General features: G+C 66.4%; 113 protein-coding genes, 1 tRNA gene and 2 pseudogenes (2 of these 116 cut by a window edge). 56 read left to right on the top strand and 60 right to left on the bottom strand.

Features of this window, described 5'->3' with window-relative positions:
• From PGN27_RS16845 to PGN27_RS16885, 9 genes are all read right to left on the bottom strand, one after another.
• On the bottom strand, positions 1-2,653 hold the 5' portion of the coding sequence (locus tag PGN27_RS16845) for a VldE C-terminal domain-containing protein (protein ID WP_335327144.1). It extends 2,000 nt beyond the left edge of the window; the window shows 2,653 of its 4,653 coding nt (coding positions 1-2,653); the start codon lies at positions 2,651-2,653; its stop codon lies off the left edge, out of view.
• Positions 2,654-3,502: a hypothetical protein gene (locus PGN27_RS16850; protein ID WP_335327145.1), complete on the bottom strand. Its 849-nt coding sequence runs from the start codon at positions 3,500-3,502 to the stop codon at positions 2,654-2,656.
• A gap of 137 nt (positions 3,503-3,639) precedes the next feature.
• Positions 3,640-3,882 carry a hypothetical protein gene (locus PGN27_RS16855; RefSeq protein ID WP_335327146.1) on the bottom strand — a complete coding sequence of 81 codons (243 nt, stop codon included), beginning with the start codon at positions 3,880-3,882 and terminating at the stop codon, positions 3,640-3,642.
• A 342-nt stretch (positions 3,883-4,224) separates the two neighbouring features.
• The gene (locus PGN27_RS16860) at positions 4,225-4,581 is read right to left on the bottom strand and encodes a hypothetical protein (RefSeq protein ID WP_335327147.1); all 357 of its coding nucleotides are present in this window, start codon (positions 4,579-4,581) and stop codon (positions 4,225-4,227) included.
• On the bottom strand, positions 4,574-4,822 hold the full coding sequence (locus PGN27_RS16865; RefSeq protein ID WP_335327148.1) for a hypothetical protein: 249 nt from the start codon (positions 4,820-4,822) through the stop codon (positions 4,574-4,576). The genes PGN27_RS16860 and PGN27_RS16865 overlap by 8 nt, the downstream gene beginning before the upstream one ends.
• Positions 4,819-5,085: a hypothetical protein gene (locus tag PGN27_RS16870; RefSeq protein WP_335327149.1), complete on the bottom strand. Its 267-nt coding sequence runs from the start codon at positions 5,083-5,085 to the stop codon at positions 4,819-4,821. Before PGN27_RS16870 ends, PGN27_RS16865 begins: the two co-directional genes overlap by 4 nt.
• Positions 5,082-6,881, bottom strand: a complete 1,800-nt coding sequence (locus PGN27_RS16875; RefSeq protein WP_335327150.1) for a hypothetical protein — start codon at positions 6,879-6,881, stop codon at positions 5,082-5,084. Before PGN27_RS16875 ends, PGN27_RS16870 begins: the two co-directional genes overlap by 4 nt.
• A 2-nt stretch (positions 6,882-6,883) precedes the next feature.
• Positions 6,884-7,195, bottom strand: a complete 312-nt coding sequence (locus tag PGN27_RS16880) for a DUF2742 domain-containing protein (protein WP_335327151.1) — start codon at positions 7,193-7,195, stop codon at positions 6,884-6,886.
• A gap of 18 nt (positions 7,196-7,213) precedes the next feature.
• On the bottom strand, positions 7,214-7,594 hold the full coding sequence (locus tag PGN27_RS16885) for a hypothetical protein (protein WP_335327152.1): 381 nt from the start codon (positions 7,592-7,594) through the stop codon (positions 7,214-7,216).
• A 538-nt stretch (positions 7,595-8,132) separates the two neighbouring features.
• Between PGN27_RS16885 and PGN27_RS16895 the strand changes: the two genes are divergently transcribed.
• The gene (locus PGN27_RS16895) at positions 8,133-8,705 is read left to right on the top strand and encodes a helix-turn-helix domain-containing protein (protein WP_335327154.1); all 573 of its coding nucleotides are present in this window, start codon (positions 8,133-8,135) and stop codon (positions 8,703-8,705) included.
• Positions 8,698-9,859: pseudogene (locus PGN27_RS16900) on the top strand (tyrosine-type recombinase/integrase). The gene PGN27_RS16895 and the pseudogene PGN27_RS16900 overlap by 8 nt, the downstream one beginning before the upstream one ends.
• Positions 9,860-9,943: 84 nt before the next feature.
• Here the strand turns inward: PGN27_RS16900 and PGN27_RS16905 are convergent.
• A tRNA-Gly gene (locus PGN27_RS16905) sits at positions 9,944-10,017 on the bottom strand.
• 57 nt (positions 10,018-10,074) lie between these two features.
• Here PGN27_RS16905 and PGN27_RS16910 point away from each other — a divergent pair.
• From PGN27_RS16910 to PGN27_RS16920, 3 genes are all read left to right on the top strand, one after another.
• Positions 10,075-10,515, top strand: a complete 441-nt coding sequence (locus PGN27_RS16910; protein ID WP_335327155.1) for a cupin domain-containing protein — start codon at positions 10,075-10,077, stop codon at positions 10,513-10,515.
• A 23-nt stretch (positions 10,516-10,538) separates the two neighbouring features.
• Positions 10,539-11,108: a dCTP deaminase gene (dcd, locus tag PGN27_RS16915; protein WP_019513451.1), complete on the top strand. Its 570-nt coding sequence runs from the start codon at positions 10,539-10,541 to the stop codon at positions 11,106-11,108.
• A gap of 148 nt (positions 11,109-11,256) precedes the next feature.
• A complete protein-coding gene (locus tag PGN27_RS16920; protein WP_335327156.1) occupies positions 11,257-12,924 on the top strand; it encodes a DUF7159 family protein in 1,668 nt (555 codons plus the stop codon).
• Positions 12,925-12,930: 6 nt separating this feature from the next.
• Here the strand turns inward: PGN27_RS16920 and PGN27_RS16925 are convergent, their stop codons facing one another.
• A complete protein-coding gene (locus tag PGN27_RS16925) occupies positions 12,931-14,391 on the bottom strand; it encodes an alpha/beta fold hydrolase (RefSeq protein ID WP_335327157.1) in 1,461 nt (486 codons plus the stop codon).
• Positions 14,392-14,518: 127 nt separating this feature from the next.
• On the bottom strand, positions 14,519-15,151 hold the full coding sequence (locus PGN27_RS16930) for a TetR/AcrR family transcriptional regulator (RefSeq protein ID WP_335327158.1): 633 nt from the start codon (positions 15,149-15,151) through the stop codon (positions 14,519-14,521).
• Between the two features lie 72 nt (positions 15,152-15,223).
• On the opposite strand from PGN27_RS16930, the gene PGN27_RS16935 reads away from it, so the two are divergent.
• From PGN27_RS16935 to rfbA, 4 genes are read left to right on the top strand one after another with little or no spacing between them, the layout of a single operon-like run.
• Positions 15,224-16,537 (top strand): cytochrome P450, encoded by a 1,314-nt coding sequence (locus tag PGN27_RS16935; RefSeq protein WP_335327159.1) that lies wholly within the window; start codon positions 15,224-15,226, stop codon positions 16,535-16,537.
• Positions 16,538-16,539: 2 nt separating this feature from the next.
• Positions 16,540-17,277 (top strand): maleylpyruvate isomerase family mycothiol-dependent enzyme, encoded by a 738-nt coding sequence (locus PGN27_RS16940; protein ID WP_335327160.1) that lies wholly within the window; start codon positions 16,540-16,542, stop codon positions 17,275-17,277.
• Positions 17,278-17,287: 10 nt separating this feature from the next.
• Positions 17,288-17,638 (top strand): nuclear transport factor 2-like protein, encoded by a 351-nt coding sequence (locus tag PGN27_RS16945; protein WP_335327161.1) that lies wholly within the window; start codon positions 17,288-17,290, stop codon positions 17,636-17,638.
• Entirely contained in the window at positions 17,639-18,502 is an 864-nt protein-coding gene (rfbA, locus tag PGN27_RS16950) for a glucose-1-phosphate thymidylyltransferase RfbA (RefSeq protein ID WP_335327162.1), read from the top strand.
• Here rfbA and PGN27_RS16955 read toward each other — a convergent pair.
• Positions 18,456-19,709: a YibE/F family protein gene (locus PGN27_RS16955; protein ID WP_335327163.1), complete on the bottom strand. Its 1,254-nt coding sequence runs from the start codon at positions 19,707-19,709 to the stop codon at positions 18,456-18,458. The genes rfbA and PGN27_RS16955 overlap by 47 nt on opposite strands.
• A 26-nt stretch (positions 19,710-19,735) precedes the next feature.
• Positions 19,736-21,007, bottom strand: coding sequence for a pyridoxal phosphate-dependent aminotransferase (locus tag PGN27_RS16960; RefSeq protein ID WP_019512860.1), 1,272 nt, complete (start codon positions 21,005-21,007; stop codon positions 19,736-19,738).
• Positions 21,008-21,143: 136 nt separating this feature from the next.
• Here PGN27_RS16960 and PGN27_RS16965 point away from each other — a divergent pair, with 136 nt between their 5' ends.
• A complete protein-coding gene (locus PGN27_RS16965) occupies positions 21,144-21,551 on the top strand; it encodes a hypothetical protein (RefSeq protein WP_335327164.1) in 408 nt (135 codons plus the stop codon).
• An 80-nt stretch (positions 21,552-21,631) separates the two neighbouring features.
• Here PGN27_RS16965 and PGN27_RS16970 read toward each other — a convergent pair whose 3' ends face one another.
• The 3 genes from PGN27_RS16970 to PGN27_RS16980 form a co-directional block, all read right to left on the bottom strand.
• Complete coding sequence (locus tag PGN27_RS16970; protein ID WP_335328755.1) at positions 21,632-24,676, bottom strand: heterodisulfide reductase-related iron-sulfur binding cluster; 3,045 nt, start codon at positions 24,674-24,676, stop codon at positions 21,632-21,634.
• A 214-nt stretch (positions 24,677-24,890) separates the two neighbouring features.
• Positions 24,891-27,362 carry an isoniazid response ATPase/transcriptional regulator IniR gene (iniR, locus tag PGN27_RS16975; RefSeq protein ID WP_335327165.1) on the bottom strand — a complete coding sequence of 824 codons (2,472 nt, stop codon included), beginning with the start codon at positions 27,360-27,362 and terminating at the stop codon, positions 24,891-24,893.
• Between the two features lie 7 nt (positions 27,363-27,369).
• The gene (locus PGN27_RS16980) at positions 27,370-29,160 is read right to left on the bottom strand and encodes an Hsp70 family protein (protein ID WP_335327166.1); all 1,791 of its coding nucleotides are present in this window, start codon (positions 29,158-29,160) and stop codon (positions 27,370-27,372) included.
• Positions 29,161-29,380: 220 nt separating this feature from the next.
• On the opposite strand from PGN27_RS16980, the gene PGN27_RS16985 reads away from it, so the two are divergent.
• The 4 genes from PGN27_RS16985 to PGN27_RS17000 all read left to right on the top strand — a co-directional run bounded on the left by PGN27_RS16985 (position 29,381) and on the right by PGN27_RS17000 (position 34,531).
• A complete protein-coding gene (locus PGN27_RS16985; RefSeq protein ID WP_335327167.1) occupies positions 29,381-29,863 on the top strand; it encodes an Rv0340 family IniB-related protein in 483 nt (160 codons plus the stop codon).
• A 247-nt stretch (positions 29,864-30,110) separates the two neighbouring features.
• Complete coding sequence (locus tag PGN27_RS16990) at positions 30,111-31,082, top strand: IniB N-terminal domain-containing protein (RefSeq protein WP_335327168.1); 972 nt, start codon at positions 30,111-30,113, stop codon at positions 31,080-31,082.
• Positions 31,083-31,169: 87 nt separating this feature from the next.
• Positions 31,170-32,999 (top strand): dynamin family protein, encoded by a 1,830-nt coding sequence (locus PGN27_RS16995; protein ID WP_335327169.1) that lies wholly within the window; start codon positions 31,170-31,172, stop codon positions 32,997-32,999.
• A gap of 20 nt (positions 33,000-33,019) precedes the next feature.
• A complete protein-coding gene (locus tag PGN27_RS17000) occupies positions 33,020-34,531 on the top strand; it encodes a dynamin family protein (RefSeq protein ID WP_335327170.1) in 1,512 nt (503 codons plus the stop codon).
• Here the strand turns inward: PGN27_RS17000 and PGN27_RS17005 are convergent.
• The 10 genes from PGN27_RS17005 to PGN27_RS17050 all read right to left on the bottom strand — a co-directional run bounded on the left by PGN27_RS17005 (position 34,528) and on the right by PGN27_RS17050 (position 43,406).
• Positions 34,528-34,947, bottom strand: coding sequence for a hypothetical protein (locus PGN27_RS17005; protein WP_335327171.1), 420 nt, complete (start codon positions 34,945-34,947; stop codon positions 34,528-34,530). The genes PGN27_RS17000 and PGN27_RS17005 overlap by 4 nt on opposite strands.
• Before the next feature lie 22 nt (positions 34,948-34,969).
• Entirely contained in the window at positions 34,970-35,908 is a 939-nt protein-coding gene (locus tag PGN27_RS17010; protein ID WP_335327172.1) for an LLM class F420-dependent oxidoreductase, read from the bottom strand.
• 56 nt (positions 35,909-35,964) lie between these two features.
• The gene (locus tag PGN27_RS17015; RefSeq protein ID WP_335327173.1) at positions 35,965-37,359 is read right to left on the bottom strand and encodes an amidase; all 1,395 of its coding nucleotides are present in this window, start codon (positions 37,357-37,359) and stop codon (positions 35,965-35,967) included.
• A 157-nt stretch (positions 37,360-37,516) separates the two neighbouring features.
• The gene (locus PGN27_RS17020; protein WP_335327174.1) at positions 37,517-38,392 is read right to left on the bottom strand and encodes an MBL fold metallo-hydrolase; all 876 of its coding nucleotides are present in this window, start codon (positions 38,390-38,392) and stop codon (positions 37,517-37,519) included.
• Complete coding sequence (locus PGN27_RS17025) at positions 38,389-39,174, bottom strand: creatininase family protein (protein WP_335327175.1); 786 nt, start codon at positions 39,172-39,174, stop codon at positions 38,389-38,391. The genes PGN27_RS17020 and PGN27_RS17025 overlap by 4 nt, the downstream gene beginning before the upstream one ends.
• Positions 39,175-39,278: 104 nt before the next feature.
• Entirely contained in the window at positions 39,279-39,914 is a 636-nt protein-coding gene (locus tag PGN27_RS17030) for a TetR/AcrR family transcriptional regulator (RefSeq protein ID WP_335327176.1), read from the bottom strand.
• A gap of 37 nt (positions 39,915-39,951) precedes the next feature.
• Positions 39,952-40,575, bottom strand: a complete 624-nt coding sequence (locus tag PGN27_RS17035) for a TIGR03085 family metal-binding protein (protein WP_335327177.1) — start codon at positions 40,573-40,575, stop codon at positions 39,952-39,954.
• A 16-nt stretch (positions 40,576-40,591) separates the two neighbouring features.
• Positions 40,592-41,161, bottom strand: coding sequence for a hypothetical protein (locus PGN27_RS17040; RefSeq protein WP_418888609.1), 570 nt, complete (start codon positions 41,159-41,161; stop codon positions 40,592-40,594).
• 27 nt (positions 41,162-41,188) lie between these two features.
• Entirely contained in the window at positions 41,189-42,508 is a 1,320-nt protein-coding gene (locus PGN27_RS17045) for a DUF445 family protein (RefSeq protein WP_335327178.1), read from the bottom strand.
• Positions 42,501-43,406, bottom strand: coding sequence for an Abi-alpha family protein (locus PGN27_RS17050; protein ID WP_335327179.1), 906 nt, complete (start codon positions 43,404-43,406; stop codon positions 42,501-42,503). The genes PGN27_RS17045 and PGN27_RS17050 overlap by 8 nt, the downstream gene beginning before the upstream one ends.
• A gap of 133 nt (positions 43,407-43,539) precedes the next feature.
• Here PGN27_RS17050 and PGN27_RS17055 point away from each other — a divergent pair, with 133 nt between their 5' ends.
• From PGN27_RS17055 to PGN27_RS17085, 7 genes are all read left to right on the top strand, one after another.
• Positions 43,540-44,079, top strand: a complete 540-nt coding sequence (locus tag PGN27_RS17055; RefSeq protein WP_335327180.1) for a DUF4232 domain-containing protein — start codon at positions 43,540-43,542, stop codon at positions 44,077-44,079.
• Between the two features lie 54 nt (positions 44,080-44,133).
• Positions 44,134-44,802 carry a TetR/AcrR family transcriptional regulator gene (locus tag PGN27_RS17060; protein ID WP_335327181.1) on the top strand — a complete coding sequence of 223 codons (669 nt, stop codon included), beginning with the start codon at positions 44,134-44,136 and terminating at the stop codon, positions 44,800-44,802.
• Positions 44,803-45,663, top strand: a complete 861-nt coding sequence (locus PGN27_RS17065; RefSeq protein WP_335327182.1) for an alpha/beta fold hydrolase — start codon at positions 44,803-44,805, stop codon at positions 45,661-45,663.
• A gap of 219 nt (positions 45,664-45,882) precedes the next feature.
• Positions 45,883-47,736, top strand: coding sequence for a molecular chaperone DnaK (gene dnaK, locus PGN27_RS17070; protein ID WP_030136960.1), 1,854 nt, complete (start codon positions 45,883-45,885; stop codon positions 47,734-47,736).
• On the top strand, positions 47,733-48,344 hold the full coding sequence (grpE, locus tag PGN27_RS17075) for a nucleotide exchange factor GrpE (protein ID WP_213448238.1): 612 nt from the start codon (positions 47,733-47,735) through the stop codon (positions 48,342-48,344). The genes dnaK and grpE overlap by 4 nt, the downstream gene beginning before the upstream one ends.
• Before the next feature lie 19 nt (positions 48,345-48,363).
• Positions 48,364-49,545 carry a molecular chaperone DnaJ gene (gene dnaJ / locus PGN27_RS17080; protein WP_335327183.1) on the top strand — a complete coding sequence of 394 codons (1,182 nt, stop codon included), beginning with the start codon at positions 48,364-48,366 and terminating at the stop codon, positions 49,543-49,545.
• Complete coding sequence (locus PGN27_RS17085; RefSeq protein ID WP_335327184.1) at positions 49,542-49,898, top strand: heat shock protein transcriptional repressor HspR; 357 nt, start codon at positions 49,542-49,544, stop codon at positions 49,896-49,898. The genes dnaJ and PGN27_RS17085 overlap by 4 nt, the downstream gene beginning before the upstream one ends.
• Here the strand turns inward: PGN27_RS17085 and PGN27_RS17090 are convergent.
• The 3 genes from PGN27_RS17090 to PGN27_RS17100 are packed head-to-tail and all read right to left on the bottom strand — an operon-like array spanning position 49,886 to position 51,866.
• Positions 49,886-50,887: an acetamidase/formamidase family protein gene (locus PGN27_RS17090; protein WP_335327185.1), complete on the bottom strand. Its 1,002-nt coding sequence runs from the start codon at positions 50,885-50,887 to the stop codon at positions 49,886-49,888. The two genes, PGN27_RS17085 and PGN27_RS17090, sit on opposite strands and share 13 nt — an antisense overlap.
• On the bottom strand, positions 50,874-51,635 hold the full coding sequence (locus PGN27_RS17095; protein WP_335327186.1) for a CbtA family protein: 762 nt from the start codon (positions 51,633-51,635) through the stop codon (positions 50,874-50,876). The genes PGN27_RS17090 and PGN27_RS17095 overlap by 14 nt, the downstream gene beginning before the upstream one ends.
• A 12-nt stretch (positions 51,636-51,647) precedes the next feature.
• Positions 51,648-51,866, bottom strand: coding sequence for a CbtB domain-containing protein (locus PGN27_RS17100; RefSeq protein ID WP_335327187.1), 219 nt, complete (start codon positions 51,864-51,866; stop codon positions 51,648-51,650).
• A 255-nt stretch (positions 51,867-52,121) separates the two neighbouring features.
• Here PGN27_RS17100 and nthB point away from each other — a divergent pair, with 255 nt between their 5' ends.
• The 6 genes from nthB to PGN27_RS17130 all read left to right on the top strand — a co-directional run bounded on the left by nthB (position 52,122) and on the right by PGN27_RS17130 (position 56,085).
• Positions 52,122-52,817: a nitrile hydratase subunit beta gene (gene nthB / locus PGN27_RS17105; RefSeq protein ID WP_335327188.1), complete on the top strand. Its 696-nt coding sequence runs from the start codon at positions 52,122-52,124 to the stop codon at positions 52,815-52,817.
• Positions 52,818-52,842: 25 nt separating this feature from the next.
• Complete coding sequence (gene nthA, locus PGN27_RS17110; RefSeq protein ID WP_030136953.1) at positions 52,843-53,439, top strand: nitrile hydratase subunit alpha; 597 nt, start codon at positions 52,843-52,845, stop codon at positions 53,437-53,439.
• On the top strand, positions 53,440-53,820 hold the full coding sequence (locus PGN27_RS17115) for a nitrile hydratase accessory protein (protein WP_335327189.1): 381 nt from the start codon (positions 53,440-53,442) through the stop codon (positions 53,818-53,820).
• A 13-nt stretch (positions 53,821-53,833) separates the two neighbouring features.
• Positions 53,834-54,358, top strand: coding sequence for a DUF1097 domain-containing protein (locus tag PGN27_RS17120; protein ID WP_335327190.1), 525 nt, complete (start codon positions 53,834-53,836; stop codon positions 54,356-54,358).
• A 61-nt stretch (positions 54,359-54,419) separates the two neighbouring features.
• Positions 54,420-54,878, top strand: a complete 459-nt coding sequence (locus PGN27_RS17125) for a MarR family winged helix-turn-helix transcriptional regulator (protein ID WP_335327191.1) — start codon at positions 54,420-54,422, stop codon at positions 54,876-54,878.
• A 124-nt stretch (positions 54,879-55,002) separates the two neighbouring features.
• The gene (locus tag PGN27_RS17130; protein WP_335328757.1) at positions 55,003-56,085 is read left to right on the top strand and encodes a substrate-binding domain-containing protein; all 1,083 of its coding nucleotides are present in this window, start codon (positions 55,003-55,005) and stop codon (positions 56,083-56,085) included.
• Here PGN27_RS17130 and PGN27_RS17135 read toward each other — a convergent pair.
• Positions 56,025-56,963 (bottom strand): aldose 1-epimerase, encoded by a 939-nt coding sequence (locus tag PGN27_RS17135; RefSeq protein ID WP_335327192.1) that lies wholly within the window; start codon positions 56,961-56,963, stop codon positions 56,025-56,027. The genes PGN27_RS17130 and PGN27_RS17135 overlap by 61 nt on opposite strands.
• Positions 56,964-56,975: 12 nt before the next feature.
• Positions 56,976-58,142, bottom strand: a complete 1,167-nt coding sequence (locus PGN27_RS17140) for an FAD-binding oxidoreductase (RefSeq protein WP_335327193.1) — start codon at positions 58,140-58,142, stop codon at positions 56,976-56,978.
• 87 nt (positions 58,143-58,229) lie between these two features.
• Between PGN27_RS17140 and PGN27_RS17145 the strand changes: the two genes are divergently transcribed.
• On the top strand, positions 58,230-59,153 hold the full coding sequence (locus PGN27_RS17145; RefSeq protein ID WP_335328758.1) for a putative antibiotic biosynthesis monooxygenase: 924 nt from the start codon (positions 58,230-58,232) through the stop codon (positions 59,151-59,153).
• Here the strand turns inward: PGN27_RS17145 and PGN27_RS17150 are convergent, their stop codons facing one another.
• Genes PGN27_RS17150 through PGN27_RS17160 form a run of 3 tightly spaced genes read right to left on the bottom strand, consistent with a single transcriptional unit; the run spans position 59,154 to position 60,875 of the window.
• Complete coding sequence (locus PGN27_RS17150) at positions 59,154-59,825, bottom strand: GAP family protein (protein ID WP_335327194.1); 672 nt, start codon at positions 59,823-59,825, stop codon at positions 59,154-59,156.
• A gap of 25 nt (positions 59,826-59,850) precedes the next feature.
• Positions 59,851-60,240 (bottom strand): Rv0361 family membrane protein, encoded by a 390-nt coding sequence (locus tag PGN27_RS17155; RefSeq protein WP_335327195.1) that lies wholly within the window; start codon positions 60,238-60,240, stop codon positions 59,851-59,853.
• The gene (locus PGN27_RS17160; protein WP_335327196.1) at positions 60,237-60,875 is read right to left on the bottom strand and encodes a CYTH domain-containing protein; all 639 of its coding nucleotides are present in this window, start codon (positions 60,873-60,875) and stop codon (positions 60,237-60,239) included. Before PGN27_RS17160 ends, PGN27_RS17155 begins: the two co-directional genes overlap by 4 nt.
• 163 nt (positions 60,876-61,038) lie before the next feature.
• Here PGN27_RS17160 and clpB point away from each other — a divergent pair, with 163 nt between their 5' ends.
• From clpB to nhaA, 7 genes are all read left to right on the top strand, one after another.
• A complete protein-coding gene (clpB, locus tag PGN27_RS17165) occupies positions 61,039-63,585 on the top strand; it encodes an ATP-dependent chaperone ClpB (RefSeq protein ID WP_335327197.1) in 2,547 nt (848 codons plus the stop codon).
• A gap of 149 nt (positions 63,586-63,734) precedes the next feature.
• The gene (gene ttfA / locus PGN27_RS17170; protein ID WP_335327198.1) at positions 63,735-64,568 is read left to right on the top strand and encodes a trehalose monomycolate transport factor TtfA; all 834 of its coding nucleotides are present in this window, start codon (positions 63,735-63,737) and stop codon (positions 64,566-64,568) included.
• Positions 64,569-65,336, top strand: coding sequence for an SDR family NAD(P)-dependent oxidoreductase (locus PGN27_RS17175; RefSeq protein ID WP_335327199.1), 768 nt, complete (start codon positions 64,569-64,571; stop codon positions 65,334-65,336).
• On the top strand, positions 65,336-66,232 hold the full coding sequence (locus tag PGN27_RS17180) for a hypothetical protein (protein ID WP_335328759.1): 897 nt from the start codon (positions 65,336-65,338) through the stop codon (positions 66,230-66,232). Before PGN27_RS17175 ends, PGN27_RS17180 begins: the two co-directional genes overlap by 1 nt.
• Positions 66,225-66,878 (top strand): TrmH family RNA methyltransferase, encoded by a 654-nt coding sequence (locus PGN27_RS17185; protein ID WP_335327200.1) that lies wholly within the window; start codon positions 66,225-66,227, stop codon positions 66,876-66,878. The genes PGN27_RS17180 and PGN27_RS17185 overlap by 8 nt, the downstream gene beginning before the upstream one ends.
• Before the next feature lie 15 nt (positions 66,879-66,893).
• Entirely contained in the window at positions 66,894-68,003 is a 1,110-nt protein-coding gene (locus PGN27_RS17190; RefSeq protein WP_335327201.1) for a glycoside hydrolase family 76 protein, read from the top strand.
• The gene (gene nhaA / locus PGN27_RS17195; RefSeq protein WP_335327202.1) at positions 68,000-69,787 is read left to right on the top strand and encodes a Na+/H+ antiporter NhaA; all 1,788 of its coding nucleotides are present in this window, start codon (positions 68,000-68,002) and stop codon (positions 69,785-69,787) included. Before PGN27_RS17190 ends, nhaA begins: the two co-directional genes overlap by 4 nt.
• On the opposite strand, the gene PGN27_RS17200 is transcribed toward nhaA, so the two are convergent.
• Complete coding sequence (locus tag PGN27_RS17200; protein ID WP_335327203.1) at positions 69,784-71,208, bottom strand: MFS transporter; 1,425 nt, start codon at positions 71,206-71,208, stop codon at positions 69,784-69,786. The genes nhaA and PGN27_RS17200 overlap by 4 nt on opposite strands.
• Before the next feature lie 50 nt (positions 71,209-71,258).
• Here PGN27_RS17200 and PGN27_RS17205 point away from each other — a divergent pair, with 50 nt between their 5' ends.
• On the top strand, positions 71,259-71,861 hold the full coding sequence (locus PGN27_RS17205) for a TetR/AcrR family transcriptional regulator (protein WP_335327204.1): 603 nt from the start codon (positions 71,259-71,261) through the stop codon (positions 71,859-71,861).
• Here PGN27_RS17205 and PGN27_RS17210 read toward each other — a convergent pair.
• Together PGN27_RS17210 and PGN27_RS17215 are read right to left on the bottom strand one after the other, a co-directional pair.
• Positions 71,858-72,550: a DedA family protein gene (locus PGN27_RS17210; protein ID WP_335327205.1), complete on the bottom strand. Its 693-nt coding sequence runs from the start codon at positions 72,548-72,550 to the stop codon at positions 71,858-71,860. The two genes, PGN27_RS17205 and PGN27_RS17210, sit on opposite strands and share 4 nt — an antisense overlap.
• 25 nt (positions 72,551-72,575) lie before the next feature.
• Positions 72,576-73,094: a lipoprotein LpqH gene (locus PGN27_RS17215; RefSeq protein WP_335327206.1), complete on the bottom strand. Its 519-nt coding sequence runs from the start codon at positions 73,092-73,094 to the stop codon at positions 72,576-72,578.
• A gap of 102 nt (positions 73,095-73,196) precedes the next feature.
• Between PGN27_RS17215 and fbaA the strand changes: the two genes are divergently transcribed.
• A complete protein-coding gene (gene fbaA / locus PGN27_RS17220; RefSeq protein ID WP_036459285.1) occupies positions 73,197-74,234 on the top strand; it encodes a class II fructose-bisphosphate aldolase in 1,038 nt (345 codons plus the stop codon).
• 61 nt (positions 74,235-74,295) lie between these two features.
• Here the strand turns inward: fbaA and PGN27_RS17225 are convergent, their stop codons facing one another.
• Positions 74,296-74,988 (bottom strand): Rv0361 family membrane protein, encoded by a 693-nt coding sequence (locus PGN27_RS17225; RefSeq protein ID WP_335327207.1) that lies wholly within the window; start codon positions 74,986-74,988, stop codon positions 74,296-74,298.
• An 80-nt stretch (positions 74,989-75,068) separates the two neighbouring features.
• On the opposite strand from PGN27_RS17225, the gene PGN27_RS17230 reads away from it, so the two are divergent.
• The gene (locus tag PGN27_RS17230; protein ID WP_335327208.1) at positions 75,069-75,485 is read left to right on the top strand and encodes a DUF3151 domain-containing protein; all 417 of its coding nucleotides are present in this window, start codon (positions 75,069-75,071) and stop codon (positions 75,483-75,485) included.
• 10 nt (positions 75,486-75,495) lie between these two features.
• Here PGN27_RS17230 and PGN27_RS17235 read toward each other — a convergent pair whose 3' ends face one another.
• From PGN27_RS17235 to PGN27_RS17245, 3 genes are read right to left on the bottom strand one after another with little or no spacing between them, the layout of a single operon-like run.
• Entirely contained in the window at positions 75,496-76,389 is an 894-nt protein-coding gene (locus tag PGN27_RS17235; protein WP_335327209.1) for a cation diffusion facilitator family transporter, read from the bottom strand.
• Between the two features lie 43 nt (positions 76,390-76,432).
• Entirely contained in the window at positions 76,433-77,212 is a 780-nt protein-coding gene (locus tag PGN27_RS17240) for a site-2 protease family protein (RefSeq protein WP_335327210.1), read from the bottom strand.
• Positions 77,213-77,238: 26 nt separating this feature from the next.
• On the bottom strand, positions 77,239-77,844 hold the full coding sequence (locus tag PGN27_RS17245) for a peptidase M50 (RefSeq protein WP_335327211.1): 606 nt from the start codon (positions 77,842-77,844) through the stop codon (positions 77,239-77,241).
• Positions 77,845-77,913: 69 nt separating this feature from the next.
• Here PGN27_RS17245 and PGN27_RS17250 point away from each other — a divergent pair, with 69 nt between their 5' ends.
• The 3 genes from PGN27_RS17250 to PGN27_RS17260 are packed head-to-tail and all read left to right on the top strand — an operon-like array spanning position 77,914 to position 80,477.
• Positions 77,914-79,203: an adenylosuccinate synthase gene (locus PGN27_RS17250; protein WP_335327212.1), complete on the top strand. Its 1,290-nt coding sequence runs from the start codon at positions 77,914-77,916 to the stop codon at positions 79,201-79,203.
• Positions 79,143-79,844 carry a PaaI family thioesterase gene (locus tag PGN27_RS17255; RefSeq protein WP_335327213.1) on the top strand — a complete coding sequence of 234 codons (702 nt, stop codon included), beginning with the start codon at positions 79,143-79,145 and terminating at the stop codon, positions 79,842-79,844. Before PGN27_RS17250 ends, PGN27_RS17255 begins: the two co-directional genes overlap by 61 nt.
• A gap of 18 nt (positions 79,845-79,862) precedes the next feature.
• Positions 79,863-80,477: a hypothetical protein gene (locus PGN27_RS17260; protein WP_335327214.1), complete on the top strand. Its 615-nt coding sequence runs from the start codon at positions 79,863-79,865 to the stop codon at positions 80,475-80,477.
• Here the strand turns inward: PGN27_RS17260 and PGN27_RS17265 are convergent.
• The 10 genes from PGN27_RS17265 to PGN27_RS17310 form a co-directional block, all read right to left on the bottom strand.
• Positions 80,474-82,066, bottom strand: coding sequence for an HNH endonuclease signature motif containing protein (locus tag PGN27_RS17265; RefSeq protein WP_335327215.1), 1,593 nt, complete (start codon positions 82,064-82,066; stop codon positions 80,474-80,476). The two genes, PGN27_RS17260 and PGN27_RS17265, sit on opposite strands and share 4 nt — an antisense overlap.
• A 72-nt stretch (positions 82,067-82,138) precedes the next feature.
• Positions 82,139-83,260, bottom strand: coding sequence for an aminotransferase class V-fold PLP-dependent enzyme (locus PGN27_RS17270; protein WP_335327216.1), 1,122 nt, complete (start codon positions 83,258-83,260; stop codon positions 82,139-82,141).
• A complete protein-coding gene (locus tag PGN27_RS17275) occupies positions 83,257-83,661 on the bottom strand; it encodes a RidA family protein (RefSeq protein ID WP_030134104.1) in 405 nt (134 codons plus the stop codon). Before PGN27_RS17275 ends, PGN27_RS17270 begins: the two co-directional genes overlap by 4 nt.
• On the bottom strand, positions 83,658-84,695 hold the full coding sequence (locus PGN27_RS17280) for a quinone oxidoreductase family protein (RefSeq protein WP_335327217.1): 1,038 nt from the start codon (positions 84,693-84,695) through the stop codon (positions 83,658-83,660). Before PGN27_RS17280 ends, PGN27_RS17275 begins: the two co-directional genes overlap by 4 nt.
• A 59-nt stretch (positions 84,696-84,754) precedes the next feature.
• Complete coding sequence (locus PGN27_RS17285) at positions 84,755-86,074, bottom strand: aspartate aminotransferase family protein (RefSeq protein WP_335327218.1); 1,320 nt, start codon at positions 86,072-86,074, stop codon at positions 84,755-84,757.
• 24 nt (positions 86,075-86,098) lie between these two features.
• On the bottom strand, positions 86,099-86,956 hold the full coding sequence (locus PGN27_RS17290) for a hypothetical protein (protein ID WP_335327219.1): 858 nt from the start codon (positions 86,954-86,956) through the stop codon (positions 86,099-86,101).
• Complete coding sequence (locus tag PGN27_RS17295; protein ID WP_335327220.1) at positions 86,953-87,966, bottom strand: alpha-ketoacid dehydrogenase subunit beta; 1,014 nt, start codon at positions 87,964-87,966, stop codon at positions 86,953-86,955. Before PGN27_RS17295 ends, PGN27_RS17290 begins: the two co-directional genes overlap by 4 nt.
• Positions 87,959-88,942, bottom strand: coding sequence for a thiamine pyrophosphate-dependent dehydrogenase E1 component subunit alpha (locus PGN27_RS17300; RefSeq protein ID WP_335327221.1), 984 nt, complete (start codon positions 88,940-88,942; stop codon positions 87,959-87,961). The genes PGN27_RS17295 and PGN27_RS17300 overlap by 8 nt, the downstream gene beginning before the upstream one ends.
• Positions 88,943-88,984: 42 nt before the next feature.
• The gene (locus PGN27_RS17305; protein WP_335327222.1) at positions 88,985-89,845 is read right to left on the bottom strand and encodes an IclR family transcriptional regulator; all 861 of its coding nucleotides are present in this window, start codon (positions 89,843-89,845) and stop codon (positions 88,985-88,987) included.
• The gene (locus tag PGN27_RS17310; RefSeq protein WP_335327223.1) at positions 89,842-91,131 is read right to left on the bottom strand and encodes a M20 family metallopeptidase; all 1,290 of its coding nucleotides are present in this window, start codon (positions 91,129-91,131) and stop codon (positions 89,842-89,844) included. The genes PGN27_RS17305 and PGN27_RS17310 overlap by 4 nt, the downstream gene beginning before the upstream one ends.
• A 210-nt stretch (positions 91,132-91,341) precedes the next feature.
• Here PGN27_RS17310 and PGN27_RS17315 point away from each other — a divergent pair, with 210 nt between their 5' ends.
• The 8 genes from PGN27_RS17315 to PGN27_RS17350 all read left to right on the top strand — a co-directional run bounded on the left by PGN27_RS17315 (position 91,342) and on the right by PGN27_RS17350 (position 99,867).
• Positions 91,342-92,280, top strand: coding sequence for an acetoacetate decarboxylase family protein (locus tag PGN27_RS17315; RefSeq protein ID WP_335327224.1), 939 nt, complete (start codon positions 91,342-91,344; stop codon positions 92,278-92,280).
• Positions 92,277-93,647 carry an MFS transporter gene (locus PGN27_RS17320; protein ID WP_335327225.1) on the top strand — a complete coding sequence of 457 codons (1,371 nt, stop codon included), beginning with the start codon at positions 92,277-92,279 and terminating at the stop codon, positions 93,645-93,647. Before PGN27_RS17315 ends, PGN27_RS17320 begins: the two co-directional genes overlap by 4 nt.
• 64 nt (positions 93,648-93,711) lie before the next feature.
• Entirely contained in the window at positions 93,712-94,239 is a 528-nt protein-coding gene (locus PGN27_RS17325) for a nuclear transport factor 2 family protein (RefSeq protein WP_335327226.1), read from the top strand.
• Positions 94,236-95,354 (top strand): sugar ABC transporter substrate-binding protein, encoded by a 1,119-nt coding sequence (locus PGN27_RS17330; RefSeq protein ID WP_335327227.1) that lies wholly within the window; start codon positions 94,236-94,238, stop codon positions 95,352-95,354. The genes PGN27_RS17325 and PGN27_RS17330 overlap by 4 nt, the downstream gene beginning before the upstream one ends.
• Positions 95,351-96,862 carry a sugar ABC transporter ATP-binding protein gene (locus tag PGN27_RS17335; protein WP_335327228.1) on the top strand — a complete coding sequence of 504 codons (1,512 nt, stop codon included), beginning with the start codon at positions 95,351-95,353 and terminating at the stop codon, positions 96,860-96,862. The genes PGN27_RS17330 and PGN27_RS17335 overlap by 4 nt, the downstream gene beginning before the upstream one ends.
• 19 nt (positions 96,863-96,881) lie before the next feature.
• Complete coding sequence (locus PGN27_RS17340; protein ID WP_335327229.1) at positions 96,882-97,910, top strand: ABC transporter permease; 1,029 nt, start codon at positions 96,882-96,884, stop codon at positions 97,908-97,910.
• Positions 97,907-98,404, top strand: coding sequence for a nuclear transport factor 2 family protein (locus tag PGN27_RS17345; protein ID WP_335327230.1), 498 nt, complete (start codon positions 97,907-97,909; stop codon positions 98,402-98,404). The genes PGN27_RS17340 and PGN27_RS17345 overlap by 4 nt, the downstream gene beginning before the upstream one ends.
• 62 nt (positions 98,405-98,466) lie before the next feature.
• Positions 98,467-99,867 carry an amidase family protein gene (locus PGN27_RS17350; RefSeq protein WP_335328760.1) on the top strand — a complete coding sequence of 467 codons (1,401 nt, stop codon included), beginning with the start codon at positions 98,467-98,469 and terminating at the stop codon, positions 99,865-99,867.
• A gap of 18 nt (positions 99,868-99,885) precedes the next feature.
• On the opposite strand, the gene PGN27_RS17355 is transcribed toward PGN27_RS17350, so the two are convergent.
• The 5 genes and pseudogenes from PGN27_RS17355 to PGN27_RS17375 all read right to left on the bottom strand — a co-directional run bounded on the left by PGN27_RS17355 (position 99,886) and on the right by PGN27_RS17375 (position 104,760).
• Positions 99,886-100,500, bottom strand: coding sequence for a DUF3887 domain-containing protein (locus tag PGN27_RS17355; protein WP_335327231.1), 615 nt, complete (start codon positions 100,498-100,500; stop codon positions 99,886-99,888).
• A 53-nt stretch (positions 100,501-100,553) separates the two neighbouring features.
• Positions 100,554-100,745, bottom strand: coding sequence for a ferredoxin (locus tag PGN27_RS17360; protein ID WP_335327232.1), 192 nt, complete (start codon positions 100,743-100,745; stop codon positions 100,554-100,556).
• A gap of 5 nt (positions 100,746-100,750) precedes the next feature.
• Positions 100,751-101,957 (bottom strand): annotated as a pseudogene (locus tag PGN27_RS17365) (cytochrome P450).
• A 9-nt stretch (positions 101,958-101,966) separates the two neighbouring features.
• Positions 101,967-102,773, bottom strand: coding sequence for an alpha/beta fold hydrolase (locus tag PGN27_RS17370; protein WP_335327233.1), 807 nt, complete (start codon positions 102,771-102,773; stop codon positions 101,967-101,969).
• Positions 102,774-102,783: 10 nt separating this feature from the next.
• A complete protein-coding gene (locus PGN27_RS17375; RefSeq protein ID WP_335327234.1) occupies positions 102,784-104,760 on the bottom strand; it encodes an MMPL family transporter in 1,977 nt (658 codons plus the stop codon).
• A gap of 57 nt (positions 104,761-104,817) precedes the next feature.
• On the opposite strand from PGN27_RS17375, the gene PGN27_RS17380 reads away from it, so the two are divergent.
• Positions 104,818-105,282 (top strand): MarR family winged helix-turn-helix transcriptional regulator, encoded by a 465-nt coding sequence (locus PGN27_RS17380; RefSeq protein WP_030134125.1) that lies wholly within the window; start codon positions 104,818-104,820, stop codon positions 105,280-105,282.
• Here the strand turns inward: PGN27_RS17380 and PGN27_RS17385 are convergent.
• Positions 105,269-106,837, bottom strand: a complete 1,569-nt coding sequence (locus PGN27_RS17385) for a Na+/H+ antiporter (protein ID WP_335327235.1) — start codon at positions 106,835-106,837, stop codon at positions 105,269-105,271. The two genes, PGN27_RS17380 and PGN27_RS17385, sit on opposite strands and share 14 nt — an antisense overlap.
• A 24-nt stretch (positions 106,838-106,861) precedes the next feature.
• Here PGN27_RS17385 and PGN27_RS17390 point away from each other — a divergent pair, with 24 nt between their 5' ends.
• Genes PGN27_RS17390 through PGN27_RS17415 form a run of 6 tightly spaced genes read left to right on the top strand, consistent with a single transcriptional unit; the run spans position 106,862 to position 110,735 of the window.
• On the top strand, positions 106,862-107,161 hold the full coding sequence (locus PGN27_RS17390) for a UBP-type zinc finger domain-containing protein (RefSeq protein WP_335327236.1): 300 nt from the start codon (positions 106,862-106,864) through the stop codon (positions 107,159-107,161).
• A gap of 24 nt (positions 107,162-107,185) precedes the next feature.
• On the top strand, positions 107,186-108,214 hold the full coding sequence (locus PGN27_RS17395; protein WP_335327237.1) for an ATP-grasp domain-containing protein: 1,029 nt from the start codon (positions 107,186-107,188) through the stop codon (positions 108,212-108,214).
• Positions 108,211-108,654, top strand: coding sequence for an Rv0361 family membrane protein (locus PGN27_RS17400; RefSeq protein ID WP_335327238.1), 444 nt, complete (start codon positions 108,211-108,213; stop codon positions 108,652-108,654). Before PGN27_RS17395 ends, PGN27_RS17400 begins: the two co-directional genes overlap by 4 nt.
• Before the next feature lie 16 nt (positions 108,655-108,670).
• Complete coding sequence (locus tag PGN27_RS17405; RefSeq protein WP_335327239.1) at positions 108,671-109,102, top strand: rhodanese-like domain-containing protein; 432 nt, start codon at positions 108,671-108,673, stop codon at positions 109,100-109,102.
• Between the two features lie 8 nt (positions 109,103-109,110).
• On the top strand, positions 109,111-110,319 hold the full coding sequence (locus PGN27_RS17410; RefSeq protein WP_335327240.1) for an O-succinylhomoserine sulfhydrylase: 1,209 nt from the start codon (positions 109,111-109,113) through the stop codon (positions 110,317-110,319).
• Positions 110,320-110,324: 5 nt separating this feature from the next.
• Complete coding sequence (locus PGN27_RS17415; RefSeq protein ID WP_335327241.1) at positions 110,325-110,735, top strand: hypothetical protein; 411 nt, start codon at positions 110,325-110,327, stop codon at positions 110,733-110,735.
• Between the two features lie 72 nt (positions 110,736-110,807).
• On the opposite strand, the gene PGN27_RS17420 is transcribed toward PGN27_RS17415, so the two are convergent.
• Both PGN27_RS17420 and PGN27_RS17425 read right to left on the bottom strand, forming a co-directional pair.
• Positions 110,808-112,064 carry an MFS transporter gene (locus tag PGN27_RS17420; RefSeq protein WP_335327242.1) on the bottom strand — a complete coding sequence of 419 codons (1,257 nt, stop codon included), beginning with the start codon at positions 112,062-112,064 and terminating at the stop codon, positions 110,808-110,810.
• Between the two features lie 103 nt (positions 112,065-112,167).
• A protein-coding gene (locus PGN27_RS17425; RefSeq protein WP_335327243.1) for a xylulokinase crosses the window boundary here: on the bottom strand, positions 112,168-113,331 show its 3' portion. 318 nt of this gene lie beyond the right edge of the window; the window shows 1,164 of its 1,482 coding nt (coding positions 319-1,482); its start codon lies off the right edge, out of view — the gene reads right to left on this strand; it ends in the stop codon at positions 112,168-112,170.

A 113,331-nucleotide genomic window follows, 5' to 3' on the forward strand; every position in this document is an offset into this window, starting at 1 on the left:
CGACCATCTCACCGCCGGGATAGAACCCGCGGCCTGCGGTGAGTGCGGCGAGCACGTCGTCTCCGACCGCGCGGCGCGCCTCCTTCGGCAGCACCCACTCGTCGCCGTGCAGCTCGGCCAGGTGGCCGCCTGTGGGGCCGTTGCCGCGACCAGTCGGGGTGGGCCCGCCGTTGCGGAATCCGGGGATGGTGACGACCTGGCCGTTGGGCCCGACGATCTGGCCCTGCGGGTTGATGCTGTAGCCGGGCATCTGGCCGGCGGCGATCTTGCGGCGCAGCTCGTCGTTGGCGGACGGTTTGATGGTGCCGTCCGGGTTGTACAGCGAGGGCTGGAGTACCCCGTTGCGTCCGGTGACCTGGTTGGCGATATCGGGTGAGCCGGGCCGGTTGGGGCCGGCGGCGCGGTCGGCTTCCCACTTGGCCTCCCACTCGCGGCGGCCCTCTTCGATATCGCTGAGCACGCGTTGGTAGATGCTGATACCGAGCCCGGAGATGGCGCCGACGATCGCGCCGGGCGCGCCGGCGACCATCGCCCCGGACAGGGCTGCGCCGCCCACGTTGGTGGCTGCGCCGGTCAGGTTGGCGCCCGCGGACTTGGTGGCCGAGACGTTGTTGCCGGTGGCAAGCACGGCGCCGAGGGCGGCGGGGATCGCGATGCCGGCCAGTGAGCGGTTGATTCCCTTGGCGCCCTTGTCCGCTGCGTTGGGCAGGTCGACGCTGAGCCGGTTGGACATCAGCTGCAGATTGCCCAGCAGGGCGGTGACCCCGGATATCGACTTCCATCCGAGGTAGGCCAGTGCGGCGGTCTTCACCAGATCCGGGTGCTCGCGCAGGAGCTCGGTGATCGGTGAGAGGACCGTGGCCACGCCCCCGATGTAGGTGACCGCCGCGGAATGCACGCTGGACATCAGCCCCGGGATGTCCTGCAGGATCGGGCGCCACTTCTCGAACAGGTCGCGGCCGTCGGCGAAGAATTTCTTCATCCGCTCTTGGCCTTCGTCGGAGTTGAGGAAGGTCTGCATCTTATCGGTGACGGTTTCGAGCCATTCGAGGAACGATCCGCCGCCGGCGGCGGTACTGACCGCGTTGATCGCCTTGCCGATGTTGAGGGTGGCGTTACCGAGGTGGGTCATGCCGGTCAGGCCGTCGTTGATCCACTTGTCCAGGCGTCCATCACGATCGGCCTTGTCCAGGGCAGTGGCGAGTCGTTCGAATACATCGGCAGTGGCGTCTGCCAGCCGGGGCAGGGCGTCGGTTCCGGCGGCGGTGAGTGTGCCCATCGCGCGCATGATGGGATCGACTGCTGCGGTGAATCGCGACTGGGCTTCGGCGGTGTTGCCGAGTATCCGGTCGAGGAGCCCGAGACCGTTCTGGGAGCCGGCCGAATCGAATAGCGCGGTGATGTTCTGGTTCAGCGCCCGCGCGATGTTGGCCATGCCCGCCTGCAGGTGCGGGGAGACAGTGTCGTAGAACTCTCGGAACTCGTCGGCCTTGCCCTCCAGCAGCGGTTCCGATGCGGCAGCGCGGAACTCGGCGAACTGGGGCTTCATGTCGACCAGGGTCTGAACCAGCTTCTGGGCGTTTGGGCTCAGCTTGGCCATTGCCTGCGCGGCCTTGTCCTGGGCGGCGCTGCTCGCGGTGGCGGAATCGGCGACACCGGCTTGCGCTTCGGCGACCTGCTGCTGAGACCGGATCAACCGCTCGTTGGCTGCGACGACCTGATCCGACCCGGCGACACCCTTGGCGTTGGCTTCGGTCAGCTCGGCGGCGCGGTCGGCGTTGCGTGTTCGGACTTCCAGTAGCCGTTGGTCGGCTTCGAGGATGTCGAGCTGTGCGTCGCGCTGGTCGGTGTAGTCGCCTTTGGCGAACCGCTCTCGTGCCTGCTGCGCCTGCAGGATCGCTCGTGATTCGTCGATGAGGCCGCCGCGCATCTCGGTGTGCAGGTCGCGCAGTTCGTTGCGGGCATCCCGGGTCGCGTCGGCGACGTCGCGGCGTGCCTGGGCTTCGTCGTTGACCGCGTTGCGCAGCGTGTTCGATGCCTGCGTGGCTGCCCGCGCGGAGCTGGCCTGGTCCTTGCCTGACGAGTCCGCGGCATCCGACACCGCCTTGTAGGCATCAGAGATGCCGGACAGACCGAACGCGAGGGTACCGATCGACGCGCCGGCGGCGGCGAGCGCACCCGGCAGAACCAGGGCTGCGCCGGCCAACTGCTGTATCCCCGCGGTGACCTGCGCCAGCCCGGTGACCGCCGGCCCGACGCTGGAGATCAACCCGGCGCCGAGGTTCAGGCGCAGCGCGCTGGCCGCCCGCAACGAGTTCAGTTGCCGGGTCGTCGACGCCAGTTGCGCAGTCGCAGCTTTCGTGTCGACATCGACCTTGATCGTCAGATCATCTGCGTGCTGCCGAGCGCGGAACGCCGCCATACCAGCCTGCGCCTTGCTCAGGTCGGCATCGACACCCACCCGGATTCCGTTGCGGCCTTCGACGTCTCGGAATCGACGGATATCCGCCGCGGCCTGCGCGGTGTTGGCGGTGACACTGATCGCGAAACCGGGATCTTTGACCGCCTTGAGCTTCGCGTTGAGCAATCTGACGAAGTCGGAGGCATCCGGTTTTATGCGAACTGAGGCCGTGCCGGCCGAGAAGTCGGGCATTTACGTCTTCCCCCAACGGTTTTCGGTTACCAGCGGAGCGAGATCCGGATCAGGGTCGGGCTCCGGCGACGGTTGACCGAGCCCATGTGCGCTCTGGTCACGCTGCCGGCTGTGACCTTCGGAGTCGTATTTTCGGGGCAGGGCTGGCCCGGCGTTCCCCTTGCCACGCGGCCCCGGCACCTGCTCGCCGGCGATGAGCGAATTGACTTGCGCCGGAGTCGGGCACCAGATCCCGGTGTCGTGGCGTATGCACCAGATGATCCGTTCGACAGGGTCGTTCGGCCACGGCATCGACGCGTCGGGGCTCTTCCATCCCGGCGCGACCGCGTCGAGGTTGCGGTGAAAGTACAACCGCGCTTCATCATGGGCAGCCGCGGTGGAGTTGTGAGTCGGTGAGTGGGGGGCGCCGCCTCCGACCGCCAGGCTGTCGAACGGCCAGGACAGCATCGCGTAGAGGCCGGTCTGAGCAGACCGAATGCTCTGGTACTGCGTGACGCTGGAGGCCAGTGTCTTCCATGGCTTGACCTTGTCGGCGTTGATCGCATCGCTCGCGGTGTGCACCTCGGCGCCGAGAGCGTTGACGGTGGCCGTCACCGTGGTCAGCCACTGGGCGAGCTCGTCGGCGACCGCTCGAATCATCTGTTCGCCGGCGCCGACCATCAGGGACTGTGCCTCACTGCGAGCGAAGCTCTCCAGTTCGGTCAGCACTTCCAGCCTGCTGTCCAGATCGCGCGAGCCCACCCGCTGATCCACCTCGGCGGCCAGCCACTCGGCGGTGATGTCGCTGGGATTGGTGGGCCACACCAGCGTTCGCGGCGCGTTCGCTTGGCTGGCGAGGTCGGCTGCCATCGTCTGCGCCTGGTCAGCGGTAGCGATCAGCGACCGGTAGGTCGGCACCGTGGCGTCGACCAACCTCCCCAGCACCGTATCCGCTGGAACGGTTCCCCGCCGTAGCCTGAATGACACCCCCCGTATCTGGTCGTCGCTCATGCGCGCTTCACCTGGACCCCGTTGGCATCGATGTAACCGCGGCGCCGAGCTTCTGCCATTCCGGCGTTTTCGCCCCTCCTGACGGGCGCGTCATCGCCCTCACGTCGCTCACCCGGCAGCGGCTGCCCGGTCGGCGCCGGCGGTTGCTGGGGTGGTCGCACCCGTTGCTCGAGCGCCTTCCACTCGTCGTCGCTCAGCGATTTCAAGTACTCGTCGAATGCCGATCCGACATCACCCATTGTTTGCGGCCCTCTGCGTATTCGTGAACGGCTCTCGGGTCGAAAACCATTCTCCCTGCGACTATTACGCCGCCGAGGTCGGCCTTTCGTCGGCGGACTGTCCGCGGGTGGATCCCTAGGATGTCCGCCGCTTCGGCGCTGCCGATCCACGGTGACGAGCCCAAGTCTTCACCGCCACTATCAGTTTCGTGTCCCGCAGAGGACAGTGCGCTAGCCAGATCGAGTTTCGACGCCAGTGGCCGCATCCACCCCGGAATGTGAGCACCCGCCCGGATCTTCCGGTCAAGCAACTCATTCACGCAGTAGAGTGCGCGATCGACATCCTCGTCAGATAGGCGCACATCACACCTGACCGTCGTGTGCAATCTTGTCGAGGTCAGTAGCCAGCAACGCTTCGAGATACTCGATCTGATCACCCTTGCGCTCCATCGCGAGTGTGGCCACCGCGAAGCCGGCCAGATGTGTGCACATCGCGATCAGACAATCGCGGCATCCGCCGGTCTCCCCCAGGACCGCGGTCATGCTGTCCCCGACAATGTCTCGGTTCTGCGGGTCCAGCATCGCCAGCAGCAGCCGCCACGAGCGCGCACGGGTGACCGGGTGCGAACCGAACGGTCCGGTCGGGTCGTGCCGATGACCTATCGGCCACCCACACTCCAAGCAAGAGGCCCCGTTCGGATCATGCTGGGGATCAGTCATCGCCGCCGCCTGGCCGCGGCCGGCGCGGTGGCTTACGCAGGACGCCCGACGCCCTGCCCGCGTTCACCTCGCCGATCGCCTCTACCAGCAGATCGACCACGCGTTGCGCGTCGGCGGTGGACATATCGAACTCCATGAAGCTGCCGCTGTTCACAGTGCTGATCAACGACAGCGTCACAGGCCGGCTCGGGTCGTTGGTGACATGCACGTACGGGCGCAACGGTGTGCGGCGCAACCTCATTCGGCGTTCCTCTCCAGCGGATGCCGGGGCTCGCTGAAATCGAGGACCGCGGCATTGGTGTCAGAGCCCTGGCCAGCCAGGTTGTTGACGCCGGCAAGCTGGGTGACCTGGCCGGGGATTCGGGCGCGCAGCACGCACGGCACACGCCGGAGACGGCCACGCGGGTCAACACACCACTGCTGCGGCCCTGCATCGCACTGCGGGCAGTCGCGGTCCAGTGCGCCGTTCTGGTCGTAAGCGGCCCTGATCGGCTCGCGGGTCACGAGGCGGCCTCTTTCGGGGCGAGATGCCAGACGACATCGCGAGGTGAGTCCGTGGTGCCGGGCCGGCCATCGACACGAGGATGAGCGCGGATGGTCTTCCGTAGGTTCTCCCAGGAATATCCAGCCGCTTCGCCCTTGGTCCGGAAGTCAGTTTTGTCGATCTCGGTCTGGTCGCCAGGCAGGCTGTCGACGTAGTTTGCTACGAACTCGCCAACGGGCTGGTAGGTCGTCTGCCGTTCGGGGTCGATCGACCACGTGGCTCCGTCCTTGCTGCGGCCGACTGTGCGCAGGTCTGCGTTCTTTGTCGTGGCTGCCAGGATCGCGGCCCGCGTGTGTCCGGCAGCTTCGGCCGCGGCGTACACAGCAAACGATTCGAGGGTGAGGACGCCGGCCTGGCGATGCTCGCTGATGTAACGCGCGAGCCACGCCGGGCAAGACTCGCCAACTTCCGCTGCGGCCGCCGACCTGCGCGTATCGAGCTGAGTCACTGTGGCAGCGGGTTCACCGGTGAACTCCCCGTTCACCGCACTTGAGCTGGCATTTTGTGGGGTGAACTGTGGTTCACCGGTGAACTCTGGATTGAGCGCGTAGTGCAACGCCTTCTCGCCTGGAAGGGTAACGATGTGGCTAACTTCCAATAGGTGTGGAAGAACTGCGTCGAAGGCCTCCCTGTAGTGCTGTTTACCCATCGCCCTGCGCAGTTCGCTGCGCGACATCGATCCCGTGGTCAGCAGTCGGAGGATTCGACTTCGCACGGTCTTCGCGTGCCGATCGTCGACCATCTCATCGAATGTCGCGCGAGAGACTGCTCGCTCCCTCACCTTTGCTCGTGCCGCCTGCCGCGCTTCGGTGACGATCCAGTCGCGGGTGCTGTCGGAGTTGGCCATGACGGCCTCGGAGAGCTGCCAGTCGAGTTCGGAGACCACGGTGCGGTGATGCATGATCGCGATTACTGCGGCGACCTTGAGTCGGGTGAGCATCCAGTGCCCGTCGAGGGCGCCCCCTTCGCCGCGTTGGCGGGCAAGGTGGGCGGCGATGATGGTCTGCCGGATCTCGTCGGGCCCGTAGACGATCTCGGTGACGATGTCGGGGTCGTCGTGGCGGCGAGTCAGTAACCCCGGCAGATGATGGTTCAACGGCTTCGGGTCTGCGGTGGGTTCGGCTGGCATTGTGGGGTCGATGGTGAGTGCCCACAACAGGCGTTGGGGAGTGCCGCCGGTGACGTCATTGAAGATGACGCCGGTGTGCCCAGGCTGGGCGCCAACGGAGAGGCAGCCGCGGTAGGAGTGCGCGGGGACGTTGCGGCTGGTCGCTTTCGAAGCGTTGGTAGAACCGAGTTGTTCTCCCATCGCGAACGACTTGAGGGTGCCGAGGATGGTCGATCCTTGTCGCGACTCTAGGCCGGTGAGGATGTCTATCTCTGGGCAGTTGAAGATGGCGTTGGTGATGCGTTCGTTGTCGGGAGATTCCTTGCCGCGTTGTGTGAATGTCTCGGCGAGGCCTTCTCCGGATCCAATCGGAAGTTCGACGATCGGTGCGGGCCACGCCATGCGGGCGACTTTGTCGGAGATACCTTTGCCGCCGCCGGAGGGTGCGACGAAGGCGCACAGGAGGTTCAGCGACGCGCGGCCGCCGATCACTCCGGGCAGTTGGACGTGGGGGCTGACGCTGGCGGCGACGCGTAGCAGCACGGCGAAGAACACGGCCCAGGGCGCAGCGTAGCGGGCGCGGGCCCACGAGTGGATTGTCGCCAGTTCATTGGTGGCAGAGAAGAATTCGTCATCGGGTGCTGACACGTTCAGGATGCCTTTCTGGGGATGTAGGCCGGTCCGCGACCGGCGCGGAGTGCGCTGGCGATGGCCGGCCAGTCGGCGGCCGCGGCGACGTCGTGGGATGCCTCAATGAGGGCTTCTCGGCGGAGTTGCATGTGCAGTGCGCCGTAGCGGGCGGCATCTAGGACGGCGGCCCATTTGGCGGGGTCGGTGTCGTCGAGGTGTTGCCAGGGCAAGGTGCCTGCTGCAGGCCAGGATTCGACGGTGTGGAGGATGGGTGCGACGAGGCGGTGGACCGGAAACCAGTCCACTGCCCGCGTCACAATCAGGTCATCCACGCGGTTCGGACTCCGCGGTCACAGGGTCAATCCCTGTTCCACATCGGCAGCTCGGAGAAGTAGCGCGGCCAAGGTGCGGGCTTCCGACGAGGCCAGTCGTAGTGCTGGGCGTTCATCCTCCCAGGTCTTCTCTGTTCCCACTTCGTGCCGCTGTTCGAGCATCACGACAATTCCGTCGAATGCGTCTTGACCCGGCGTCACCCCCGTCTCTAGTGCATCCGGGTGTGCCGTTCTCGTCGCGTAAACCCAGACCTGAGCCTTGTCGTAGCCCGGTTCGGGGACGGTGAGGACGGAGCTGCCGACATTCTTGTGGCAGCAAGCCATGTAATCGTCATGACGACCTTCTTTTACATCTACGTTGCGGTGAGAGCACCACACCACGTGCGAGTTGCAGGTCATCGCTTCACCGCCCGGGTATCGGTGATAGCTACCGGCGAGGTGTCGGGGGTGGGTATATTCATTAGTGAACTTCTCCTATCTAGCGGTTGGTGTGGTTCTGAACGGCTCCCGCCGGTGCTGGTAACACCGGGCTCACGGGAGCCGTTCTGCTGTCGCCGGAGTCGTCGTCTCCGGCAGGCGTATGGTCGACCAGCGTGTGATCGTCGAGTAGATCGCGGTCGGCCTGATCGACGTGTGGGCGTGGCATCATGCCGCGCTCCCGCCGGTGCCCGCGGATTCCAAGCTGTCGATGTATGCGGCAATCTGGGCGTCAGTACTGAATCGGCGACGACCGATCTTTATCGACGCAAGGACTCCAGAAGCCCAGAGCCGAAACACGAGCGACCTGCTGATACCGCCCAACTTGAGGCTCGTCGCCTCCCAATCGTTCATATTCTCTCCTGTCGAATTTTGCGACATTGATATGAAATTGTGTTGCACTTCGTGACACTAGCATGGTTGTCGACGTACGCAACAACATTCGTGCGAGAATGTCGCAATGGATGACAGTGAACGCGGATCGTCGTGGGGCGGCGTAGGCGACGCCATCTCGGCTGCGCGGGTGAAGGCTGGGCTAAGTGCAGTGCAGCTATCGAATCGAACGCGCGACCTTGGTGTGCCAATTCACCGAGTGGCTATCTCCAAGATCGAATCTGGAGAGCGGGATGTGACAGTCAGTGAGCTAGTGGTTCTGTCGGTTGCGCTCGACACCGCGCCTGTCATGTTGATCTTTCCGGGGCCGTATCAATACAGCCAGCAAGGGCGCATACTTCCAGACCTAGTCATGTCGAAGTTTGATGCAGCGCAGTGGTTTTCGGGGGAGCTTGATAGTCCGACCCCGGTTTCTGGGGCCAACTTCTATCAGTACCGAAACAACCTGAAGCCGCTACGGAATGCGCGGATAGTCCATGAACTGCGCGCACGACAACGATCTTTGCTGAGCATCATCGGCGATCACGAAGGCGATGGCAGCCGTGAGGTGGAGGTAATCCGAAATGCCCTCGGACGCGAGCTGGCGGGCATCGAAGCTGACATTTCTCGCTATACCGAATCGGGTGAGACCGATGCCTAGGCAGAGGCTGGCTCCGGGAGAGAACGGAAAGATCACCGACGCTAAGCGCGGCGAGATCTTCTACGCAACAACGTATGTACGGCTACCCAGCGGCAGGCTTCGCGAACGGGAAGCGTCGTCGCGGAAATCTGCCGAGGATGCCCGTCGCGAGCTGAAGCGCCGAATCGCCGCCGAGCTTGAGGCCGGCGAACCAAACGGCGTCATCGACCGGCGCACAACACTTTTTCGACGCTTGGATACCGGCCAAGGTTGCCGAGGATCGGATCGGGGAGCGGACGGCAACCCTCTATCGGGACACCTGGCGTCTGCACGGTGACCGTCAGCTCGGCGCGCTGCGCATCGGCGAGTTGACCACCAGCCGCGCCGACTCGCACCTCAAATCGCTGCCGTCATCGGCGGCCACCTACATGCGGATCATCCTGGTCGGAATGTACGGCCTGGCGGCCCGGTTCGACGTCGTGAAGCACAACCCGATGCGCGAGACGAAGAACGCCCGGGTGGAGCGGACGCCGGCGCGTGCGCTGACGGCGATGGAGTTCGAGCGGGTGCGCCAGGCAGTGAAAGTGTTCACTGAGCGTAAGGGTCCGGGGCCTCGGCGCGGCCGGATGCTGCCGGCGTTCGTCGAGTTGCTCGCGGCGACCGGCGCACGACCGGGGGAGGTGCTGGCGATCCGCTGGGAGGACGTAGACCTGCTCGGCACACCGCCGACCGTCACGGTCAACGGCACCGTCGTGGACGCCGGTCGGGTGACGGGCAAGGCGTTGCACCGGCAGGACGCGCGCAAGGGCGGGGCGCCAGCGCACACGGTGAGCCTGCCGGCGTTCGGCGTCGCAGTGCTCACTGACTTGTACGCGGTGACCGGCCCAGAGGGCACGGTGCTGGCCAACCGGGACGGCGGCCTGGTGGCGTTGACGAATATCAGGTCGGCGCTGCGTCAGGCGTTGAGCGAGCACGAGGATCTGCGATGGGTCACCCCGCACAGCTTCCGGCGCAGCGTGGCCACGGTTATCCGGGACGGGCTCGGCGTGGAGGCCGCACAACGTCAGCTGTCTCATGCGCAACTGGCTACCACAGAGGGTCACTACGTTCAGCGTGTGACAGCGGGCCCCGACAGCCGCGCGGTGCTGGAGAAATGGGCCAGCAACCAAGATTGAAGATCGAATCTACGGGGAAAATGCGGGATTCGGCCGAGTCGAGTTAGCCTGCGAATCACGAAAACGGCTCTGACCTGCAGGGAGTGGAGCCGATGACGGGAATCGAACCCGCGTATTCAGCTTGGGAAGCTGATGTTCTGCCATTGAACTACATCGGCCTGTTTGATCAGGAAGGCTAGCACCCAGGCCACACCGATTCACGAGCTGGGGGATCCATGAAACGCCTCGCCGCCGCTTCGGCCGCCGCGCTGAGCCTGAGCATCGCCGTCATACCGGTCGCCGCGGCCACCCCGCCCGACGGCGATATCGAGCGGACCGAGCTGGCGACCGGCACCGGCGACCAGCCCGTGCAGATCCAGACGACGGGCCCGACCACCCTCTACGTCCAGGAACTCCTGCTGCACCCACCGGCCAGCAGTGGTTGGCACACCCACCCCGGCGTCGAGCACACCGTCATCACCGGCGGCACCGTCACGCTGCAGACCGCAGACCAGTGCGCGCCGACCCCGTACCTCGCCGGCCAGGCCATCGTCATCCCGGCCGGCGTCCCGCACGTCGTGCGCAACGACAGCCCGCACGACGCCAACGCCGTGGTCACCTACACGCTGCCCGCCGACCAACCCGTCCGTGCGGACGCGCCAGCCGCCTGCCCCTGACCCGCGCCCGTTAGGCTCACCGCGTGCTGCTCTCCGATCGCGATATCCGCGCCGAGATCGCCGCGGGCCGGCTGGCGCTGGACCCGCACGACGACGATCTGATCCAGCCCTCCAGCATCGACGTCCGCCTGGACAGTCTGTTCCGGGTGTTCAACAACACCCGCTACACCCACATCGACCCGGCGCTGCGCCAGGACGACCTGACCACGCTGGTGGAACCCAAGGAGAACGAACCGTTCGTCCTGCACCCCGGCGAGTTCGTGCTCGGGGCCACCCTGGAGCGCTGCACCCTGCCCGATGACCTGGCCGGACGCCTGGAAGGAAAGTCCTCGCTGGGTCGCCTGGGACTGCTGACCCACTCCACCGCCGGGTTCATCGATCCGGGCTTCACCGGGCACATCACCCTGGAGCTGTCCAACGTCGCGAACCTGCCCATCACGCTGTGGCCGGGCATGAAAATTGGGCAGCTGTGCCTGCTGCGGCTGACCAGCCCCGCCGAGCATCCGTACGGCAGCAGCAAGGCCGGATCCAAGTACCAGGGGCAGCGTGGACCGACGCCGTCGCGCTCGTATCTGAACTTCCCTCAGCGCTGAACCCGCGTAGGGTTTGTTTCATGCGCTAGCTAACGCCGCCGGATGTAACGACGGTGCTGCTCGTGGCGATGAACAACTAGTTGCCGGTTTGTGTCGACGTTTCGGTTGCGACAAAACGCGCGATGTAGCAAACACTTTGGAGGGGTAAGTGGACATCGTACTCGGTGTGTCCCTGACACCGACGACAGTGCGGATGGTGCTGGTCGAAGGGGAGAAGGGCGACGGCGCGACCGTCGATCATGACGTTTTCGACGTCACCGCCCCCGCGGACGCAGCAACGCCCAGCGCGGCCGACCAGGTGGTCGAGGCTGTGCTCGGCACGCAGGAGAGCGCCGAAGCCGGCGGACATCACCTGAAATCGATCGGCGTCACCTGGACCGACCACACCGAGGCCGCCGCCCTGCGCGACGCATTGGCCGCCCGTGGACTGACCGACGTGATGCTGGTGTCCGAACTGCACGCCGCCGGCGCGCTGGCCCAAGCCGCCGGCCGGGCCGTCGGCTACGCCTCCACCGCACTGCTGTTCCTCGACCGCGACACCGCCACGCTGTCGGTGGTCCGCGGTGACGACGGCTCGGTGGTCAAGGTGCTCAGCCGCAGCCTGCACAGCACCGACGCGATGGCCGTCCTGGGCGATATGGCCGCCGCGGTGGCCCGCCAGGACACCCCGCCCGAGGGCATGTTCGTGGTCGGATCGGGCATCGACGTCGCCGCCGTCAAGGACCACCTTGCCGATCTGGTCGACATCCCGGTCAGCGCACCCGAGGAATCCGGACTCGCACTGGCTCGCGGTGCGGCCCTAGCATCGGCCGCCGCACCGATGTACGAGGCGTCCACGGTCGGGCTGGCCTACTCGCTGGACCCCGACGGTCCGACCGCGGGTTCGGTGCTGCACACCGCCGACACCCAGCTGGCTGCCAGCGCGGTCCCCAACTACGCCGAGATCCCCGATGACCTGTCCGGACTGGACGCCGAGCCGACCGCGGACGAGGAACGCAAACCGTTCCTGCTGATCGGCAGCGCCATGGCGTCGATCTTCGTCGTCGGTGTGGTGGCCCTGGCCATCTCGCTGGCCGTGAGCATCCGGCCGACCGCCGACGAGCGCCCCGCACCCGCGCGGGCCGCGGTCGCACCCAGCGTGCAGGCTCCGCCGCCGGCGCCGGCCCCCGAGGCGCTACCGGTCCAGCCTGCCCCGCCGCCGGCGCCCGAGGTCGCCCAGACGATCAAGGCGCCGATCCCCGTGGTGCAGCAGGCCCCCGCGCCGCGTCAGGTCTTCGTCGAGGCGGCCCCTGCCCCGCAGGCGCCGGCTCCCGCACCCGCGCCGGCTGCTCCGCCGCCGGCCCCCGCTCCGGCAGCTCCGGCGCCGGCGCCCGCGTTCATCCCGCCGGTGGTGCTGCCGCCGCCGGTGATCGTGCTGCCCCGCCCGCAGTGGCCCGTGTGGACGCCGCCGTGGGAGCAGCAGCCGCAGCGTCCCGACCACTACGACGATGACGACTCCGGCTGGCCGGACTGGACGCCGCCGCAGCAGACCCAGCCGCAACCCCAGCCGACGCGTCCCCAGCCGCAACCCCAGCAGCCGCAGGCGCCGCAGTGGCCGCAGCTCCCGCAGTGGCCCGGCGGCGGAAACGGTGGTGCTCCCAGTGCCGGCCCGAGCGGTGCGGGTCCCGGCGCGGGCGGTCCGCGTGGTGAATCCGGTTACGGCCGAGGCGATTCGGGCCGCGGTGATTCCGGTCGCGGCGGCCAGTCCGGCCCGGGTGGGCCCGGCGGCGGTCCGGCTGCACCGGGGAGCAACTGCTTCCTGATCTTCTGCAGCTGAGCCCGCTCAGTCGGTCACGGGTTGGACCTGGATCGGGGGAATGGCGTCCAGGCAGTCCAGCGGACCGGTCGATCCGGAGCGCACGAAGCGGTCGATGATGTCGGCGACGCACCCGCTGGGCTCACTGTCGGGGGTGTGGCCGACATTGGGCACCGTCACGAACGTCGAGTGCGGGAACTGGCGGGCGGTCAGCAGACCGTTGGCATCCGGGGTCACGGCGTCCAGGTCACCGGACAACACCAGCACCGGCACGTCGGGCAGCGGGGTGTGGACCTGGTCGGGACGCTTCTGATGCGCCGCCGCCGGCCATCTGATGCAGATGTCCCCGCCGTCGTGCTGAGCCTCGGCAAAACCCTGAGCGCTGAACGAGCCGAGATCACCGGCCTTCTGCAGCGCGCTCTGGAACTGGTTCTCCCGTTGCGTCTCATCGGATTTCGTGGACCACAGCGGTAGGTAGTCGTTGCACGAGATGGCGATGTACAGGTCGTCGCCCACCGGTGTGTAGCCCGGCACGCCGAGCTCGGCGATCAGATCGCGCAACGGCTCCTCGTCACCGTGGACATAACTGTGCAGTGCCGCGGGCACTTCGCCGAGCACCGTCGTCTCGTCCGGATCGGCACCCACCCCGCTGGTTGCTCCCTCGAAGACGAGGTTGGCGAACTCGCCCTCGGTCACCAGGGCGTCGTCGACGGTGATCGGGGACTCGCGCAGGGCGGCGGTCACCATCCGCAGATCGGCCACCGCGACGTTGCCGTCACAGGCGCCGCTGCGATCGCAGATCCGGTGCAAGGCCAGGTCGACCGCCTCGGCGTTGGGCCGCTGCAGCGGGTCGAAGTGCAGCGGATAGGCACCCGCCAGGACGATGGATTGCACGTGATCGGGATGACGCTGGGCGTACACCGTCATCAGGTAGGTGCCATAGGACGCGCCGTAGGCGATCACCTTGTCGATGCCGAGGTGATCGCGGACGGCATCGAAATCGTCGGCGGTGGCCGCGGAGGTGTAGGCGCCGGCGCGGGGACCGAGATGGTCGGCGCACTGGGCGACCGCGTCGCGCTGTTCGGACCTGGTGCCGATCGCGAAGGCGAAACCGTCGACATCGCAGTCCATCGGCGAGGATTCGCCGATGCCGCGCGGATCGATCAGCAGCACGTCGTAGTCCTCGAGGACGCCCGGAGTGAGGGCGGCGACGTCAGGGCCCCACGCGATCACCGGGACACCGGGTCCACCGGGGTTGGGCATGATCGTGCCCGCCGGCTCGGGATTGTCACCGCTGTGGCGCACCAACGCGTAGCCGACGTCGATGGTGCCCAATTCGGGTGCGTCGTCGAGCAGGGGGCGCTGGATGACCCCGCACTCGGTGACATGGTGCAGGATGCTCGGACACCAGTCCGGAGTGCCCGTCACCGCCGCCGTCGAGACCGGCGGCGCGGCTACCGGAACGGACTGCCCGCACGCCGCCACCATGACCGCAGCCCCCAGCGCGGCGATCCAGTGAATGGCGCGCCGCGACCGTTGTGGTGTCCTGGGCCGGGGTCCGTGGGATATGAGCGTTCCGCCTCCTGCGCGAGTGGTCGAACCGCCACGATAGCCCTCAGAGCTGGTCTTGGCCGGTCACGCCGTCGCGCAACATCCCGCCGAAGCCCTGCCAGAGCAACATGAACACCAACTCGACGACGCGCTCGCGCGGCACGTCGCGGTTCTCATACCACCAGGTCGCGACACCATCGCACGCCGACTGGGTGGCGCGCGCCAGGATCCATGCGGAATCGTCGAGTGTGATGCCGCGCACGGAGGTGGTCTCTCCGGCGCCGAAGCGGATCAGGTCGGCGATGGCCTCGGTCCCGCGGCCGATGATCTCCTCGACGACGGCAGCGGTCTCGGAGTCGGCGGGTGGGTCGCGGTGCAGGAACCGCCACATGAACGGGTCGGCTTCGACGAACTCGAAGTAGTTGGAGATGCTGGCGCGCACCAACTCTTCCGGGGTGGCACCCTCGACGTGGCGCAGCGAGCGCTCCCGCAGCCGGGCGGCGTGCTCCTGGATCACGGCGAGATGCAGGTCGCGCTTGGAGCCGAAGTGGTCGTAGAGCACCGAGGGCACCACCCCGGCCAAGCTGGCGATGTCCTGCATCTTGGCCTCGGCGAAGCCATGCTCGGCGAAGGTCTCGACAGCCGCGTCAAGGATGCGCGTACGTCGCTGTGCTGCTGGTATCCGGATCCTTGCCATACCGAATTGTAATTCGGTAAGCTGCAAATACAGTACCGAACCGCGATTCGGTTAGGGGTGATGATGGCAACTATGCGTGAACGCATCCACTGGATGGCCATGCACGGCTTCGTCCGGGGGATCTCGACTCTGTTCGCCCGGCGCGGCGACCCGCAGGGCCGCTTGATCGCCGATCCCGCGATCCGTGCCGACCCGGTCCCGTTCACCGAGGAACTGCGCGCGCAGGGCCCGCTGGTCAAGGGGCGGGTCGTCTACCTGTCCGTGGACCACAAGGTCTGCAGCGATGTCCTGCGGTCGGAGGATTTCCGGGTCATCGCACTCGGGTCGAATCTGCCCGGGCCGCTGCAATGGGTCATCGACCGCACCAAACCCGATGTGCTGCACCCACTCCAGCCGCCCTCGATGCTCTCGGTGGAGGCACCCGAGCACACCCGCTACCGCAAGCTGGTGTCCTCGGTGTTCACCACCAGGGCCGTGGCGGCGCTACGGGATCGGGTGCAGGACAGCGCGAATCGGCTACTCGACGATCTCGCCGCGGAGACCGGCACCGTCGACATCGTGGAACGGTACTGCGGGCAATTGCCGGTCACCGTCATCGGTGACATACTCGGCGTCCCCGAACACGACCGGTCCCGCGTCCTGGAGTTCGGCGAGCACGGCGCCGCCAGCCTGGACATCGGACTGACCTGGCCGCAGTATCAGGAGGTCAGCGCGGCAGTCCAGGGGTTCAACGATTGGCTGGTCGGGCATCTGCGGCAGTTGCGCCGCAACCCCGGAGACGATCTGATGAGCCAGATCATCACCGCCTCCGAAGCATCCGAGGACGGTCCGCTGACCGAGCGGGAATTGGTGGCCACCGCCGGGCTGGTCCTGGCCGCCGGCTTCGAGACCACTGTCAATCTGCTCGGCAGCGGTATCCGGATGCTGTTGCAGCACCCCGAACACCTGCAGACGCTGTCGCAGCGGCCCGAGCTGTGGCCGACCGCCGTCGAGGAGATCCTGCGCCTGGAATCCCCGGTGCAGCTCTCGGCGCGCATCGCCACCAAGGACCTGGACCTGGCGGGCACCCGCGTGCGGGCGGGCGAAGGGGTGTTGGTCTACATCGCCGGGGCCAACCGCGACCCGAAGGTTTTCGACGACCCGCACCGCTTCGACATCGAGCGGTCCAATGCCGGAAAGCACCTGTCGTTCTCCGGCGGCAGGCACTTCTGCCTCGGTGCCGCGCTGGCCAGGGCCGAGGGCGAAGTCGGGCTGCGGACGTTCTTCGAGCGCTTCCCCCACGCCGCGCTGGCCGGGGACGGAACCCGTCGCGAAACCAGGGTGCTGCGCGGCTGGTCCACCCTGCCAATCGCCCTCGGCGACACCCGCGCCGCGCTACCGTCGTAAGCATGGACTTCCGAGCCGCCCTGCTCGAACAAACCAGAGACTTCGGTGAGCTGATCCGTGATGCAGACCCGGCGACGCCGGTTGACAGCTGTCCGGGGTGGACGGTCAACCAGCTGTTCCGTCATGTGGGTCGCGGAAACCGTTGGTGCACACAGATCATCACCGACCGCCGCACCGAGCCGTTGAATCCGCGCGAGGTGCGCGACGGTAAACCGCCCGAGGACATGGATGCGGCCATCGACTGGCTCAACGAGGGCGCGGTGGCCCTGATCGACGCCGTGGAGCAGGCCGGTTCGAACATCAAGGTGTGGACCTTCGTCGGCCCGCACATCCCGGGTTGGTGGATTCGGCGTCGGGTGCACGAGCAGACCGTCCACCTCGCCGACGCCCATCTGGCCCTGGGCACCGAGTTCGATCTGCCCGCCGGACTGGCCGCCGATGGCGTCAGCGAATGGCTCGACTTGGCGACGGCACTGCACAAGCCGATCCCACGCGGACAGTCGCTGCACCTGCACGCCACCGACGACGGCCTCGGCCCGACCGGGGAGTGGACCGTCGTGCACGATGACGAGGGGCTGTCCTGGACGTATGCGCACGGCAAGAGCGACGTCGCGGTCCGCGGACGGGCGGTGGATCTGCTGCTGGCGATCACCCGTCGACGCACCGCGGCCGATGCCGGGCTGGAGATCCTGGGGGACGCGGACGTATGGGACGCGTGGTTGGCCGGCTCGCCGCTCTAGAGTGCTCAGCATGAGCACCTCCGAGATCGCCACCGTCCTGGCATGGCACGACGCCCTCAACGCCCGTGACTACGACACGCTGGTGAAGCTGTCCAGCGACGATATCGAGATCGCTGCCGCCGACCGCGCCGCCCAAGGACACCAGGCCCTGCTGGACTGGGCACAGGAAGGCGTCACCGCCGAGGTGGGCAGGCTCTACGTGCACGACGGGGTCGTGGTTGCCGAACAGACCGTCGATGCAGCCGCGGCCGCGTCGGCATTCCGGGTGGTGCACGACCAGGTCACCTCCGTGTTCCTGCATCAGAGCCTCGAGGAGGCCCTGGCCGCCACCGGCCTCAGCGAAAAAGACCTCGACGCCTAGATGCGCGGCATCATCCTGGCCGGGGGGACCGGGACGCGGCTGCACCCGATCACCCGGGGCACCAGCAAGCAGCTGCTGCCGGTGTACGACAAACCGATGATCTATTACCCGCTGAGCACACTGATGATGGCGGGGATTCGGGACATCCTGATCATCACCACCGGCCACGATGCACCGGGCTTTCACCGGCTGCTCGGCGACGGCTCGCAATGGGGTATCAACCTCACCTACGCGGTGCAGGACACACCCGAGGGCCTTGCGCAGGCCTTCGTGATCGGCGCCGACCATATCGGCGGCGATTCGGTGGCATTGGTATTGGGCGACAACATCTTCTACGGACCCGGCCTGGGAACGGGCTTGCGCCGATTCCAGAACGTCAGCGGCGGAGCCATTTTCGCGTACTGGGTGGCCAACCCGTCGGCCTACGGGGTCGTCGAATTCGACGTCGACGGCCGGGCGATCTCACTGGAGGAGAAACCGGACAAGCCGAAATCGCATCATGCGGTTCCCGGTCTGTACTTCTATGACAACGATGTCGTCGAGATCGCCCGTGGGCTGCGCAAGTCCGCGCGCGGTGAGTACGAGATCACCGATATCAATCAGACCTATCTGCGCCAAGGCAGACTCTCGGTCGAGGTGCTGGCCCGTGGTACCGCGTGGCTGGATACCGGGACCTTCGATTCCCTGCTGGACGCAGGCGATTTCGTGCGCACCATCGAACAGCGCCAGGGACTGAAGATCAGTGCTCCCGAGGAGGTGGCCTGGCGGGTGGGCTTCATCGACGACGAGCAGCTCGCCGACCGCGCCCAGACCCTGCTCAAGTCGGGCTACGGGAACTATCTCTTGGAGCTGCTGCAGCGTTAGGCGTCGCCAGCACCGCCGCGATGGCCGTCGTCAACGGAACCGAAAGAGCAAGGGCGATACCGCCGACTGCCGAGCGGGCGATCTCGATGGCCACGCTCTCCCCGGTCAGGACATCACCGAGGGATCGGTTGGCCACGCTGAACAACAGCAGTAGCGGGAGCGCGCTGCCCGCGTAGGCGAGCACCAGCGTGTAGACCGTACTAGCGATGTGGTCGCGGCCGACCCGCATGGCGCCGAAGAACACCGCCCGCCGTGAATCACTGTGCTGTGCCAGCTCGAAGGCCGTCGAGGCCTGGGTGACGGTGACGTCGTTGAGGACGCCGAGGGAACCGATGATGAAACCGGCCAGCAGCAGGCCGGTGATCGACACCCCACCGAGGAACGTCGCGACCGCATTGTTCTCCTCCTCCGAAAGCCCGGTGAGGTGGGTGAGCTCGATGGCCCCCCACGACAGCGCCGTCGCCAGCAGTAGCGATGTCAACGTGCCCAGCAGCGCCGCGCTGGTGCGCAGACTCACCCCGTGGGCCAGGTAGAGCACGGCATAGAGGATCAATGACGACGCCACCAGCGCCACCGGAATGGCATTGGCCCCGTCGCGCAGGGCGGGCAGCATGAACAGCACCAGCACCGCGAAGGCGACGGCGATACCAATCAGGGCGCGCAGACCGCGCCAGCCGGCGACCGCGACGACGACGATGGCGAAGGCCGCCGCCAACGCGGTGAGCGTCCAGCTGCGCTCGTAGTCGTAGAAGGAGTAGATGGTGGTGCCGGTCGGGTCGACCGCGCGGGTGATGCGGATATCGTCGCCGACGACAAGTTGCGGTTGTCCCGGTCCGCCGCTGAACTCCAGCAGTGTGTAGGCGCCCTCGTTGGGACCGGAACCGATCCGGATGAACGACTGGGTGCAATGGGTATCACCGGTGCTCGGCGGCGGTGCGGACGTGATGACCGCGCCGACCGTGGGTCCGCCGCAGGCTGCCTCCGAGACCGAAACCACCCGGCCGGCCTCGGTGCTGACACCACCGCCCGCGGAGTTCTGGAACGGCAGCGGAATATCCAGCTTCTCCTGACTCGGCCACAGCCAGCCCACCCCGATCAGGGTGGCGAGCGCGATCGCGACCAGCAGGCCGACCACGATGCGCGCGGCCAGCGGGCCCAACGGCGAGGGGCCGCTCAGCGAGTGCGAGTGTGAATGGGAGTGGGCCACCCGAAACAGCGTAGGCGGTGTGCCTGCTACTGCCGGTAGCTGACCAGGAAGTTGCCAAGCCGGTCGATGGCGTTGGCCAGATCCCGCGCCCACGGCAGTGTCACGATGCGCAGATGATCCGGTGTGGGCCAGTTGAATCCGGTGCCCTGGGTGACCAGGATCTTCTCCTGCAACAACAGGTCCAGCACCAGTTGCTCGTCATCGTGGATGTCGTAGACCTCGGGGTCCAGCCGAGGGAACGCGTACAGCGCACCCTGGGGCTTCACACAGGACACTCCGGGGATCGCGTTCAGCTTCTCGACCGCGACATCGCGCTGTTCGAGCAGTCGGCCGCCGGGCAACACCAGATCGTCGATGCTTTGATGGCCGCCCAGGGCAACCTGAATGGCGTGCTGGGCAGGCACATTGGGGCACAGCCGCATATTTGCCAGCAGGTTGATGCCCTCGATGAAACTGCTCGCATGTTCCTTGGGGCCGGTGATCACCAGCCAGCCCGACCGGTAGCCGGCCACCCGATAGGCCTTGGAGAGCCCATTGAAGGTGAGGCACAACAGATCCGGTGCCAGGGTGGCCAGGCTGATGTGCTTGGCGTCGTCGTAGAGGATCTTGTCGTAGATCTCGTCGGCCAGCAGCAGCAGCTGATGCTTGCGCGCGAGTTCGACCATCTGCTCCAGGATTTCGCGGCTGTACACCGCGCCGGTGGGGTTGTTCGGGTTGATCACGACCAGCGCCTTGGTTCGCTCGGTGATCTTGGATTCCAGGTCGGCGATATCGGGGTTCCAGCCCTGGGTCTCGTCACACAGGTAATGCACCGGGGTACCGCCGGCCAGCGCGGTCGAGGCGGTCCACAGCGGGTAGTCCGGCGCCGGGATCAGCACCTGGTCGCCGTTGTCGAGCAATGCCTGCAGCGTCATCGTGATGAGCTCGGAGACACCGTTGCCGAGGAAGACGTCGTCGACGTCGAACTTGGGGAAGCCATCCACGAGTTCGTAGCGGGTGAACACGGCGCGGCGGGCCGGGATGATGCCCTTGGAGTCCGAATAGCCCTGCGCGGTAGGGAGGGCGGCGATGATGTCACGCATGATCACATCGGGGGCCTCGAACCCGAACGGGGCGGGGTTGCCGATGTTGAGCTTGAGGATGCGGTGGCCCTCGGACTCCAGTCGGGAGGCCTGCTCGTGTACCGGCCCGCGGATCTCGTACAGGACGTCCTGCAGCTTGGTCGACTGGGCGAACGTCCGCGGACGCGGCTGCGGGCTCTGATGCCACGTTCGGTCGGGAAGCTGATGGGTACTCACGAGTTACAGTGTCCCACGGGCTGACAACCCGATTTTCGTGCTGCATAACGGTTTGGCTGTCACGACGGTAAATTCACGGCCGCGCGCCGCTGTTTTCTGTGATTGCGGTGCTATTTTCCGATCCATTATGACGTCGATGACACGTTCGCTGACCGCGGTAATGGGAATTGCTGCGGCAGCAGCCCTGGCCCTGGCAGCGCCCGCCCAGGCCGCACCGCCATTGCTCAATGGTTCGTATTCGGGCGCGGAGGGCGATCCGGACAACGTCTGGGTGATGGCCAGCGCCTGCGACCCCTCAGGGTGCACCGGCACGGTATCGAGCAACCAGGGCTGGTCGACACCCATGACATTGGTCGGGGGCATCTGGAACTTCTCGGTGACCAAACCCGACGGATTCATCTGCCCGGACGGAAGTTACGCCCCGGCAATTGTGCATATGACCGTCGATCCGGTGACGCTCGGCGGCGTGCTGTCGGCCGATTCGAACGGCGAATGCCCCGGCGGCATCATCAGCGCCACACCATTCCAATTGAAGGCGCTCTAGCCAAAAGCCGAACGGCCAGTTATAACACGACTTTGCGCTGAAAGCGTGTCACAACTGGCCGCTCGGCAGTAGTTGCGGGTTTAGCGCTTACCGGGCCGACGGGCTCCCTTGGCGATGCCCAGACCCTTCACCGGGGGCTCGTCACCCACGACCCGGGACTCGTCACCGGATCCGTTAGAGCTCGGCGCCGCCGCTGCGGGCTCGGCCTCGGCCGGCGCGGGGGGCTCGGCAGCCTCGGCGGCTTCCGGGACCTCGGCCGGCTCAGGGGCAGCCGCGGGCTTGGGCGCCGCGGCCTTCTTCGCCCCGGGGCGACGGGCGCCGGCGGCGATACCCAATCCGACGACGGGCGGCTCGGGCTTGGACTCCTCTAGCCCCATATCCGAATCGGCGGTGTCCTGCTTGGCGCCTGCCTCGGCCTTGTCCGGGTCGACATTGGGCGGCTGGGTCACCGTCGGCTCACCCTCATTCGGTGCGGCCTTGGCCGGGGCGGCCTTCTTGGCCCCCGGACGGCGAGCGCCCGAGGCGATACCGAGCCCCTTGACCTCGGGTTCGGGCTTCGCGGGCTCGGCCGGTGTCGACTCCGCCGGGGCTGCGGCGGGTGCCGATGCCGCGGGTGCGGCCTTCTTGGCGCCCGGACGCTTGGCGCCGCCGGCGATGCCCAGACCCTTGACCGGAGCGGCGGTCTCGGCGGCCGGAGCCTCCGCCGTGGAAGCCGATGCCGCGGGTGCGGCCTTCTTGGCGCCAGGGCGCTTTGCGGCACCGGCGATTCCGAGCCCCTTGACGGGCGCGGCGGCGGCCGGAGCCGCTGCCTTCGCAGGAGCTGCCGTCTCTTCGGCGACCGCCTCCGCTTCGGCGACCTCTTCGACCGCAGGCGCGGCGGCGGCCTCTGCCTCGGCTCGCTTCTCGGCGAGCTCGGCCGACCACTTGGCCGCGGTGCCCTTCTCGGGCAGCGTGTAGAGGCTGGTCTCCAGTGAGGCCAGCAGCAGCTGTGCCACGTCGAGCACCTCTGCCTTCTCCCGATCGGATGCGGTGGCGACCTCGTCGACACCGTCGGTGATCATGACGCGGCAGAACGGGCAGCCGGTGGCGATGGCCGAGGCACCGGTGTCCAGCGCCTCCTCGGTGCGCTCCTGGTTGACGCGCTTGCCGATGTGCTCTTCCATCCACATCCTGGCGCCACCCGCACCACAGCACAGGCCGCGGTCGGCGTGCCGGGGCATCTCGGTGAGCTTGGCGCCTGCCGCGCCGACCAGCTCACGCGGCGCCTCGTACTCCTTGTTGTGGCGACCGAGGAAGCAGGGATCGTGGTAGGTGACATCCTGGCCGACGGGGTTGATCGGGATGAGCCGCTTCTCGCGGACCAGGCGGTTGAGCAGCTGGGTGTGGTGCACGACCTGGTAGTCGGATCCGAGCTGCGGGTATTCGCGGTTGATCGTGTTGTAGCAGTGCGGGCAGGTCACGACGACCTTGCGCTTGGCGGTCTCGACACCCTCGAACAGCTCGTTGATGGTCTCGACGTTCTGCGCGGCCAGCTGCTGGAACAGGAACTCGTTACCCGCGCGGCGGGCCGAGTCGCCGGTGCAGGTCTCACCGGTGCCGAGCACCAGGAACTTCACACCCGCGGTGGCCAGCAATTCGGCGACGGCCTTGGTGGTCTTCTTGGCGCGGTCCTCGTAGGCGCCGGCGCAGCCGACCCAGAACAGGTACTCGAACCCGTCGAAGGACTCCACGTCCTGGCCGTAGACCGGGACGTCGAAGTCGACCTCGTCGATCCAGTTGGTGCGGTCCTTGGCGTTCTGGCCCCAGGGGTTGCCCTTGTTCTCCAGGTTCTTGAACAGCACACCGAGCTCACCGGGGAACTCGGATTCGACCATCACCTGGTAGCGGCGCATGTCGACGATGTGGTCGATGTGCTCGATGTCCACCGGGCACTGCTCGACGCAGGCGCCGCAGTTCGTGCAGGACCACAGCACGTCGGGGTCGATGACGCCGCCCTGCTCGGCGGTGCCGACCAGCGGGCGCAGCGCCTGCTCGGGGCCGGAACCCTCGATGCGCGCGAAGCCGTCCTCGGGCACACCGTGTCCGTGCAGGCTGTCGCCGAGCTCGGCGAAGTCGACCGAGCCCTCCTCGGGCATGGGCTTGCCCTCGATCAGGTAGGGCGCCTTGGCGAACATGTGGTCGCGCAGGTTCATGATGACGAGCTTGGGCGACAGCGGCTTACCGGTGTTCCAGGCGGGGCACTGCGATTGGCAACGTCCGCACTCGGTACAGGTGGTGAAGTCGAGGTAGCCCTTCCAGGTGAAGTCCTCGATCTTGCCGCGGCCGAACACCGCGTCGTCGGCGGGATCGTCGAAGTCGATCTTCTCGCCCTTGTGCTCCATCGGCAGCAGCGGGCCGAGGCCGTCGGGCAGCCGCTTGAAGGTGACGTTGATGGGCGCCAGACCGATGTGCAGGTGCTTGGAGTGCAGCACGATCAGCAGGAACACCAGCATGACGCCGATGTGGCCCATGAGCGCCAGCGTCTCGATCCACATGTTCGCGGTCGCACCCAGCGGGGCCAGCAGCCAGGCCACACCGTCGGAGAGGAACGCGCCGCTCTGGTAGGGGAACTCTTCGCCGAGCACGTTCACCGCGGCACCGCGGAACAGTGCGTAGGTCGCGATGACCAGGAAGATCATGAACAGGATCTCCCAGGCGCCACCGGTGTGCGAACCGTAGAACCGGGATTCGCGTCCGATCTTCTTGGGCTCGCGGGCGATACGGATGATCGCGAAGGTGACGATGCCCAGGAACACCATGAGCGCGAAGAAGTCCTGCAGGAAGCCCAGCACGGCCCAGCGGCCGACGAACGGGATGTGGAACTCGGGGTCGAACAGGACGCCGTAGGCCTCCAGGTACACCGTGGCCAGGACGAAGAAGCCCCACATCGTGAAGAAATGCGCGATGCCGGGGATGGACCACTTGAGGAGCTTCGACTGGGCGAAGACTTCCTTGTTCTGGTTGAGGAAGCGGCGGACGAGATCGTCTTTGCGGCCGCGTTCGTCGCCGAGCTTCTGGCCCGAACTGATCAGCTTGGTGAGCCACAGGACGCGCTTTGCAGCAAACACCAACACGACGGCGGTCATCAGCAGTCCGAGGATCAATCTGCTGATTTCGAGAGTGTGCTGCACGGCGTGCCTCCCAGTGGTTTTTAGTTACTAGCCGGTAACTTGAGTGCGGTTACTCATGGGTAACTTAGGCTAGTTGCCTGCTCATAGTTACATCACCAAAGTTGGCGCCGCTAGCAAGGCTGTCCTAACTAGTTGGTTGGCTATCTTGAGAGCCGTCCGGCTCGATCGCTCAGGCGGGCGTTCCGAGCAGCGCGCGCAGCATCGACAGCATCTCCGAACGGGACTCCGCACCAAGCCGGCGACGGATGCGGGCGACGTGATGCTCGACGGTCTTGGCCGAGATGAACAACTGGCTGCCGATATCGCGGTAGGGCATACCGAGCAGAAGGAGTTCGGCCACCTCGCGCTCGCGGTCGGACAGCGTCGACGACGCCGTCGGGCGGGCCGGCGCGGAATCGGGTGACGCGGCCGGATCGGTGCCTGGCACTGGGCCGTCGGGTCTGTGGGCAAGATCACCGTCGGATTCGTCCGGGTCGGCCATGGTGATCTTGAGATCACGGGCCAGTTGCAGCATCAGCCCCGAGATCCGTGGATCCGGGGTCTGTAGTGCCGCCTGACTCGCCAGCCGCGTCGCATCCCAGGTGAGTCCGAACTGCGCCAGGCCGTTGGCGGCCGCGGTGACCTCATCGACATCGACCTGATTGGCCAACACCCGAAGCCAGGTACGGCCCGCCGACGCGAGCGCACGGGCGAACGTGCTGCGCGGCGCCGCCGTCGTCAGCGCGTGCCCGTGTGGTGCCACGGCGTCGGGGGAGTTGGACAGGATGCCGGCATGCACGCCCGCCCAGTGCAACGGCACCGACCACAGCACCGGTTTGCCGAGGCGATCCAGCAGGTCGAACGCGGTGTCGACGTGATGCTGAACCTGGTCGACCAGGCGTAACCGGGCCGCCGCCACCCACAGCTCCCCGAGCGGCAGCAGAGAGTAGAGGTCCAGCGAGTACTCCGAGAGCACCTCCATGGCCGCATACCAGTGCTTCTGCACCCCGCCGCTGTCACCGTTGCGGCGCGCGATCGCGGTGCGCAATGCCGCCGCCCACAGCGCGTCGCGGCGATGCAATGTCGCACCGTCGGTCGCGGCGACCTCGGCGGCCGCCCCGGCCAACCGGCCGTCGAGCATCCGGGACCAACCCCAGATCAGTCGATGCCGATGGGCGGTGAAGGGTTCGGGATGTGCGCGCGTCGCCCTGCCGATGACGCTGCGGGCACGCACGGCGTCGCCACCGTGCAACGCGGCGAGGGTGACCAGCGCGGACGGGCTGTCCGGGATGACGACCGATATCGGGTTGTCGGCCGTGACAGCTTGGCTCAACGTGGCGATCGCGGTCGGATACGGCGCCGTCAGCGACTCGAGTAGGCCCTCGGCGAGCCGGCGCGATGCCCGCGCGGTCGAGGTCGGCGGTCCGGCGTCCGGTATCTCCACAGCGGCACGCGCCGCCGAGATATCGCCGGAACCGATCGCCACCACCGCCGCCGCCGATCCGACGACGGCGTCGGGATATGGGCCCAGCCAGGCGAACACATCGGCAGCCTGTGCGGCGCCACCATCGTGGACGGCGACGCTGGCCGCGACCCGGACCGCGGCGGCGCGCTGGACCGGATCGGTCGCGGAGAGCAGTTCGTCGGCCAACCGCGCCGCGGCCGCGCAGTCCCCGGTGAGCGCGAGCGCGTCGGCGAGTTCGGCACTGAGCTCGGTCGAGCCGGCGTCGGCGGCCGCGCGGTACAACCGGGCCGCCTGCGCCGATTGGTTGCGGTGGACTGCGGCCAGGTCCGCCAGCGCCGCAGCCAATTGCGGATCTCGCAGCCCGTGCTCGGCCATGGCGAGAGCCAGATCGACTGTCAGCGTGGACAGCTGGACCTGGGTGCGCAGCAATGACAGTTCGAGGTCGTGATGGCGAGCGGCGCCGACGATCTCGGCGGCCGCGCGATGCACGGTGCTGACGAAACCACGGTGCCTGCCGGCGGCGAGCAGACCGCCGGCGTGCGCCTCGTCGACCAACTGCCGGGCCGGATCGATGTCCAGGCCCAGCGCCGCGGCGATGTCATCGGCCCCCAGGCCGGACGTCAGCGAGCACAGCAGCAGGGTGTCCAGGACCGGTTGTGGCAGCTGGCGTAGCCGTTCCAGCAACGCGAAACGGGCCGAATCGGCCGGCGCGCGGTGCGGGGCGGACACCGCCGCGCTCACCAGGAACGGCAGACCGGCGGTCGCGGCCTGCACCGCCGCGACGAACCCCGGGTCGGGCGCGGCGCCGGTCCGTTCGGCCGCGATGCGGTGGATCTCGGCTCCTGACCACGGGCCGAGCGCGACCGGGGGTCCCTCTCTGGTGAAGGCAATGCTCAAGGCGCGCAGGGAATCCCGGTGGGTCGACAGCTCACAGGCCACCACGACGGTGCGATCGGTGTCGGCCGCGAGCTCGGTCAACACGGCCAGCTGGCCGTCGTCGAGGAGGTGTGCATCGTCGATGATCACGGCGCCGGAAACGGCTTCCCTGGCCTGCGGGACCCGGCTCAGCACGGGAACCCCGGCACTGCGCAGCGCGGTGCGCACCGTGCCGAGCAACGTCGTCTTACCGGTGCCGATCCCGCCGGTGACCAGCATCCGAACCGGATCGGCCGGTGCCTGCAGCAGCGCCGGGATCACGGTCGGACTAGGCGGCGCCGTCTATGACGGGATCCACCGGCTCGGGCGCCGGCTCGGGCGCCGGTTCGGGGGCCGGGGCCGCTGTGGTGGTGACGACCGGCTGCGTGGTGGTCACCGGCGGCTGGGTGGTGGTCACCGGTGGAGTCGTCGTCGTGGGCGGCGTCGTGGTGGTCGTGGTCGTCGTCGTGGTGGTCGTCGTTGTCGTGGTGGTGGTCGTGGTGGTCGTCGACGACGTGGTGGACGGCGTCGTCGTCGTGGTGCTGCTGGACGGGGGCGGCGGTGGCGGCGGGATCTCCGAGGTGGTGACGACGCCGTTCTCACCGGTGACGGTGACCGTTTGGGTGGTCTGCACCGGCTCGGTCGAGAAGCTGGTCGCGGTTTCGGTGACCGGACCGCTGGGGCCGCTGTTGCCGGTCAGCGTGACCGCCAGCCCGCCGACGGCCAGCAGTGCCGCGGCGGCCGCGGCGCCGAACAGCAGCGGTGGCCGCTTGTACCAAGGCAGTGGGGCCGGTTCGGCGGGGTAGTCGTCCTCACCGGTGGCGAACTCGAGCTGCGGGCGGGCATCGGTAGGGCTTGGCGTGTAACCGGTTTGATAATCCGGCCCCTGATACGGCACGGGCTCACCGGTGGGGGCGTCCTCGTCTTGGGACCAGGCCAACCCACCCGACGGTCCCTCCTCGGCCGGGGGCGCGGCGCCGGCCCAACCCATCGTCGGCGCCATCCCGGTCGGTGCCGAATCCGGCGATGCCGCCGGGGCCAGCCCGGTCGCCGCACCGGCCTCCGACGCCAGGTCGGCCACCAGTGCCGCACCCGCGGCCACGCCGGCGGCGGCCAGCGGCGCGGTGCTCACCGGGGCCTGCAGACGTTCGGAAAGCCGCTGCGTGACAAGCGGAATGGCCGCACCGCCACCGACGGTCGCGACCGCTGAGATGTCACCGGGGCCGATGTTGTTGTGCTGCAACAGCTCGTCGATGGCGCCGAGCAGGCCGTTGAGCGGGGCTTCGATGAGCTGCTCGAGCTCGGATCGGGTGACCCGGACCTCGGAGCTGAATCCGGGCAGTTCGGCCGGGATCGCGGTCGCCGTTTCGGCGGACAGCCGCTCCTTGGCGCGGCGGCATTCGTCGCGCAACCGGCCCAGCGATCCCACGGCCGCGGTTCCGGCCGGGTCCGCCGCGCCGGCGTCGGCGATTCCGTTGATGACGTGATTGAGCAGTGCCTGGTCGATCTGATCGCCGGAGAACTCCGGGTAGCGCAGCGTCGCGCCGATCGGGGCGAGCTGGGCGCCGGCGTCGGCCAGCGTCACGCTGGTGCCGCTGCCACCGAGATCTACGAGGGCGACAACGCCGGAGGACGGCAGATTGCCGGAGGTGCGCAGACCGGCAAGTGCGGCAATGGAATCCGGCACCAGTGCGGCATTGGCCAGGCCCGGCTTGCTGCGCAACGCCCCCTGCAGAGCGGCCACCACATTGCCGGACCAGTGGGCAGGGACCGCGATGGTGATCGGATTGCCGCCGCCGACCGTGTGGGCCATCGCGTCGAGTGCCTCGGCGAGCACCTGTTCGCCCCGGTGCGAGGAGCCGTCGGAAGCGACCAGCGGAACCGGGTCGCCGACCCGGTCGACGAACCCGCCGAGCACCAGGCCCTGGCCGCTCAGGTTCGGGTTTTCGCTCGGGACGCCCACCTCGGGGGCCCGGTCGGTGAACACGGTCAGCACGGACCGTCGGGTGACCGGCGCCCGACCCGCGCGGGCCGCCACCAAATTGGTCGCCCCGACGGACAATCCCAGCGAGTCGCTCATGGAGCGGCCCCTCCCTTGTCTTTGCTCATCAGTCCTGCCACACCTTATCGGCTGGGATCCCGCCGAAGCGGTAATCCCCCTAACGTGTCGAAACCCCTAATGGGCGATCCCCTAATGGGCGATGTCGGCGGGTGGGTTCAACACCGATCTCGTGGACCGCCGTCGTGGATAACATCGGTGCACGAGCGTCAGATGTAACGGACTTCAGGGACGGGGATTCATGAGTAACTCGCTGCTCGACTTCGTGATGGCGGTGGTGCGTGACCCCGATGTCGCGGCCAGCTACGCCGCCGACCCCACCCAGGCGATCGCCGATGCCGGGCTGACCGACGTCACGATCGCCGATGTGAACCAGCTGATTCCGGTGGTCAGCGAGACCGTGGCTCCCGCCGCGGACGCCAACGTCTGGGCCACGGGTGCGGCGACCGCGGCGTTCGACGCCTTCGGGATCGACGATGCGGTCCCCACAACGGTCGATGACCTGCACCATCTCGATATTCCCTCCGTGGTCGACACGGCGCCGGAGATCCACGATGCCGGTTCCACCCTCGACGACGTGTTCGCAAGTCAGGATCTTCCGGTGAGTCCGGTGATCGTCGACGAGCCGGTCGCCGATCCGGTGTTCGAACCGATCGACACCGACTGGTCGGTGCCCGAGCAGTCCGTCGATCCCGAGCATCACGACTTTCACAGCTTCGACTGATCCGTAGAGGACGAGCCCGCCCACAGCCACTGTGGGCGGGCTTTTTCTTGTGCAGATGCCGATCCCCGGAGGTATCCCCTAATCCCCTAATGGGGGCGTCCCCTAGACCCCTGTACGGGGTTCATGGGGGAGGGGAATCAACCCCGTTTCCGGGGCGTCGGCGGGTCCATAACGTTGTCTTCAGTTCGCCGGACCATCCAGCGACAGGAACAAAGCCTCCTGAGCCAAGATCGAGAAAGGCACCGAAATGACCACCATCATCGACTACATCCTCGACCTGTTCCGCAGCCCCGACGTGGCCGGCGCCTTCATCGCCGACCCGGAGCAGGCGCTGCGCGATGCCGGTCTGCCCAACGTCACCGCGGCCCAGCTGCATGCCGTCGCCGCCACCGCCGCCCCGGCCGGTGTCGCCCTCGGGGGCGGGGACCCCATCCTCGGCCTGCAGCGCGCGGTTGCCGATCACCACAGCCTGGCCAACTCGTTCGCCCCGGTGTACGCCCCGCAGCGCACCTTCGCCCCGGAGACCGATATCGCCAGCCACAACCGCACCAACGCCGAATTCCTCAGCCCGGACCAGAGCTCGGGGGCCAACTCTCAGGTCGGCGGCTTCAACCTGGGCTTCGGCGACATCACCTTCGGCAACAAGACCGCCAACACCGCCACCGACGGCGGCGTCGTGGTCGACGGCAACAACGCGGGCACCGTCACCACCGGCAACGGCAACGTGGTGGGCGACGAGAACGTCACCGGCAAGGACATCGTGGTCGGCGACGACAACATCACCGGTCACCACAATGTGGTCGGCGACGAGAACGTCACCGACAACTCCGAGGTCGACGTCAAGACCGGTAACCACTCCCCGGTCATCGTGGGCAGCGAGAACGAGGTGCATGACAACTCGCAGATGGCCGGCGACGACATCATCTCCGGCAACAAGGGCCCGGTGCTCAACGATGTCGACACCAGCGGTGGGCACGGTGGCGGCGCGGTGGCCGGTGGCGGTCTGCTCGGCGGCGGCAGCGCCGCCGGCGGTGACGGCGGCAGCGGTGGCGGCATCACGATCGTCGACAACTCCGGTGTCCTCGACAACAGTGCCGACCACACCCTGGTCGACAATTCCGAGCACACCTCGGTCGACAGCTCGGTCGACAACTCGGTGGGCATCCACACCAACATGGACACCCACGTCGAGACCAACGTCGACGCCGGACTGTTCTGAACGAACCCTCCACCGAGAACTGGCGGGGACCGCTTCTGGTCCCCGCCAGTTCGCACGCCTACCGTTGACGCCCAGGAGGAAACCCGGATGACGACGAACGCGCCGACGAGCTCAGATCCTCGCAAGACGAAGGTCATCATCGAGCTCATCGACCACACCACCAGAATTGCCGAGCTCTACGAGCGCACTGATCTGGTGGCACGGCTGCGCGTCGCCAAGGACAAGATCGCCGATCCGCACATCCGGGTCGTCATTGCCGGGCAACTCAAGCAGGGTAAGAGCCAGCTGCTGAACTCCTTGCTCAATCTGCCGGTCGCCCGCGTCGGTGACGACGAGAGCACCGTCGTGGCGACCGTTGTCTCCTACGCCGAGGAACCGTCGGCTCGACTGGTCCTCGCGGGACCGGCCGGGCTGGAATACGCGCCCATCGAGATGGCCGACCTCAAGAAGGACCTGCGGCGCTTGCCGGTCGCACTGGGCCGGGAGGTGCTGCGCGCGGAGGTGGGCGCACCCGCGCCGATGCTCAAGAACGGCCTCACCTTCATCGACACCCCCGGCGTGGGCGGGCATGGGCAGCCGCACCTTTCGGCGACGCTGGGCCTGCTGCCCGATGCCGACGCGGTGTTGATGGTCAGTGACACCAGCCAAGAGTTCACCGAACCGGAGCTGACGTTCATCCGGCAGGCCGTCGAGATCTGCCCGGTGGCCGCCGTCATCGCCACCAAGACCGATCTGTACCCGTACTGGCGCGATATCGTCGGCGTCGACACCACCCACCTGGGCCGCGCCGGCGTCCAGATCCCGGTGATCCCGGCAAGTTCGGTGCTGCGCGGGCATGCCATCAGCCTCAATGACAAGGAACTCAACGCCGAGTCGAACTTCCCGGCCATCATCTCGTTCCTCTCCGAGAAGGTGATGTCACGTGAGACCGACCGGATCCGCGATCATGTGGTCACCGAAATACGGGCCGCCGCAGAACATCTGCGGCTCTCGATCGATGCCGAACTGGCCGCGCTGGACGACCCGGCCACCCGCGAGAAGCTCACCGCCGAACTGGAACGTCGCAAGCAGGAAGCCCAGGATGCCCTCCAACAGACCGCATTGTGGCAGCAGAGGCTCAACGACGGTATCGCCGACCTGACCGCCGATATCGACCACGATCTGCGAAACCGATTCCGCCACATCACCGCTCACACCGAGAAGGTCATCGACGGCTGCGACCCGACCCTGCACTGGGCCGAGGTCGGTGCCGAGCTGGAGGATGCCGTCGCCACGGCCGTCGGTGACAACTTCGTCTGGGCCTACCAGCGCGCCGACGCCCTGGCCGCCGAGGTGGCCAGGCTCTTCATGGAGGCCGGCCTTGACGCCGTCGAACTACCCCAGGTCAGCGCCCGCGATATGGGCGCCGGGTTCGGTGAGTTCAAATCGCTGGCACGCCTTGAGTCCAAACCGATCAAAGCGGGCCACAAGGTGGTCACCGGTATGCGCGGCTCCTATGGCGGCATCCTGATGTTCGGCATGCTGACCTCGTTCGCCGGCCTCGGCATGTTCAACCCGCTGTCACTGGGTGCGGGATTCTTGTTGGGCCGCAAGGCCTACAAGGAGGACATGGAGAACCGGATGCTGCGGGTGCGCAATGAAGCCAAGACCAATGTGCGCCGCTTCGTCGACGATGTCTCCTTCGTGGTGAACAAGGAGTCCCGGGACCGCTTGCGCGCCATCCAGCGTCAGCTGCGCGATCATTACCGCAGCATCGCCGACCAGACCAGTCGGTCACTCAACGAGTCGCTGCAGGCCGCCCTGTCCTCGGCCAAACTCCAGGAGGCCGAGCGCGACACCAGGATCAGGGAACTGCGCCGTCAGCTCGACATCCTGCGTCAGGTGATCGAGAACACCGACAAGTTGGTGGGCGGGTAGTCACTAAGCTTGTCCGGGTCATGAGCACCAGCGATCACGTCCGCGCCATCCTGGCCGGTACCGTCAACGCCTACCGGGCCGATCCCGCCTATCGGAACCGGCCCGATGTGCATGCCGAACTGGATCGCATCGGGCGCCGGCTCAACCAGCCGATGCGGATCGCGCTGGCAGGCACCCTCAAGGCAGGTAAGTCGACTCTGGTCAATGCCCTCGTCGGGGAGGACATCGCCCCGACCGACGCCACCGAGGCCACCCGCATCGTGACCTCGTTCCGGCACGGACCCACTCCCAAGGTGACCGCCAATCATCGCGACGGCCGCACCTCGAATGTGCCGATCACGCGGGCCACCGAGGACGGGCAGCGCGGCCTGACCTTCAGCTTCGCCGGGCTGGACGCGGGCGATATCGAGGATCTCGACGTCGCCTGGCCGGCCGCCGAACTCATCGACGCCACCATCATCGACACGCCCGGTACCTCCTCACTGTCCCGCGATGTCTCCGAGCGGACCCTGCGCCTGTTGGTGCCCGAGGACGGGGTGCCGCGCGTCGACGCGGTGGTGTTCCTGCTGCGCACCCTCAACGCCGCCGATATCGCGCTGCTCAAGCAGATCGGTGAGCTCACCGGCGGTGAGACCGGTGCGCTGGGCGTCATCGGGGTTGCCTCCCGCGCCGACGAGATCGGCGCCGGACGTCTCGACGCCATGTTGTCCGCGCGCGAGGTTGCGACCCGGTTCACCGCCGAAATGGACAAGACCGGCATCTGCCAGGCGGTGGTTCCGGTCTCCGGACTGCTCGCGCTGACCGCGCGGACCCTGCGGCAGAGCGAGTTCGTCGCACTGGAGAAGTTGGCGGCAATGGAACCAGCCGACCTGACCAAGGCGATGCTCAGCGCTGATCGATTCGTCCGCGAGGACGACTCGCTGCCGGTCGACGGCGCGACCCGAGCGGCCCTGCTGACGCGGTTCGGGATGTTCGGACTGCGGATCTCCATAGCGGTCCTGCGGGCCGGTATCAGCGATTCGGTCGCTCTCGCCGACGAACTGCTGGAGCGCAGCGGCCTGATCGCGCTGCGCGATGTCATCGACCAGCAGTTCGCCCAGCGTTCGGACCTGCTCAAGGCGCACACCGCGCTGCTGTCGTTGCGGCGCTTCGTGCAGGTCAACCCGATCTATGCGGCCCGGCAGATCCTTGCCGACATCGACCCGCTGCTTGCCGACACGCACGCCTTCGAGGAGCTTCGGCTGCTGAGCCAATTACGTTCGCGCCCAACGACCTTGACCGATGACGAGATGGCCTCGCTGCGCAGGCTGATCGGGGCGGCGGGCACCGACGCGGCCAGCAGGCTCGGGTTGGGGCCGCTGGCCGGCGGCCTCGGATCCGACGACGGGCCGCGTGCGGCGTTCGCTGCCACCCAGCGGTGGCGCCGCCGGGCCGAGCACCCGCTCAACGACCCGTTCACCGCGCGGGCCTGCCGGGCCGCCGTGCGCAGCGCGGAGGCGCTGGTCGCGGAGTTCCACGCGCTGGGCCGTTAGGGAGCCGGGATCGGGTACAGCGTCCTGGTCTCGTTCTGCCGGTTGCGCCGGGTGGTGGTGGTGGTTTCCTCGTCGTCCTCGTCGTCGTTCTGCCGGGTTCGCTCGGTGCGGGTCCGCTCGCGGGTGGTCGTGGTCGTCGTGGTGGTCGTCTCGCTGGTTTCGGGTCCCAGGATGTCGCTGGTCTGCGGCGGCACGTAACTGCTGGTCGGCGAGGTCGAGCCGGTGGTGGTGGCCGATGAGGTGCCGCTGTCGTCGGTGAAGGTCGGCGTCACGTACTCCGGGGGCGGTGCCGGGGTGTTCACCTGGCGGACCAGCGTCATCGTGAGCCACACGACAAGGCCGATGGCAAGCAGCGCCGCCACGCTCGCGGCGAGCAGGGTGGGCGTTCGCTCATGCCATTTGGGATCGCCCGTCACGGCCACCGATCGTAGCGGTGTGTCAGTCCAGCTGCCCGATGACCTCGGAGGCGAAGAACTCCAGGTGATCCAGATCCGACATATCCAATACCTGCAGGTAGACCCGCTGCACCCCGGCCCGGGTGAAGGCACCGAGCTTGTCGACGATCTCGGCAGGGGTGCCGACGACCGGCGAATTGCCCCGCATCTCGTCCAGTTCACGCCCGATCGCCCCGGCCCGACGCGTCAGCGCGGTCTCGTCGGCGCCGGCACACAACACGAACGCCGCCGAGTACACCAGTGACTCCGGGGCGCGGCCGGCGGCGGCGACCGCGGCGGCCACCCGGTCGAACTGGGCCGTCAGATCCTCCAGCGAGGCGAACGGGATGTTGAACTCGTCGGCAAAGCGTGCGGTCAACGCCGGCGTCCGCTTGGGGCCGGCGCCACCGATGATGATCGGCACCCGCTGCTGTGCGGGTTTGGGTAGCGCAGGGGAGTCCTTGACCGTGTAGTGGGTGCCGGCGAAGTCATAGATCTCACCGACCGGTGTGCCCCACAGGCCGGTCAGGATCTGCAACTGCTCGGTCAGTCGATCGAAGCGTTCACCCAGTGGTGGGAATGGGATGGCGTAGGCCTGATGCTCGGCCTCGAACCAGCCTGCACCGATGCCGAGTTCGACCCGGCCGCCGCTCATCTCATCGACCTGCGCCACGGAGATGGCCAGCGGACCCGGATGGCGGAAGGTGGCCGAGGTGACCATGGTGCCGAGCCGGATGGTGGAGGTTTCCCGCGCGATACCGGCCAGGGTGACCCAGGAGTCGGTGGGACCGGGCAGCCCGTCACCGGCCATCGCCAGGTAATGGTCGGACCGGAAGAACGCCGAGTACCCCAGCTGTTCGGCGGTGCGGGCCACCGCGAGTTGGTCGGCGTAGGTGGCGCCCTGCTGTGGTTCGACGAAGACCCGGAAATCGATGCTGGACATGGTTTCCACCCTAGCCCGCGGCCATCGGTACGACGCAGACCATGACGCTCTGAAGATCAGGCCGGGAATCTGGTCCAGGCATGTGTGGTGGGGCCGCGGAAGTCCTCGTAGCAGGCGGCGGCCCGTAGGAGTTCGGCGTCCTCGAACGGGCGCCCGATGAGCTGGAGTCCGATGGGAAGTCCGTCGTCCGTCGCCGGCGACACCGGTACGGATACGGCGGGAAACCCGGTGAGGTTGGCGGGAGCGCACAGCCGCACGTAGGCGTCGGTGACCGTTTCGGCGGTGCCATCGGGCCAGTGGATGGTGTCCTGGTCTTTTCTCGAGGCGAGGGCGGGTACCGTCGGCGCCGCCACCAGGTCCACCTCCGTGAGCAGCGCGGCCCATGACTGCCGCATCGAAGCCTGCGCCCGTTGGGCGCTCAGGTAGTCCGTCGCGAGCATCAACTCACCCGCCTCGAGCAGGGTGCGGACATCATCGGAGTACAGCTCGGGGTGCTGTCGAAGGGATTGCTGGTGGTAGCCGGCGGCTTCGGCGACCATCAGGCCCCATTGGGTGGCCTTGATCAGGTGCGTGTCAGGAATGTCGACGTCCACCAGGGTCGCCCCGAGTGCGGCGAGCCCGTCGATGGCCGCGCGGACCTGAGTTTCCACCTCGACGTCGACGTGTTCGAAGAAGTAGTTCTTCGGGATTCCGATCCGGACACCGGTGAGTCCATTCGCCGGGTCGGCAGGGTCGTGGCGAGCCAGCGCACGGAGCATCAGTTCGGCATCCGCGGCGGTTCGGGTCAGGGTTCCGACGTGGTCCAGTGACCCCGACAACGGAATCATGCCGCGTCGCGATATCAGCCCGAAGGTGGGCTTGAGGCCCACGATTCCGCACAACGCCGCGGGGATTCGGACCGATCCTCCCGTATCGCTACCGAGGGCGGCAGTCGCCATCCCGGTACTCACCGCGATGGCCGAACCACCGCTCGACCCGCCGGCGAACCGATCGTCTGACCAAGGGTTCGCACTCTGTGGGGTGGTGGTGCCGTAGGCGAACTCGTGGGTGTGGGTCTTGCCGACCGAAATGCCACCGGCAGAGAACATCTCGGTGATGACTGCGGCATCGGTCGCCGGTATGTTGGCTGCGAGAACCGCGGAACTCGCGGTGGTCGGTACACCCGCGATATCGATGACATCCTTGATCGCCATGGGAATTCCGTGCAGCGGGCCGCGGTGCCGACCGGCCGTGAGCTCGTCCTCGACACGCTGTGCTCGGCGTCGAGCGTCATCGGCGGTGACTGTCACGAAGGCCGAGACATCTGCATCCACGCGATCGATCTGGGCGAGCACGGAGTCGACGAGTTCGATCGGCGAGAGCGTGCGCGTCGAGATGGCCTCTGCCGCTGCGCTCAGGTCGAGCTCATAGGGCTGCATCGTCGGATCCCCGATCTGTTGCGACGAACTCACCGAAGTCGATCTCGCGAAGAGGTGCAATGACTTCCCGGACGGCGTTGACCGCTGCGGTCACCGCGTCGAGCCGGTCGGGCGGTAACGGTAGGCCGGCGCTGCGCGCGAGCGCTTGAACGTCTTTCCGCGACAACGGAATTGGGGCGGTCGTCATGCGTCAGCCCTCACTGTCTGCCGGTGAAAGGACGTATCCGGTGTCACCGCTGCGGATGTATCCGCCGGTGGGCGAGGTGAAGTGGGTCCCCAGCAGCAAGGTAGGGGTGTCGACCAGGCTCGCCAATTGGGTCGCGCGAGTGCGCAGGGCCAGTGCCGGATCGATATCGACGGCGCACTCCAAGCAGGGGTGGGCGAGTTGGATCGGATGATGCAGGAAGTCTCCGGTGATGAGCGCCGATGCACCACCTGAGGTGATGCGCACCGAACGATGTCCGGGGGTGTGTCCCGGCGTCGGAATCAACTGCACACCGTCGGCGACATCGAGTTCGTCGTGTTCCAGCAGGCGCAGCAGGCCTGCGTCGCGAACCGGGTCCACAGAATCGGCGAACATCCGATACTGGTCCTCGCTGAGGCGCGCCGTCGTCCAATATTCCCATTCATCAAGCGCCACAAGGTATTCAGCGTTGGCGAACGTCGGCACCCACGCCGAGCCCGATCGCATGGTGTTCCACCCGACGTGATCGCGGTGAATATGAGTGGTCAGAACCAGATCGACCGTGCCGGGATCGATTCCGGCATCGCAGAGACGTTGCAAGTAGTCGGTGTTCAGGTCGTTCCAGGCGGGATTGTCCCGGACCTTGGCGTTGCCGATCCCGGTGTCGACGACGATCCGAGTGCCCGAGATGTCGATGACGAAGCTGTGTACCGCTAGCCTGATATCGCCGTTCTGGTCAACCGAAGAGCTGTCCAGCCAGGTCTGCCCCGACACGATATCGGGTGTCGCGCCGGGCAGTAGCCAACGGCCCTGACCCTCGAGGGTGGTCTCGTCGATCCTGGTGACCAGCGCGTCACCGATTTTCCACTGTGCCTTGGTCATCGGGTGCCTCCGCTGGTCGCTTCCACATCTTCGGCGACAATGTGCCGACTGCGCGTCCAGGTGCGCTCATCGGCCAGCTCTTCGGCGAGTCGCCGCGAACATGCGGCGAGCATCCGTTCGCCCTTCTCGGCGGTCGCGGATCTGGCATCACCGGCGACTCCGGTGGCGGTGATCTCCTCGAAGCTTCGCCACAGGGAGACGGGCACGGGGTCGGAGAGCAGCGCGCAGTCCGGTCCGTGAGCGTCGACCAGTCGTTCGGTGACGACGAGGTCTCGGTGGGCGGCCAGCATCATCGACGTCTCGCCTTCGCAGGCGTGCATGATTCCGCTCTGCCTGTCGAGGATCCGTGCGAACTCGTCGGGCGTGGCGTTCACGTAGGTGGTGACGGCTATGGCGCCCGGTAGTTCGTCGGCCAGTTCGGTGAGGATCGCCGAGAGGGCGGAGATGTTGCCGCCATGGCCGTTGACGATCGCTATCCGCTGGAAGCCGGCTCGCAGAATCGACCCGCAGATGTCACGCAGGAGGGCACGGTAGGTGCCGAGGCTGAGGGTCTGGGTGCCGCCGAAGTGCATGTGGTGCGTGGAAAGTCCCCACGGCACGGCCGCTGCGACGACCGCGCCAGGGATCGGATCGAGGAGGTCCGCGATCCGCAGCGCCACCTCGTGAGCCAGCAGGGTGTCGACACCGGTCGGCAGATGCGGACCGTGTTGTTCGATCGCGCCGACCGGCAATAGGGCGAGGGCGCCGGCCCGGGCCTTTTCGCGTAGGCGCGGTGCCGTCATGTGATGCCACTCCGATTGCATGAGCTGCCTCCTCGTTCAGTTGGACTGTACAGTACAGTCCAATCGAATACGAGGGGTGCGGATCCGAGGCGAGCTCTGTTCTTTCAGGGGGTCGGTTGGTAGCGGGCCAGGAAGGTCAGCACAGCCTCGTCCACCACCGTCGCCGCATCGGGTAGGGCGGCGGTTGCCTCGCCGATGTTCATCACCCGCGGCCAGAGCAAGAGCTCCTGGATGAGCCCGAAGAATTGGTGCGCCGCGAGCTCGGTCGAGGGGCAGGCCAATTGGCCATCGGCGACCAGCGCATCGAGCCGGCCGACGAGGCTGCGAAGCAGTGGGGCCTTTCCCACGCGGTAGAACTCTTCGGCGATCCAGGGTGAGTGCCTGGACTCTGCGATGACGAGTCGGATGAAGTCGATCTGATCGGTCGAATCGATGAAATCGGTGATACCTGAGGCGAATTCGCGTAGCGCAATCTCGGCGGGTGGATGGCTGTCCGCTGATGGGTCAGTGTCGAGGGCGCGCAGCTTGTCCCAGTGTCGCGTCAGCATGGCACGAAAGAGTGCCTCCTTGCTGCCGAAGTTGTTGTAGAGCGTCTGGCGGGCTACGCCGGCGTGTTTGGCGATCTTGTCGAGGTTCACTCCGGCATATCCGTGCCGGAGGAAGAGCGTCTGCGCCGCGTCGAGAACGGCGGCAGGCGTCTGCGGACTCGACCGGTCGGCGGAATCAGATGACGTGACCATTGGGCTGGACGGTACAGTACAGCGCGGGCGTGCAGGTCTAAAGTCCGCGGCGGGCGGCTTTCACGGCGGCGACGATGTCGGCGTCCCCGGTGAACTCCACCCGCACGGCTTCGCGACCGGCGGCGAACAACAGCAGTTCGCCGGGCTCGCCGGTGACGGTCACCGGGGCGCCCTTGCCCGCGGTGGTCAGCACGGTTCCGTCGGGGGTGGCCAAGGACACCTTCGCCGGCGACTTGGCCAGCGTCATCTTGGCGAACGAGCGGACCTGCTTTCGCAGTGCCGCCGTTGTGGACTCATCGAGAACCCTTGGCTCCCAGTTCTTTCCCGCCCGCCGCACATCCTCATGGTGGATGAACATCTCGGCGACGTTGACCAGCGGATCGAGAAGTTTGAACGGCGAATACAGCGGCGGCCCGTCGGCAACCTGACCGAGTAGGTCGTGCCAATCGGTGGAGGCGGTCACCTGGCCCTGGACCCGGGCGGTGTAATCGGCCAACTGTGGGATCAGGATTCCCGGTGCGGCATCGAGGCGGCGTTCCCGAACCACCAGATGGGCGGCAAGATCGCGGGTGGTCCAGCCCTCGCACAGGGTCGGCGCATCGGGGCCGGCGGCACGCATGGTGTCCACCAGTGCGGCCCGTTCTCTGCGGGCAATGCTCATAGCGGTCGGCCGTTCATCAGTACGTCTCCACACCCTCGATCCGGACGAACATCCCATGCCCGGTTCCGTCGTTGGTGAAACGGGTGCCGTCCTCGGTGGCGACGATCGTCCAGCCGAGCGCGGTGTAGGTGCGGTAGTCCAGTTGCACGGTCGGGATGTCGCCGAGATTTCCCGTCAGCCAGGTGACTTCCCCCGCTGCGGTGATGTTGACCCCGTTGGCGGGGAACCCGTCGACCTCCGGGGAGTTCTCGAACTCGGCCTCGCAGCCAACCGCCCGGTCGGAGATCTGGCAGCGCGTCTGGCCCGATTTCGTCTCGATGTATACGTAGCCGTTCTGCGGGGCCAGGTTCTCTCCGCCCGGCGGCACGGTGACCGGCGGCGGGGCCGGGGCCGGGGTGATCGGCGACTGGGTGGGCGTGGTGGTGGTGCGGTCCGGGCGCGAGGTGGGGAAGTCCGGCTCGGTGCCGGTGGGTCCGGCACCGACCGGGCGGCCGTCGGTGCTGTCCGAACAACCACCGATCAGCAGCGCCAGAGCGATGCCGCCGCTGCCGAACCACAGCGCTGTCCGTTTCGCCCCACCCGTCACACCTGCGAGGCTACCGTCGCGACGCGGTTACAGGTGCAGGGCGTGCCGGACGAGCTGGGGTAGTGCGCTCACCGCGGCAGGCTCGTTGCCGAAGTTCTCGATCAACACGACCTGGAGTTCGCCGACGACACCGCCGAGGATGGCGCCGACGGCGATCATCGTCGGCTCGTCGTCCTTGAACACCGGCCGCAGGATGGACTCGTACTCCTCGTTGGTGAGCTGGCCCATCTTGTCGATGATGGTGTTCTCCAGATCGAGGGTCTTCATGGCGTAGTCCTGCGCCTCCACCAGCGTGGTGGGCAGTCGCTCCAGCACGACCTGAACCAGGCTGTCCTTCAAGGCGTTGTAGCGCTGGGTGCCTACGGCGAGTTTGACCAGTGGGGTGGCCACCCCGGTCTGGGCGTCGATCGCCGCGCTGACCTCCTTGCCGACCAGGCTGAACAACTTGTCCGCGCCAGGTCCGCGCAGCACCCCGTCGAACAGGATCTCTGGGGAGAAAAGATCATCGGCCAGGATCCGGGCGTAATCGCGGGTGACCTTGTCGCGCTGGGCGTGCAGCAGTCCTTGGAAGGGGATGAAGCCCAGGTACTTCTTCGGTTCGATCGGCCGGAACAGCATGTTCAACGCGATGTAGTCGCTGATGAAGCCGACACCGAAACCGAACGCCGGCATGATCCACGGGTTCTGGAACAGCGCCCAGGCGATCATCTGCACGACACCGATGACCAGGCCGAAATAGATGCCGCTGCGCCGGACGAACGCCATCGCGTCATCGCCCATCCCGCGCATCAGCTTGTTGAGCTTGTCCTTGTTGCGCACCAGCGTGGTGACGGCGAGGAACTGGATATCGACGAAACGCGGTAGGTCGGCCCGCATCTCGTTGAGCAGTGACTCCACCACCCGGGGGGTCTCGTCCTGGATGCGCTTCTGGATGGCGCGCCGAGCCGGGTCGGGCAGGGCGTCCCACAGGCCGGGCCGGATCTGCTCGGCGACCTCGCGGGACACCTCGTCGATGGCCTCGGTGAGTGGTTCACGCAGTGCTTCGACCGCTTCCCTGGCATCGACGCGTTCGAGCAGCTCCTCGGGTTTGAGGAGGTTCTGGGTGAGCAGTTCGATGGTCTTGGAGCCGACCTTGCCTGCTCGTCGCGGGACGATACCTTGCCAACCGAACGGCCCGATTCCTCGGAATTCCATTGGCCGGTAGAGCATTTCGACCGCGACGATCTTGGTGCTCCAGCCGACGAAGGCGGCGACGAACGGCATCGACAAATAGATGAACCAGTTGACCTCGAAGTCGGCGGTGATCTCCCGCCAGGACTGGATGGCGAGCAGGGTCTCGTTAGCCATCGGCGACGGCAGCCGCCCACAGGCCCATGCCGAGCGTGGAGAGGCTCAGCGAGAGCTTCTCCGTCCTGGCGATCAGCGGACCCTTCGATGCACCCTTCACCGCCTTGAGCACCATCGGTTCGGCCATCAGCACCTCGTAATCGGCTTTCTTGGACGGGTCCTCCGGACCGGTCTCGACAAGACCAAGGGATAGCAGATGATCGACGTACTGCGGGACCATATGGGGAAGTGCGACATTCGCGGTGCGTCCGATGAGGCACGCATTCTGCAGGACGACCTGGTTGCGCGACCGGCTGTAGATGTTGACCAGCGGCGAGGATGTCCCGTCCGACAGCGCGCCGATGATGCGGGCCTCGTCGGCCACCAACTGGTCCAGCAGACGGTGGTAGAGCTCCTGTTGGCTGCCGGCGGTGCTCTGGTCCAGGGCGCGGTCCAGCAGGCGACCCAGTTTGGTGTGCAGCGAGTCGTGCGGGGAGGCCTCGGGTTGCGGCAGCGGTCGCGGGGTGGGCTCGACGGCGTCCAGGCGGTTCTTGACGTAGGTGACGACCTGCTCCTCGCCCCACGCGGCGAGCTTGAGACCCGTCTTGGCCGCGTCCACGGCACGGTCGGTGAGCCCCAGCGGGTCGAACCACTTCGGCACCACCGGCTGTTGTTTCGGGGTGCGCACAGCGATCGCGATATCGCCCAGGGGGGTGGAGAAGCGGAACCCGCGCCGGTTGAAACCGTTGCGCTTGACCGGCGCCTTGTCGGTGACGACTCCCTCGGCAGGCTGGGGCTGCTCGTCGGGCTCGGGAAGTTCGGGGATCTCCGGCGGCTCGGGGTCGCTGTCGATCACGTGTGCAGGCGGCACGTCGACCGGGACCTGCACCGGGTCGTGATGCGGAATCTGCTCTCTCACCTGTGACCGAACCCCCAATTGCGCGCAACGGATACCGCAGGTTACCGGCTGCGCCGATATCCGTGGCAGGTGCCGTCGTGAATTGGGATCGGTGGCCGCACCGATGCCATCGGATGGCAGCACGAGCAGAGCGATGTTGTCATTGCCGGTCGCGGTGGCCGTGTTGCTCGCCGGCTGCACATCCCGGACCGCCACGCGAGAAGAGCCCGCGGCCCCGGTGACCGTGACCGTGCCTGCGGTGGCTACTCCCGAGCCGGTCCAGTCAGAGCCGGTGATGTCAGACCCGGTGCTCGGCCCGTGTGCCGATACCGACCTGGTGGTCTACAACCGGCCCCTGGAATCGCAGGGCTCCGAGTACCGCTTGGTGCTGCAGTTCGAGAACGTCACGTCCAAGCCGTGCACGCTGCAGGGGTACCCGGGGGCGGACATCGTCGACGCGGATCTGCCGGTGCAGCACGTCGCACGTCGCGAGCAGATCGCGGCACCTCTGCTGACGTTGCAACCCGGCGAGATCGCCACCGCCGACCTGCAGGCCAGCGATGTCGTGCGCGACACCGGGACACCATGCGGCAGGTGGGGTCAGGTCGTCGTCATCGCCCCCGGCACCTTCCAGGAACGGCACCTCAATGTCGGGCTGCCGATGTGCAGCGCGCTGATCAGTGCCGTGACCTGAGGTAGCGTGGTAGTGACCAAAGTTAATAGTTCGGTCACTACGAAAGGTGCGGCCATGCCCCGTCCGCGTGTCCCCGACCGTCGCGAGCGTGTCCTGGCCGCAGCCCGTGATCTGGCCCTGACTCAGGGCTGGTCAGGCACCACCATCGCCGAGATCGCCGCCCGCGCGGGCATCGGCAAGGGCGCGGTCTACCTCGAATTCCCGGACAAACCGGCGATCCTGTCGGCCGTGCTGACCGGGCGCATGCGTGCTCTGACCGCCGATGTTCATCGCCGCGTGCTCGCGGCCGACGGCCTGGTCGACCTGCCCACGGTGTACCGCTTCGGGGTCGAGTCGATCCTGGCCGATCCGTTGATGCGGGCCATGTATCTCGGCGATGAGGCCGTCCTCGGCGACCACGTGCGCGGCGTCTCCGACGATCGCTATACACAGCGCTTCACGTGGCTGGCCGACTATGTGGTCGCCCTGCAGAATTGCGGACTGATCGACCCGCGAGTGGCCGTCGACCCCCTGGTGCGGATGCTCGGCGTGTTCACCATCGGCCTGCTGAACGGGCCCGAAGCTACCGACGACCAGCTGCGCGACACCGTCGCGACCTTCGCGGATCTGGTCGGGCGGGGCCTGGCCACCGGAGACCCGGTCGACCCCGAGGCCGCTCGGCGGGCGCAGCTGGTGCTGCTGGACCGCTTGGAATTGCAGCTGCGGCAGTTGGAGGCGCTCTAGATGAGGCATGTCGACATCACGGTCAGCGGTGGCCCGGTGCGGGTGTACGTGGCCGGCGATACCGGCCAGGTGCTGGTGCTCCTGCATGGAGCGATGCTCGATACCGGCCTGGGAGTGTGGCACGACGTCATCGCCGACCTGGCCCGCGACCATCGGGTGTACGTCGTCGACCTGCCACGGCATGGCGCCAGCCGACCATGGCGCGGCACCCTCGACGATCGGTTCTTTCGCCGCTTCGTGGGAGATTTGCTCGACGAGCTCGGGCTGCAGCGGGTGGCGTTGATCGGCCTGTCGCTCGGCGGCGGGGTGGCCACCGGGTTCACGTTGGAGCACCCCGGCCGTGTCGAGGCGCTTGTCGCGATCGGTCCCGGGGGTCTCGACGCGGTGCGCCCTTACCAATTCCTGACCTGGGCCTGCATGCGGACGCCGGGATTGCTGCGGGCGAGCAGCTGGTTACTGGCCCGGTTCCCGGCGCTGGTTCGATCGTCGCTGGCGGCGAGCCTGACCGCGGGTACGGACACCCCGGGCTTCGACCGCATCGTCGCGTCGGCGTTCGAGGAGGCCCGGGCGAAGAACCGCCACGGCGAGCGTGCACTCGACGACTGGCAGGTCCAGGCCTACGGGCCGCGGACGATGCGGGTCTACCTGACTCCCGAACTGCACCGGCTGGCCGTCCCGACACTGTGGATTCGCGGCGGCGACGATCCGTTGGTCCGTGCCGAGGTGCTGGACGAGGCGCACCGGCGGACACCGGATTCGCAGTTGGTGACCATCGCCGGGGCGGGCCACATCGTCACCTATGACCGACCTGCCGAGTTTCTCCGCGTGCTGCGCGAGTTCCTGCGCCCGCGCCGAGAGTGACGTTTCGGCTGCTCAAGGCGCCGTCGCAACGACCCAAGCGTCACTTTCGGCGACCTGGGCGCGTCCGGGAACAAATCCCGTCGGCGCCGACGTTGACCAATTCGACAACAACTTGAGTGAATAAGGCTCAACTTCTACTTGACAGGGTGAACCGGTCGGGTGCAGGCTTGAGTGAGGTTCACTCAGATCCTATTCAAGCCAAACAGGAGGCAATGAACTATGGCTCGTGCGGTCGGTATCGACCTCGGGACCACCAACTCCGTCGTCGCAGTGCTGGAGGGTGGCGACCCGGTCGTCGTCGCCAACTCAGAGGGCTCCCGGACCACCCCGTCGGTCGTCGCGTTCGCGCGCAACGGCGAGGTGTTGGTCGGCCAGCCCGCCAAGAACCAAGCGGTCACCAACGTCGACCGCACCATCCGCTCCGTGAAGCGGCACATGGGTAAGGACTGGACCGTCGCCATCGACGGCAAGGACTACACCCCGCAGGAGATCAGCGCGCGGACGCTGCAAAAGCTCAAGCGCGACGCCGAGGCCTACCTCGGTGAGGACATCACCGACGCCGTCATCACGGTGCCCGCGTACTTCAACGACGCCGAGCGGCAGGCCACCAAGGAAGCCGGCCAGATCGCCGGCCTCAACGTCCTGCGCATCGTCAACGAGCCCACCGCGGCCGCCCTGGCCTACGGTCTGGACAAGGGCCAGAAGGAACAGACCATCCTGGTCTTCGACCTCGGCGGCGGCACGTTCGACGTGTCCCTGCTGGAGATCGGTGACGGTGTCGTCGAGGTGCGCGCCACCTCCGGTGACAACCACCTCGGTGGCGACGACTGGGACGACCGGATCGTCGAATGGCTGGTCGACAAGTTCAAGAGCACCAGTGGCATCGACCTGACCAAGGACAAGATGGCCATGCAGCGGCTCCGCGAAGCCGCCGAGAAGGCCAAGATCGAGCTGAGCTCCGGACAGAGCACGTCGATCAATCTGCCCTACATCACCGTCGACGCCGACAAGAACCCGCTGTTCCTCGACGAGCAGCTCACCCGCGCCGAGTTCCAGCGCATCACCCAGGATCTGCTGGACCGCACTCGTGCGCCGTTCCAGCAGGTGATCAAGGACGCCGGTATCTCGGTCGGCGAGATCGACCACGTCGTGCTGGTGGGTGGTTCCACCCGGATGCCCGCGGTCACCGATCTGGTCAAGGAACTCACCGGCGGCAAGGAGCCCAACAAGGGCGTCAACCCGGACGAGGTTGTCGCCGCGGGTGCCGCGCTGCAGGCCGGTGTGCTCAAGGGTGAGGTGAAAGACGTTCTGCTGCTTGACGTCACCCCGCTGTCCCTCGGTATCGAAACCAAGGGTGGCGTGATGACCAAGCTGATCGAGCGCAACACCACCATCCCGACCAAGCGCAGCGAGACCTTCACCACGGCCGATGACAATCAGCCCTCGGTGCAGATCCAGGTGTTCCAGGGTGAGCGCGAGATCGCCTCGCACAACAAGCTGCTCGGCTCCTTCGAGCTGACCGGTATCCCGCCGGCCCCGCGCGGCGTGCCGCAGATCGAGGTCACCTTCGACATCGACGCCAACGGCATCGTGCACGTCACCGCCAAGGACAAGGGCACCGGCAAGGAGAACACGATCAAGATCCAGGAAGGCTCCGGCCTTTCCAAGGAGGAGATCGACCGGATGATCAAGGATGCCGAGGCGCACGCCGACGAGGACCGTCAGCGTCGCGAGGAAGCCGACGTCCGCAACCAGGCCGAATCGCTGGTCTACCAGACGGAGAAGTTCGTCGCCGAGCAGCGCAGCGCCGAGGGTGGATCCAAGGTTCCCGAGGACACCCTGGCCAAGGTCGACTCCGCCATCGCGGAGGCCAAGACCGCACTCGCCGGTACCGATATCGCGGCCATCAAGTCCGCGATGGAGAAGCTGGGCACCGAAAGCCAGGCTCTGGGTCAGGCCATCTACGAGGCCACCCAGGCAGAACAGGGTGCCGGCGGCGATGCGGGTTCCCAGCAAGCCGATGACAACGTCGTGGACGCCGAGGTTGTCGAGGATGACCAGGAGCGCAAGTGAGCCAGACCGATTCGCATGAAGAGCCGGTGACCATCACCGACAAACGGCGTATCGATCCGGACACCGGCGAAGTTCGTGAGCAGGAGCCGAACCCTCAGGACAATCCTGAGGGCTCGGCGCCCGCCGAGGCTGCCGGTGGCCCCGGAGCCGCCGACGAGAAGGTCGCCGAACTGACCGCCGATCTGCAACGGGTGCAAGCCGAATTCGCCAACTACCGCAAGCGGGCGTTGCGCGATCAGCAGGTCACCGCCGACCGGGCCAAGGCCGGCGTGATCACCCAGCTGCTGGGCATTCTCGACGATCTGGAACGCGCTCGCAGCCACGGTGACCTGGAATCCGGTCCGCTCAAGGCGGTTTCGGAGAAACTGGTCACCACCTTGGAGGGACTCGGATTGAGCAGCTTCGGCGCAGAGGGCGATGCCTTCGACCCGTCGCTGCACGAAGCGGTCCAGCATGAGGGTGACGGGTCGGCCCCGGTGGTCGGCACCGTCATGCGTCGCGGATACAAGGTCGGTGACGTGGTGGTGCGCCACGCAATGGTCGGAGTGGTCGACACGGTCGAGAATGCTGACTCCGGCAATGCCCAACCTGCACAATCAGAAGACTAGCCAGCGAAGGAGGTGACGGATGGCCCAACGTGAATGGGTCGAGAAGGACTTCTACAAGGAGCTCGGTGTCACCTCTGACGCCGGCAAGGACGAGATCAAGCGGGCCGCCCGCAAGATCCTGGCCGAGAACCACCCGGACCGAAATCCCGGTGACTCCGCGGCAGAGGAGCGGTACAAGGCCGCCTCCGAAGCCAAGGAAGTCCTGACCGACGACGCCAAACGCAAGGAGTACGACGAGACCCGTCGGCTGTTCGCCAGCGGTGGCTTCGGCCGCCGGCCCGGCGGTGCGGGCGGTGGCTTCGGCGGGTTTTCCGGTGACGGAGTGGAATTCAACCTGGGTGACCTGTTCGACCAGGCCGGGCAGGCCGGCGGTGCCAACATCGGTGATCTGTTCGGCGGGTTGTTCGGCCGGGGCGCTCAACAGCCCCGGCCGAGCCGCCCCCGGCGCGGTAACGACCTCGAGACCGAGACCGAGCTCTCGTTCCTGGAGGCCACCAAGGGTGTGGCGATGCCGCTGCGGCTCACCAGCCCGGCCCCGTGCACCAATTGCCATGGCAGCGGCGCACGTCCGGGCACCAGTCCGAAGGTGTGCCCCAGCTGTAACGGCGCCGGGGTGGTCAACCGCAACCAGGGCGCGTTCGGCTTCTCCGAGCCGTGCACCGAGTGCCGTGGCAGCGGGTCGATCATCGAGCACCCGTGTGACGAGTGCAAGGGCACCGGTGTGACCACCAGGACCCGCACCATCAACGTCCGGATCCCACCGGGCGTCGAGGACGGGCAGCGAATCAGGTTGGCCGGGCAGGGTGAAGCGGGGCTGCGCGGTGCGCCGTCGGGTGATCTGTACGTCACCGTGCACGTCCGCGCCGACAAGGTGTTCGGCCGCGACGGTGATGACCTGACCGTTACGGTCCCGGTGGCCTTCCACGAATTGGCACTGGGGACAACGCTTTCGGTGCCCACCTTAGAGGGCAAGGTCGGCGTGCGGGTACCCAAGGGCACCTCCGACGGCCGGATCCTGCGGGTGCGTGGACGCGGGGTGCCCAAACGCTCCGGCGGCCACGGCGATCTGCTGGTCACCGTGAAGGTCGCCGTGCCGCCGAATCTGGAGGGCGAGGCGGCCGAGGCATTGGAGAACTACGCAAAGGCCGAGCGGGCCACCGGATTCGACCCCAGGGCGGGTTGGGCAGGAAACCTGTCATGAGCCGGAAAGAGGACGCCAGGACCTTCCTGATCTCGGTGGCCGCCGAACTGGCCGGTATGCACGCGCAGACTCTGCGCACCTATGACCGGCTCGGTCTGGTCAAACCGCAGCGCAGCTCGGGAGGAGGTCGACGTTATTCGCAGCACGACGTCGACCTGCTCCGCGAGGTGCAACGGCTGTCCCAGGACGAGGGCGTCAACCTGGCCGGTATCAAACGGATCATCGAACTGACCAACCAGGTCGAGGCGCTGCAGAGCCGCGTCGCCGAGCTGACCGCCGAGGTCGACCGGCTGCGTAAACCCAGCACCGCGCTGGTGCTGTGGCAGCCCCGCGGGAAGCGTCAGTCGAGCTGAGCGGCAGCGGCACGCATGCGGGCATGCGTGCCGCTGTACGGATCGGACTGCGGTAGCAGCGATTTGTGAATCTTGGTCACCGCGCTGTAATTCACGTCGACCACGTTGGCCAGGGGTGAAAGACACAGCTGAGAACACAGCTGGTAGGCATCCATGGTGCCGAGGTCGTACAGTTCGGTCAGCCAACGGACCATCTCCACCTGCGAGCAGCGCCAGGCATCTTCCAGCGGGCGTGCCGATCCGACGGTCAGCAGTGCGTCATCGTGTTCCATGCGCGGCCACGCGGGTGCGCCGCCCTTGATCAGCTCCACGAGCACGGTGACGTTCATCGCGCCCTCCAGTGCGGTGCCGCAGGTTTCCCCCTCGCCCTGCCGATAGTGGCCATCGCCCACCGAGAACAGCGCACCTTCCACATTCACCCCGAGGTACACGGTAGTGCCGGCACGCAGCTCGGGTGTGTCCATGTTGCCGCCGAAGTAGTCCGGCACCAAGGTCGTTCGCACCTCCCGCAGCGCCGGGGCCACCCCGACGGTGCCGAGCATCGGGGCCAGCGGCATCCGCAGTGTGAAATCGCTTTCGTGCGCGGTGAACACCGCGGTCGAGTCCGTGCGGTCGATCCGATAGATCCAGGTCTGTTCGGGTAACGCAGGCTGCAGGCCCGCGGTCCGGTCGGTGCCGGTGAGTGCCCCGAACAACGGAATGGTCGTCGACGCCGCCCAGTCACGGGCGGGCTCCAGTGACACGATGTGTAGTGCCAATGTGTCACCGGGTTCGGCGCCGGTGACATAGAAAGGGCCGGTCTGTGGGTTGAGCTCCTTGGGGTTGAGCACCTCGCTCGGTTTGTCCGAGCTCGACGTCACTCGGCCCGCGAAGGCGTCTTCGGTCCACAGTTTCAGCGCCGTCCCCGGCGCCACCTCCATGATCGGGTCGGCGCCCCCGAACGTCCAGACGTACTGATCGGGGGTCGGGGTGAACTCAACGATGGGCACGCAGGTACTCCTCTGGGGTGACGGTGCGCAGCGCGCGGGGCAACAGGCAGACGAACGTGGACCCGATGACCAACCACAGCAGAGCTTGGTTGGTCAGCGACGCGAGCCGGAAATCGGCGAGGACGTCGGCGGGGAAGCCATGCGGCGTCTCGTCGAACGGCGGCAGGACCGACGCCACGATTGTCATCGCCGCCAGGTATCCGCCCGTTGCCGCCACTGCCGACGGCCAGCCTCCGATGCGCGCCCGCAGCGCGAGCCCCACCGTCAGTGCCGCGCAGGCGATGGCGACAGATCCGGTGGTCACGACAAGGTACGCGGTCGTCCTGGCGCCGACGGTGGTGTCGTCACCGACCCCCGGCGGGCTCGCCGGATAGGTGAGCAGCGGCACTGCCGAGACGACACAGAACGCTCCTGCCGCAACCACTGCCGCCACGGTGCGTGGATCGGCCGGTATGCGCCGTTTACGCAGCATGTTCAGCAACACCGCGAGGGCGACGGCGAACAGTGCACCCATGACGACCGCGTACATCGCCGCGCCGACGGCGGCACCGATGTTCTCCTGGATTGCCCTGCTGAACAATTCGGGCTCGTGTTCGTGCGTCTCTGCGGCAGTCCCGTGGGTGTGTGCGCCCTCCATGCCGATCGCCACATCGATGAGCGGCGCGATCTGGATGCGGGCGAAACAGAAGGTGACGGTGCCGGCGAGCGCACCGGCAACGAGTCCCAGCGCGATGAGTCTTTTCTCCATGGTCGGAACCTCTCAGTGGCAGGGGAAGCCGAGCAGATGGCGGGCGTCGTGCAGGAACTCGTGCACATGGGTGTCCGCCCCGAAGACCGAGACTGCGCCCTGGTCGTAGCCGAGGAAGTAGTAGGCGATGAGCGCGAGTGCCACGGTGCCGGTCAACCACATTGCCGAGCCGACGGCGGCATCGTCGGCGGGGATGACCGCGGACGCCCGTGCGGTGTGCGAAGTGCTCATGAGGATCATTCTCCTGACTATTAATTCCACGGAAAAACTATTCCGCTGATGTGTGATGGTGGCCGTCAACCTGGCCTAGCGCAACCGCTGAAGCCGGATAAATTGCCTCATGAAACGCATATTTAACATCGGTCTGGCTGACCGTAAATGCCGTGTTACGGATTCCTGGTCGGATTGCAGACCGCGTCACATCCGCGAATACTTCCAACTTGAAGTGTTGTGGAGAAGAACCAATCGACAGGAGTGCCTCACAAAATGCACGGTCCACATGACGTCGGCGGACGGGATGGGCTCGGTCCCATCGATCCCGTGTTCCTCGAACCGGACATTCCCAACTGGCGCTATCCCTTCGAAGGCCGGATGCACGCAGTCACCGCGATGGCGATCGCCAAGGGTGCCTTCAATCTCGACGAGCAGCGGCACGGCATCGAACTCATGGGATGGAGCGATTACACCGATTCGACCTACTACGCACACTGGTTGTTCTCGGTGGAGAAGCTGCTCAACGACAAGGGATACATCTCCCACGACGAGATCGATGCTCGGATGCAGCAACTGGGCGCGCCGTCGATGAACCCACATCCGGAAAAGCCGGAGACGTTGTCCCCGTTCGCCGAGAAGATGGTCGACGTGCTGTGGAAGGGCACGCCACATGATCTGCCCGCCGACGCTCCACCGGCCTATGAGGTAGGTGCGACGGTGACGGTGCGCAATCTTCACGAGGTCACCCACAACCGGCTGCCGGGGTATCTCAATCGCGCCACCGGTGTCGTCGCCAAGCAGTACGGGGCCTATCACGACCCCGCGGCCAGCGCCCACCAGCAGACCGACGTCCCCCACCAGCTCTACATGGTCCGGTTCACCTCGACCGAACTGTGGGGCGAGGCCGCCGCCGAGAAGTTCGACCTGTACGCCGACCTGTTCGAGGAATACCTCGAACCCGCCAACTGACGAAACTCTAAGGAAGAGAACACACATGGACTGGCTTTCACTATCCGATGTCGAGGCGCGGGTGAACGCGCTGGAATCGCTCATGGTCGAGAAGGGTCTCGCCGAGCACGAGGCCGTCGACGCCGTCGTGTCGTCCTTCGAGAACGACATGGGCCCGGTCAACGGCGCCAAGGTGGTCGCGCGCGCCTGGACGGACCCGGAGTACAAGGAGTGGCTGCTGCGTGATGCCACCGCTGCGATCGCCGACATGGGATTCACCGGGCTGCAGACCGAACACATGGTGGCCGTCGAGAACACCGCGGAAAAGCACAATATCGTGGTGTGCACGCTGTGCTCCTGCTACCCGTGGACGCTGCTGGGCATCCCGCCGGCGTGGTTCAAGTATCCCCAGTACCGTGCCCGCGTGGTCAAGGAACCGCGCAGCGTGCTCGCCGAATTCGGGGTGACGCTGCCCGACGATGTCGCCATCGACGTCTGGGACAGCAGCGCCGAGATCCGCTATCTTGTTGTCCCGCAGCGTCCGTCGGGCACAGAGGGGCTCTCGATCGACGAACTGGTGGATCTGATCAGCCGTGACTCGATGGTCGGAACCGCTCTGGTCTCCGCGGGGCAGGAGAGCTAGATGACCATCGCCCAGGATGTCACCGATATCGTCGGATTCGACGATCAGGACGGTGCGACGGCACTGCCCCGATCCAACGGCGAACTGATCTTCGACGCACCATGGCAGGGCAGGCTGTTCGGGCTCGTCGTACACCTTTGCAAGGCAGGGGCCTTCGAATGGGACGAGTTCAAATCGCATCTCATCGCGGTGATCGACGAATCCGGGCTCGACGATGTCTGTGACCCGGCGGTCTACTACCGCCAGTTCGGGGAGGCCTTTTGCCGACTGGGCACACACAAGGGTTTTTTCGACGCCTCGACCCTCGATCGCCGCACCCTCGTCGAGGGTGAGCGGTTGGCGCACGCAGATCACGACCATGAACACGGCCACGACCACTGATGGAGAACGTGCGATGAGCAAGGCCTCTGCGCTGTCCATCAGCGTCGGCATCTTCGGTGCCCTGTCGACCTGGCTGACCGCCGTCGTCTGGCAACTACCCGTCTGGGTGTTGTTCCTGGCGTGGGCGTCGTTCTTCTTCGTCGGGTCCGGGATCGGTGGGCTGTTGAAGTCGGTGGCGTGTAACTGGACCGGCATCGCCATCGCGACGTGCACCCTGCTGGCGGTGAGCGGAACCCAGAGTGCGGTACTGCTGGCCGTTGCCGTCGGGATCGGCAGTCTGGTAATGGTTCAGGTGTCGCGACTGGCGTGGCTGTCGGCCACACCGGCGATCGTCTTCGGCTTCGCGATGACCGTCGGCACGATTGCGGCGACCACGCATCCGATCACCACGGCAGGTGTCTCGAATCCGGCGCTGATCGCCGCGACGACGGCCCTGGTGGGCGCGGCCCTCGGCGTGGCGTCGGAATGGTTGGCCCAGATCGTGCTGCGGGCGTGGCCGGTGCCCGGCGAAGCCCCCGATATGGTGCAGCCGGCGTGAGTGTGCGGGTCGTGATGAGGCCGGATATCCTGCACCAACCCAACTATTCGAGATGGAAGAGATGAGCGGGGGAGCGGTGCCGACGACGACCGGTCTGGACAGCGTGTCGGAGGTCCTTTTCCGGGCCGGCCGGTGGTGGTCGGATGCGCTGTCGACCGGACTGCTGGACGCCGATATCAGCAGCATCGACGGGTGGCGGGTGCTCGGATCTCTGCGTGGCGGCGACGGATTCACGATGAGTGACATCGCGCTTGCCCTGACGATTCCACCCCCGTCCCTGACCAGGATCGTCGATAAGCTCGTCGACGGCGGGTTCGTGCTGCGCCGGGTCGATGCCATGGATCGCAGGCGGGTGCTGATCTACCTCTCGGCGCGGGGGAAGACGAAGGTGCGCAAGCTGGTTCGGCAGGAGGGACAGGTCAAGTCCGCCTTGATCGATGAGTTCGGCGAGGACACCGCGGTTCATCTGATCCGCACCCTGGCGCGAGTCAGCGACTTGTCGATGCCCGTCGGCCGCTAGACCGGAGCGGGCCCGCGCCTCCTGCCGTGGGACAACTTTTCATCCAACCAACAGTTGCGCAATGTGGTCGTAACGACAGCGATCGATGATCGAACCCGGATAGTGGCGGGACGGAGATGCGGTGATGTTCGAGGAATCGGTTCGGATCCGGCGCGACACCGTCGACGTCGCGCTCGTGGTCCCGTTCAGCGGATCGGCGGGCATCTATGGGCCGTCGTGTGAGGCCTGCGCCGAGCTTGCCATCGCCGATGTCAATGCCGGACCGGGGTTACTCGGCAGACAGGTGCGGTTGATCCCCGTCGACGGAAGCCGCGCGCCGGCAGTCGTCGCCGCCGAGATCGGCGCCCTGATCGATCTGGGGGCCCTCGACGCGGTCACCGGCTGGCACATCTCTCCGGTACGCAAGGCCATCGCCGAGATCACCGCGGGGCGGGTACCGTACGTCTACGGGCCGCTGTATGAGGGTGGCGAGCGCACACCCGGGCTCTTCCTGACCGGTGAGACCCCGTCGAGGCAGCTGCTGCCGGCGATGAACTGGATGAAATCGGAGTACGGCATCGATCGCTGGGTGGTGATCGGCAACGACTATGTCTGGCCAAGGGAGACCGGGTCGGCGGCGCGGCTGCACGCCAGGGCGTCGGGGCAACCGCTGTTGGGGGAAATGTACTTCCCGCTGGGTACCGACGATTTCGGGGTGGCAATCCGCCATATCGAACAGACCGAGGCCACCGGGGTCCTGCTGCTGTTGGTCGGTGGCGACGGTGTCGCGTTCAACCGCCAATTCGCGGCCGCGGGCCTGGGCCGGGCCGTGCCCAGACTGAGCCCGCACGTCGAGGAGAACATGCTGCTCGCCAGCGGACCGGAGAGTAACGATGGTCTGTTCGCCGCCGCCGGATACTTCGAGGCGCTCAACACCACAGCCAGCATGGACTTCGCCCGCCACTATTACGGTCACTTCGGAGCTGCGGCACCGGCGCTGAACAGCATCGGTGAATCCTGTTACGAGGCACTGACATTGTTCGTGACGCTGGTCTCTCGTGCCGGCTCGCTCGACATCGACTCGATGACCATGGCGGCGGCCGACCTGCACTATTCGAGCCCGCGCGGTGAGGTTCGGATGCACGGCAACCAGATGTCCCAGGACATCTACATCGCCGAGGCGCTGGGTCTGGACTTCGAGGTGCGGGAGAGAATCTCGGCCGCTTGAACCGTGATGCCGAACTCGAACACCACGGGATCGCCCTGGGCCACCCGGTATCCGCCGCGGCGTAACGCGTCGGTCGGCGCCGCCATCGGCTCGATGGCGACCAGATCAGCACCGGGCGGCGCGAACAGCTGAGCCGCCGGATAACCGCGGTCGAAACGCACCTCGATGCGCCGCCCACCGCCGGCGATGGCGAATACCGCGCCGTCGGGTACCTCGTCGAAACCGTCGTCGAGCGTGCGGTCGGCCAGCGGCTCCGCAGCCGCAGGCCATGCCTGATGTTCACCGGTCGGCAGACCGGCATCGTCGACCGGCAGCCACCGCATGGCCGGCGTGCTCAACACCCAGTCGGCACGTGGCACACCGGGAATGGTGAGGTACGGGTGATAGCCGAAGCACAGCGGTACGGCGACACCGGGCTCCGGCGCCACCGTCGTCGTCACCGTCAGCGTGCGGTCTGCCAGCCGCACCCGCTGGGTCAACACATGCGGAAACGGGAAGGCCGCCAACAGCTCCGGGGTCGTGTACTCCAACACCGCGAGCAACTCATCGGCCGAATGCTGCACCCGCCAACCGGGGTGCGCGGCCAGCACCCCGTGCATCGGCGCACCGTGTGGATCGGTCCGCACGCCGGGCGACCCGTCCAACTGCACCGTCGTGGTGCCGACCGCATAATCCTTGCCGCTCAGCCTGTTCGCCCACGGATACAGGATCGGGATGCCCATGGTCTTGCCGTCGGCGATGTAGGCATCAAGGCCGCGGCGCTGACCGAGGAACTCGACGCCGTCCTCGGCAAGAGAGGTGCAGATCATGCCGGCACCTGGGACGAAGGTCGCGGTCAGCGAGGACGACGGATCACGCAGCACCACGGATTCGGGCATGGACCGATCTTTTCACGAGAGCGGATCATGCTGGATGCGCTCCGGTGGCGCGCCCTTGGCGATCAGCGCGGCCTTCGTGGCGGTCACCATCTGTGGCCCGCCGCAGATCAGGATCTGTCGGTCCCCCCAGCCGCCGTAGCGGGACACGACCTCGGGGAGTAACCCGGTCTGGCGTACGTGCAGGCCGCGTGGAGGCGCGTGATCCGGGTAGTCCGCCGCCCATGGTGGATCGGAGGAGAATTCGGACACCGGGGTGACCGACAACCATGGGTTCATCGATGCGATCTGCCACAGTGTCGGCAGATCGTAGAGGTCGCTGGGGTAACGGCCGCCGAAGAAGAGGTGCACGCGCGGGTTTTCCGCCTCCCGGCACAGATCCATGATCAGGGAACGCAACGGTGCCAACCCGGTGCTGCCGGCCACCATCAGCACGTCACCGGCATCGCGATCGACGTGCATGCCACCGTGCGGATGCGACAGCCGCCACCGGTCGCCGACCGTCGTCTCCCCGATGATCGCCGGGCTGACCATGCCGCCGATCACCGAGCGGATGTGGAACTCGATCGCCCCGCTGCCGTCATCGGGGATCGCCGGGCTCAGATAGCGCCACCGCCGAGGCCATTGCGGTACTTGCACCGTGACGTATTGCCCGGGGTGATAGGGCAGTCGTTGGTCCAGCTGCACTCGCACCACCGACACATCTCGGGTGGCGCGGATGTGCTCGACGACCGTGCCGTCGCAGAAGGGCGGTCCCTGCTCGGCATCGGCAGCACCGCGCATCACCCCGATGACCAGTTCCACGAAGTCGACGGTCGCCTCGGCGATCCGGCCGTCCCACACATAGGTCAGATGACCGCGCAAGGTGGCCAGCAGCGCTTCCCGCATGGTGTCGTAATGGCCATGCGTCACACCGTATTTGCGGTGATCGCGACCAAGCTGGGCCAGGAAGGCCACCGGTTCCTCGGCGCGCTGGGCGATCATCTCACCGAGTAGCCAACCCAGCGCCTGGCTGAACGCCCTGCGCTGGGGTGCCATATCCGGTGGGAAGAGGTCGCGCACGGTCGGATCGCTGGCGAACCAGCGGGTGTAGAAGCGGCCGATCAATGCGTCCGAATGGGGGCCGTTCGGGTCGACGGCGGCACGCAGGGTTTGCAGCGCGTCGCGATCATCGAGTCCCACGGTGCCCGAGTTTAGGTGAGTCACCACCAATACAGACGCACGGCAGGTTGCCGGGATACCGTGTGCCTCATCGAAGAGACAACGGTGATTCTGGTGTTCCACCCCGGTGGTGAAGGCCCATTCAGGGAGTGGGCCGACACGGTGTTGGCGTCCGCGTCGGCCGCCGCCGGGCACGTTACGGCGTGGGTATCGGTGAGCGAGGAACCCTTCGAGCCGGCGTTGGCGGTCAGCTTCAGTACCGCCGCGGCGGCCGACGATTGGTTGGACAGCGCGGAGCATGCAGAGGTGACGCGCGCCGGTGCCGCCCTCGGCTGGCGGTCCGCCGCGCCGGCATTGCTGCTTGACGGGATGGGCGCGCCGCCACCGGGGATCGGTGCATTCCGGCATCGGCTCGTGGCGGGCCGAGTGGGCGAATTCCTGGAATCGCAAACGGTTCTCACCAGGGCGGCGAGCAGGTTCGGCGGATACGAGGGCACCTCGTTGTTCGTGCAGGGGGACGAGGAGGCGCTGTCCGTGCTGCGATTCCGCACGGACCGGCAGCTGGCGGGGTGGACGTCATCACGCCAGCGGGAGAACGCCCTGCCCTCCCTGCGGTCGAGTCTGCGGGGTGAGTTCGCCTCGGTCTCGGGCACCACCGCGTTCGGCACCACGGTGCGCACCGAGGGCGGCCGGGTGCTGATGACGCCGAATTGGAAGTCGGCGATGCTGGTGCTGCTGGTGCTCTATCCGACGGTGATGCTGTTGTCGCGATTCCTCGGGCCGCAGCTGGATCGATCGGGCGCAGAACCCTGGCTCGCGTTATGGCTGAGTCAGGTGGCCAGCATCGTCTTGATGCAGTGGTGGCTGATGCCATGGGCGTCGAAGCCATTCCGGCGGTGGCTCGATCCGGTGGAGGGCTCGGGCTGGCGCAGCAACCTGACCGGTGCCGCGGCGATCGCGCTGATCTACCTGGTGACGCTGTGGCTGTTCGGGACTGTCCGGTGGCTGCAGTACTGGGACTACACAAACTGATCAAGCCAACCCGTGAATCCCCTTGTACAGCACCATGATGCCGATCACGAGCAGAATGGCGGCGACCAGCGTGGCGTGCTGGTGCTCCATCCACATGCGTAGCCGTCGTAGTGGTCCGGCCAGCCGCTCGCCGCTGAACGTGTAGGCCACGATCGGCACGATGACGGTGCTTGCGGCGACCACCACGAAGTAGGGGACCGCCAGCCAGGCGTGCTCGACGCCGACACCGGCACTGCCGATGGCCAGACCCGCGGCGATGCAGATGAACAGGACCTTCGGGTTCACCACCGCCAACACCGCCGCGGTCGCGGCCGCGCGGGCCGGGGTGAGATCACTGAGCTTGCGCATCCAGGCCGGAGAGTGCTCGGACTTCTGCCGGGTGGCGAACCGGTAACCGCCGAACACGATCAGCGCGGCGCCCACCACGAGCCGCAACCAGGACGCCCAGCCCGGGGGTTCGTCGAACGATCCGATCAGGCCCGAGACGGCCACGAAAACCGAGGTGAGCACCCCGAGGCCGACCAGCCAGCCGGCCAGGTATGCCAGCCCGGTGGGCCGCGGGCGGGCGCTGTCCAGGGCGAGTACCGCCGGGATGATCGACAACGGAGACAGCGCGATCACCATGGCCAGCGGGGCCAGCTCGGCAAGCAGCGATCCCCAACCTGTGGTCATGCAGCAGAAGGTAGCAAGCTGCCGGTCAGTATTCGCACCACTTCCACTGACCACCCTCCCTGACGAAGGCGATCTCGTCGGCGTCCACACCGTGATTCTCGATGACCGACCGGGCCGAAGAACCGTCGATCTCCAGCTCCAGGATCGTCAGGTCGAGCGTGCCGTCGGCGCGGGCATCGCGCAGTTCGTCGTCGGAGAACACGTCCTGAGCCAGCAGCTCCGCGCACATCAACTGCCTCAGGCCATCGAAATCACTGGTGTTCCAGGCCGATTCGAACTCCGCAACCAGTTCGGCGATCTGCGCTTCGCCGGACCACGGCTGCACGTCGCCGGGTGCTGCGGCCGTCCCGGTCGTGGCCCGGGTGCAGCCGACCAGGCTCAGGCCCACGCAGATGAGCACCGTCAACCGCGTCATGGTCGCTGCGAGGACCCTTCGACGTCGTTGTGCCCGAGGGTGTCGACGAAGCGTGGACCGAGCCGGGCGAGTTCGTCGCGATAGCCGGTGGCCCACTCGCCGAAGGGGTTATGGGCCAGGTACTCGTTGCGGAAGCGGTCGTCCTCGGAGACCTCGGTGGCACAGAAGGCCGGGATGGTCAGGTCGACCACGGGTGCGTTGCGTTCGACCTCGGCCAGCAGCAGCGGGGCGTTGCGGCCCAGGAACCGGTCGATCACCCAGCCGTCCTCGCCGAGCCAGGCCGAGTAGCGGACCTTGGCAATGACATGCTCGGCGCGCGCGACGATCTGCCCCGCGACCATCGGATCCAGATCGCGTTCGGCCTCGTATCGGGTGCCACCGGCGGCGGGGCCTTTGGCGGTCATGGTGCCGATGGCGTCGTCGCCGAGCGCGTCGATCAACTCGGCAGGCGTGGCGTCGAGATTTTCCGGTGCGGATCCTTGCAGGCGGATGCGCACCGCATACCCGTCGGCGGCGAACAGGTAGGCCTGCACGATCAGGGCGGGCCGGGGATCGAGTGCGGCGACCGCGGGCAGCTCTTGGACGTAGAACTTCCGCTCGAACTCGAAGTCCCCGAAATCCTGGGATTCGGACATGAACCGACGTTAGTCCCTAGACGCCGCCGCGGCCGGGCGCGGAGACTGTGTGTCATCGACGTCAAAAATAGATAGACTTGAGCGGAACAGACTCAACCCTGACTGCGTTGGACTACACGACAAGCATTTTTACCAAGCTGCACAACCCAGAAAGGTAGGTGTCGTGGACTCGTTCAATCCGACCACGAAGACCCAGGCGGCACTGACCTCGGCCTTGCAGGCGGCCACCACCGCAGGCAACCCGCAGATCACTCCCGCCCATTTGTTGATGGCGTTGCTCACCCAGAACGACGGCATCGCTGCACCACTGCTGGAGGCGGTCGGAGTAGAGCCCGCGACCATCCGGACCGAGGCCGAGCGCATGCTCGGGCGGCTCCCCAGCGTCTCGGGCTCCACCTCGCAACCCCAGCTGAGCCCGGAAGCGATCGCGGCGATCACCACCGCCCAGCACCTGGCCACCGAGATGGACGACGAGTACGTCTCCACCGAGCATCTGCTGTACGGGCTCGCCAGCGGCGACTCCGATACCGCCAAGCTGCTCACCGGTTCCGGCGCCTCGCCGCAGGCGCTGCGTGACGCCTTCGTGAAGGTGCGAGGCAGCGCCCGGGTGACCAACCCGGACCCCGAGGGCACCTATCAGGCGCTGGAGAAGTACTCCACCGACCTGACCGCGCGGGCGCGCGAAGGCAAGCTCGATCCGGTCATCGGGCGCGACAACGAGATTCGTCGCGTCGTGCAGGTGCTGAGCCGGCGGACGAAGAACAACCCGGTGCTCATCGGCGAACCCGGTGTCGGCAAGACCGCCATCGTCGAGGGTCTGGCCCAGCGCATCGTCGCAGGCGATGTGCCGGAGTCGCTGCGGGACAAGACCGTCGTCTCGCTGGACCTCGGGTCCATGGTCGCCGGCGCCAAGTACCGCGGTGAATTCGAGGAGCGACTCAAGGCCGTCCTCGACGACATCAAGAACTCCGCCGGGCAGGTCATCACGTTCATCGATGAGTTGCACACCATCGTGGGCGCCGGGGCCACCGGTGAATCTGCGATGGACGCGGGCAACATGATCAAGCCCATGCTGGCGCGCGGTGAACTGCGCCTGGTCGGTGCGACCACACTCGACGAGTACCGCAAGTACATCGAGAAGGACGCCGCCCTGGAGCGCCGTTTCCAGCAGGTGCTGGTCGGGGAGCCCTCGGTGGAGGACACCGTCGGCATCCTGCGCGGCCTCAAGGACCGTTACGAGGTGCACCATGGTGTGCGCATCACCGACTCGGCGCTGGTCGCTGCCGCCACCCTCTCCGACCGCTACATCACTAGCCGATTCCTGCCGGACAAGGCGATCGACCTGGTCGACGAGGCGGGATCCCGGCTGCGGATGGAGATCGATTCCCGACCCGTCGAGATCGACGAGGTCGAGCGGTTGGTCCGCCGCCTGGAGATCGAGGAGATGGCGCTGGCCAAGGAGGAGGACGACGCGTCCAAGGACCGGCTGGAGAAGTTGCGGGCCGAGCTCGCCGACAAGAAGGAACAGCTCTCCGAGCTGACCACCAGGTGGCAGAACGAGAAGGGCGCCATCGACGTCGTGCGAGAGCTCAAGGAGCAGCTCGAAACGCTGCGTGGTGAGGCTGACCGGGCCGAGCGCGACGGTGATCTGGCCAAGGCCTCCGAGCTGCGCTACGGCCGCATCCCCGAGGTGGAGAAGAAGCTCGACGCCGCACTGCCGGTCGCCGAGGCACGCGAGAACGTGATGCTCAAGGAGGAGGTCGGGCCCGACGATATCGCCGAGGTGGTGGAGGCCTGGACCGGCATCCCCGCCGGGCGCATGCTCGAAGGGGAGACCGCCAAGCTGCTGCGCATGGAAGAGGAGCTGGGCAAGCGCGTCATCGGGCAGCGCTCGGCGGTGCAGGCCGTCAGCGATGCGGTGCGTCGCAGCCGCGCCGGAGTGGCCGACCCGAACCGGCCGACCGGCTCGTTCATGTTCCTGGGCCCGACCGGCGTCGGTAAGACCGAGCTGGCCAAGGCGCTGGCGGAATTCCTCTTCGATGATGAGCGCGCCATGGTCCGCATCGACATGAGCGAGTACGGCGAGAAGCACTCGGTGGCCCGACTGGTCGGTGCGCCTCCGGGCTACATCGGTTACGACCAGGGCGGGCAGCTCACCGAGGCGGTGCGCAGGCGTCCGTACACGGTGGTGCTGTTCGACGAGATCGAGAAGGCCCACCCGGACGTGTTCGACGTGCTGCTGCAGGTCCTCGACGAGGGCCGGCTGACCGATGGTCAGGGCCGCACGGTCGACTTCCGCAACACCATCCTCATCCTGACGTCCAATCTGGGCGCCGGGGGTACCGAGGAGCAGGTGATGGCGGCAGTGCGCTCGGCCTTCAAGCCCGAGTTCATCAACCGGCTCGACGATGTCCTCATCTTCGACGCACTGAACCCGGCGGAGCTGGTCTCCATCGTCGACATCCAGCTGGCCCAGCTGCAGAAGCGGCTGGCTCAGCGGCGACTGGTGCTGGAGGTCTCACTGCCCGCCAAGCACTGGCTGGCCGAGCGCGGTTTCGATGCGCTCTACGGCGCCCGCCCGCTGCGCAGGTTGGTGCAGCAGGCCATCGGCGACCAGCTGGCCAAGATGTTGCTGGCCGGTGAGGTGCACGACGGCGACGTCGTCCCCGTCAACGTCAACGCCGCGGGTGACGGTCTGGTCCTGGGCTGACCTAGGAGGCTGACTGGCCACTTGTCGCACGGTTTCGCCGAGATTCCGTGCGATGAGTGGCCAGTCGTCGCTGTGCTGAGAGCTGTGGTGAGAGATTGTGACCACTTCGAGTTCTGGCGAATCCGGGTCCAGCAAGTACGCTGAAGGCGATGGTTCCTCTCTGGTTCACGCTGTCCGCACTCTGCTTCGTGGGTGCGGCAGTTCTGCTGTACGTGGATTTCGGCCGTCGGCGAGGTCTTGGCCGACGCCGTAAGTCGTGGGCGAAGTCGCATGGCTTCGATTACGAGCACGAGTCCGCCGACATCCTCGACCGCTGGAAACGCGGCGTGATGTCCACCGTCGGTGAGAGCGCGCACGCCCGCAACGTGGTGCTCGGCCAGATCCGCGGCGAGGCGGTCTTCATCTTCGATATCGACGATGTGGCCACCGTGATCGCCCTGCACCGCAAGGTCGGCACCAATGTGGTCGTCGATCTGCGGCTCAAGGACATCAAGGAGCCTCGCGAAAGCGATATCTGGCTGCTCGGCGCGATCGGACCGCGGATGGTCTACTCGACCAACCTGGATGCGGCCCGGCGCGCCTGCGACCGCCGGATGGTGACCTTCGCCCACACCGCGCCCGACTGCGCCGAGATCATGTGGAACGAGCAGAACTGGACGTTGGTGGCCATGCCGGTCACCAGCACCCGCGCCCAGTGGGACGAGGGTCTGCGCACCGTCCGCCAGTTCAACGACCTGCTGCGGGTGTTGCCGCCCGTGCAGCAGGCCGGCACCAACGGCGCGCGCGCCGGCCAGCCCGCGCTGGCCCGCCGCAGCGGTTCGCCCAGCCGACCGCTGGCACCTCGGCCCGCCGCGCTGCAAAGCCCCGCCGAGCTGCCCGCCGGCCGCGGCGATCAGCCACCCGGTCGCAGCGACGTCAGCCGCTACACCCAGCAACGGCCGCCGGTGCACCAGCCCCGCCAGGCGCCCCACTTCCAGCGGTAGATGCAGGTCCTGATCACCGGCCCGACCTCGGGGCTCGGTGCCGGATTCGCCCGCCGCTACGCCGCCGACGGCCACGACCTGATCCTGGTGGCCCGCGACGCCGTCCGGCTGAACACGTTGGCCGCCGAACTCTGCGACCGCCACGGTGTCTCCGTCGAGATCATCTGCGCCGACCTCGCCGATCAGGCGGGCCGCGATGCGGTCTGCGAGCGGCTGCGCAACGGTGTGCAGGTGCTGGTCAACAATGCCGGGTTCGGCATCTCCGGGGAGTTCTGGACCGCGGACTATGCGCAGCTGCAATCTCAGCTGGACGTCAACGTCACCGCCGTCATGGCGCTCACCCACGCCGCGCTGCCCGCCATGCTGGCCGCCGGTACCGGCACCGTCATCAACGTCGCCAGCGTCGCCGGCCTCATGCCGGGTCGCGGATCGACCTACTCGGCCTCCAAGGCGTGGGTGATCGCGTTCTCCGAGGGGTTGGCCAACGGTCTCGGCGGTACCGGGGTCGGTGTTCACGCGCTCTGCCCAGGATTTGTGCACACCGAATTCCACGAGCGGGCCGGTATCGACATGGCCGGAACGCCGTCCTGGTTCTGGCTCGAGGTCGACGATGTCGTCGAGGACACCCTCACCGCCGTCGCCGATGACAAGGTGGTCATCGTGCCGGGCCTGCAGTACAAGGCGCTGACCGCCGGCAGTCGGCTGCTCCCGCGAACGTTGTTGCGCGGCTTGACCAAACGGGTCGGCAAGGGTCGTGATCGCACGTGATGCGCACCGCCATCGCGCTGCTGGCGGCCATCATGCTGGTGGCCGGGTGTGCCGGCAGTGATGATCACCAAGGGCCCTTCGGTGCACAGCAGGCCACGCTCGGTGAGGCCCAGGCACTGCTCGGCTGGAACATCTCGGTGGCCAACCTGCGCTTCGAGGGCAACCAGGTGCTCGTCGACGTCGACGCCGCCGTGGCCGACCAGAGCGCCGAGCATGTCGGCGCGGACAGCCTGCGCTTCGGTCTCTACGGAGCGCTGTCGCATCCGCTGGAGGCCACTGCCGTCGGCAGTTGTGACTCGGTCACCGATCTGAACCTGCAACCCGTCACCGCCGCCGATCCCGCGAGGCTCAGCGGCACGGTCTGTCTCGGCCCGCTGCGCGATCAGAGTCAGGTGCGCGGCATCTACGTGTACTCACCGCAGGACCGGATGCCGAAGACCACCGTCGCCTACGCGGCCGCCTTCCCGCTGGGCCTGGCACCCACACCAGACACAGACACCGGACTGGTCATCACCTCCACCAGCGTCGACGGATTCGCCGCCGACGGGTCGCAGCTGCGACCCGAGGCCATCGGTGACCCCGACGCGTTCACCGGTAACGGCTACATGCTGCTCGGTCTGTCGATCGACGGTCTGGCGCAGCGGTATCGGGAGGACTCGCAGAACCGTGGCGGGCCACTGATGGTGCTCACCGGTCCGACACTGCCGGGCAAGGGACTTTCGCATGCCTGCTCGGCCTACGGGTCCTCGCTGCTGGTGCTGCCCGACGAGACCCGTGATGCCGTCGCGATCCGGGCCTCACTGTGCACCCAGGGTGAGATCAACGCCGCGCTGCTTTACCCGACCGTCTCGGTGGTCGGTACCCACGCCGCGTTGTGGACCACCCCCGATGACTGACTCGCCCGGACCCACCGAGTGGGGTGAGAGTCCCGGTGTCGGACCGTGGCAGGGGCCACTGCCCACCGGAGCGGATGCCGCGCGTTACGACCCCGAGCTGCTGGCCGCCGGTGACACCCGCAATGTCGTTGACGCATACCGGTATTGGACGCGTGAGGCGATCATCGCCGATATCGACCGGCGCCGGCATCCGCTGCACGTCGCGATCGAGAATTTCGGCAGCGACGCCAATATCGGCACCGTGGTGCGCACCGCAAACGCCTTCGCCGTCGACACCGTGCACATCGTCGGGCGGCGCCGATGGAACCGGCGCGGCGCCATGGTCACCGACCGTTATCAGCGGTTGCGCCATCACGAGGACACCGCCGCACTGCTCGCCTTCGCCGCAGAGACCGGGCTGACCGTCGTCGCCGTCGACAACGTGCCAGGCTCGCGCCCGCTGGAGACCGCGGTTCTGCCGCGCGACTGCCTGCTGGTGTTCGGTCAGGAAGGCCCGGGCATCACCCCGGAGACCTCGGCCGGCGCGGCGTTCACGGTGTCCATCGCGCAGTTCGGCTCGACCCGCAGTATCAACGCCGGCGTGGCGGCCGGTATCGCAATGCACGCCTGGGTCCGCACGCATGCCGACATAACCGCGGCCTGGTAGGGCAAAATCGTGCCCATGGTCGAGGTATGGGCTAATCGCGCCGCCAGCTCGGAGGCCGCCATCACCGCGCGGCACCTGCGACGGTTATGGGGTTTGCCCGGAACCCAGCTCGGGGTCACCGCGTGGCCTGCGGCGCGCAACCAGTCCCTGTTCGACACCTGGCATTACTGGTGGCAGGCGCATCTGCTCGACTGCCTCGTCGACGCCCAGCAGCGCGATCCGCAGCCGCAGCGCCTGACCAGGATCAAGCGTCAGATCCGCGGTCACCACCTGCGAAACAATCTGCGCTGGACCAACAGCTATTACGATGATATGGCCTGGCTGGCGTTGGCCCTGGAACGCTGCGAGAGGCTGGTTGGCGTCGGCCGCCCCACGGCGCTGCGCACCTTCACCGATCAGTTCCTCACGGCCTGGGTTCCCGAGGACGGCGGCGGAATCCCCTGGCGCAAACAGGACCAGTTCTTCAATGCCCCGGCCAACGGTCCGGCCGGGATCTTCCTGGCCCGGTCCGAGGACCGGCTGCGCCGCGCGCAGCAGATGGCCGACTGGATCGAGGACACCCTGATCGATCCCGAAACCAAGCTGGTCTTCGACGGCATCAAGGCCGGTTCGCTGGTGCGCGCCCAATACACCTACTGCCAGGGCGTGGTCCTCGGTCTCGAGGTCGAACTGGCCAACCGCACCGGCGACCCCGAGCACGCCGAACGAGTGCACCGGTTGGTCGCCGCCGTCGAGCAGCACATGACCACCGAGGGCGTCATCCGTGGCGCCGGCGGTGGTGACGGGGGACTGTTCAACGCCATCACCGCCCGCTATCTGGCCTTGGTGGCCAGCGATCTGCCCGGCAGCACCCCCGCCGACGAGCAGGCCCGCGCCACGGCGCGCACGATCGTCCTGACCTCCGCGCAATCGGCGTGGGACTACCGCCAGACCGTCGACGGGATGCCGCTGTTCGGCCCGTTCTGGGATCGCAGCGCGGAGGTACCGCGGGCGGCGACCAAGGCCGCGCAGTCGGTGGACGGCGCGGTCAACGCCTCGGAGATGCCCGAACGCGATCTGTCGGTGCAGTTGTCGGGCTGGATGCTGATGGAGGTTGCCCACACCCTGGATGCCGGTACCGCGTGATCCGGCGCAACCCGACCGCCGCCCGCAGCGGCGAGAACATCGCTGCCGGTCTGCTGCTGCTGTTCACGCTGTTGGCCATCCTGTGGTCGAATTCGCCCTGGGCGCAAAGCTATACGGAATTCTGGGACACCCACGTCGGACTGACCTTCGGCAGTACGCATGCCGAGATGAGCGTCAAACACCTCGTCAACGACGCGTTGATGACGTTCTTCTTCTTCCTGGTCGGCCTCGAGGTCAAGAGCCAGTTCGTCATCGGTGAGCTGACCGACCGGTCCCGCGCGGCGGTACCGGTGTTGGCCGCGCTGGCCGGGCTGATCGTGCCGGCACTGGTGTTCCTGTTGTTCAACCCCAGCGGCGACGAGGCGCGGGCCTGGGGTGTGGTCATCTCGACCGACACCGCCTTCCTGGTCGGCGCGCTGGCCATCATCGGACCCAAGCATCCGTCCCGGCTGCGGACGTTCCTGCTGACCCTGGCCGTCGTCGACGATGTCGGTGCGCTGCTGGCGATCGCGCTGTTCTACTCCGATCAGATCCGGATCTGGCCGTTGCTGTTGTCGGTGGTGCTGATCGCGCTGCTGGCCATGGTGCGGCTGCTGCCCGCCGCCCGCGGCCCCGCCTACTTCGTGCTGGGTCTGGGCTTGTGGCTCGCCCTGTTGCAGGGCGGTGTGCACCCGACGCTGGCCGGTGTCGCGGTCGCCTTGTTGATCCCGGTCTTCACCCCCGAACGCGATCGGGTGGAGGAGGCCGTCGAGATGATCGGCGTCTTCCGACAGTCCCCGAACTCCGAGTACGCGCGGGAGGCGGCGCGACGGCTGCGTGATTCGATCTCCATCAACGAGCGCCTGCAGACCGCGTTCACGCCGTACGTGTCCTATCTGATCCTTCCGGTGTTCGCACTGGCCAACGCCGGCGTCCAGTTCAACATGCAGACCATCGAGCTAGCCGTTCGTTCGCCGCTGACCTGGGGCATCATCGCCGGTCTGGTGGTCGGCAAGTTCGTCGGTATCACCGCGGCGACGGCCATCGTGCGGGCCAGCGGCCTGGGCCAACTGGCACCGGGAATGACCCTGCGTCGGGTGGCAGGCGGCGCGGCGCTGTCCGGGATCGGGTTCACCATCTCGCTGTTCATCGTCGACATCGCGATCAGCGATCCGGTCAGCCAGGACCTGGCCCGCGTCGGTGTGCTGGTGGCCTCGGTGGTGGCCTTCGTCCTCGGCTGGTTGCTGTTCACGATCACCGACCGGCTCAGCCCCCCGGTCGCCGTCGGTGCCACCCTGCTGCGCCCCGTCGACATCGAGCGCGACCATATCGCCGGAAATCCGCACGCGCCGCTCACCCTGGTCGAGTACGCCGATTTCGAATGCCCGTTCTGCAGCCGGGCGACCGGCTCGATCGACGAGGTGCGCGCACATTTCGGGGATCGGCTGCGCTACGTATGGCGGCACCTTCCGCTGGAACGGGTGCACCCGCATTCGGTGGATGCCGCCCGCGCCAGCGAGGCCGCCGCGTTGCAGGGGCGCTTCTTCGAGATGGGTGCCCGCATGTTCGAGATGCAGGATCACCTGGAATGGCAACACATTTACCGCTACGCCGACGGGGTGGGCTGCGATATCGCGAAGTTCGACGAGGATGTGCAGTCGGCCAGGGTGATGCACCGGGTGACCGATGACATCGAGGATGCCGAACTGATGGACCTGGGTGGGACGCCGACGTTCTTCGTCAACGGTGTCCGGCACACCGGGCCGTACGACGCCGCCAGCCTGATCCGCGCGCTGGAGGCCTAACCGCGCCGCCCGCGCACCGAACCGAAGGCCACCAACGCCGCTGCCAGGGCGGTGAGCACCAGCCCGGCGACGGTGACGGCCTGATGGAACTGGCCGGTCTGCTGTGCGGTCCAGTTCCCGGTCGCCAGCGAGCCGGTGAACAGCGCCGCCAGGATGGTGCCGGTGACGACGATCCCGATCGCCGAGGTCACCTGTGCGGCGGTATCGGTGAGCGCCGTGCCCAGGGAGGTCCGGTCCTCGGGCAACCCGCGCAGCACGTTGAGCGCGGCGACCACACCGACCACTCGCATGCCCGCGGCCACCAGCACCAGCGACAGCGCAACCCACGGATAACCGAACCGGCCGAGCGCGCCGAACACCGCCAGGCCGAGCACCACGGCGCAGGCGCTGAGCCAGGCGGCACGCTCCGGTCCGACCCGGCGGACGAACGGATCGACGAAGGCGCTGCCCGCGATCAAGACGAGGACCTGGGGCAGCATGCCGAGGGCGGCCAGCGCCGGGGGCCACCCCCAGTCGAGCTGCAGCTGCAGCGTCACCAGATAACCGAGACCCGCGACCGCCAGCCCGGCGGCCGCCTTGAAGGCCAGTCCGCTGGAGACCAACGGGCGCGCAACGAGTTCCAGGGATATGAGCGGGAAGCGTGTGCACCGTTCGCGGGCGACGAACACGACGAGGGTGGCGGCGGCGCCCGCGGCGGCCGTCCACGGCAGCCACGAACCGGCACCGCGGTCGACGAAGAGCGTGGGTGTCAGCAGCGCCAGCACGATCGTCATGGTTCCCAGCGCCGCACCGGGGAGGTCCAGTGGGTCGCGGTGCAGATCGTCCGCGCGGTCGGACGCCACGCCGCGACTCACCCCGATGATCGCCAGCACGGCAATCGGGACGTTCACGAGCAGGAGCAGTTGCCACGGCGCGACCTGTATGACGAGGCCGCCGACGATCGGTCCGACGGCCAGTCCGACCAGGCCGACGGTGGAGATGAGGGTGATGGCACGCAGCCGCAGGGTGTCCTCGTCGAAGAGCCGGAACGCCAGCGCCATCGAACCGGGCGTGGTCATCGCCGCGGCGACGCCGGTGAGCACCCGGACGACGATGAGTTGTTCGGCGGTGGTGACGAAGGCGGTGGCCAGGCTGGCCGCGGCGAGCAGGGAGAGCCCGATGATCATCAGCCGCCGGCGGCCGAACCGGTCGGCGAGCGCGCCGAAGATCAGCATCAGCCCGCCGAACACGACGGCGTAGGCGCCGACGACCCATTGCAGGGCGGTTGTCGAGGCGTGCAGATCGCGGCCGATGGTCGGCAGCGCGATGGTCAGCACCGAGTTGTCGAGCATCTCGAAGAGGAACACCGCGCTGAGTCCCGTCAGGGCCATCCATGCCTGGGCCAGTGACCGGAGAGGGAGAATGCGGGGAGCGACGGACATAGGCACTAAGTTAAGTCACTAAACTTAGTGGGTCAACAGGAGGGAAGGTCATGCCGAGAACTTCGGAGCGCGGGGGGCCGCTGACCCGCCGCAAGATCTCCGATGTCGCCACGGTGCTGTTCCTGGAGCGCGGGTTCGATACCGTCACCGTCGCCGATGTGGCGCGGCAGGCCGGTGTGTCCAGCGTGACGGTGTTCAAGCACTTCCCCCGCAAAGAGGATCTGCTCTTCGACCGCGTGGAGGATGCCGTCGAGATCCTGCGGGCGGCGGTGCGCGAACGGAGTGCCGGTGTCGACGCGCTGACCTCGCTGCGCGAGACGGCCTTCCGGCTGGTCGACGAGCGCCATGCGCTGTCCGGGGTCAAGGCGGGATCGATCCCGTTCTATCGGACGGTGGCGGGATCACCCGCGCTGATCGCGCGAGCCAGGGAGATCGCCGCGGAACTTGAGCAGATCCTGGCCGCCGACCTGGAGGCCGATGCGGAGTTCGACGGGGACCCGACGTTGTTCGCCGCCCTGTTCATCGCCGGTTATGCGACGGTGCTCACCGGGACAGCGCGCCGCGTCATCGCCGCGGACGCTCCGGATCCGGTCGTCGACGACCACCGCGCCCGGTTGACGGCACTCTTCGATGCTCTGCGCGGTGGGCTCTAGCCCTGCTCGGCCAGCGGTCCCTCGCCGGCATCCTTGACGGCCTTGCGGCGCTTGTACCACTCGATGGCGATCGGTAGCACCGACAGGATGACGATGCCGATGACGATCGGTTCGAGCAGCTTCTGGATGATCTCGAACCGGCCGAGCCAGAATCCCAGCATGGTCAGGCCGCAACCCCACACGATGGCGCCGACGGCGTTGTACAGCGTGAAGACGGCGTAATTCATCTTGGCGGCGCCGGCGGTGATGGGCGCCAGGGTGCGCACGATCGGCACGAACCGGGCGATCACGATGGCGAAGGGCCCGCGCTGCTCGAAGAACACATGAGCTTCGTCGAGGTACTTCTGCTTCAGGAACCGTGCGTTCGGCTTGAACATCGCCGTGCCGACGTTGCGGCCGATCCAGTAACCGACCTGGGCGCCAAGGATCGCGGCGACGGGGATGAAGACCAGCAGCTGCCATAGCTGGAAGTTGACGTCGGCGACGTTGCCCTCGGCCGAGGCGGTCTGGATGCCTGCGGCCAGCATGCCCGCCACGAACAGCAACGAGTCACCCGGCAGGATCGGGAACAACACCCCGGATTCGACGAAGACGACCACCAGCAGACCGATCAGGGCCCAGGTGCCGAAGTAGCTCAGCAGGTTGATCGGGTCCATGAAATCCGGCATGAGCGCCAGGTTGGTGGTCATGGGGTTCGAAGATACCGGCTCGACCTTATGGACAGGCCACTGCGATCCGGTAGCTGGAATCGACGATGCGCGCCGGATCTGCGGAATCGGTGCCGCTGCCCGACCCGTTGACGATCCAGGTGGCGTCGTTGCGCAGCACCGTGGGCTCTCGTCCGGTCGCTGCGGGGAGCGGGACGTCGGAGGAGTAGGCCAGGGCGACGCCGCCGACGTCGCCGATGGTCACCGACCGCACGGCGGCTACACCGTCCTCGTCGCCGGGCTCGTCGATGATGACGGTGACCCCCAGCGATGAATCCCCGATGCTGATGGTGAGCGGGCCGGCATCGTCATCGCACTGCACCGGACCGGTGGGACCGGTCGCGCCGTTGACGACGACCTGCGCGGTGCCCGCCGGCACCGCGTCGAGCTGGACCGGAGGTGGCGGCGCGACCGATGTCGCCGTGGGGGTGGTCTCCGGCGGGGCAGGCTGGGCGCAACCGGAAAGGATGCCCGCCATCGCTGTGGCCAGAAGGACGAACGGGGTCGGAACCGGCTTCGCGCGCATTTCTACCCGAGAGTAACCGGTGTACCCGGCATCCGCCCTGCCACGGCCGAGGGCTTCTTGAGATACTGCCAGGGACAGCGCACGCGACCCAGGAGGAAGTCCATGCCCATCGCCACGCCCGAGGTCTACGCCGAGATGCTCGGCCGTGCCAAGGAGCACTCGTTCGCCTTCCCGGCGATCAACTGCACCTCCTCGGAGACCATCAATGCCGCGATCAAGGGATTCGCCGACGCGGGTAGCGACGGCATCATCCAGTTCTCGACCGGTGGTGCGGAATTCGGTTCCGGTCTCGGGGTCAAGGACATGGTCACCGGGGCCACCGCCCTGGCCGAATTCGCTCATGTCGTCGCAGCCAAGTACGACATCACCGTCGCGCTGCACACCGATCACTGCCCCAAGGACAAGCTGGACGGCTTCGTCCGCCCGCTGCTGGCCATCTCCGCCGAGCGCGTCAAGAACGGTCAGAACCCGCTGTTCCAGTCGCACATGTGGGACGGCTCGGCGGTGCCCATCGACGAGAACCTGCAGATCGCGCAGGAACTGCTGAAGCTGTCGACCGAGGCCAAGATCATCCTCGAGATCGAGATCGGTGTCGTCGGCGGTGAAGAGGACGGCGTCGAGGCCGAGATCAACGAGAAGCTGTACACCTCTCCCGAGGATTTCGAGAAGACCATCGACGCCCTCGGTGCCGGCGAGAACGGCAAGTACCTGTTGGCCGCCACCTTCGGCAACGTGCACGGTGTGTACAAGCCGGGCAACGTGAAGCTCAAGCCGGAGATCCTGGCGCAGGGCCAGCAGGTCGCCGCGGCCAAGCTCGGCCTGGCCGACAGCGCCCAGCCGTTCGACTTCGTCTTCCATGGCGGGTCCGGCTCGCTGAAGTCCGAGATCGAGGACTCGCTGCGCTACGGCGTGGTGAAGATGAACGTCGACACCGACACCCAGTACGCGTTCACCCGGCCTGTCGCCGCGCACATGTTCACCAACTATGACGGTGTGCTCAAGATCGACGGCGAGGTCGGGAACAAGAAGGTCTACGACCCGCGCAGCTACCTCAAGAAGGCCGAGGCCGGGATGACCGAGCGCGTCATCGAGGCCTGCAACGACCTGCACAGCGCAGGCCGGTCGGTCTCCGCCGGATAGCGGCCGGAAACAAGAATCGGCGCGTTCCCACCTCGGGGACGCGCCGATTTTTTTCTGCTGCTCAGCCGTTCTGGCAGATCTTCCATTGGTCGTCGCGGAACTGGAGATCGAAGCTGCGGGTGGACCGGGTCTGCGGGGCATTGGCCATGAAGGTGGTCACGTTGGCCTCGGCGTGATCGTCGACCACGACCACCTCGTCGATGCTGGCCACCACGGGGTACTGCTTGGCCGCTGCGACCCGACGGTGCGTGTCGGTCCAGGCCTTGTCGTCATAGCGGACATAGCTGTCGCGGGTTGCGCCGCAGGTCAATCCCCGCAGCGCCGCCAGGTCGCCCTTCTGGATGGCGACGTCGAAGTTCTGGATCGTCGAGCGAACCTGATCCTCCTGGGACGCAGCGCCGTCACTGCCCCTGGTGAGCAGCACGGTGCCGAGGATCGCGACGGCTGCCACGGCGGCGATCACCAGCACGACCGCGATCACCCAGCCCCAGCTGCGTCGGCGGGCCGGTGCCTTGGGTGCGTCGTCGCGCGGCGGAATCACCTGGGGGGCGGCCATTTTGGAGGTATCGATCATCTCCGTCGGCTCGCCCGCGGCGAAGATCTCGGTCGGCGGCTCGGGCACCGACTGGATGATCTGGGTGGAGCCGTCGAATCCCGACGGTGCGGTGTACCGGCGCTCCGAGGAGTCCTCGGCCTCCGATGCGTCCGCGGTGGGTTCGGTGTTCGGATCCCCGGGTTCTGTTGGATTCGACATCCCTGCTGCGGTCCTCCCTCGCGAACGCTCTCCGCAAGCCTAGTCACTGGCGGCATATCCCCGCACGGCACAATAGGCCCATGACGCGTATGGGTGACCTGCTGGGGCCGGATCCGGTGCTGCTGCCGGGTGATACAGAGGCCGAAGAGGAACTGGCTGCGGGCGAGGAGCCCGCCATCGTGGCGGCGGCGCACCCGAGTGCGTCGGTGGCCTGGGCCGCGCTGGCCGAGGCGGCCCTGGCCGACGAGCAGCCCATCACCGCGTACGCCTACGCGCGCACCGGTTATCACCGCGGACTCGATCAGCTGCGCCGTAACGGCTGGAAGGGTTTCGGCCCGGTGCCCTATGCGCACGAGCCCAACCGCGGCTTTCTGCGTTGTGTGGCATCGCTGGCGAAGGCGGCGCAGACCATCGGGGAGATCCCGGAGTACGCCCGGTGCCTGGACCTGCTCGACGATTGTGACCCGGAGGCAAGGGCGGCCCTGGGGCTGGCCTGATAGCCCTTACTCAACAGCCGTGGGCCCGGCAGTCGTCATCGCCGGTGGGCTCCACCTGGACGGTGGCGTGTTCCAGGCCGTGGGCGGCCAGGACGGCCCGGGCATCGACCAATACCCGCGCGGAGTCCGCACTGCTGGTCAGATGCGCGGTGGCCATGTCCTTGCCCGGCACCAGCGTCCACACATGCAGGTCGTGCACGCCGGTGACGCCGTCGACCGACTCCAGTTCGGTGCGCAGTTCCTCGACGTCGATATGCGCCGGTGACGATTCGCTGAGGATCCGCAGCGCGGCCCTGGCCAGTGCGATGGCGCGGGGGAGCACCCACAGCGCCACCAGGACGGCGACGACGACGTCGGCGTAGGGCCAGGAGGTCGTGACGGTGACGATTCCCGCGATCAGCACGCCGATGCTGCCGACGGTATCGGCGACAACCTCCATGTAGGCGCCCTTGACCGCGAGGCTGTGCTCGGCGTCCGAGCGCAGCAGCAGTACCACCGCGATATTGGCCAGCAGACCCAGCAGGGCCACCACGATCATCGGCACACCGGGCACGTCGGGCGCGTCGCCGAGTCGTTCGAAGGCTTCGTAGAGGATGAACGCGGCGACCCCGAACAGCAGTGCTGCGTTGGCCACGGCGGTGAACACCTCGGCGCGGTGCCAGCCGTAGGTACGTGCCGCGGAGGTCGATCCACGGCGGGCCATGAGCACCGCGGTCAGCCCCATGAACATGGCGACCAGGTCGGTGAGCATATGGCCGGCATCGGCGAGCAGGGCGATCGAGTTGATGCTCAGCGCGGTGACGAGTTCGACGACGAAGAACGTGGCCAGGATGGCCGCGCCGATCATCATGCGGCCTACCCGCGTATCGCCTCCGCCGTGGCTGTGGTCATGTCCGGCACCCATGCCGCCGAATATATGCGGAAGTATGCATATGTTGCAAGGGTGGTCAGAGCCAAGCCGACCAGAATCGGGTGAGGCCACCGCCGAGGGAGACCAGCGGTCCGGGGACGCCGGACAGTTCGACGAACCAGAACACCGCACCGAAGAAGAGCTGGTTGAGCTGTGGCACCAGCAGCACGATCAGCAGGATGACAAAACCCCATTGTTTGACCGGGTCCAGGGCGCGCTGGGTGTCGGTGCTCAGATGGGGTTCCAGGGCGTTGTAACCGTCCAGGCCGGGGATCGGCAGCAGATTCAGCAGCACGGCGGTGACCTGGAGGAAGCCCAGGAAGGCCAGACCGCCCCAGAACACCGCGTGGGCCGGGTCGTAGAACAGGCGCGTGACGCCGAGCAGCAGGATGGCCAGGACCAGGTTCGCCAGCGGACCGGCCAGGCTGACCTGCGTGCGCTGTCGCGCCGTCATCCACGAGGTGTGCAGATAGACCGCGCCCCCCGGCAGCCCGATCCCGCCGATGGCGATGAACAGCATCGGAAGACCCAGCGACAGAAGGGGATTGGCGTACTTGAGCGGGTTGAGCGTCAGGTAGCCACGCGCCTCGACGTTGTGGTCACCGAACCGCCATGCGGTGTAGGCGTGGCCGAATTCGTGCAGACACAGCGATACCAGCCAACCGGCGATCACCAGCACGAAGACCGAGACGTAGGAGAGCGTTTGCACGCGGTCGGCGCACAACCACGCGCCCACCCCGCCCGCGGCGGTCAGCGCGACGATCGCCAGGAAGATCGGGCTGGGGCGCACCGACTGACGCAGTGGTCTGATGTTCACGTCCCGACGCTACCCAGGTTTGAGATTCACCGGACGGCCAACCAACCCTGCGTGTGCCGGTAGAAGGTCGACCGTTTGACCGCACGGGGGCTCAGCTCGCCGTCACGGACCACGAATGCGCCCGGGGTGCCCAGCTGCGCGGCGCGTCCGGTCACCCAGCGGCCCGGCCGCATGTGCCGCGACAGCACGGTGGCCCGCAGCCCCGGTTGGTCGGGAATCGGCTCCACCCGGACCCCGGTGACCTCGCCGTCGAACAGCACCGTGTCGTCGACGACCGCCTCGCCGACCAGCTTGGCCGGTGCGTCACCACGTTCCAGGCCCTGTTCCCCGACCCAGACGGCGGCGCCCACGATCACCGACCCCGTCTCGTCCCTGATCAGCGGCACCCGGGTGGCCCGGCCGGACAACGCCCGGCTCGCTCCCCAGGGCCTGCGCACGTGCGCGACCTCGATATCGAGGCGGTCCGCGCGCAGCAGTCCCTTGAGTACCGCGGCCAGATCGGCGTCGGCACCGACCACGATGACCCGCCGGAAATCGGTCACCTCGTCGGGCGAAATCCCCGGCAGTCCGCGTAACGAACGGGGTGTCCGGCGTCCGCCGAACAACAAAACGCCCACGTCATTTGTGGCCAACGCAACTCCTACGGCTCCGCTCGGATAGGGTGGGTCACCGGCTGCATCACTTTAAGCGGGAGAAATGCCATGCCGGCAATCGTGCTCATCGGCGCCCAGTGGGGCGATGAGGGCAAAGGTAAAGCCACCGACCTGCTCGGTGGACGTGTGCAATGGGTAGTTCGCTACCAGGGAGGTAACAACGCGGGTCACACCGTGGTGTTGCCGACCGGGGAGAACTTCGCGCTGCACCTCATCCCCTCGGGCATCCTCACCCCGGGTGTCACCAACGTCATCGGTAACGGTGTCGTGGTGGACCCGGGCGTGCTGCTCACCGAGCTCTCGGGTCTGGAGGAGCGCGGGGTCGACACGTCCCGGTTGCTGATCTCCGCCGACGCGCACCTGCTCATGCCGTATCACGTCGCCATCGACAAGGTGACCGAGCGGTACATGGGCAGCAAGAAGATCGGCACCACCGGTCGCGGGATCGGACCCTGCTACCAGGACAAGGTCGCGCGCCTGGGCATCCGGGCCGCCGATGTGCTGGATCCGGCGCTGCTCGAGCAGAAGATCGAGGCGGCGCTCGACTTCAAGAACCAGGTGCTGGTCAAGATCTACAACCGCAAGGCGCTGGAGCCTGCCGAGGTGCTGGAGAACCTGCTGACCCAGGCCGATGGCTTCAAGCACCGCATCTCCGATGCTCGGTTACTGCTCAACCAGGCGCTGGAGGACGGCCAGACGGTGCTGTTGGAAGGCTCGCAGGGCACCCTGCTCGACGTCGACCACGGCACGTATCCGTTCGTCACCTCGTCCAACCCGACGGCCGGTGGTGCGTCGGTGGGCTCGGGTATCGGGCCGACGCGCATCACCACGGTGCTGGGCATCCTGAAGGCCTACACCACGCGGGTGGGGTCGGGGCCGTTCCCGACCGAGCTGTTCGACGAGCACGGCGCATACCTGGCCAAGACCGGCGGTGAGGTGGGCGTCACGACCGGTCGGGCCCGGCGGTGCGGCTGGTTCGACGCCGTGATCGCCCGATACGCGACCCGTGTCAATGGCATCACCGACTACTTCCTCACCAAGCTCGACGTGCTGTCCAGCTTGGAGACTGTGCCGGTATGCGTGGGCTACACCGTCGACGGCAAGCGGACCGACGAGATGCCGATGACCCAAGCCGATATCCACAAGGCCGAGCCGATCTATGAAGAGCTGCCCGGTTGGTGGGAGGACATCAGCTCGTGCCGCACCTTCGAGGAGCTACCGGCGAACGCCCGTGATTATGTGCTTCGACTCGAAGAGCTTGCCGGAGCGCAGGTCTCATGCATCGGCGTCGGCCCGGGGCGGGATCAGACCATCGTGCGCCGAGACATTCTGGCGTGACCGACTTCGGGCTGGATCCGCGCCGTGCCGATCCCGAGTACGACCGGCAGGGTGGGTTTCCGGTGTTCGAGCTCGCGGATCCGGGGCCTGGGTTCGGCCGCTTCCTGACGGCGATGCGTCATGCGCAGGATCTGGCAGTATCGGCCGATCCCGATAGTGAGACCTGGGATGCCGCAGCTGATCTGGCCGAACAGCTGGTGGCTCTGCTGGAACCGTATCGGGCCGCCGAGGGGGTCGGGCCCGCGAGCCGGGTGCCGTCCCTGCCCGGGGCGGGCAGCCTGTTGATGCCGCCATGGCAGATCACCAAGTTCGATGCCGACGGTGTCGAGCTGACGGTGCAGTTCAGCCGGTATCACGTCGGCGGAAACGGCGCCGTGCACGGTGGGGTGCTGCCGCTACTGTTCGACTCGGTGTTCGGCATGGTGATCCACGCAGCGGGGCGACCCGTCAGCCGGACCGCCTTTCTGCATGTCGACTATCGGGCCGTGACACCGATCGACCAGACGCTCACGGCGCGCGGGTGGGTGCGTGAATCCGAGGGGCGCAAGGCGTTTGTGAATGCCGAGCTGCGCAATGGTGACGGGAAGCTGCTGGCCGAGAGCAATGGTTTGATGATCAGATTGCTGCCCGGTCAGCCCTGATCGTGTGACCATATCCGTGTGACGAACAGGCTGACCACTCCCCGGGTTGCCGCGGTCGCCGGGGTGGTGTTCGCGGTGTTATTCGGGACGGCATTGGTGCTGATCCGACTGGCATTGCCCGAGGGCACCGAAACGGGTGCGCAGTGGTTGGTCGAGGGCAGTAAGAATCTGGGCGTCGCCGCGAAGATCATGCCGTTCGCGGGGATAGCGTTCCTCTGGTTCATGGCAGTGGTCCGCGATGGACTGGGCGGTTACGAGGACAAGTTCTTCTCGACGGTATTCCTCGGCAGCGGCCTGTTGTTCTTGGCGATGATGTTCGTGGCCGCAGGGTTTGGTGCCGGACTGGAACGCAGCGGCGCGGCTGTCGATCCGAATATCGCGGCCTTCGGTCAGATGGTGTTGCTGACGGTGTCCAAGACCTATGCACTCCGGATGGCGGCGGTGTTCATGATGTCGCTCGCTACCATCTGGCGCAAGACCGGGCTCATGCCGGACTGGTTGGTGATCGCCACCTACGTTGCCGCAGTGGGACTTCTGATCGCCAGTGACCTCAGCATGTGGCTGACGATCGCCTTCCCGGCATGGGTGCTGGTGGTCAGTGTGTTGTTGCTGCGGCGGGCCGCTCGCACCTAGAAGTCTGGTTGTCCGCGGGCGTTTTCGAGGGCGAGCTCTGCTGCGTTGCGGGTTCGTTCGGCGTTGATGCGGTATTCGCGGTCGTGTTGTCTGGTGCGTTGGCGTCGTGGGATGTCGGGGTCGCGGTCCCACTCACCGATCAGGGTGATGTGTCGCGATCTCGGTATCGGGGTGTCGATGGTGTTGTGCGGGAACAGGACTGGTGCGAGCGGCATCGTCGCGTAGGTGTGCCCGTTCGGGGCGGTCCATTCGGTGGTGCCGTCGGGGTGTGCTTTGGGGGTCCAGCCGGTTTTCAGGGTTTTGAGTAGGTGGTGTTCGCGGCAGAGCGGGCGCAGGTTGCCCGGATGGGTGGCTCCGGCCGGCCACGGGGTGAGGTGGTCGAGGTCGCAGCGTTGGGCGGGCTTCCCGCAACCGGGGAAGCAGCACGTCATCGCGGTCATGCGGACGTAGGCGGCCAGTTTCGCCGACGGGCGGTAGCGGGGTTCGGAGCCCAGCTCGGTGGTGTTGTTCAGGGGGCGGACTTTTGCACCGGTGGCGATGAGTTCGGCCAGTAGGTGTGCGGGGATGATCGCCCCGTCCAGGGTGATCCCGGTGCCCAGGGCGGTCTGGGTGCTGGCGGCCGGTGCGGTGGGCTTGGGTTCGGCGCTGCCATCGTGCGCGGCGGGCTCCTCGGCTGGGGGCTCGGCCATCGGCTGTGGCTGGTCCTTGTCGGTCCGCGGGTCCTGGGTACCGCTGCCATCGGGTGTGGGCCCCGAGGCGGGCTTGGCACCGTGCCCGGTGTCGGGTTCGTGTCCGGTGAGCACGTAAACGGTCACCGCACCCGCGCGCGGGTCTTTCCCCGACCCCGCGCAGTCGCGGTCACCGCAGAGGCAGGTGAGTCGGTCGGCTCCGGCTAGGACGGCGGCGAGGGCGTCGGCGCGGCGTTGGGCCACGGTGCGCGGATCACCATCGCAGACGCTGTGGGCGAGGGTGTTGAGGCGGGTGTCGCTGATCGTGGCGTCGGTGGCGCGCATGCGTCCCCAGAACGAGACGACCCCGTCGGGGTCATCGCTGTCGCCGAAGTCGATGTAGCGGTCTTTGGCCGCCGTCTTGGATCGGATGACCGCGATCGGGTCGAATTTGTGGACCCAGAAGTCGACCGCGGCGATCAGTGCGTTCTCCGACAGCGTGCCGTATTGGTGGGCGCTGCCGGCGATCCCGGCGTCGATCAACGCCAATGCGTCGTCGTCGGTGACGAGTTGGGTGCGCCAGGTGATCGCCGCGATCACCTTGGCCGACACCAACCCTTTCGCGAACGCCTCGGCGGTGCGGGGCAGTCGATCACGCAGGGCCATCGCGATGCGCATCTGGGCGCTCGCTGCGCGCGGCCCGAGAGTGCACGCCGCGCTGATCTCGGCCTTGGCCAGCGCCCATCCGTCGATCAGCTTCAACGCCGAGGACTCGTCTTCGTCCTCGCAGTGCCGGGCGGTCACCTCAGCCACCAAGGCCAGCCGGCGGGCCGCCGCCGTAGCTTCGGCGCGGGTGGCGTCGGTGACCGCGGCGATGAGCGCCTCATCGCTCAGCTCCGACAACCCCGACCGTTCGAACATATGAGCGATTCTACTCGCGGCCCCGACAAGTCGAGTGGAACGGGAAAAGGCCAGTTCAGAGGGTATATGGACTCATCCGCTCCGTATGACAGCGGAGCTTGCCGCGGCGGTCGCGGCGTCGACGTCGGAGAACACGTTGAAGTAGTGGAATCCCACCCGAAGCGCACCGCCCTCGGTGGTGGTGGCCCGGATGCGGTTGCGCCGCAGGGTGGCCGCATCGACGCGATGACGTGGTGGTGGGGAAGCGACCACAACATGTGACGGACGCCCGAGGTTGAGGATGCGGAACCCCGCCTCGACCAAGACTTCCGAATAGGCGTTCGCAAGATCCAGAACATGCTCTCGGCAACGCTTCTCATCCAACCGGCCGAGAAGATCCAGGGCGGCGCGAGCGCCGATCCAGGACAACCAGGCAGGCGAGGCATTGCACCGACTCATCGTTGCCGACTCGCTATACGGACCTCCGAAGTAATGCGGCGGTGAAGAGGCGGTCTTCCAGCTGGGCGTATGGGCGCGCATGAGTTTCAGATCGGGATCGGCGACCAGCCATGTCGTGCCACGTGGACACAGCATCCACTTGTAGCCATGTGTGGCGATGATATCGGCGGGATGGCCCGAGAGATCTGAGACCAGTACGCCCAGCGTCTGGGTGAGGTTGGCGAACACCAGCGCGCCACGCCGATGGGCGGTAGCGCAGATGGCATCGAGGTCGACGAGTTCGCCGTCGTTGGTCAATACTTCGCTCACGAGGACGAGCCCGGTGGTCTTGTCGATCGCGTCTAGGAGTTCGGTGCTGCGGCTATGTCCTGGTTTGCGTTTCACCACTCTCACTGACGTGCCGGTGGACGCGGCGTAAGCAAGGGCCGGGAACAACACACTTCGGAACTCGTCGCCCGAGACCAGGATGGACTTTCCGGGTGGTGTGCAACGGACGGCGGTCGCCGCTGCCTCGGCGAGTGACCCCTGGGAGGCGACATGGCTCGGGGCAATTCCGGTGTAACGGGCAAACTCGCCGCGCGCGTGGTCGGCCGCTGAGTCCCATTCGGTCCACTCGAATGATCCCGAAAGCCAATCGTCCAAACTGCTTGTGAGGCTGTCCACGACGCGGCGGGCTCCCGGTGGAGCCCCTGGGGTATCCAGCCATATCCAGTCTGTCAGGGACGGAAACTGGGCCCGAAACTCTTCAGGTGTCATCGTGGCAGCGCGACGACCGCTTCGATCTCGACCTTGAGGCCAGGGGCCGCCAACTCCGAGACGGTCGCCGCGGAATGCGCGGGGTACCGGCCAGTCGGATACCACCGTCGGAAGACCTCGTCACGCGCTCGGGCGAACTCGGTGAATCCGTCGGTACCGACCACGAGTGTGAGGAGTTTGACGATGGCACTGGGATCCACGTCGAGGTGTGAAACAATCGCTTCGATGTTCGCGAACGCTTGTAGCGTTTGCTCGTAACAGTTTTCGCTCACGAGCTCACCCGTCACGTCCGCGCCGATCTGTCCGGAAATGTACGCGGCAGTGGATGTGTGGGGCAGGATGGCGACGTGGCTGAAGGCGCCCATCGGGGGTGCGATTGCGGCGGGATTGACGGTGGTCATCGGGCCTCCGCCACAGGTGATTCCCACGTTGTGATGCCGCCAAGCGTGAAGACGGTCTTGCCGAACGCGACTCCCGACGCCATCTCGCGCAGTGCGTCCGCGGCCTCGGAGAGAGGGCGCACGGCGTGCACGGTCGGTCTGATCTGGTTCTCGGTGACGAAGCGGAGCATCTGGTCGAACTCGGGCGCACTTCCCATGGATGTGCCTTCCAGTGTTACCTGTCGAAAGAACAATTCCCGCAGCGAAAGACTGATGTCGGGTGCGGTCGTCGCTCCGAAGGAGATGACGCGACCTCCGGGGCGCAGTGCCTTCAAGGCGGCGGGGAAGGCCGATGCGCCTACGCTGTCGATGACCAATTCTGCTGGAGTGTGGAGCTTTTCATCGAAGCCGTCGATTCCGACGACGACGTGTGATGCTCCCAGCGCGATGGCCTGTGCAACTTTGCTCGAATGCCGCGTCACCACGGTGACATGCGCCCCAGCGGCCGCGGCCATCGAGACGGCCAGGGTGCCTGCTCCGCCAGTCGCGCCGGTGATCACGACATGCTGGCCTGCCTCGAGTCGGCCCTTGGTGAAAAGTGCTCGGTAGGCGGTCAATCCAGCCAGCCCCAGTGCAGCCGCTTCGATTTCGGAGAGGTGCGGCGGAACGGGGTGAACGTTGACGCTGGGGACCGTGATGAACTCGGCGAACGTGCCCGGGATCGGTCCTCCGATGATGGTCGGCACTTCAGGCACATCTTTGGTACGCGTCCATCCGATACACGGATTGATCAGCACGATATCGCCGATCCGTTGTTCCGCGGTGTCACCGGTGGCGACGATCGTTCCGACGGCGTCGGCGCCGACGATCTTCGGCTCGTTGTCGGTGTGTGCGTCGATGACGAAGAGCTCGTGTCGATTGAGGCCGGCCGCGGCGATCCTGACAAGAACGTCGTTGTCCCGGGCTTCGGGACGAGGCACCTGTGCCAACCGCAGTCCATCGGGTCCTGCACAGCCTGCGTGCACCAATGCCTGCATGGTGAGATTTTCTGACATCTAGTTCTCCGTCGAAATATCTTGGTGATCAGTGGGGTCGACCTGCGCGCAAGTAGGTGTCAATGGCCGACCGCTGCGGTGGCGTAGACCTTGGACAACACGTCTCGCAGGATCTCCAGAGCGGTCTGTGCCTCGGATTCGGTCACCGTCATCGGTGGTGTCACTCGCAGGACATTGCCGGCAAGCCCACCCTTGCCGATCAGCAGCCCGGCTGCCCTCGCCTCGGCGAGTACGGCATTGGTGTGCCCGACCGCGGGTGTGCGGGTGTTCGGTTCGACGAGCTCGACGCCGATCATCAAACCTGATCCGCGAACCTCCCCGATGAGTGGGCACGTCGAAGCGATCTCCTCGAGCCCGGCACGCAGGATCGCTCCGACCCGGTCGGCATTGTCCTGGAGGTCGTGCGACTCGATGTAGTCCAGTACGGCATTGGCAGCCGACATCGCGATGGGGTTGCCGCCCGCGGTGGAAATGGAATTCGCTGTGAGACAGTTCATCAGGTCGGCCTCGGCCACCACTCCGCCGATGCTGATGCCGTTGGCCAGCCCTTTCGCGAAGGTGATTGCCTGCGGACGTATCCCGTAGTGCTCGATACCGAAGTAGGACCGCCCGGTGCGGCCCCAGCCTGACTGTACTTCGTCGGAGACGAAGGGGATGTCGTAGCGGTCGAGCACCGACTTCATCGCGGTGAAGAAATCGTCTGGCGGCGTAGCGAATCCACCGGCGCCCTGGATGGGTTCGGCGATGTAGCAGGCGATGTCACCGGAGGTCGATGTGTCGATCATGGTTTGTAGCTCGTCACGACAGGCGGCGGTGAACGCTGCATCGTCGAGATGGGCGAACGGACTTCGGTATTTGTAGCCGGAGTGGCTGTAGGTGACCTGGAGTGGGCTGAGGGCGGTGGCCGACCAGCCTCGGATGCCGGTGGCGGCGACGGTTCCGAAGGAGCGACCGTGATAGCTGCCCCGCAAGGCGATGACCTGATTGGAGCGGCGTGCCGTCGTGGTGAGCAGGAAGGCGGTTTCCACAGCTTCGGAGCCGGAGTTGACGAAGAACACTCTGGGGTTGTCGACCGGGGCGCGGCGGGCGATCTTCTCGGCGAGTTCGATCTGGCTGCGGATCAAATACAGCGTGCTCGAATGGAGTAGCCGTCCGGCCTGACGCCGGATGGCCTCGGTGATCTCCGGGATATCGTGGCCGACCATTGTGGCCAGCAGCCCCCCGAAGAAATCGAGGTATGTCCGACCGTCACCACCGGTGACGTGTCGGCCTGAACCCTCCACCAATTCCAGTGGGTCGTCATAGTAGGTGGTCAGCCAACCCGGCATGACGGAGCGATGCCGCTGGTGCAGGGAGGCTTCGGTGTTGTCGACGGTCATATGGGTGATCCTTGCGGTTGGAGTTCAGTGCGGGCGGCCACTGAGATACGCGGCGACTTCGGCGCCGAACGTGGTGACCTTCTCGGCGGTGGTTGACGATGGTCGGTATGCGACCACGAGCGTTGCGCAGGCACGCACTGCGACGGTCGGGTTGCCGAAGCAGTCTCGTTCGGCGACAACCTCATCGGTGGGTGGGCCGACGGTCAGGCGGGCCACCGCATCGGGGTGCGGAGGCGTGTAGAGCATTGCTCGGCTAGCGCAGAGGTGCACCTCGAGCCGAAGTGGGTGGGCAGTAATCTCCGGGCTGTTCGACGGGTCCGTTGCGCCGTCGAGAATCCGGGCGATGCCTGATGCGGAAAGCCGGCGTGCATCCTCGATCACCACACCGGGCCGTCCGGTCGAAATGCCGTACACCACCACGTCCACCCGATCCGCACACCCGAGACCGGACATTCCACCGGTGGCCTCAGCGGCCGCGGAGACGAGCGCTCCGACTCGGGTGTGCTCTCGACTGACCACCATCCACTCTGACTCGCGGCGGAGGACTGCCCTCATCACGAGATAGCCGACATCGCTGCCGATGAGGGTCATGTCCCTCTGGTCGTCGTCGGTCTGCTGCCGACAGGCGGACATGGGACGCGGCGTGATCCAGCCGACGAGCCCGGGCCTGGTGTGAACGGACTCCGGCCTTACTCGGGTGAGGTATCCGTCCGTCGTGGCGACCAAATCGGTCTCTGTGCCCTGGGAGTCGGACATTTCGGCGATGACGTCGAAGCGGTGCACGTGCTCACCGTCGGCTGAGAACCACTTGCTGACGGAAGCGGTGTGTTGGTGAAGGTGTGCAGGGGCACACAGCTCGTGGTTGTCGATGGATGCTGTCATCGAGTGCAGACCGGTGATCCGAACATCGCACGCACCCGATCGACGATGGTATCGACGCCGGGAACAACGGCCTTCAGCAGTTCGGGGGCCGCTGGAATCCGGGTGTCCGGCGTGGCGATTCTGATTGGTGACCGGGTCCCCAGCACACCCCGCTCTGCCATGGCGGTGACGAGTTCGGCTCCGAGACCGGCGAATTGGTGTGCTTCATGAACGACGACCAGAGCCCCGGTCCGTTCGACACTGGCGGCAACCGCGTCCACATCCAGCGGCCGCAGCCAACGCATGTCGAGCACTTCCGCCGAGATGCCGTGTTCGGCTTCCAGGATGTGCGCTGCGTCGAGGACCTTGTGCTGGATCGCACCCCACGTCGCGATGGTCACGTCGGTGCCCTGTCGGCGGGTGGCGGCACCGTCCGGTCCGAGTATCGGCCCGTCGAGTGCAACGGGCTGTTTCGCTCCGTGATAGAGGTTGCGGTTCTCGATCACGACAGTGGGGTCGTCGCGATGGATGCTTGTCAGGAGCAGGTCGTACGCATCCTGATGAGTCGTAGGCATACACACCTCGATGCCGGGAATGTGCGCGAAGAGCGCCTCCAAGCTCTGTGAATGTTGGGCGCACGCCCCGGGGCCGCTTCCCTGTTGCGTGCGGATCGTGAGCGGTGCGGCCAACCGACCGCGGTTTAGGTAACGCACATTTGCGGCTTGGTTGACGATCTGGTCGAAGGCCACCAGCGCGAAATCCGCCCACATGATTTCGACGATGGGTCGTCTGCCCACCAGGGCGGCACCGACCGCACCACCCAGGATCGCCGATTCGGAGATGGGGGTGTCGAACACCCTGTCCCCGAACAATTTCTGGAGTCCCTTGGTCACCCCGAACACCCCGCCGGGCAGGGCGACGTCCTCACCGAACAGAAGTGTGCTGGGATCTTCGGCCAGTGCTCGACGCAGGGCACGGTTGACGCTTTCGGCGTAGGTGAGGTCTTTGTGCTTGCTGGTTGGGTCAGGCATAGAGATGCTCCAATGCGGTCGCAGGGTCGGCATGCGGCATTGCCTGCGCCCGTTTGCTCGCGGCCAGGACGTCGGCCGTGGCACGAGCCACGGTCGAGTCGATGCGGGCCTGGTCGACTCCCTTTTCGGTCAGCTTCGTGATCAGACGGGTGATCGGTTCGGCCGATGTGATCCGATCGAGCTCACCGTCGGCGCGGTATTGCTGCGCATCGCCGATGTAGTGGCCGACGATGCGGTCGGTCATGGCTTCGACAAGGGTCGGACCTCGACCTTCGCGTGCGTGTCGCACCGCGTGTGTCATCACGTGGCGGACCGCCGCGGGATCGTTGCCATCGACTCGCACACCCGGCATGCCGTAGGCGGCCGCGCGTTTGAAGAGTCGGTCCGAGGTGGTGGTCGCGGTGATCGGGGTCAGTTCGGACCAATGGTTGTTCTCCACGACAAAGATCACCGGAGTGGCCATCACAGCCGCGAAGTTGAAGGCTTCATGGACCGAGCCCTGATTGACCGCACCATCGCCGAAAGCGGCGACGCATACTCGACCGGAGCCGTCGAAGCGGGCGGCCAGAGCGGCACCGGCGGCGATGGGCGCACCGGCTCCCACGATGGAGTTCTCACCCATCATCCCTACTTCGGGAACCGAGAGGTACGCCGATCCCCCTCGGCCACCGTTGACGCCCGACTCGCGGCCCATGAGTTCGGCGAACATCCCGTCCAACGAAGCGCCGCAGGCCAGCGCCCACCCGTGCCCGCGGTACGTGGGGAAAACCAGGTCTCGTTGCGGGTCGAGCGCGGCGGTGGCGCCGGTGTAGATCGCTTCCTGGCCACTGCACAGGTGCACCGACCCGACAATCGTCCCGTCGCCTCGTAGCCGGGCGACTTCTGTCTCGAACTCTCGGATGCGGACCATGGAGCTCAGGTATGTGAGTAGGGTGCCGGAGTCGACCGATTCATGCGGGGGTGGGTGTGTGGTCATGTTTCCTCGGAATATGGTTGTAACAGCGGGTTCGAGCAATGGCTACGATGAGCGGGACTCGGGTGAATTCGGTGCTGCGGTTATCACCAGCCGGCCGGTCTTCAGCAGATTGGTTGCCAAGGCGCCTGCCTCACGCACTTCGGTGGACAGGGCCGTACGGGTCTGTTGGAAGCGGGACACCGGTACCGAGACGCTGAACGAACCGGCAGGTGTACCCGACGGGTCGAAGAACGGGGCGGACACACAGCAGACGTCCTCGGCGAATGCCTCGATATCCAGTGCGTAGCCGCGGCGCCTGATGGTTTCGAGTTCGTTAGTCAGCTCGTTGAAATCCGAGATCGTGTTGGCGGTCAGCTTCGTCAGCGGCGTTCCGTCGAACATCGTGGCGACCTGGCTCGCCGGAAGGTGCGCCAGCACGGCCAGACAGGATGCGCGGGCATGCATGTTGCCGACGTAGCCGACATCGAGGTTCTTGACGGTGAGGGAATGCAGGCCGTGAAGGACCTGTTGCATCAGGATCGTGCCGTGATACCAGCCGCAGACATACGAGGTTTCCCGCGTCTTGTTGTGCAGTCGGGTGAGTATTGCCGAGATTTCGGGTGCCGGCCCGGTGCGCGCCGAGAGGTGCTTGCCCAGTGTCGACCCGCGTGGACCGATATCGAAGTTCCCGCCGGGCAGCCTCACCACGTAGCCATCCGCGCGCAGCGTCCGCAACAGGTGGTAACAGGTGCTCTGTTTAATGCCCAGCCGACGTGCCAGTGTTTTCGGTGTCGCGGTGCCGTTACCTTCTGCCACCGCTTCGAGTACTCCGAGTCCCCGGGCAAGGGTCTGGAGGACCGTCGCTTCGCCTGAGACCGGTTCGGCGGATGGGTCTTCGGTGCCACCGGGCTTGCCGACGGTCATGAGATCGTCCCGCGCAGATGATGTTCGGCCCACGCCGCCAATGCGTTGGCGAGGATGAGCGCGGCGTCGACGACGTCGCGCTCTGCGATCCTCTCGTCGGGGCTGTGGGCGTAGCGCATCTCTCCTGGGCCGAACACGGCAGTGGAAACTCCTGCAGCCGTGAGGATCCCGGCATCACAACCAGCCGTCATGCCTTCTATCTTGGGAGCGAGTCCGGTGCGCCGTCGACCCTCGTCCAACGCGCGGACCACAGGGTCGGACTCGGGAGTCTCCCAACTCCGCAAGCCCTCGTTGTCCCATCTGATAACCGGTGGGTTGTTTCGTAGCCATTCGTCACGGGCCACCACGCCCTGGACACAGTCGGTGAGTGCGGCTCGGACATCGCTGACATCTTCACCGGGCATCACTCCGATGCGGCCCGACAGGCTGCCCCTGGCGGGCACGGCGGCCCGCCACCCACCGATGTCCACAGTGCCGATGGCGAGTGGGACAGCGCTCGGGAACGGCATGCGCGGATCGGTGAGCCGAGCGGCTCGCTCTGCACCCAGATCCTGCAGTGCACGGTAGATGTCGATCAGCTTGGGTCCCACGTCGATGCCATGCCAGGGAACGGAGGTGTGTGCGGCCCGGCCGGTCACTTCCACCGTGAAGAACAGCAGTCCGGAGGCCACGGTGACCACAGCGCCTGCCGTGGGCTCCAAGACGATGGTGCCGAGTCGGGCGGGCATACGCTCCAACGCCGCGGATGTTCCCACGCCCGTGGTCTCTTCACCCACCACGAGCTCGACGGCCACATTGAACGGCAACTGCACGCCAGCCCGATCCAGTGCATCCAACGCCCAGAGCGCTGCGGCGATCCCGCCCTTGGTGTCCACCGACCCGCGACCGTGCACGCAGCCTTCCACGCGTGCTCCGGAGAACGGGTCACGTGACCATTGATCGCCGTCGAGGACGGGCACCACGTCGATGTGCCCGTTGATGACAACGGTGGGTATGTCCGCGCGGCATCGTTGGTAGTAGCCCACGACGTTGGCGCGTTCCTGCGTCCTGGCCTCGCTGCTACCGCGTTCGCCGCGGACGACCCGGGACTCGGCGAGCGGGTGCTCCTCGACCGACCACCCGCGGGATGCGAAGAATGCCGCGTAGAGCTCGGCAACGGTGTCTTCGTGGCCGGTCACACTCGGCTTTTGCACTGTTCTCGACAGGAAGTCGAGCATGGCGTCCGTCGATTCGCGGATCGAATCCGAGATTGCTTGCTCGTTAGTAGATTTCACGAAATCCGTCATTGCCGATCTTCTCCGTGGTCGCACCGCGCGACATCCCTTGCATCTTGGGGAGCGCACGCCAGATTGATCCAGCATATGAGCAGAAGTTTCGACTATTTGAAAGATTGCTACACGCAACCGGTTGAACTGGGCGTTTCCGGTATCGATACCTCGGTGTGAACCAGGTCATAACAAATTTTTCAGATAGTTGACATCGACTTCCATCTGCTGGTGTTCGCCGCGATGTTGATTCATCTTGAAACGGCCGACGCACGGATCCCCTGCACAAGGGTGAAACCGTCGGCGTCTGAACTTGACCTGTGTCGAACACCGAGGAAGAAGGACCCTGTGTCGTCCATCCCGTCGCCACACCGCTCAAACGCTGATTCCATGACCGCGAGTGCGATGCCGGCCTTCGCGCCGCTTTTCGTCCCCGGCGTGGAAACTGTTTCGGTCCGCTGGATCTCGGTCGTGTACCGCACGAGCGCGGCGGTCGTCGACGCGGTGCTCCCGCGTCCGTTAGTCGCCGGAGCCGCGCCCGAGGTCATCATCTGGATCGCCGAGTTCCGCGGTGCGCGTTTCACCGGGGCTGGTGGTGCCGTGGAATGTCGCCCCGACTACATGCAGGGTGGGATCAATCTGCGCTGTCGCCGCGGAGTGGTCGAGGGTGCCTACGCCGTCGAGACGTTCGTGGAAGGAATCAACCACGGGATTCTCGGGCGTGAGATGTTCGGCCTTCCCAAGAAGCAGGTCCGCAGCGTCACCCTCGTGGACACGCCGACCGGAGCCGAGTTCGCGTTTGTCGATGCGCACGGGCAACAGCTACTCCGCGGATCGGCGAGTGCCGGACGAACCGGTGCCGATCGCATCGTCCCCGCGTGGTTCGACACGCAGTACACCGCAAAGTTGATACCCAGCGCCGAAGGACCGCACTACGACATCAGCCGGCTGGTCCAGATTCCCTTCCGGCTCGAGGCAGCTGGTCCGCTCCGCACCGGAGGTGCCACCGTCGAGTGGCTCGAATCATCCAGTGACCCTTTGTATCTACTCACACAATGTGCTGCACCGATCGCCGTGTGGGGGGTGGCGCAGCTCGATATCGACTATGGCACCTATGTGGCTGAACTGGCCCCGTCCGACATCCCTGTCATGGGTTCACCGCGATGGTGAGCAGGCGCAGATCCGATACCGGCACCCACGCGGTGGACGCTGTGCAGCCAGGCCTCACGCCCGGACGGCGCAAGGCGATCATCGCGGCCTGCATCGGCAATTTCCTGGAATGGTACGAGTTCGTCCTCTACGGCTACTTCGCTGGCATCTTCTCGGTGCTGTTCTTCGTCGACGAGGATCCCGCGGTCGCCATGATGCTGACCTTCCTGGTCTTCGGTATCAGCTTTGTCGTTCGCCCGCTGGGGGGAATCCTCTTCGGATACATCGGCGACAGGTACGGCCGCAAGGTCACGCTCTCGGCGATCATCCTGACAATCTCGCTGGCGACGGCTCTCATGGCTGTGGTACCTCCCTACGCCAGCATCGGCATCACGGCACCGGTGTTGATCCTGCTGCTGCGGTGCCTGCAGGGTCTCTCGGCCGGCGGTGAGTGGATGGGCGCCGCCGCCTATGTCGTGGAGTCCGCACCGGCGCACCGGCGAGCGTTCTACGGTAGCTGGCAGACGATCACCATCACCTTGGGCATGTTCACCGCCGCACTCACATCCCTGATCCTGTCCGCAGTGCTCGATGGCGAACAGCTCCAATCGTGGGGCTGGCGAATCCCATTCCTTGCAGCGCTACCACTGGGACTGATCGGTCTCTACATGCGGCTGCGGCTCGAAGAATCCGCCGAGTTCGAAGCGATGAGCCACGGTGCGCGACGCGAGAGATCCCCTCTGCGCCGGGCTGTTACCGAGAATTGGCGTTCGATCCTGCTGGTGTGCGGCCTGGTGTGCTCGCCCACGATGTGTACCTATGTGTTGCTGGTATTCGGTCCCACTTTTCTGTCCGGTGAGATCGGAATGGACGCGACCGCGGCAAGCGGAGCCTGTCTCGTCGCGATGCTGGCCCTCGCCGTACTCGTCGTGCTGTTTGCTCGGCTCTGCGATCGCGTCGGTCGCAAACCTTTCGTTCTGTGGGGTGCGGTGCTGGTCGCCGTCACCGCTCCGCTCGGTTTCCTACTGATCCACCAGCGCTCCTTCGTGGCGGTGATCGCCGGCATGATCCTGATACTCATCGGAGATGCGATGATGCTGGCTCCGCAGCCGGCGCTGTTCTCCGAGCTGTTCCCCACATCGCGCAGATACAGCGGTCTGGCCCTGGGATACAACCTCGGCGTCGTGCTCTTCGGTGGCGCTGGCCCGTTGATCGCCACCGCACTCATCGCGGCCACCGACACCACGTATGCACCCGCCATCTATCTGACCGGCGGGGCATTGGTGAGCCTCGTCGCAGCTGTGCTGGTCCCGGAGACGCTCGGCGTATCGCTGCGGACAGGACGGATCGAATCCGCTAGCGCCCCTCAACCGAAAACACCGGTCTAGTGCCGCCGCAGCCACTTTCGATCCCGAAGTTCGGCACCGAGTGACATTCATACCCACCGAAGAAATGGACGACGCATTGGACTCCGAGAAATGCACAGCGGCACTCCGAGAGCTGTTGGCGGAACGTGAGATCGCACGACTACACGCGCGGTACGCGCACCTGTGCGACTCGGGCTACCCTGCCGACGAGATCGCCGACCTCTTCGTCGAACAAGGACTCTGGCAATCAGACCCCGGAGGCCGGGTGTTTCGGGGCCGCGATCAGATCCGCGACCACTTCAGCACCGCTTCCGCCGGCTACCCATGGGCCTTACACGTCAACGCCCTCTTGCACATCGATGTCTCACCTGACGGGTTGAGCGCACGAGGCGCGTGGTACCTGCTGATGCCCTGTGTCGACGCGACAGGCGCGGCACCCACCGCCGCCTGGCTGGCGGGACGCTATGACAACACCTTCGTCAAGACCGACGCCGGATGGCGATATGAACACCTGCACATCAGATTCGGGTTGATGAGCCCCCATTCCGCCGACTGGGCGCAGGAAAGACACGCACTTGCCGGGACCGCTGCAAGAACTGAGGAGATCGGATGAACGTCACGCACATGTTGAGTACTGTCACCGCGGGCATCTTGTGCGCACTGCTGGTGGGTGGGTGTCAGTCACCGCCGCCCACTCAGGCGGGAAATGAGCAGGCCGCGGCGGCTTTGGCCGCGGAGGCTCGGGCCCGGGTGGACGCGGCAAAGGCCCCCGTCGCCGGGGGCGTCCCAGTCAGCAGTCCGCCTGTGCAATCCGGCAAGTTCGTGATCCTCATTCCGTGTTCGCAGGCATCCGAGGGATGTGCGCAACCGGTGAAGGGTGCGGCGGAGGCAGCTCGGGAAATCGGCTGGCGAACCCAGATCATCGATGGAAAGGACACCGCCAGCACCCAGAACGCCGCAATACGCCAGGCAATCGCACTCAAGCCCGATGGCATCATCACCTTTGCCATCAACCCGAGCAGCGTTCAGGGTGCACTCGCCGAAGCCCGAAGTCAGGGTATCCCCGTGGTGGCGTCCTCGGCCACCGCGTCGAACATGGTGGCGTTCTCGGACAATCCCACGCCTGAGGCCTGGCGGCAGAGCGGTTCGCTGCTCGCGGACTACGCCATTTCCGAGACCCGAGGACAGGTGAAGGCATTGGTTCTGCACGACACGGGATTCGACGTGTTGGACAACCGCCATGCCGGCTTCGTGGAGCAGCTACAAACGTGTTCGACCTGCCAGATTCTGGAAGACCAGACGTTCACGTTCTCGGATCTGGCCAACTCCGTACCTCGACTGGTGCAGCAGATGGCCCAGCGGCATCCGGATTTCAACACCATCTACATCGACTACGACTACGCGGTGCCGACTCTTCTCCAAGGTCTGCGATCGGTGAATGCGCAGGACAAGATCGTGCTGGGGTCCGACGGTACCTCAGCGGCCATCAAATTGATCCGCGACAGCGGTGGCCAGACCGCCACAACCGCTTTCGCGCTGGACTGGTTGGGGTGGTCGAGTGTCGATGCACTGAACCGAGTTTTCGCCGGTGGCGACCCGCAGGAGGCGGCCGGTGCGATTTCGGTCAAGCTGATAGACCACGAAGTGGCACAGGGGATTTCGGGGCTGTGGACCGGGGATATGGATTTCCGTGACGGGTATCGGACGATGTGGGGCGCCGAATCGTGAGCTCGTCGGATGCGGTGGTAAGCCTGCGGGGCATCACGAAGACCTTCGCCGCGCAGGTGGCGCTCGAGCACATCGGCGTCGACTTCGCGCCGGGTACGGTGCATGCGTTGGCGGGTATGAACGGATCCGGTAAGTCCACGCTGGTCAAAGTCCTTGCCGGGGTGCACGCCCCCGATGCCGGCACGATCGAGGTGGCCGGCCGGCGGTTTCCGGCACTGACTCCGAAGCTGGCGCACCAGTTGGGTTTCCGATTCATCCACCAAGACCCGGGATTGTTCTCCGATCGGTCGGTGGCAGACAACATCGCGGCGGGTGCTCGCTTCCGACACAGTTCGCGGCTGCGAGTCCGTGACGGTGCCGAACGCTCTGCGGCTCGTCGGGCGCTGGAAGAACTCGGCGTCACGCATATCGACCCGCGGACGATCATGCGCGACCTCTCGCCGACTGAACGGACCATGGTTGCCGTCGCTCGCGCAGTCCAGGACCTTTGGGACGGAATCGACCTGCGATTGCTCGTGCTCGACGAGCCGACGGCGTCGCTGCCGGAGAAGGAAGCCACTCGTGTTCAAGAGATCGTGACCTCGATCGCGGCGAAGGGTGTTGCCGTCGTGTACATCACCCACGATCTGACGACACTGGTCCGTCTTGCCCAATACGTCACGGTACTGCGTGACGGGTGCAAGGTCGGCACCGTCGAATCTCACTCGATCGACGACCGCCAACTGGCCACGATGATGGCCGGCGCCGAACAGGAACTGCGTCCGGTGGTCCGTGGCCCCCGATCGACCGAGGTGGTGCTCGACTGTGTCGGATTGTCCGGTGGCCGTGTCGGCGGTATCGACATACAACTCCACCGGGGCGAGATCCTGGGCTTGGCGGGGCTGCTCGGTTCGGGCCGCAGCACTACATTGCGGCTGATCGCCGGGGTTCAGGAACGCAGCACCGGCACCGTCGAGTTGGAGGGTGCCGCGGTCGTGGCCGGGCGACCGCGGGCCGCCGTCGCGCGGGGTATCGCGTTGGTTCCCGAGGATCGTCGTGCGCACGCGGCATTCAACGGGATGTCGATGGCGGACAACCTGATGATGGCATCGTTGCCGACAGTGGCCTCACCTTTTCGTATCGATCGGCGCGCCGAACGCGAGGCTGCAGTGCGCTTGTTGGCCGACTATGACGTGCGGCCCGCAGACCCGGACAAGCGCTTCTCCTTGTTCAGCGGTGGCAATCAACAGAAGGCGATCATCGCTCGCTGGTCTCGCACCACACCGAAGGTGCTGCTGCTCGACGAACCCACTCAAGGCGTCGATGTGCACGCTCGACACCAGATTCACGATGCGATTCGTGCGTTGTCCGACACCGGCATGAGTGTGATCGTCGTGTCGTCGGATTTCGTGGAACTCGCCGAGCTCAGTGACCGAATCCTGATCCTGCGCCAAGGCCTGGTGAAGTCCCAGATCGTCGGAGAACGGGTCGACGAAGAAACCATCCTGCACCTTGCCGGTACCGCCTGAAAGATTGGAACCAACTCCGATGTCCCTGGATCCCAACCCCACCGATGCACCCCCACAACGTCGTCGGCTCCCCGACGAACCCCCCAAGGCAGCGTCGCGACGAATGTATGCCGCACTGGCACCACGGTGGCTGGGGTTTTACGTTCTGGTCGGGCTAATCATCCTGTTCAGCACGTTGCTGCCCTACACGTTCCCGACGACCGCCAACGCCAGCGCGATTCTCGGTAACGAATCAGTCGGGATGATGCTCGCCATCGCCCTGCTGATTCCGGTGGTAGCCGGACATTTCGATCTCTCGGTGGCCAGCATCCTGACACTGGCGATGATCGCATCCATCGGGCTGTTCCAGTTCTTCTCGGCTCCGGTCTGGGTGGCGTGTCTCGCGGGGCCCGTCATCGGCGCGGGTATCGGCTTGATCAACGGCTTTTGCGTGGCGTGGCTGAAGATCAACTCGCTGGTCGCGACGTTGGCCACCGGCAGTTGCGCGTTGGGCGCGGCATTGTGGTGGACCAATGGTTCGATCTTTGCGGAGAACGTACCTGCCTCATTCAGGGCATTGGGTGAACGCGTGCTCGGCATTCCCTTGCCGGTCGTCTACACGCTCGTCGTGTGCGTGATCGCGTGGTGGACACTGGAGCGAACCCCGGTCGGTCGCTATCTGTACGCCATCGGTGACAATCCTGACGCAGCGCGGCTGGTCGGCCTACCCACAGCGGGACTGACGACCGCGTCCTTCGTGGCATCCGGCACCATCGCCGGAACGGCCGGTGTCATTCAGGCGGCGATACTGGGCTCGGGCAATCCGCAAGTGGGCGCCAGCTTCCTGTTGCCGGCGTTCGCGGCGGTTTTCCTGGGAGCAACCGTCTTCCATATCGGACGCTACAACGTCGTCGGCACCGTGGTGGCCGTTCTGCTGCTGGCGGTGATGGTCGCCGGTTTGCAGCAGTTCGGCTTGCCGTTCTATATCGAACCCTTGCTCAAGGGCGCCATCCTGTTGGCGGCAGTGGCATTCACAACCGGTCGATTCTCGGGAAAGGCGCAACAATGACCGACCCCATGGCCGCCGTGCGTCAACGCCTGGACCTACTGGAGGCCCGTGAAGACATCCGTCGTCTCAAACACCGCTACGCCTACATCTGCGATACCGGTTACGACGGTGACGCCTTCGCCAATCTGTTCACACCAGAGGGTATTTGGGAATCGAACACGTTTGGTCTCGTCCGCGGACACCGGGAGATCCGCGATTTCATCAACAGGATCGGTGATACCGAATACTCCTGGGCAATCCACTATATGACCTGCCTGGAGGTCGATCTCGACGAGAGTGCGACCGTCGCTACGGGAACCTGGCAGCTGCTTCAACTGTGTACGCGGATCTCCTCACTCGAGCCCGAACCGGTGCTCGCGACAGCGATCTACCACGACGACCTCGTCAAAACCGACGACGGATGGCGATTCCTAAAGGTGTCGGCCACCTTCCAACACGTGACCGACATGCGGAGCGGCTGGGGGCCAAACCTGCTTCCCGGGCTGGTGAAGTGAGACCCTCGGTTATGGCCGACGAGCACTTGGAGTTGACGACGTTCGCGGATGCCATCGCATCCATGCTGGATTCCCTGGCCGACGTCGCGCCGCTTCCGTCCGCGGCCACGACGCACCGAAAGGATCTCGGTCCTGCACGTCATCACGAAGACCCCTGTAATGCGTTGGTGCGCCGAACGCACGTGGTCGGGACGGCTCCAGGGCCATTGAGCGATATGCGCGTGAGCGTGAAGGACTCCATCGCGATGGCGGGCATACCGTTGACCTGTGGCTCAGCGGTATTGCGGGATTTCACGCCTACCGGCGATGCAACAGTCGTACGCAGATTGCTCGACGGGGGCGCGACAATCACCGCCGTCACCAACATGGACGACCTTGCCTTCGCAGGCTCAGGCGACACCAGCGTCTACGGTCCGACCCTCAACCCCCACGACCGGTCATTGTTGGCAGGCGGTTCCTCGGGAGGGGCCGCCGCCAGTCTGCTCTACGAGGACGATGATCTGGCCGTAGGTACGGATCAGGGAGGATCCGTCAGGGTCCCCGCCTCCTGGTGCGGAACTCTCGGGTTCAAACCGACACACGGCCTGATCCCGTACACGGGTGTCGCTCCGATGGAGCCGACATTGGACCACGTCGGGCTGTTGTCCCGGTCGGTCGAGCCCTTGACCCGGGCGCTGACAGTCGTAGCGGGACCCGACGGACAGGACCTGCGCCAGCATCGGTGTTTCCGCTCAGTGCCGTCGGCGCTGACCGACCGTTCATCTGTCGACCTCGGCAACACCCGGCTACGGATCGTCACCGTGACCCGCAACACCGCAGATGCGCCCGTCCGCGCTGCCTTCGATGACGTCGTCGAGCGGCTGCGCTCCGCGGGAGCCAAGATCGGGACAACCGAACTCGATCCGGCAGAACTCGGTCCGGTGGGCACCGGGCTCTTTGTCGAAGGTATGCGGCACACCATCGAGGGCGTCCACCCGGCTTACGGGGGATCCGAATACCAGTGGGTCGAGTACACCGAGGCCCTGCGCAAGGGCATCCGCGATCGTCACGATGAGCTGAGCCCCCAGATCAAGGCGACGCTGTTGGCAGCCGGGACCTTGCACGGTTCCAGTCCGAACCGTGCCTACAGTCGCGCGGTGATGGCGGCTGAGCGTCTGCGGACGAGCTATCGCGCCGCACTCGAGGAGGCCGATTTCCTGATCGAGCCCACGGTGCCCTCGCTGCCGGTGGCAGTTTCACGCGGACTGATTTCAGTGGCAGGCCTGGCAGACCGAGCGTGGGCACCGCTGGCGAACACCGTTGGCGCCAACATCGCCGGACTACCGTCCATCTCCTTGCCGCTGGGAACGAGTCACGGACTTCCCGTCGGAATCATGGTCACAGGTAAGCCGTGGCACGACTGGGCCCTGCTTGAGTTTGCCGCCTCCTGTGAGCAACAGCTCGGTTGGGTGAAGCCTGCGTGACACAGAACCGGCGCGGTGTCAGACCGCCGCGACGTCCGGCGTCAGCAGAAACAGCCCGGCGACCGTCTGGTCGTCGCGGAAGGTGATGCGGGCGATGTACTCGCCTGCTTCGAACTGAAGTCGCGTGTTGGTCGTGGTGAAGTCACCCGCCCGCACGGCGTCGATGTCCCCGTGGCCTTCGTAGGACCCGACCAGCCCGACGATGTGCACCCACCCTTCGGCGAGTCCGGCGTCGGTGAGTCGATCGCGCATGGTCTCGTCGAAGCGCGCGCTGACATCGGCCCAACGCGCGTTCGCGAGATCATCGATGATGGCCAGCGTCAGCTCCGTGGCCTGCGGAAGTGGGGTCGTGTTCATGGCTTCTCCCGTCCGTGGGTCGATCGGTTTGCCGAACCGCTGAAAGGCGGCCTGGCGGGTGATGCCGAGTACATCGCCGACCTGCTGCCAGGTGTGGCCCGCCGCGCGTGCCTGCTGCACCGCGGCGACGAGCAGGCTCTCGGCGTCGTCTTTGACCTCACGGGCGATGGTCACCGTCGCGAGTGGGTCGTGGTCGGCGCCGAGGATCGGTGCGGCCACCAGCTGTCCGAGCCTGCGGTGGAGCAGTTGGGCGGCGGCGAACGGTGAATCGGTCATGCTGTCAATAATTGATTGACAATGGGGTGTTTGTCAATGAAAAATTGACGAAGCTATTCGAAAGCGGTTATCGCCCCCGCCGGGCACAGCTGCGCGGCGCGGCGAGCGCGCGGCTCCTCATCGGCGGGCACCTCGGCGGCGAGCACCACGACGATGCCGTCGTCGTCCTGATCGAACAAGGCGTCGGCGGTCATCACGCAGTTGCCCGCGCCTATGCAGCACTCCCGGTCGGCATCTATGCGCATCGCCGTCACCACCGCACCGACAACGACCGCAGGCCGTAGATGAAGTGGAACGACCGGTAGTCGATGTCCTCGGCGGACTCGGCCACCGCCAGGCCGGGGAACCGGCGGAACAGCGCGGGGAACGCGATGCGCATCTCCATCCGCGCCAGCGGCGCGCCCAGACAGTGGTGAATCCCGTGCCCGAATGCCAGATGGCCCGCGGCGCCCCGGCGGATGTCCAATTCGTCGGGATAATCGACAAAGGCGGGATCGCGGTTACCGGCGGGCAGGGAGGCGAAGACCAGCATCCCCGCCGGTATCGTCACCCCCCGCGACATCCACTTCGGCGGTGGTGAACCGTGGAATCGCGTGGTGCACCACCGAAAGCCAGCGCAACAACTCTTCGATCGCGGGACCGATCGCATCGGGATCGTCACGCACCATGGCCAACTGCTCCGGTGAGCGCAGTAGCGCCAATGTGCCCAGGCCCAGCATGTTCGATGTCGTCTCGTGCCCGGCCAGCAGCAGAAGCCCTGCGATGCCGACCAATTCGTCGTCACTGAGGTGCGCGCCGTGCTCACGGATCAGCATCCCGAGGATGTCCTCACCCGGTGACCGTCGCGCACTGCTTACCAAACTGTGCATGTACTCGCGGCTTTGGCGCTGTAGTTCCATCCGTTCGGCGATCGGCAACGCCAGATCGAGCTGACGGGCCGAGCGCTGCTCGAATTCGGGCCGATCCTCGACGGGGACACCGAGAAGCTCGCAGATCACCAAAGACGGTACGGGTAGCGCGAATTGGGATATCAGGTCGGCTGGAGCGCCCGCGGCTTCCATCGCGTCGAGGCGTTCATCGACGATCTCGGCGATCCGGGGCTCAAGGCGTTTCATCCGCCGGATGGTGAACTCCGGGGTGAGCATCCGGCGTAACCGCTGATGCTCGGGCGGATCGAGCCCGAGCAGATTACCGGCGCGGGCTCGGGCCAGCTCCTCGTCGGACATCGGCGGCGCGCCGGGAAGGGCGAACCCCGGCGGCCGGGAATTGGAGAAGTGCTCGTGATCGGCGAGGACAGCCTTGACGTCCTCGTAGCGGGTGACCAGATACACCGGATTGCCCAACGCGCTTACCACCGACTGGACGCCGGCACCGTCGCGGATCTCACCGAGTTCGGGAACCGGATCGAACCCGTTGCGACGCATGTGGACCGGTGGCAGCATTTGGCTGGCTGTCATGTCCACACGCTACGCGCTGAGGATGAAGTCCGAGATCAGGGCATTGACGAGGGTCGGGTTCTCCAGTGCGGCCAGATGGGCGACCCCGTCGAGGACCACGCTCGACGATCCGGGGATCGCCGAGGCCATCGCCAGCGTCTCGGCCACCGGGAACGTCGCGTCCTCGGCACCGGCGACCACCAGCGCCGGGGTGCGCACGCCGCCCAACAACTCCCGCTGGTCCGGTCGGTGCGGTACCACGCTGGTGACCGCCCACGAACACGATGCGACATCCACCGACCGGACCGCCGCGCGCACATAGGCAACCACTTCGGGACGTTCCCGCATGGTGGTCGGGCCGAGAAAGGCCTTCAGCACCTCGCGGGTCAAGGGGCCGCGGATACCGCCGAGGGCTTTGGCCACCCGCAGCAGTGCCCCGTACTCCAGGCGCTGTCGCCATCCGGCGGCCGAGGCGGTGCAGTTCATCAACACCGAGAACCCGGCCCGCTCGGGGTGCAACGCGGCGAACGTTCCGCCGATCATGCCTCCCCAGGAGTTCCCCACGAAATGTCCCTGATTGGCGCCCAGCGCGTCCAGCACATCCACCACGCACTGTGCGCAGTCCTCGAAAGTGAAGGGTGCAGAGAGCTTTTCGCTCGCGCCGTGACCCGGCGGGTCGATCAGCACGACCTTGAGGTGATCACGGAACGCCGCTGCCTGCGCCGACCACATATCGCCGGTCATCAACAGGCTCGGCCAGAACACCATCGCGTCGCCGGCTCCGTCGACCTGGACCCGCAACCGCCCCAACCGCGTCGCGATGGTTCGTGACTCCACGGCTCACACGTTAGCGTTCCGGACGCAGCGCCGGCCACCAGATACGCGGACCGATCAGGGTGAACAGTGCGGGGATGATCACGGTGCGCACCACGAAGGTGTCCAGCACGATGCCCAACCCGACGATGATGCCGATCTGGGTGAGCACGATCAGCGGTAGGACGCCCAGCACACAGAACACCGCGGCCAGCACGATTCCTGCGCTGGTGATCACCGCACCCGTCGCCGACACGGCGCGGACGATGCCCTGCCGGTTGCCGTACTCCGGGGTCTCCTCCTTGGCGCGCGTCACCAGGAAGATCGTGTAATCCACGCCGAGGGCGACCAGAAAGAGGAACGCGAAAAGTGGAGTTCCGTTGTCCAGCGCGGGGAACCCAAACAGGTGCACGCTCGCCCACCCGCCCAGGCCCAGTGCGGCCAGCGCGCTCAGCACGGTGACCGACACCAGGATCAGCGGTGCCAGCAGCGAACGCAGCAGGACGAACAGCACCACCAGCACCACCGCGAGGATCGCGGGAATCACCACCATGCGGTCGTGGCGGGCCGCGGCGGCCGCATCCCTGGCCTTGGCATCGGAACCGCCGACGAGGGCGTCCGGACTGACCGCGTGCACCGAACTGCGCAGGGCGTCAACGGTATCGAAGGCGGCATCGGAGGCGGGCTCGGCTTGCAGTACCGCTGACCACTGGGTCAGGCCGGTGTCGGATTCGGCGGTCGGCCGAGCCGACACCACCCCGGGTGTCTGGCCGATTGCCTGGGTGACCGCGGCGGCATCCGAAGTCGGGGCGACCACCACCGTCGGGTCGGTCAGGCCACTCGGGAAGTGCTGCGACAGCGTCTGGAATCCGGCGACCGATTCTGCCTGCACGCGGAATTGTTCGGTCTGAGTCAACCCGACCGGAGTTCCGACCAGGCCCAAGCACAGCGCCGCCAGCGCCGCAAGCGCGCCGCCGGAGACCCAGCCGGGCCGCGCCGCGACCCAGGACGCGATCCGATGCCAGACCCCGTTGTCGGTGAGCGACTTGGCCCCCACCTGCGGGATGAACGGCCAGAACAGCTTTCGGCCGAACAGGCCGAGGAAGGGCGGTAACACCAACAGGACGAAGGCTGCGGCGACCACCAGGCCCGCAGCGGCCTGCACACCGAGGCTGCGATTGCTCGGAGCCGTCGCGAACGCCAGCGTCAGCAGGGCAAGGACGACTGTGGCGTTGCTGGCCAGGATCGCCGGGGCCGCCGCCCGCACCGCGACTCGCAGTGCTTCGCGGTGATCCGCGCGTGCTCCCAATTCTTCGCGATAGCGTGAGATGAGCAGCAGCGCATAGTTCGTGCCCGCGCCGAAGACCAACACGCTGGTGATACCACCGGTCGAACCATCCGGACTCAGGCCGAGCCCCGCGGCCACCGCGGTCCCAACCACCGAGCCGACCCGGTCGGCGAAGGCGATCACCAGCAGCGGTACCAGCCACAAGATGGGGGAGCGGTAGGTGACGATCAGCAGCACGGCCACCACAGCGGCCGTCACCGCGAGCAGGGTGAAGTTCGCTCCGGCAAAGGAATTCGCGATATCGGCGCCGAAGGCGGGCCCACCGGTCACCTCGGCCCGCAGGCCGTCGGGCAGTCGTTCTGTCGTCGAGGTGCGCAGCTCTTGCACGGCATCATCGAGGGCGAACCCGGAGAGGTCGGCGGGCAGCGGGGCCACCGACAGCGCCGCCTTTCCGTCCTCGGAGACCTGCGCGCCCGGCCCGGCAGCTGCGATATCGGCCGCACCGAGTGGTGCACCGTCGGTGCGGCTGAACACGATGATCGCCGGCGCCTGATCACCCCCGGGGAACTGGGCGCGTAGGGCGTCGACACGTGCCGATTCCGCGTCGGCCGGTACGGACACCGGTGATTGCGATGCGGAATCCCCGCCGCTCAACAGCGCCATGCCGGCACCGGACGCGAGGATCACGAGGATGGCCACAAGCCAGGAAAGTCGACCGGACATGACCCAAATATTTCAGATATTTAACTAATAATCAAGCCTGACCGATATGATCGCGGGGTGACACGTGAGGACCTGGAGCGGTTGATCGCCGGTGACGTCCGTGCCCTGACCGCCGAGTCCGACCAGATCGGCCACGAGTTCGCGCGTCGGCATGACGTGAGCGCCAACGACTTCCGGGCGCTACTGCATGTCATGGTCGCTGATGCGGCTGGGGAGCCGCTGACGGCCGGCGAGCTGAGCAAGCTGATCGGCACCTCAGCGGCGGCGGTCACCTATCTGGTGGAGCGGATGATCGCCTCGGGGCATCTGCGTCGGGAAACCCACCCCAAGGACCGGCGCAAGGTCATCCTGCGCTACGACGATCACGGGCTGGCCGTGGCGACCGACTTCTTCACCCCGCTCGCGAGAATCAATTCCGCGGCGCTGGCGGATTTGCCGGACAGCGATCTGGAGGCGGCACACCGGGTGTTCACTGCGCTGGTCGGCGCCATGCACCGGTTCCGTACGGTCAACGACGGTTGAGAGTCGCCTCTTCGAGATCGAGGCCGCGCAGCACCTCGCGAAGGACCTCGTCGTCGATGTTGCCGGCATCGCGTTCGGCGATGAACACCGCTCGTTCGGCGGCCAGCATCTCCAGTCGCAGGCTGCGGAAGGCCGACGCCGGGCTCTGCCCGATCTCCGCCTCGCTACGCCCCAACCGTTCCCAGGCCGCGTTGCGTCGGGCGGTGTTCCAGCGGCGCAACACATCGGCTGCGCTGTCCTGGATGGCGTTGCCGTCGGCGCGCTGCTGCTCGAGCAGCTCATCGAGCCGGTCGGCCGCCGCGCGCGCCGCCTTGTCCTGGGCTGCCGCCTGCGCCAACGCATCCGAACGTGCGTCGTCACCTTCGACACCGAACCGCCGGATCACCCACGGCAGCGTCAGACCGTGCAGCAACAACGTCCCCACCACCACCACGAAGGTCAGGAACACCAGCTGATCCCGACCTGGGAAGGCGTCCCCGGACAACGTCGTCATCGGCACACCGAACGCGGCGGCCAGTGACACCACCCCGCGCATCCCGGCCCACGCCACCACGAATGTCTCACCGACCGTTGGCCGAGGCGAACGCAGGTAGGCGAAGGCATATACCCACACCAGGCGGACGGCGATGGTCGTGGCGAGCACGGCGATCGCCGATATCGCGATCCTGGCCGGCGAGAATCCCGCGAGTTGGTCCACCACGCTCGGCAACTGCAGCCCGATCAGCAGGAAGGCGAACGACTCCAGGATGAACTGCAGCGCCCGCCACACCGCATCGTCCTGCAGCCGGGTGGCATACCCGGCGTGGGTGGTGGTGCGCCCACCGATCATCACCGCTGCGGTGACGACCGCCAGCACGCCGGAGGTGTGCGCCTCCTCGGCCAACAGATAGACAACGAACGGCGCCAGCAGGCCGATGGCGCTCTCGACGACGGGATCGTCCAGGCGCGCGCGTACGGACGTGATGGCCGAACCCGCGAGGACCCCGACCACCACACCGCCGGCCGCGGCCAACACGAAGGTGCCGAGTCCGGCGGCCCAGCCCGTCGATGCACCCACCGCGGCCGCCAACGCGACCTTGTACGCCGTCAGCGCCGTCGCGTCGTTGAGCAGGCTCTCACCGCCAATCAGGGTCGTCACCCGGCGTGGCAGTCCCAGTCGGCGACCCACCGCGCTCGCCGACACCGCATCCGGCGGGGCCACGATGGCGCCCAGCGTCAACGCCGCGGCCATGGTGAGCTCGGGGACCACCCGGAACGCCACCATTCCGACCGCCAGCGTGGTGACCAGCGGGAGACCGACGGCCAGCGAGCCGATCGCGCCCGCGTTCCTGCGCATGTTGAGATAGCTGCTCTCCAGACCGGCCGACCACAGCAGCGGCGGCAGGATCACGAACAGCACCAGGTCGGGATCCAACTCGACGCCGTCGAAACCGGGGATGTACGAGGCGGCCAAACCGGCCACGACCAGCGCCAACGGCGCCGACACGTCGAGGCGGCGGCTCACCGCGGCCAACAACACGGCGGCCACCGATACCGCCAGCAGTGTCACTCCCACCGCATCCACCTATCCTCGTTCTCCATGCTCAAGCGTTCACGACGGCAGTCACCGACTCCGCAGTGTGAGCATCTCCAGGCGATACCCCACAGCGCAGAACCGGCCCCGGTTACTCCCGGCAGGTGTCAGGAATGCGCCGAGCACGGTGAGAACACGTGGGCACACCTGCGGATGTGCCTGTCCTGCGGGCACGTCGGATGCTGTGATTCCAGTCCGCATCAACATGCCACCGCGCATTTCCGCGAGACCGGCCACCCGGTGATGTGCAGCATCGAGCCGGGGGAGTCGTGGCGGTGGTGCTATGTCGACATCCGGCTCGGCTGAAAAATCTGGCAGGCTGGTCTGGCGATGACAAGGCACGCCGAGAACGCTGACACCCACGCCGACCCACGGGCGCCCGTGGTGCTGCTGCGCGAACCCGGGGAGACCGGCCGCGAGCAGACGCTGGCCTTCGAACGGCTGGGTGCCGTGGTCACCACGAACCCGGCCGACGACGCCGATTTCGTGGTCGCAGACGAGCTCGACCTTGATCGTGAGGGGTTGCGCAGGCTGGCCGCCGACGAGTTGGGCCTGCCCACCGCGCCGTTCTGGTTCGCCGGAACGGCCGCGGAGTTGACCGCGATCGCCGAGCACGCGGGCTACCCGCTGGCCGTCACACCGGTCGCCGATGACGCGGAGACGGGGCGGTCGGTCCTGCTGCGTCCCGAGGATGTCGGTCCGGCCTGGGATCGCGCCGTGGCCGCCGGACACCAGCGGGTGATGGCCGAAACCGTCGTCGAGGTAGACGACGAGGTCACGCTGTTGACCGTCCGCACCGCCAGCGCGGCAGGTCCGGTCGTGCATTTCTGTGAACCGATCGGGCACCGGGTCGCCGGTGACGGCACCGTGTCGGCCTGGCAGCCGCACCGGCTGGCCCCCGCCGCGTTGGATGCCGCCAAGTCGATCGCCGCGCGCATCGTGAACTCGTTGGACGGGCGCGGCGCCTACGCGGTGGAACTGTTGGTGCGCGGTGACGAGGTGTACTTCGCCGACGTGCGACCGCGTCCGGTCGACGCCACCCTGCTGACCCTGCGCACGCATCGATTGTCGGTGTTCGACCTGCATGCGCGCGCGGTGCTGGGACTTCCGGTCGACACCATCATGGTGTCCCCGGGAGCCGCCGTGGTGGGACGCGCGGGCGACACGGAGCTCGATGCGGTTGCGGACAAGGCGACGGCGCTGGCGGTGTTGGCGCAGGCCCACGAGGTGGCCGAAAGCGATGTCTGGCTTTTCGGTGCCGGTCTGGGTGCGGCCTTCGCGACCGCTCAGGACGTCACCATCGCCCGTGACCGTGCGCAACGCACCGCGGTGTCGCTGCGTAGACTCTGGCAGTCGTGAGCGGCGACGAAGCAGACCGGGACAGGCCGACGGCGACGCCGTTCCTGCTGGCCCTCGTCATCATCGTGGTTGTGATCACCGCGATTCTTGTCATCAACCGCGGCGAGGGTGACGGTGATCCCCAGCAGATCGGGCGGGTGGTGGTCGCCCAGAACGACGCCCTGCAGCGGCAGGACTATGAGGCGTTCAAGGCCAATACGTGCGCGGCCGAGCACGGCACCGAAAAAGAGGTCCTTGACCGGCAGCGCGATTCGGTGGCCAAGCACGGCGATCGCTATGTCGACGGAGCGGGAAACATCGCCGTCGTCGGCGATACCGCCACCGCCACCGTCAAGTACCACTTCGGCACCGCCGACGAAACGGACACCCAGGTCAGCGCCGACATGATGTTCAGGCGTGAGGGCGGTCAGTGGAAGGTCTGTTCGCAGGGTCCGGCCTAGCCGTTACGGTAGTGCTGTGTCCACATCCGAGAGTCCGGGTTACGCCGGTGACATCACGCCCGAGCAGGCATGGGAGCTGCTGTCCGATAATCCCGAAGCCGTCCTGGTCGACTGTCGCACCGAGGCGGAGTGGCGATTCGTCGGCGTTCCCGATCTCGCCCCGCTGCGGCGCGAGGCGGTGTTCGTGGAGTGGAACAGGGCCGACGGCACTCACAACGACGCTTTCATCGACGACCTCGGTAGGTCGGGTATCGCCCCGGGCACGCGGCCGGTGGTGTTCCTGTGCCGCTCTGGTAACCGATCCATCGGCTCTGCACAGGCCGCGACGGCCGCGGGTATCGGCCCGTCCTACAACGTGCTCGACGGATTCGAGGGCAACCTCGACGAGAACGGTCATCGCGGCGGCACCGGATGGAAAGCCGTCGGACTTCCCTGGAAGCAGAGCTGAGGGCAGCCATGAGTGATGTTCCCTCCGTGCGCATTCCCGCACCGCTGCCCGACGGGGTCAGCCAGGCCACCATCGGCGTGCGCGGTGGACTGCTGCGTTCGGGTTTCGAGGAGACCGCCGAGGCCCTGTATCTGACTTCGGGTTACGTCTACGAGTCCGCCGCCGACGCCGAGCGCGCGTTCACCGGTGAGATCGATCGGTACGTGTACTCCCGCTACGGCAATCCGACCATCTCGATGTTCGAGGAGCGGTTGCGTCTCATCGAGGGCGCCCCGGCTGCGTTCGCCACCGCGACCGGCATGGCGGCGGTGTTCACCGCGCTGGGCGCACTGCTGGGTGCCGGTGACCGACTGGTCGCCGCGCGCAGCCTGTTCGGTTCGTGCTTTGTGGTGTGCAACGAGATCCTACCGCGCTGGGGGGTGGAGACCGTCTTCGTCGACGGTGACGACCTCTCCCAATGGGAGGAAGCGCTCAGCGTGCCGACCCAGGCGGTCTTCTTCGAGACCCCGTCGAATCCGATGCAGTCGCTGGTCGACATCGCCGCGGTCGCCGAATTGGCACACGCTGCGGGCGCAAAGGTGGTGCTGGACAACGTCTTCGCCACCCCGCTGCTGCAGCAAGGGATCCCACTGGGGGCCGATGTGGTGGTGTACTCCGGTACCAAACACATCGACGGTCAGGGTCGCGTCCTCGGCGGTGCCATCCTGGGCGACAAGGAGTACATCGACGGCCCGGTACAGAAGCTGATGCGCCACACCGGCCCGGCGATCAGCGCCTTCAACGCCTGGACCCTGCTCAAAGGCCTTGAGACGCTGGCAGTCCGGGTTGACTACGCGAACCGCTCCGCGCAGCGGGTTGCCGAGTTCCTCGAACAGCAATCCGGTGTGAATTGGGTGAAATATCCGTTCCTGCAGTCACATCCGCAGTACGAGCTGGCGCAACGCCAGATGCGCGGCGGCGGAACGGTGGTCACCTTCGAGGTGGACGGCGGCAAGGACGCGGCCTTCACACTGCTGGACAAGCTGCGCGTCATCGACATCTCCAACAACCTCGGTGACGCGAAATCGTTGATCACGCACCCGGCCACCACCACCCACCGCGCGATGGGCCCGGAGGGACGGGCGGCGATCGGTCTCGGAGATGGCGTGGTGCGCATCTCGGTGGGCCTGGAGGGTACCGAGGATCTGATCGCCGATCTGGACCAGGCGCTGAGCTGATCACCGTGTCGAAGGCATCGGATGCGAAGAAGGCGCGCCGCAAAAAGCGCAAGACGGCCGGTGACGCGCGCTGGGTTCCCGACGCGGTGATCGAGCAGCTGTCGGCCATCCAGGACGCGGTGGTCGCCGACCTGGCCGAGTTCGACGAACGGATCACCGAGCGCGGCTGGACCTTTGATGAAGAAGAATCCGATGACGACTACGCGATCTGGTTCTTCGAGCCGTCCGGGGCGCAGGTCGAGGACGGTATTCCGGTCACCTCGCTGTGGCTGGACGCCGCCGAGGACGGTGCCCTGGTGCACGTGACCTTCGTGGGCACCACCGACAAGCACAGCTTCACCCACGAGGAGCTGTTCGACAGACTCGACGCCATCGAGTCCTACCGCAACGGTGACTCGTTCTCGCGGATCGGCTGACGGTAAACGCGAGACGGTCACTACGGCACGTCGTTCATTGCTTGTGCCGTAGTGACCGTCTGCCGGATCTGCTCAGCCGGCGGCGGGAACCGCGTCCCGGTCGGTGTCCCCCGAGCCCCCGGGGGTGGGCGGATTGCCGGTGTTCTTTTCGAAGATGAACGTCAACGCGGCGGCGAATGCGTACATTCCGGCGAAGATCCAGATCAGACCCTCGGCCCCGACGGTGTCGAAGAACAGTGTGACGATGATGGGTCCGACAGCGACGGAGGCGCCCATGCCGATGTTGTATGCCGACATCACGGCACCAGGCTGGCTCGGTTGAAGTGATGCGGTGATGGCCGACAGCGGCACGAACCCGGCCAGCGAGATGCCGAAAGCGATGCCTGCGACCACGGCCAGGCCATAGGAACCGGTGATGGCCGGCAGGTAGTACAGAGCCAGCAGACTGAGGCCCGACCCGATGGCGCCGAACCATCGCACGGTCGGCACCCAACCCAGCCGGTCGCCGACCATGCCGAATACGACGTTGAAGGGGATGTTCGCGGCATAGATGATGGTGGTCAGCAGCAGCCATTTCGCCAGTCCGAAACCGAACTGGTCGGCGAACAAGGCCGGGAAGAATACGAACGAACCGTATTGCGGCGCAGTATTGATCATCCGGATCACCGAGGCCGACAGCACCCGAGGTTTGGTGGCGATCAGCTTCAGACCGGTCGTGAGGACGACGAACGGGCTGGTGCCCGCCTGAGCGAGTCGCTTGCTGCCGATGGGTTCTTTGACACCCAGCAGGGCGATCAGACCGCCGATGACGACCAGGCCCAGGGACAGCCAGAGCGTGTTGTACTCGCCGATCAGCGGGATGGACCCGTTGGCGAACAAGGCGCCCAGGGTCGGCAGGCCCGCGGTGAACATGACGTAGAACCAGCCGATCGAGGTGGCCAGGCGCCGCCTGTCTGCCACCGCGGCGATCCACACCAGGAATCCGAAGGCGAACAGCGGATAACCCAGCCCGCGCATGGCGTAGGCGATGAACATCACCTGATGGTTGTCGGCAGCGACGCCTGCGGTGAGGAAGATGACCTCGAAGGTCACCCACGCGGTGAAGCCGATCATCATCACGCGCTTGGGTCCCCAAAGATCCGACAGCGCGGCCGACAACCATGCCGCGATGGCAACGACGATGCCGTAGGCGCTGATCAGCGCCGCTGCCTTGGAGGTGTCCAGGCCGTTGTTGTCGCGCAGGAACGGTGCGATGTAGTTGGACTCGACGCCGTCGCCGATCATGAAGAACAGCAGACCGACGTAGCCGAGCACAAGGGATCTCGGCATGCCGATGCGATCGTATATCGACGTTGTGTGCCTCGATTTTTCGCTCACAGGTGGAACTCCTTCAGAATGCTTGTCGCGGATTGGTATGTGCCATGACGTGTGCCTAGGACAGATCGCTGAGCAGGTGCATCGATTCCTTGAGGCGGGGGTAGAGCTCCCGGTAGATCGGCCACAGCCTGCGGTAGTCGGCGGTGCCCGGGGTGATCGTGGCGCCGTAGCGCACCATGGATGTGCGTGCGGCGTTCAGCGACGGGTGTATTCCGGTGGCCACGGCGGCGATCATGGCTGCCCCGAGTGCGGTGGTCTCCTGCTCGCCACACAGTGTGAGTGGGCGTTCCAGGATGTCGGACAGGATCTGCATCCACGCCGGGCTGCGTGTTCCGCCTCCGGTGACGAACACGTGCTCGATCGGCGGGCCGACGGCGGCCAGGCCGTCGGTCTGCAGCTTGATCTCGAATCCGATGCCTTCGAGGATGGCGCGGTAGATATGTGGTTTGCCGTGCCCACCGGTGAGTCCGACCAGGGCGCCGCGGGCCCGGGCGTCCCAGTACGGGGTCTGCGCAGCATTCCAGTGGGGCAGCGCCAGAAGCCCGTCGGCGCCCGGTTGCAGCTCGGCAGCGGCGGCTGCCACATCGCCTTCCGTGTATCCCGGTGCAGTTACCTTGGTGCCGAACTGATCTCGGAACCAGTTCAACAGATAAGTCCCCGAGGACGTGAACGCTTCCAGCAGATAGCCATGTCCGTCGGCGCTCGCAACGGTGCGATAGGCGACGTCCCATGAGTAGTCGGTTGCCGACAGGCCACAGACGACCGCGGTACCCATGTTCAGGTACAGCGCGTCTGGGTTCTGTGCGCCGGCGCCCAGAGCGGCACACTGGCCGTCTCCGGCGCCGGCAATGACCGGAGTGCCGGCCCGAAGTCCGGTCATTGCCGAGGCTTCGGCGGTGATGCTGCCGATGGCGGCACCGGGCGCAATGACCTCGGGAAGTGCGGTGATGTCGAGACCGATCATGGACAGGAGCTCGGCAGACCAGGTCAGCTGTGTCATATCGAACAGGCCCATGCTGTCGGCGCTGGCGTGGCTGGATGCCCATCGTCCGGTCAGCCGGTGATGCAGCAATGCGCTCACATCGCCGAACCAGCGGACGCGCGCCATCTCGTCAGGCTGGTGCCGAAGTAGCCAGGCGATCTTGTACAGCGACGGTGTGTTGTCGGCGGGCCGTCCCGACAATTGATGTACGCGTGGGGATCCCAGTTCGGCGACGAT

The organism is Mycolicibacterium neoaurum, assembly GCF_036946495.1.
Lineage (GTDB): Bacteria > Actinomycetota > Actinomycetes > Mycobacteriales > Mycobacteriaceae > Mycobacterium > Mycobacterium neoaurum_B.

Excerpts from the sequence above, each read along its gene's own strand:
- PGN27_RS17200 (WP_335327203.1), bottom strand. The coding sequence starts at position 71,208 with ATGTCCGTCGCTCCCCGCATTCTCCCTCTCCGGTCACTGGCCCAGGCA.
- PGN27_RS17295 (WP_335327220.1), bottom strand. The coding sequence starts at position 87,966 with ATGCCTGACCCAACCAGCAAGCACAAAGACCTCACCTACGCCGAAAGC.
- PGN27_RS17150 (WP_335327194.1), bottom strand. The coding sequence starts at position 59,825 with ATGACCACAGGTTGGGGATCGCTGCTTGCCGAGCTGGCCCCGCTGGCC.
- PGN27_RS17285 (WP_335327218.1), bottom strand. The coding sequence starts at position 86,074 with ATGACCGTCGACAACACCGAAGCCTCCCTGCACCAGCGGCATCGCTCC.
- PGN27_RS17250 (WP_335327212.1), top strand. The coding sequence starts at position 77,914 with ATGCCGGCAATCGTGCTCATCGGCGCCCAGTGGGGCGATGAGGGCAAA.
- PGN27_RS17085 (WP_335327184.1), top strand. The coding sequence starts at position 49,542 with ATGAGCCGGAAAGAGGACGCCAGGACCTTCCTGATCTCGGTGGCCGCC.
- PGN27_RS16970 (WP_335328755.1), bottom strand. The coding sequence starts at position 24,676 with ATGACCGCCGTCGTGTTGGTGTTTGCTGCAAAGCGCGTCCTGTGGCTC.
- PGN27_RS17410 (WP_335327240.1), top strand. The coding sequence starts at position 109,111 with ATGAGTGATGTTCCCTCCGTGCGCATTCCCGCACCGCTGCCCGACGGG.
- PGN27_RS17225 (WP_335327207.1), bottom strand. The coding sequence starts at position 74,988 with ATGTCGAATCCAACAGAACCCGGGGATCCGAACACCGAACCCACCGCG.
- PGN27_RS16995 (WP_335327169.1), top strand. The coding sequence starts at position 31,170 with ATGACGACGAACGCGCCGACGAGCTCAGATCCTCGCAAGACGAAGGTC.
- PGN27_RS17300 (WP_335327221.1), bottom strand. The coding sequence starts at position 88,942 with ATGACCACACACCCACCCCCGCATGAATCGGTCGACTCCGGCACCCTA.
- fbaA (WP_036459285.1), top strand. The coding sequence starts at position 73,197 with ATGCCCATCGCCACGCCCGAGGTCTACGCCGAGATGCTCGGCCGTGCC.
- PGN27_RS17340 (WP_335327229.1), top strand. The coding sequence starts at position 96,882 with ATGTCCCTGGATCCCAACCCCACCGATGCACCCCCACAACGTCGTCGG.
- PGN27_RS16925 (WP_335327157.1), bottom strand. The coding sequence starts at position 14,391 with ATGGTGGCGGCGTGCGGGCAGTCCGTTCCGGTAGCCGCGCCGCCGGTC.
- PGN27_RS17025 (WP_335327175.1), bottom strand. The coding sequence starts at position 39,174 with ATGACGGCACCGCGCCTACGCGAAAAGGCCCGGGCCGGCGCCCTCGCC.
- PGN27_RS17290 (WP_335327219.1), bottom strand. The coding sequence starts at position 86,956 with ATGACAGCATCCATCGACAACCACGAGCTGTGTGCCCCTGCACACCTT.
- PGN27_RS17115 (WP_335327189.1), top strand. The coding sequence starts at position 53,440 with ATGACCATCGCCCAGGATGTCACCGATATCGTCGGATTCGACGATCAG.
- PGN27_RS17120 (WP_335327190.1), top strand. The coding sequence starts at position 53,834 with ATGAGCAAGGCCTCTGCGCTGTCCATCAGCGTCGGCATCTTCGGTGCC.
- PGN27_RS17325 (WP_335327226.1), top strand. The coding sequence starts at position 93,712 with ATGGACGACGCATTGGACTCCGAGAAATGCACAGCGGCACTCCGAGAG.
- PGN27_RS17280 (WP_335327217.1), bottom strand. The coding sequence starts at position 84,695 with ATGTCAGAAAATCTCACCATGCAGGCATTGGTGCACGCAGGCTGTGCA.
- PGN27_RS17035 (WP_335327177.1), bottom strand. The coding sequence starts at position 40,575 with ATGAGCATTGCCCGCAGAGAACGGGCCGCACTGGTGGACACCATGCGT.
- PGN27_RS17010 (WP_335327172.1), bottom strand. The coding sequence starts at position 35,908 with ATGTCCAGCATCGATTTCCGGGTCTTCGTCGAACCACAGCAGGGCGCC.
- PGN27_RS17190 (WP_335327201.1), top strand. The coding sequence starts at position 66,894 with ATGGTCGAGGTATGGGCTAATCGCGCCGCCAGCTCGGAGGCCGCCATC.
- PGN27_RS17180 (WP_335328759.1), top strand. The coding sequence starts at position 65,336 with ATGCGCACCGCCATCGCGCTGCTGGCGGCCATCATGCTGGTGGCCGGG.
- PGN27_RS17175 (WP_335327199.1), top strand. The coding sequence starts at position 64,569 with ATGCAGGTCCTGATCACCGGCCCGACCTCGGGGCTCGGTGCCGGATTC.
- PGN27_RS17065 (WP_335327182.1), top strand. The coding sequence starts at position 44,803 with ATGAGGCATGTCGACATCACGGTCAGCGGTGGCCCGGTGCGGGTGTAC.
- PGN27_RS16855 (WP_335327146.1), bottom strand. The coding sequence starts at position 3,882 with ATGGGTGATGTCGGATCGGCATTCGACGAGTACTTGAAATCGCTGAGC.
- PGN27_RS17210 (WP_335327205.1), bottom strand. The coding sequence starts at position 72,550 with ATGACCACCAACCTGGCGCTCATGCCGGATTTCATGGACCCGATCAAC.
- PGN27_RS16965 (WP_335327164.1), top strand. The coding sequence starts at position 21,144 with ATGACACGTTCGCTGACCGCGGTAATGGGAATTGCTGCGGCAGCAGCC.
- PGN27_RS17360 (WP_335327232.1), bottom strand. The coding sequence starts at position 100,745 with ATGCGCATAGATGCCGACCGGGAGTGCTGCATAGGCGCGGGCAACTGC.
- PGN27_RS17160 (WP_335327196.1), bottom strand. The coding sequence starts at position 60,875 with ATGTCCGAATCCCAGGATTTCGGGGACTTCGAGTTCGAGCGGAAGTTC.
- PGN27_RS17060 (WP_335327181.1), top strand. The coding sequence starts at position 44,134 with ATGCCCCGTCCGCGTGTCCCCGACCGTCGCGAGCGTGTCCTGGCCGCA.
- PGN27_RS17390 (WP_335327236.1), top strand. The coding sequence starts at position 106,862 with ATGCTCAAGCGTTCACGACGGCAGTCACCGACTCCGCAGTGTGAGCAT.
- rfbA (WP_335327162.1), top strand. The coding sequence starts at position 17,639 with ATGCGCGGCATCATCCTGGCCGGGGGGACCGGGACGCGGCTGCACCCG.
- ttfA (WP_335327198.1), top strand. The coding sequence starts at position 63,735 with ATGGTTCCTCTCTGGTTCACGCTGTCCGCACTCTGCTTCGTGGGTGCG.
- dnaK (WP_030136960.1), top strand. The coding sequence starts at position 45,883 with ATGGCTCGTGCGGTCGGTATCGACCTCGGGACCACCAACTCCGTCGTC.
- PGN27_RS17305 (WP_335327222.1), bottom strand. The coding sequence starts at position 89,845 with ATGACCGTCGGCAAGCCCGGTGGCACCGAAGACCCATCCGCCGAACCG.
- PGN27_RS17055 (WP_335327180.1), top strand. The coding sequence starts at position 43,540 with ATGTTGTCATTGCCGGTCGCGGTGGCCGTGTTGCTCGCCGGCTGCACA.
- PGN27_RS16945 (WP_335327161.1), top strand. The coding sequence starts at position 17,288 with ATGAGCACCTCCGAGATCGCCACCGTCCTGGCATGGCACGACGCCCTC.
- PGN27_RS17125 (WP_335327191.1), top strand. The coding sequence starts at position 54,420 with ATGAGCGGGGGAGCGGTGCCGACGACGACCGGTCTGGACAGCGTGTCG.
- PGN27_RS16865 (WP_335327148.1), bottom strand. The coding sequence starts at position 4,822 with ATGAGGTTGCGCCGCACACCGTTGCGCCCGTACGTGCATGTCACCAAC.
- PGN27_RS17265 (WP_335327215.1), bottom strand. The coding sequence starts at position 82,066 with ATGTTCGAACGGTCGGGGTTGTCGGAGCTGAGCGATGAGGCGCTCATC.
- PGN27_RS17135 (WP_335327192.1), bottom strand. The coding sequence starts at position 56,963 with ATGCCCGAATCCGTGGTGCTGCGTGATCCGTCGTCCTCGCTGACCGCG.
- nthA (WP_030136953.1), top strand. The coding sequence starts at position 52,843 with ATGGACTGGCTTTCACTATCCGATGTCGAGGCGCGGGTGAACGCGCTG.
- PGN27_RS17255 (WP_335327213.1), top strand. The coding sequence starts at position 79,143 with ATGCATCGGCGTCGGCCCGGGGCGGGATCAGACCATCGTGCGCCGAGA.
- PGN27_RS16895 (WP_335327154.1), top strand. The coding sequence starts at position 8,133 with ATGGATGACAGTGAACGCGGATCGTCGTGGGGCGGCGTAGGCGACGCC.
- PGN27_RS16990 (WP_335327168.1), top strand. The coding sequence starts at position 30,111 with ATGACCACCATCATCGACTACATCCTCGACCTGTTCCGCAGCCCCGAC.
- PGN27_RS17345 (WP_335327230.1), top strand. The coding sequence starts at position 97,907 with ATGACCGACCCCATGGCCGCCGTGCGTCAACGCCTGGACCTACTGGAG.
- PGN27_RS17020 (WP_335327174.1), bottom strand. The coding sequence starts at position 38,392 with ATGACCAAGGCACAGTGGAAAATCGGTGACGCGCTGGTCACCAGGATC.
- PGN27_RS17045 (WP_335327178.1), bottom strand. The coding sequence starts at position 42,508 with ATGGCTAACGAGACCCTGCTCGCCATCCAGTCCTGGCGGGAGATCACC.
- PGN27_RS16935 (WP_335327159.1), top strand. The coding sequence starts at position 15,224 with ATGCGTGAACGCATCCACTGGATGGCCATGCACGGCTTCGTCCGGGGG.
- PGN27_RS17310 (WP_335327223.1), bottom strand. The coding sequence starts at position 91,131 with ATGACGGATTTCGTGAAATCTACTAACGAGCAAGCAATCTCGGATTCG.
- PGN27_RS17350 (WP_335328760.1), top strand. The coding sequence starts at position 98,467 with ATGCTGGATTCCCTGGCCGACGTCGCGCCGCTTCCGTCCGCGGCCACG.
- PGN27_RS16910 (WP_335327155.1), top strand. The coding sequence starts at position 10,075 with ATGAAACGCCTCGCCGCCGCTTCGGCCGCCGCGCTGAGCCTGAGCATC.
- PGN27_RS17270 (WP_335327216.1), bottom strand. The coding sequence starts at position 83,260 with ATGACACCTGAAGAGTTTCGGGCCCAGTTTCCGTCCCTGACAGACTGG.
- PGN27_RS17235 (WP_335327209.1), bottom strand. The coding sequence starts at position 76,389 with ATGGGTGCCGGACATGACCACAGCCACGGCGGAGGCGATACGCGGGTA.
- PGN27_RS17395 (WP_335327237.1), top strand. The coding sequence starts at position 107,186 with ATGACAAGGCACGCCGAGAACGCTGACACCCACGCCGACCCACGGGCG.
- PGN27_RS17275 (WP_030134104.1), bottom strand. The coding sequence starts at position 83,661 with ATGACCACCGTCAATCCCGCCGCAATCGCACCCCCGATGGGCGCCTTC.
- PGN27_RS17420 (WP_335327242.1), bottom strand. The coding sequence starts at position 112,064 with ATGCCGAGATCCCTTGTGCTCGGCTACGTCGGTCTGCTGTTCTTCATG.
- PGN27_RS17130 (WP_335328757.1), top strand. The coding sequence starts at position 55,003 with ATGTTCGAGGAATCGGTTCGGATCCGGCGCGACACCGTCGACGTCGCG.
- PGN27_RS17155 (WP_335327195.1), bottom strand. The coding sequence starts at position 60,240 with ATGACGCGGTTGACGGTGCTCATCTGCGTGGGCCTGAGCCTGGTCGGC.
- PGN27_RS16940 (WP_335327160.1), top strand. The coding sequence starts at position 16,540 with ATGGACTTCCGAGCCGCCCTGCTCGAACAAACCAGAGACTTCGGTGAG.
- PGN27_RS16850 (WP_335327145.1), bottom strand. The coding sequence starts at position 3,502 with ATGGCAGCCGACCTCGCCAGCCAAGCGAACGCGCCGCGAACGCTGGTG.
- PGN27_RS16860 (WP_335327147.1), bottom strand. The coding sequence starts at position 4,581 with ATGACTGATCCCCAGCATGATCCGAACGGGGCCTCTTGCTTGGAGTGT.
- PGN27_RS17215 (WP_335327206.1), bottom strand. The coding sequence starts at position 73,094 with ATGCGCGCGAAGCCGGTTCCGACCCCGTTCGTCCTTCTGGCCACAGCG.
- PGN27_RS17355 (WP_335327231.1), bottom strand. The coding sequence starts at position 100,500 with ATGACCGATTCACCGTTCGCCGCCGCCCAACTGCTCCACCGCAGGCTC.
- PGN27_RS16985 (WP_335327167.1), top strand. The coding sequence starts at position 29,381 with ATGAGTAACTCGCTGCTCGACTTCGTGATGGCGGTGGTGCGTGACCCC.
- dnaJ (WP_335327183.1), top strand. The coding sequence starts at position 48,364 with ATGGCCCAACGTGAATGGGTCGAGAAGGACTTCTACAAGGAGCTCGGT.
- PGN27_RS17330 (WP_335327227.1), top strand. The coding sequence starts at position 94,236 with ATGAACGTCACGCACATGTTGAGTACTGTCACCGCGGGCATCTTGTGC.
- nthB (WP_335327188.1), top strand. The coding sequence starts at position 52,122 with ATGCACGGTCCACATGACGTCGGCGGACGGGATGGGCTCGGTCCCATC.
- PGN27_RS17000 (WP_335327170.1), top strand. The coding sequence starts at position 33,020 with ATGAGCACCAGCGATCACGTCCGCGCCATCCTGGCCGGTACCGTCAAC.
- PGN27_RS16930 (WP_335327158.1), bottom strand. The coding sequence starts at position 15,151 with ATGGCAAGGATCCGGATACCAGCAGCACAGCGACGTACGCGCATCCTT.
- PGN27_RS17100 (WP_335327187.1), bottom strand. The coding sequence starts at position 51,866 with ATGAGCACTTCGCACACCGCACGGGCGTCCGCGGTCATCCCCGCCGAC.
- PGN27_RS17030 (WP_335327176.1), bottom strand. The coding sequence starts at position 39,914 with ATGGTCACGTCATCTGATTCCGCCGACCGGTCGAGTCCGCAGACGCCT.
- PGN27_RS16980 (WP_335327166.1), bottom strand. The coding sequence starts at position 29,160 with ATGAGCGACTCGCTGGGATTGTCCGTCGGGGCGACCAATTTGGTGGCG.
- PGN27_RS17185 (WP_335327200.1), top strand. The coding sequence starts at position 66,225 with ATGACTGACTCGCCCGGACCCACCGAGTGGGGTGAGAGTCCCGGTGTC.
- PGN27_RS17230 (WP_335327208.1), top strand. The coding sequence starts at position 75,069 with ATGACGCGTATGGGTGACCTGCTGGGGCCGGATCCGGTGCTGCTGCCG.
- PGN27_RS16885 (WP_335327152.1), bottom strand. The coding sequence starts at position 7,594 with ATGACCTGCAACTCGCACGTGGTGTGGTGCTCTCACCGCAACGTAGAT.
- PGN27_RS17375 (WP_335327234.1), bottom strand. The coding sequence starts at position 104,760 with ATGTCCGGTCGACTTTCCTGGCTTGTGGCCATCCTCGTGATCCTCGCG.
- PGN27_RS17095 (WP_335327186.1), bottom strand. The coding sequence starts at position 51,635 with ATGGAGAAAAGACTCATCGCGCTGGGACTCGTTGCCGGTGCGCTCGCC.
- PGN27_RS17205 (WP_335327204.1), top strand. The coding sequence starts at position 71,259 with ATGCCGAGAACTTCGGAGCGCGGGGGGCCGCTGACCCGCCGCAAGATC.